Annotated in this window: 97 protein-coding genes, 19 tRNA genes and 3 other RNA genes (2 of these 119 cut by a window edge); 56 read left to right on the top strand and 63 right to left on the bottom strand. The window is 42.4% G+C overall.

Annotation, left to right across the window (positions count from 1 at the left end):
- From AAA970_RS10400 to AAA970_RS10410, 3 genes are all read left to right on the top strand, one after another.
- Positions 1–142 carry the 3' end of a CvfB family protein gene (locus tag AAA970_RS10400; RefSeq protein WP_338237077.1) on the top strand. Its footprint begins 689 nt before the window's first position, so only the last 142 of its 831 coding nucleotides appear in the window; its start codon lies off the left edge, out of view; it ends in the stop codon at positions 140–142.
- Positions 143–235: 93 nt separating this feature from the next.
- Positions 236–790, top strand: a complete 555-nt coding sequence (gene def / locus AAA970_RS10405) for a peptide deformylase (protein WP_338237078.1) — start codon at positions 236–238, stop codon at positions 788–790.
- A gap of 149 nt (positions 791–939) precedes the next feature.
- A complete protein-coding gene (locus AAA970_RS10410; RefSeq protein ID WP_338237080.1) occupies positions 940–1,752 on the top strand; it encodes an amidohydrolase in 813 nt (270 codons plus the stop codon).
- Positions 1,753–1,762: 10 nt separating this feature from the next.
- Here the strand turns inward: AAA970_RS10410 and AAA970_RS10415 are convergent, their stop codons facing one another.
- From AAA970_RS10415 to AAA970_RS10425, 3 genes are all read right to left on the bottom strand, one after another.
- A complete protein-coding gene (locus tag AAA970_RS10415; protein ID WP_338237081.1) occupies positions 1,763–2,500 on the bottom strand; it encodes a peptidase associated/transthyretin-like domain-containing protein in 738 nt (245 codons plus the stop codon).
- 80 nt (positions 2,501–2,580) lie between these two features.
- Positions 2,581–2,877: a hypothetical protein gene (locus AAA970_RS10420; protein ID WP_338237082.1), complete on the bottom strand. Its 297-nt coding sequence runs from the start codon at positions 2,875–2,877 to the stop codon at positions 2,581–2,583.
- Positions 2,878–2,942: 65 nt separating this feature from the next.
- On the bottom strand, positions 2,943–4,760 hold the full coding sequence (locus tag AAA970_RS10425) for a toxin-antitoxin system YwqK family antitoxin (RefSeq protein WP_338237083.1): 1,818 nt from the start codon (positions 4,758–4,760) through the stop codon (positions 2,943–2,945).
- Positions 4,761–4,924: 164 nt separating this feature from the next.
- Between AAA970_RS10425 and AAA970_RS10430 the strand changes: the two genes are divergently transcribed.
- Positions 4,925–5,290: a CoA-binding protein gene (locus AAA970_RS10430; protein ID WP_060686845.1), complete on the top strand. Its 366-nt coding sequence runs from the start codon at positions 4,925–4,927 to the stop codon at positions 5,288–5,290.
- 182 nt (positions 5,291–5,472) lie between these two features.
- Here AAA970_RS10430 and AAA970_RS10435 read toward each other — a convergent pair whose 3' ends face one another.
- Positions 5,473–6,606 (bottom strand): site-2 protease family protein, encoded by a 1,134-nt coding sequence (locus AAA970_RS10435; protein ID WP_338237084.1) that lies wholly within the window; start codon positions 6,604–6,606, stop codon positions 5,473–5,475.
- A gap of 9 nt (positions 6,607–6,615) precedes the next feature.
- Complete coding sequence (locus tag AAA970_RS10440) at positions 6,616–7,251, bottom strand: HAD family hydrolase (RefSeq protein ID WP_338237085.1); 636 nt, start codon at positions 7,249–7,251, stop codon at positions 6,616–6,618.
- 215 nt (positions 7,252–7,466) lie between these two features.
- Between AAA970_RS10440 and AAA970_RS10445 the strand changes: the two genes are divergently transcribed.
- A complete protein-coding gene (locus AAA970_RS10445; protein ID WP_338237086.1) occupies positions 7,467–8,678 on the top strand; it encodes a uracil-xanthine permease family protein in 1,212 nt (403 codons plus the stop codon).
- 346 nt (positions 8,679–9,024) lie between these two features.
- Entirely contained in the window at positions 9,025–9,825 is an 801-nt protein-coding gene (gene ppk2, locus AAA970_RS10450) for a polyphosphate kinase 2 (protein ID WP_053405569.1), read from the top strand.
- Between the two features lie 37 nt (positions 9,826–9,862).
- Here ppk2 and topA read toward each other — a convergent pair whose 3' ends face one another.
- A complete protein-coding gene (gene topA, locus AAA970_RS10455) occupies positions 9,863–12,310 on the bottom strand; it encodes a type I DNA topoisomerase (RefSeq protein ID WP_338237087.1) in 2,448 nt (815 codons plus the stop codon).
- Between the two features lie 795 nt (positions 12,311–13,105).
- Here topA and AAA970_RS10460 point away from each other — a divergent pair.
- Entirely contained in the window at positions 13,106–13,597 is a 492-nt protein-coding gene (locus AAA970_RS10460) for a SixA phosphatase family protein (protein WP_338237088.1), read from the top strand.
- 244 nt (positions 13,598–13,841) lie between these two features.
- Positions 13,842–14,441 carry a hypothetical protein gene (locus tag AAA970_RS10465; protein ID WP_338237090.1) on the top strand — a complete coding sequence of 200 codons (600 nt, stop codon included), beginning with the start codon at positions 13,842–13,844 and terminating at the stop codon, positions 14,439–14,441.
- 47 nt (positions 14,442–14,488) lie between these two features.
- Here the strand turns inward: AAA970_RS10465 and sucC are convergent, their stop codons facing one another.
- Positions 14,489–15,679 (bottom strand): ADP-forming succinate--CoA ligase subunit beta, encoded by a 1,191-nt coding sequence (gene sucC / locus AAA970_RS10470; RefSeq protein ID WP_053405573.1) that lies wholly within the window; start codon positions 15,677–15,679, stop codon positions 14,489–14,491.
- 241 nt (positions 15,680–15,920) lie between these two features.
- Here sucC and AAA970_RS10475 point away from each other — a divergent pair, with 241 nt between their 5' ends.
- The 12 genes from AAA970_RS10475 (at position 15,921) to AAA970_RS10530 (ending at position 29,239) form a co-directional block, all read left to right on the top strand.
- Entirely contained in the window at positions 15,921–16,592 is a 672-nt protein-coding gene (locus tag AAA970_RS10475; RefSeq protein WP_053405574.1) for an ABC transporter ATP-binding protein, read from the top strand.
- A gap of 36 nt (positions 16,593–16,628) precedes the next feature.
- On the top strand, positions 16,629–17,042 hold the full coding sequence (locus tag AAA970_RS10480) for a MaoC family dehydratase (RefSeq protein ID WP_053405575.1): 414 nt from the start codon (positions 16,629–16,631) through the stop codon (positions 17,040–17,042).
- A gap of 118 nt (positions 17,043–17,160) precedes the next feature.
- Entirely contained in the window at positions 17,161–17,916 is a 756-nt protein-coding gene (locus AAA970_RS10485) for a YebC/PmpR family DNA-binding transcriptional regulator (RefSeq protein WP_338237091.1), read from the top strand.
- 298 nt (positions 17,917–18,214) lie between these two features.
- On the top strand, positions 18,215–19,225 hold the full coding sequence (gene gap / locus AAA970_RS10490) for a type I glyceraldehyde-3-phosphate dehydrogenase (protein WP_053405577.1): 1,011 nt from the start codon (positions 18,215–18,217) through the stop codon (positions 19,223–19,225).
- Between the two features lie 63 nt (positions 19,226–19,288).
- Positions 19,289–20,116, top strand: coding sequence for an isocitrate lyase/PEP mutase family protein (locus AAA970_RS10495; protein ID WP_338237092.1), 828 nt, complete (start codon positions 19,289–19,291; stop codon positions 20,114–20,116).
- A gap of 168 nt (positions 20,117–20,284) precedes the next feature.
- Positions 20,285–21,097 (top strand): DUF2490 domain-containing protein, encoded by an 813-nt coding sequence (locus AAA970_RS10500; RefSeq protein ID WP_338237093.1) that lies wholly within the window; start codon positions 20,285–20,287, stop codon positions 21,095–21,097.
- Between the two features lie 2 nt (positions 21,098–21,099).
- The gene (locus AAA970_RS10505) at positions 21,100–21,969 is read left to right on the top strand and encodes an MORN repeat-containing protein (RefSeq protein ID WP_338237094.1); all 870 of its coding nucleotides are present in this window, start codon (positions 21,100–21,102) and stop codon (positions 21,967–21,969) included.
- 478 nt (positions 21,970–22,447) lie between these two features.
- On the top strand, positions 22,448–23,281 hold the full coding sequence (locus AAA970_RS10510) for a DUF2490 domain-containing protein (RefSeq protein ID WP_338237095.1): 834 nt from the start codon (positions 22,448–22,450) through the stop codon (positions 23,279–23,281).
- A 1-nt stretch (position 23,282) separates the two neighbouring features.
- A complete protein-coding gene (locus AAA970_RS10515; RefSeq protein WP_338237096.1) occupies positions 23,283–24,155 on the top strand; it encodes an MORN repeat-containing protein in 873 nt (290 codons plus the stop codon).
- 310 nt (positions 24,156–24,465) lie between these two features.
- Positions 24,466–25,512, top strand: a complete 1,047-nt coding sequence (gshB, locus tag AAA970_RS10520) for a glutathione synthase (RefSeq protein WP_338237097.1) — start codon at positions 24,466–24,468, stop codon at positions 25,510–25,512.
- Positions 25,493–27,478: a flavohemoglobin expression-modulating QEGLA motif protein gene (locus tag AAA970_RS10525; RefSeq protein WP_053405585.1), complete on the top strand. Its 1,986-nt coding sequence runs from the start codon at positions 25,493–25,495 to the stop codon at positions 27,476–27,478. The genes gshB and AAA970_RS10525 overlap by 20 nt, the downstream gene beginning before the upstream one ends.
- Positions 27,479–27,811: 333 nt before the next feature.
- Positions 27,812–29,239, top strand: coding sequence for an exonuclease domain-containing protein (locus AAA970_RS10530; RefSeq protein ID WP_338237098.1), 1,428 nt, complete (start codon positions 27,812–27,814; stop codon positions 29,237–29,239).
- 928 nt (positions 29,240–30,167) lie between these two features.
- Here the strand turns inward: AAA970_RS10530 and AAA970_RS10535 are convergent.
- From AAA970_RS10535 to AAA970_RS10650, 24 genes are all read right to left on the bottom strand, one after another.
- On the bottom strand, positions 30,168–30,947 hold the full coding sequence (locus tag AAA970_RS10535) for a hypothetical protein (protein ID WP_338237099.1): 780 nt from the start codon (positions 30,945–30,947) through the stop codon (positions 30,168–30,170).
- Positions 30,948–30,982: 35 nt separating this feature from the next.
- On the bottom strand, positions 30,983–32,428 hold the full coding sequence (locus AAA970_RS10540) for a sodium:solute symporter (protein ID WP_338237100.1): 1,446 nt from the start codon (positions 32,426–32,428) through the stop codon (positions 30,983–30,985).
- A 498-nt stretch (positions 32,429–32,926) separates the two neighbouring features.
- Complete coding sequence (locus AAA970_RS10545; RefSeq protein ID WP_338237101.1) at positions 32,927–33,094, bottom strand: hypothetical protein; 168 nt, start codon at positions 33,092–33,094, stop codon at positions 32,927–32,929.
- A gap of 25 nt (positions 33,095–33,119) precedes the next feature.
- On the bottom strand, positions 33,120–34,451 hold the full coding sequence (locus AAA970_RS10550; RefSeq protein ID WP_338237102.1) for a hypothetical protein: 1,332 nt from the start codon (positions 34,449–34,451) through the stop codon (positions 33,120–33,122).
- A complete protein-coding gene (locus AAA970_RS10555; protein ID WP_338237103.1) occupies positions 34,448–35,194 on the bottom strand; it encodes an ABC transporter ATP-binding protein in 747 nt (248 codons plus the stop codon). Before AAA970_RS10555 ends, AAA970_RS10550 begins: the two co-directional genes overlap by 4 nt.
- A 184-nt stretch (positions 35,195–35,378) precedes the next feature.
- Positions 35,379–35,453 (bottom strand) — tRNA-Pro (locus AAA970_RS10560).
- A gap of 27 nt (positions 35,454–35,480) precedes the next feature.
- Positions 35,481–35,555: transfer RNA gene (locus tag AAA970_RS10565), tRNA-Val, on the bottom strand.
- A gap of 36 nt (positions 35,556–35,591) precedes the next feature.
- Positions 35,592–35,678 (bottom strand) — tRNA-Ser (locus tag AAA970_RS10570).
- Positions 35,679–35,754 (bottom strand) — tRNA-Thr (locus tag AAA970_RS10575).
- A gap of 39 nt (positions 35,755–35,793) precedes the next feature.
- Positions 35,794–35,868, bottom strand: a tRNA-Val gene (locus AAA970_RS10580).
- Between the two features lie 67 nt (positions 35,869–35,935).
- A tRNA-Pro gene (locus AAA970_RS10585) sits at positions 35,936–36,010 on the bottom strand.
- Between the two features lie 81 nt (positions 36,011–36,091).
- Positions 36,092–36,166: transfer RNA gene (locus tag AAA970_RS10590), tRNA-Pro, on the bottom strand.
- A gap of 23 nt (positions 36,167–36,189) precedes the next feature.
- A tRNA-Thr gene (locus AAA970_RS10595) sits at positions 36,190–36,262 on the bottom strand.
- 38 nt (positions 36,263–36,300) lie between these two features.
- Positions 36,301–36,375 (bottom strand) — tRNA-Val (locus tag AAA970_RS10600).
- 100 nt (positions 36,376–36,475) lie between these two features.
- Positions 36,476–36,550: transfer RNA gene (locus AAA970_RS10605), tRNA-Pro, on the bottom strand.
- Positions 36,551–36,577: 27 nt separating this feature from the next.
- Positions 36,578–36,652, bottom strand: a tRNA-Val gene (locus AAA970_RS10610).
- Positions 36,653–36,752: 100 nt separating this feature from the next.
- A tRNA-Pro gene (locus tag AAA970_RS10615) sits at positions 36,753–36,827 on the bottom strand.
- 27 nt (positions 36,828–36,854) lie between these two features.
- A tRNA-Val gene (locus tag AAA970_RS10620) sits at positions 36,855–36,929 on the bottom strand.
- A gap of 100 nt (positions 36,930–37,029) precedes the next feature.
- Positions 37,030–37,104: transfer RNA gene (locus AAA970_RS10625), tRNA-Pro, on the bottom strand.
- 58 nt (positions 37,105–37,162) lie between these two features.
- Positions 37,163–37,235: transfer RNA gene (locus AAA970_RS10630), tRNA-Thr, on the bottom strand.
- 69 nt (positions 37,236–37,304) lie between these two features.
- Positions 37,305–37,379 (bottom strand) — tRNA-Val (locus tag AAA970_RS10635).
- Positions 37,380–37,447: 68 nt separating this feature from the next.
- A tRNA-Ser gene (locus AAA970_RS10640) sits at positions 37,448–37,534 on the bottom strand.
- Positions 37,535–37,610: transfer RNA gene (locus AAA970_RS10645), tRNA-Thr, on the bottom strand.
- A gap of 61 nt (positions 37,611–37,671) precedes the next feature.
- Positions 37,672–37,746, bottom strand: a tRNA-Val gene (locus AAA970_RS10650).
- Positions 37,747–38,252: 506 nt separating this feature from the next.
- Between AAA970_RS10650 and AAA970_RS10655 the strand changes: the two genes are divergently transcribed.
- From AAA970_RS10655 to AAA970_RS10690, 8 genes are all read left to right on the top strand, one after another.
- Positions 38,253–39,221 (top strand): VWA domain-containing protein, encoded by a 969-nt coding sequence (locus AAA970_RS10655; RefSeq protein ID WP_060686869.1) that lies wholly within the window; start codon positions 38,253–38,255, stop codon positions 39,219–39,221.
- Positions 39,218–39,865: a tetratricopeptide repeat protein gene (locus AAA970_RS10660; protein ID WP_338237104.1), complete on the top strand. Its 648-nt coding sequence runs from the start codon at positions 39,218–39,220 to the stop codon at positions 39,863–39,865. Before AAA970_RS10655 ends, AAA970_RS10660 begins: the two co-directional genes overlap by 4 nt.
- 4 nt (positions 39,866–39,869) lie before the next feature.
- On the top strand, positions 39,870–40,553 hold the full coding sequence (locus AAA970_RS10665; protein WP_338237105.1) for a hypothetical protein: 684 nt from the start codon (positions 39,870–39,872) through the stop codon (positions 40,551–40,553).
- A 166-nt stretch (positions 40,554–40,719) separates the two neighbouring features.
- Positions 40,720–41,283 (top strand): DUF4136 domain-containing protein, encoded by a 564-nt coding sequence (locus tag AAA970_RS10670; protein ID WP_053405594.1) that lies wholly within the window; start codon positions 40,720–40,722, stop codon positions 41,281–41,283.
- A gap of 48 nt (positions 41,284–41,331) precedes the next feature.
- Entirely contained in the window at positions 41,332–42,993 is a 1,662-nt protein-coding gene (locus AAA970_RS10675; RefSeq protein WP_338237106.1) for an ABC1 kinase family protein, read from the top strand.
- 289 nt (positions 42,994–43,282) lie between these two features.
- Complete coding sequence (locus AAA970_RS10680) at positions 43,283–43,774, top strand: hypothetical protein (RefSeq protein ID WP_053405596.1); 492 nt, start codon at positions 43,283–43,285, stop codon at positions 43,772–43,774.
- Between the two features lie 308 nt (positions 43,775–44,082).
- Positions 44,083–45,261: an acetyl-CoA C-acyltransferase gene (locus AAA970_RS10685; RefSeq protein ID WP_338237107.1), complete on the top strand. Its 1,179-nt coding sequence runs from the start codon at positions 44,083–44,085 to the stop codon at positions 45,259–45,261.
- Positions 45,262–45,432: 171 nt separating this feature from the next.
- Complete coding sequence (locus tag AAA970_RS10690) at positions 45,433–46,818, top strand: GAF domain-containing protein (protein ID WP_338237108.1); 1,386 nt, start codon at positions 45,433–45,435, stop codon at positions 46,816–46,818.
- A 625-nt stretch (positions 46,819–47,443) separates the two neighbouring features.
- Here the strand turns inward: AAA970_RS10690 and leuB are convergent.
- The 4 genes from leuB to AAA970_RS10710 all read right to left on the bottom strand — a co-directional run bounded on the left by leuB (position 47,444) and on the right by AAA970_RS10710 (position 51,774).
- The gene (gene leuB / locus AAA970_RS10695) at positions 47,444–48,520 is read right to left on the bottom strand and encodes a 3-isopropylmalate dehydrogenase (RefSeq protein WP_338237109.1); all 1,077 of its coding nucleotides are present in this window, start codon (positions 48,518–48,520) and stop codon (positions 47,444–47,446) included.
- Positions 48,521–48,522: 2 nt separating this feature from the next.
- Positions 48,523–49,107 (bottom strand): 3-isopropylmalate dehydratase small subunit, encoded by a 585-nt coding sequence (gene leuD, locus AAA970_RS10700; RefSeq protein WP_053405602.1) that lies wholly within the window; start codon positions 49,105–49,107, stop codon positions 48,523–48,525.
- 20 nt (positions 49,108–49,127) lie between these two features.
- Complete coding sequence (gene leuC, locus AAA970_RS10705) at positions 49,128–50,516, bottom strand: 3-isopropylmalate dehydratase large subunit (protein WP_338237110.1); 1,389 nt, start codon at positions 50,514–50,516, stop codon at positions 49,128–49,130.
- A gap of 115 nt (positions 50,517–50,631) precedes the next feature.
- Entirely contained in the window at positions 50,632–51,774 is a 1,143-nt protein-coding gene (locus tag AAA970_RS10710; RefSeq protein WP_072159058.1) for a 2-isopropylmalate synthase, read from the bottom strand.
- A gap of 251 nt (positions 51,775–52,025) precedes the next feature.
- Between AAA970_RS10710 and AAA970_RS10715 the strand changes: the two genes are divergently transcribed.
- Entirely contained in the window at positions 52,026–53,585 is a 1,560-nt protein-coding gene (locus tag AAA970_RS10715; protein WP_338237111.1) for a hypothetical protein, read from the top strand.
- A gap of 330 nt (positions 53,586–53,915) precedes the next feature.
- Here AAA970_RS10715 and AAA970_RS10720 read toward each other — a convergent pair whose 3' ends face one another.
- The 3 genes from AAA970_RS10720 to porX form a co-directional block, all read right to left on the bottom strand.
- The gene (locus AAA970_RS10720; protein ID WP_053405605.1) at positions 53,916–55,142 is read right to left on the bottom strand and encodes an alanine dehydrogenase; all 1,227 of its coding nucleotides are present in this window, start codon (positions 55,140–55,142) and stop codon (positions 53,916–53,918) included.
- A complete protein-coding gene (gene tsaE / locus AAA970_RS10725) occupies positions 55,135–55,569 on the bottom strand; it encodes a tRNA (adenosine(37)-N6)-threonylcarbamoyltransferase complex ATPase subunit type 1 TsaE (protein ID WP_253275671.1) in 435 nt (144 codons plus the stop codon). The genes AAA970_RS10720 and tsaE overlap by 8 nt, the downstream gene beginning before the upstream one ends.
- A 120-nt stretch (positions 55,570–55,689) precedes the next feature.
- Positions 55,690–57,243, bottom strand: coding sequence for a T9SS response regulator signal transducer PorX (gene porX, locus AAA970_RS10730; RefSeq protein WP_053405606.1), 1,554 nt, complete (start codon positions 57,241–57,243; stop codon positions 55,690–55,692).
- A 138-nt stretch (positions 57,244–57,381) separates the two neighbouring features.
- Between porX and AAA970_RS10735 the strand changes: the two genes are divergently transcribed.
- The 6 genes from AAA970_RS10735 to AAA970_RS10760 all read left to right on the top strand — a co-directional run bounded on the left by AAA970_RS10735 (position 57,382) and on the right by AAA970_RS10760 (position 62,990).
- Positions 57,382–58,608, top strand: coding sequence for an HD domain-containing protein (locus AAA970_RS10735; RefSeq protein WP_338237112.1), 1,227 nt, complete (start codon positions 57,382–57,384; stop codon positions 58,606–58,608).
- Positions 58,609–58,636: 28 nt separating this feature from the next.
- Positions 58,637–59,659, top strand: a complete 1,023-nt coding sequence (gene lpxD / locus AAA970_RS10740; RefSeq protein ID WP_053405608.1) for a UDP-3-O-(3-hydroxymyristoyl)glucosamine N-acyltransferase — start codon at positions 58,637–58,639, stop codon at positions 59,657–59,659.
- A 25-nt stretch (positions 59,660–59,684) separates the two neighbouring features.
- A complete protein-coding gene (locus AAA970_RS10745; protein ID WP_053405609.1) occupies positions 59,685–61,070 on the top strand; it encodes a bifunctional UDP-3-O-[3-hydroxymyristoyl] N-acetylglucosamine deacetylase/3-hydroxyacyl-ACP dehydratase in 1,386 nt (461 codons plus the stop codon).
- Complete coding sequence (gene lpxA / locus AAA970_RS10750) at positions 61,070–61,843, top strand: acyl-ACP--UDP-N-acetylglucosamine O-acyltransferase (protein ID WP_053405610.1); 774 nt, start codon at positions 61,070–61,072, stop codon at positions 61,841–61,843. Before AAA970_RS10745 ends, lpxA begins: the two co-directional genes overlap by 1 nt.
- A gap of 68 nt (positions 61,844–61,911) precedes the next feature.
- Complete coding sequence (locus AAA970_RS10755) at positions 61,912–62,541, top strand: ABC transporter ATP-binding protein (protein WP_053405611.1); 630 nt, start codon at positions 61,912–61,914, stop codon at positions 62,539–62,541.
- A gap of 35 nt (positions 62,542–62,576) precedes the next feature.
- Positions 62,577–62,990 (top strand): hypothetical protein, encoded by a 414-nt coding sequence (locus AAA970_RS10760; RefSeq protein WP_338237113.1) that lies wholly within the window; start codon positions 62,577–62,579, stop codon positions 62,988–62,990.
- 741 nt (positions 62,991–63,731) lie between these two features.
- On the opposite strand, the gene AAA970_RS10765 is transcribed toward AAA970_RS10760, so the two are convergent.
- Positions 63,732–64,202 carry a DUF4293 domain-containing protein gene (locus AAA970_RS10765; RefSeq protein WP_338237114.1) on the bottom strand — a complete coding sequence of 157 codons (471 nt, stop codon included), beginning with the start codon at positions 64,200–64,202 and terminating at the stop codon, positions 63,732–63,734.
- Between the two features lie 402 nt (positions 64,203–64,604).
- Here AAA970_RS10765 and truA point away from each other — a divergent pair, with 402 nt between their 5' ends.
- From truA to AAA970_RS10795, 6 genes are all read left to right on the top strand, one after another.
- Positions 64,605–65,393 carry a tRNA pseudouridine(38-40) synthase TruA gene (gene truA, locus AAA970_RS10770; RefSeq protein ID WP_338237115.1) on the top strand — a complete coding sequence of 263 codons (789 nt, stop codon included), beginning with the start codon at positions 64,605–64,607 and terminating at the stop codon, positions 65,391–65,393.
- 62 nt (positions 65,394–65,455) lie between these two features.
- Positions 65,456–67,231, top strand: a complete 1,776-nt coding sequence (locus tag AAA970_RS10775; RefSeq protein ID WP_338237116.1) for an ABC transporter ATP-binding protein — start codon at positions 65,456–65,458, stop codon at positions 67,229–67,231.
- Between the two features lie 143 nt (positions 67,232–67,374).
- Positions 67,375–68,166, top strand: a complete 792-nt coding sequence (locus tag AAA970_RS10780; protein ID WP_053405615.1) for a carboxypeptidase-like regulatory domain-containing protein — start codon at positions 67,375–67,377, stop codon at positions 68,164–68,166.
- Between the two features lie 777 nt (positions 68,167–68,943).
- Entirely contained in the window at positions 68,944–69,747 is an 804-nt protein-coding gene (gene proC, locus AAA970_RS10785) for a pyrroline-5-carboxylate reductase (protein WP_338237117.1), read from the top strand.
- A 73-nt stretch (positions 69,748–69,820) separates the two neighbouring features.
- Positions 69,821–70,024, top strand: a complete 204-nt coding sequence (locus AAA970_RS10790) for a hypothetical protein (RefSeq protein WP_053405618.1) — start codon at positions 69,821–69,823, stop codon at positions 70,022–70,024.
- 10 nt (positions 70,025–70,034) lie between these two features.
- Positions 70,035–70,748, top strand: coding sequence for a cell division ATP-binding protein FtsE (locus AAA970_RS10795; RefSeq protein WP_053405619.1), 714 nt, complete (start codon positions 70,035–70,037; stop codon positions 70,746–70,748).
- 426 nt (positions 70,749–71,174) lie between these two features.
- On the opposite strand, the gene AAA970_RS10800 is transcribed toward AAA970_RS10795, so the two are convergent.
- The 6 genes from AAA970_RS10800 to ffs (AAA970_RS10825) all read right to left on the bottom strand — a co-directional run bounded on the left by AAA970_RS10800 (position 71,175) and on the right by ffs (AAA970_RS10825) (position 75,222).
- Positions 71,175–72,062 carry a DUF2279 domain-containing protein gene (locus tag AAA970_RS10800; protein WP_338237118.1) on the bottom strand — a complete coding sequence of 296 codons (888 nt, stop codon included), beginning with the start codon at positions 72,060–72,062 and terminating at the stop codon, positions 71,175–71,177.
- Positions 72,063–72,464: 402 nt separating this feature from the next.
- Complete coding sequence (locus AAA970_RS10805; RefSeq protein ID WP_338237119.1) at positions 72,465–73,760, bottom strand: cryptochrome/photolyase family protein; 1,296 nt, start codon at positions 73,758–73,760, stop codon at positions 72,465–72,467.
- Between the two features lie 43 nt (positions 73,761–73,803).
- Positions 73,804–74,460: a fructose-6-phosphate aldolase gene (gene fsa, locus AAA970_RS10810; protein ID WP_053405622.1), complete on the bottom strand. Its 657-nt coding sequence runs from the start codon at positions 74,458–74,460 to the stop codon at positions 73,804–73,806.
- A 132-nt stretch (positions 74,461–74,592) separates the two neighbouring features.
- An RNA gene (gene ffs / locus AAA970_RS10815) (signal recognition particle sRNA small type) lies at positions 74,593–74,689 on the bottom strand.
- Between the two features lie 210 nt (positions 74,690–74,899).
- An RNA gene (ffs, locus tag AAA970_RS10820) (signal recognition particle sRNA small type) lies at positions 74,900–74,996 on the bottom strand.
- A gap of 129 nt (positions 74,997–75,125) precedes the next feature.
- An RNA gene (ffs, locus tag AAA970_RS10825) (signal recognition particle sRNA small type) lies at positions 75,126–75,222 on the bottom strand.
- 304 nt (positions 75,223–75,526) lie between these two features.
- Between ffs (AAA970_RS10825) and AAA970_RS10830 the strand changes: the two genes are divergently transcribed.
- The 6 genes from AAA970_RS10830 (at position 75,527) to AAA970_RS10855 (ending at position 81,281) form a co-directional block, all read left to right on the top strand.
- Positions 75,527–76,534, top strand: coding sequence for a PAS domain-containing protein (locus AAA970_RS10830; protein WP_338237120.1), 1,008 nt, complete (start codon positions 75,527–75,529; stop codon positions 76,532–76,534).
- Between the two features lie 136 nt (positions 76,535–76,670).
- Positions 76,671–77,144, top strand: coding sequence for a hypothetical protein (locus AAA970_RS10835; protein WP_338237121.1), 474 nt, complete (start codon positions 76,671–76,673; stop codon positions 77,142–77,144).
- Between the two features lie 144 nt (positions 77,145–77,288).
- Positions 77,289–78,176: a nucleoside phosphorylase gene (locus AAA970_RS10840; RefSeq protein WP_338237122.1), complete on the top strand. Its 888-nt coding sequence runs from the start codon at positions 77,289–77,291 to the stop codon at positions 78,174–78,176.
- 43 nt (positions 78,177–78,219) lie between these two features.
- Positions 78,220–78,909, top strand: coding sequence for an SDR family NAD(P)-dependent oxidoreductase (locus AAA970_RS10845; protein WP_338237123.1), 690 nt, complete (start codon positions 78,220–78,222; stop codon positions 78,907–78,909).
- Positions 78,910–79,180: 271 nt separating this feature from the next.
- Complete coding sequence (locus AAA970_RS10850) at positions 79,181–80,356, top strand: pyridoxal phosphate-dependent aminotransferase (protein WP_338237124.1); 1,176 nt, start codon at positions 79,181–79,183, stop codon at positions 80,354–80,356.
- A gap of 64 nt (positions 80,357–80,420) precedes the next feature.
- Complete coding sequence (locus AAA970_RS10855; RefSeq protein ID WP_053405627.1) at positions 80,421–81,281, top strand: prephenate dehydrogenase; 861 nt, start codon at positions 80,421–80,423, stop codon at positions 81,279–81,281.
- Positions 81,282–81,679: 398 nt separating this feature from the next.
- Here the strand turns inward: AAA970_RS10855 and AAA970_RS10860 are convergent, their stop codons facing one another.
- Positions 81,680–82,111 carry a hypothetical protein gene (locus AAA970_RS10860; protein ID WP_338237125.1) on the bottom strand — a complete coding sequence of 144 codons (432 nt, stop codon included), beginning with the start codon at positions 82,109–82,111 and terminating at the stop codon, positions 81,680–81,682.
- Between the two features lie 216 nt (positions 82,112–82,327).
- Between AAA970_RS10860 and AAA970_RS10865 the strand changes: the two genes are divergently transcribed.
- A complete protein-coding gene (locus tag AAA970_RS10865; protein WP_338237126.1) occupies positions 82,328–83,107 on the top strand; it encodes an acyl-[acyl-carrier-protein] thioesterase in 780 nt (259 codons plus the stop codon).
- A gap of 455 nt (positions 83,108–83,562) precedes the next feature.
- Here the strand turns inward: AAA970_RS10865 and AAA970_RS10870 are convergent, their stop codons facing one another.
- Both AAA970_RS10870 and AAA970_RS10875 read right to left on the bottom strand, forming a co-directional pair.
- Positions 83,563–85,527: a hypothetical protein gene (locus tag AAA970_RS10870; protein WP_338237127.1), complete on the bottom strand. Its 1,965-nt coding sequence runs from the start codon at positions 85,525–85,527 to the stop codon at positions 83,563–83,565.
- A gap of 15 nt (positions 85,528–85,542) precedes the next feature.
- Positions 85,543–86,142 (bottom strand): ribonuclease HII, encoded by a 600-nt coding sequence (locus AAA970_RS10875; RefSeq protein ID WP_053405632.1) that lies wholly within the window; start codon positions 86,140–86,142, stop codon positions 85,543–85,545.
- 588 nt (positions 86,143–86,730) lie between these two features.
- Between AAA970_RS10875 and AAA970_RS10880 the strand changes: the two genes are divergently transcribed.
- Positions 86,731–87,273, top strand: a complete 543-nt coding sequence (locus AAA970_RS10880; RefSeq protein WP_060686898.1) for an NUDIX domain-containing protein — start codon at positions 86,731–86,733, stop codon at positions 87,271–87,273.
- Here the strand turns inward: AAA970_RS10880 and AAA970_RS10885 are convergent.
- The gene (locus AAA970_RS10885) at positions 87,262–89,061 is read right to left on the bottom strand and encodes an SLC13 family permease (RefSeq protein WP_338237128.1); all 1,800 of its coding nucleotides are present in this window, start codon (positions 89,059–89,061) and stop codon (positions 87,262–87,264) included. The two genes, AAA970_RS10880 and AAA970_RS10885, sit on opposite strands and share 12 nt — an antisense overlap.
- A 434-nt stretch (positions 89,062–89,495) precedes the next feature.
- Here AAA970_RS10885 and AAA970_RS10890 point away from each other — a divergent pair, with 434 nt between their 5' ends.
- From AAA970_RS10890 to AAA970_RS10905, 4 genes are all read left to right on the top strand, one after another.
- Complete coding sequence (locus tag AAA970_RS10890; protein WP_338237129.1) at positions 89,496–89,834, top strand: hypothetical protein; 339 nt, start codon at positions 89,496–89,498, stop codon at positions 89,832–89,834.
- 46 nt (positions 89,835–89,880) lie between these two features.
- Positions 89,881–90,321: a type I restriction enzyme HsdR N-terminal domain-containing protein gene (locus AAA970_RS10895; protein WP_338237130.1), complete on the top strand. Its 441-nt coding sequence runs from the start codon at positions 89,881–89,883 to the stop codon at positions 90,319–90,321.
- A gap of 153 nt (positions 90,322–90,474) precedes the next feature.
- Complete coding sequence (gene dnaN / locus AAA970_RS10900) at positions 90,475–91,605, top strand: DNA polymerase III subunit beta (RefSeq protein WP_053405636.1); 1,131 nt, start codon at positions 90,475–90,477, stop codon at positions 91,603–91,605.
- Positions 91,606–91,927: 322 nt separating this feature from the next.
- A complete protein-coding gene (locus tag AAA970_RS10905) occupies positions 91,928–92,296 on the top strand; it encodes a helix-turn-helix transcriptional regulator (protein WP_053405637.1) in 369 nt (122 codons plus the stop codon).
- A gap of 230 nt (positions 92,297–92,526) precedes the next feature.
- On the opposite strand, the gene AAA970_RS10910 is transcribed toward AAA970_RS10905, so the two are convergent.
- The 7 genes from AAA970_RS10910 to tamL form a co-directional block, all read right to left on the bottom strand.
- On the bottom strand, positions 92,527–93,303 hold the full coding sequence (locus tag AAA970_RS10910; protein ID WP_338237131.1) for an NYN domain-containing protein: 777 nt from the start codon (positions 93,301–93,303) through the stop codon (positions 92,527–92,529).
- A 340-nt stretch (positions 93,304–93,643) separates the two neighbouring features.
- Positions 93,644–96,718, bottom strand: coding sequence for an MBOAT family O-acyltransferase (locus AAA970_RS10915; protein ID WP_338237132.1), 3,075 nt, complete (start codon positions 96,716–96,718; stop codon positions 93,644–93,646).
- A gap of 4 nt (positions 96,719–96,722) precedes the next feature.
- Complete coding sequence (locus AAA970_RS10920) at positions 96,723–98,243, bottom strand: SGNH/GDSL hydrolase family protein (protein ID WP_338237133.1); 1,521 nt, start codon at positions 98,241–98,243, stop codon at positions 96,723–96,725.
- A 347-nt stretch (positions 98,244–98,590) separates the two neighbouring features.
- Positions 98,591–99,052 (bottom strand): DoxX family protein, encoded by a 462-nt coding sequence (locus AAA970_RS10925; RefSeq protein ID WP_338237134.1) that lies wholly within the window; start codon positions 99,050–99,052, stop codon positions 98,591–98,593.
- Positions 99,053–99,306: 254 nt separating this feature from the next.
- Positions 99,307–100,833, bottom strand: a complete 1,527-nt coding sequence (gene purH / locus AAA970_RS10930; protein ID WP_338237135.1) for a bifunctional phosphoribosylaminoimidazolecarboxamide formyltransferase/IMP cyclohydrolase — start codon at positions 100,831–100,833, stop codon at positions 99,307–99,309.
- Between the two features lie 111 nt (positions 100,834–100,944).
- Positions 100,945–101,511, bottom strand: coding sequence for a phosphoribosylglycinamide formyltransferase (gene purN, locus AAA970_RS10935; protein ID WP_053405641.1), 567 nt, complete (start codon positions 101,509–101,511; stop codon positions 100,945–100,947).
- Between the two features lie 367 nt (positions 101,512–101,878).
- The gene (gene tamL, locus AAA970_RS10940; protein ID WP_338237136.1) at positions 101,879–104,359 is read right to left on the bottom strand and encodes a translocation and assembly module lipoprotein TamL; all 2,481 of its coding nucleotides are present in this window, start codon (positions 104,357–104,359) and stop codon (positions 101,879–101,881) included.
- Positions 104,360–104,375: 16 nt separating this feature from the next.
- Between tamL and AAA970_RS10945 the strand changes: the two genes are divergently transcribed.
- Positions 104,376–105,134 carry an RNA methyltransferase gene (locus AAA970_RS10945; protein ID WP_338237137.1) on the top strand — a complete coding sequence of 253 codons (759 nt, stop codon included), beginning with the start codon at positions 104,376–104,378 and terminating at the stop codon, positions 105,132–105,134.
- On the opposite strand, the gene AAA970_RS10950 is transcribed toward AAA970_RS10945, so the two are convergent.
- From AAA970_RS10950 to AAA970_RS10970, 5 genes are all read right to left on the bottom strand, one after another.
- Positions 105,078–105,938 (bottom strand): queuosine precursor transporter, encoded by an 861-nt coding sequence (locus AAA970_RS10950; RefSeq protein WP_338237138.1) that lies wholly within the window; start codon positions 105,936–105,938, stop codon positions 105,078–105,080. The two genes, AAA970_RS10945 and AAA970_RS10950, sit on opposite strands and share 57 nt — an antisense overlap.
- A gap of 156 nt (positions 105,939–106,094) precedes the next feature.
- Positions 106,095–107,006: a ribonuclease Z gene (locus AAA970_RS10955; RefSeq protein WP_338237139.1), complete on the bottom strand. Its 912-nt coding sequence runs from the start codon at positions 107,004–107,006 to the stop codon at positions 106,095–106,097.
- Between the two features lie 71 nt (positions 107,007–107,077).
- Entirely contained in the window at positions 107,078–107,455 is a 378-nt protein-coding gene (locus AAA970_RS10960) for an STAS domain-containing protein (protein WP_053405645.1), read from the bottom strand.
- 91 nt (positions 107,456–107,546) lie between these two features.
- On the bottom strand, positions 107,547–108,482 hold the full coding sequence (locus AAA970_RS10965; protein ID WP_053405646.1) for a phosphoribosylaminoimidazolesuccinocarboxamide synthase: 936 nt from the start codon (positions 108,480–108,482) through the stop codon (positions 107,547–107,549).
- A gap of 86 nt (positions 108,483–108,568) precedes the next feature.
- A complete protein-coding gene (locus AAA970_RS10970) occupies positions 108,569–109,909 on the bottom strand; it encodes a toxin-antitoxin system YwqK family antitoxin (protein WP_338237140.1) in 1,341 nt (446 codons plus the stop codon).
- Between the two features lie 903 nt (positions 109,910–110,812).
- Here AAA970_RS10970 and AAA970_RS10975 point away from each other — a divergent pair.
- Both AAA970_RS10975 and aspA read left to right on the top strand, forming a co-directional pair.
- On the top strand, positions 110,813–112,000 hold the full coding sequence (locus AAA970_RS10975) for a porin (RefSeq protein WP_338237141.1): 1,188 nt from the start codon (positions 110,813–110,815) through the stop codon (positions 111,998–112,000).
- A gap of 362 nt (positions 112,001–112,362) precedes the next feature.
- Positions 112,363–113,790: an aspartate ammonia-lyase gene (aspA, locus tag AAA970_RS10980; protein WP_338237142.1), complete on the top strand. Its 1,428-nt coding sequence runs from the start codon at positions 112,363–112,365 to the stop codon at positions 113,788–113,790.
- Between the two features lie 56 nt (positions 113,791–113,846).
- Here the strand turns inward: aspA and AAA970_RS10985 are convergent, their stop codons facing one another.
- Together AAA970_RS10985 and AAA970_RS10990 are read right to left on the bottom strand one after the other, a co-directional pair.
- Entirely contained in the window at positions 113,847–114,320 is a 474-nt protein-coding gene (locus tag AAA970_RS10985) for a hypothetical protein (RefSeq protein ID WP_338237143.1), read from the bottom strand.
- Positions 114,321–114,455: 135 nt separating this feature from the next.
- Positions 114,456–115,343, bottom strand: the 3' portion of a protein-coding gene (locus AAA970_RS10990) for an aspartate kinase (RefSeq protein ID WP_338237144.1). It continues 372 nt past the right edge of the window; only the last 888 of its 1,260 coding nucleotides appear in the window; its start codon lies beyond the right edge, outside the window; its stop codon occupies positions 114,456–114,458.

Below are 115,343 nucleotides of genomic sequence, written 5' to 3' on the forward strand. Positions count from 1 at the left end.
ACCCTACCATGACAAATCCAATGCGGAGGAAATCAAGGAAATTTTCCAGATGTCAAAGCGGACCTTTAAGAAAGTAATTGGGGGATTGTATAAATCCGGCAAGATCGAAATTGACGAAGAAGGAATTCGACTCAAAGGTTAAATTTCACCCCAGAACGGTTTTCTTAACAAAAAGGGACCCTTGTATTGTTATGGTGAGTATCACCTGAAATGTAAAAAATTAGATTAAAAAGATATGATTTTACCAATTACGGCCTACGGGATGCCGGTATTGAAAAAGGTCGCTAAAGATATTGAAGAGGGAAGTATCGACCTTCAGGCTTTGGTAGACAATATGTTTGAGACCATGTATAAGGCTTCAGGCGTCGGGCTGGCGGGCCCTCAAGTAAACGAAAATCTCCGCATTTTTGTGATTGATGGCGACCCGATGTCAGAGGAAGATCCTAAATGTGCCGGTTTCAAAAAAGTATTCATCAATGCGGAAATCATTGAAGAGACCGGAGAAGAATGGGGCGTGGAAGAAGGCTGTTTAAGTATTCCCGGCATTCGCGAAACGGTTTATCGTCCGGAGAAAATTTTAATCCGCTACCGGGATGAAAACTGGGTAGAACATGAGGAGGAGTATGATGGATGGCGTGCACGCATCATTCAGCATGAATATGATCATATAGAGGGGATTCTTTTTACAGATCATTTATCTCCATTGAAAAAACGCCTATTAAAGAAAAAATTGACCAATATCTCCAAAGGAAACATAGGGATCGATTACAGAATGAAGTTCCTCAAATAATAAAATAATTCAATAACAATCCCGCTATTTTGAACAATAGCGGGATTTTTTTTAAGTAAGGGTTTAAACATGAGTCTTATCATCTTTTATCAAACAAAAAATTCCCTATTTCATAATTCATTCTAAAATTAATCGCCATTTTACATCAGATGAAGCAAGACTTAAGAGTAACCACCATCCAAACCGACCTATACTGGGAAGACTCTGCTGCTAATTTAGCCAAGCTGGAGGAGCTCTTATGGGAGGCAGAATTGGACACTGACCTCATCTTGCTACCTGAAATGTTCAACTCAGGCTTCACCATGAATCAAAAAATGGCGGAGGTGATGAATGGCAATACTTTTCGCTGGATGAAACAAATGGCCGCCCAGCTTAAAACCGTGCTGGCCGGAAGCTTAATGATCAAAGAAGGCGGCAGTTATTACAACCGCCTGATCTGGATGAAACCAGATGGCACTTACTCCTACTATGACAAGCGCCATTTATTCCGAATGGGTAGGGAGCATCTTGCTTTTCATGCCGGCGACGAACGCCTGGTGGTAAACCTAAAAGGTTGGGACATTTGCCCATTGGTCTGCTACGACTTGAGGTTCCCGGTTTGGTCCAGAAATGTGGTCAAAGAAAATGGTGACCTTACTTACGATTTGGCACTTTACATTGCTTCTTGGCCCAAAAGCAGAATGCACGTTTGGAATACCCTTTTAGCTGCTCGGGCAATGGAAAATCAGGCCTATATTATCGGTGTGAATAGAATTGGCGAAGACGGCAATGACATCACCTACGAAGGAGGATCCAAATCTTTCAACCCTAAAGGCTTTTGTATTGATGATTTGGGTACAGCGGAAAAAATAAGCACGACTACGCTTAAATACGAAGACATCGTTAATCTTCGCACCAAATTCCCGGCTTATCTTGATCAGGACAAGTTTGAAATCCATTACGATTTGGAGGCGCTCACTTAAGCAGTAAATGCTATTCTCCCCATTCTTCCTTTTCCCGGGCGTAGAACATTTCATACTGATAGGGAATACTAGGACTTACCCATTGGTCTTCAAAATGCGGATAAGGTCTTCCTGAAAAATACAAATCATCCATCTCAAGGTAGGTATACTTGTCCTCCTGATCGTCATTGATGAATTTAACCCACACCCATGGGTTGATCCACTGGTTTTTAGGAATATGATAATTGTGATGCAACCATAAAATCTGAAACTTCCCATAAACCGGTTGAAACAGCGAGATTTTTTCTATTTGATAATTAACGACCTGCTCAACATTGGGCACAAAGGAGGTGTCTGTCATCACCCGGCTTACAATCTGATCGATTTCGTCTTCCAGCATCAATTTATCAGAGACCAAAATACTGGGGAGAATGATGGTGTCATGCTCCATGATTTCAATCAGCGTATATTGGTCATTGGGAACCTCCAAAGGAATCACCACTGCTCTTGGCTTAAAACCAACATTACTGAATCGAATGGTATCTAAGGGAAAAGCAAAAAAAGAAAATCTACCTACTTCCCCGGTATAATAACCCAAGGTGGCTCGGCCATGGGCCGAATGCACCGTAATATTGGTAGCACTTAATGGCTCCAGGCTTTCTGCATCTAAAATCACCCCCTTCACTAAGACCGGATCCTGAATGGGAATTTGCCCCTGGCATACCACAGTCCAACAAATTAGGCTAAAAATAAAAAAAGCTCGTTTCATACTCTGTTTCCTCCAAGTATGTAACAAGCTGATGAACGTTTTGATATATCAATCTTTCCTATTGGTCTTAATTGATTTCTTTATTCTTTAATTACTGAATTACGATGAATAGTACCCATCTTATATTCTCCCAGGTCAGTAATGTATACAAAAGCCAAATACTCCTGATCCATCCACTTTTTTTCAACCGGACCTTCATAAGTCTCTCGATACCCTACAATTAAGTAAGTCTTTTCTGGAACACATCCCCGAAAGTGAATGGCTTGTCCTAATACTAAATGCGGATCCACCGGGGCTTGATCATTCTCAATGATAAAAGAAGGTGTTACCAATACAATAACCAGTAATATGACCCCGGCGATTAAAAACTTCTTCATATGGAAAGTTTCTTTGATTTACAATGCTTTAACTCAAGCATAACTCAAAACTAGGCACATGTATTCTAAAACACAAAACCCAGATCCACCCCGAAGCGAAAGGTTATGGGGAAATATTGATCAGTTATATCACTAAAATACTGCTCAAAGTCCGCTGATTCGTCATAATTGCGAGAAATGAATCGTGGCCCTACCCCAACACCCATGTACCAATCCAGTGAAAAACGCACGCCTGAACGATACTTATTTGCCGGACCGTTTGGTTCAAAGATAATCCGGTCTCCTACCAACAAGCTATATTGAAGCCGTTGCTCCAGCACCTGAAGCTCTAAAGTCTGCCCGGAAGGAATTCGCCCATTAGTGGTATGTGTGATTTCATGGTATTTAATCTCATGAGCGAAATATAGCATCCCGTACTTTTTCCTGGGCTGATAAAACTTTTGGCGAATACCAATGGCATAACCCAGTCCATTCACTTCCCCTTCTTTTTCCTCATGCTGCCCGTAAAATGGATCTCGCTCCAGGCTTACGGTGACCTGAATCCCCATTCGTTCCTGAATATAATACTCTAAACTAATCGGTAACTCTCCAACCAGCGTGTTTATAGGACTTGCCGAAAGAATAAATCCCCTAAACTCGTTCAATCGGGGTAGAAAATACCGGGAACCTTTTTTCTTATACCGATAATCCGGCTTTAGGCCCACGCGGGGCATAGGCGGCTCCTCCATGGAATCCTCCACCTTATCGAGGGTAACGGCAATCAATTCTCCTTCCTCTCCTTTGGGATGATAATAGCCCGCCACCGCTGCATCCTGATCATAAAGTACCCAAACGCCGGTTTTTAAACCATTTACCAGCATCCCACTCAATCTCAGGGCGCCATTTTGATAATATTCGTTATACCGGCCTTCCCCGTTTTTATAATGACAGGAGGCTTTCACCTTGCCTTCTTCATCATAATATTCCCATATCCCTTCAAACTGACCTCCGACCAACTGCCCTTTGGCTGTGATGTTTCCCTTCTTGTTTTTTCCCACAAACTGACCATGACCTCCACTATAAATGGCGGTTCCATAAAAAGCACCATCGGGTTGTCGAAAGGACCAGCTCCCCTCCCTTTCCCCATGGATAAAGGCACCATTACTTCTGACAATGCCATTATCGAAATATTCTTTCCATCCCCCACTCTTTTCCCCATTTTCATAATCTCCCTCTGCCGCCAAAAAGCCATTTGAATCATACTGCTGCCAGAGTCCTTCCTTTAAATCCCCATCATATTTTCCCTGCTCGGCCACCTTCCCATTTTGATGATATAATGTCCAAAAGCCAGTTCTTTTCCCCTGAAAATGCTGCCCTTCTCCTTTCAGACTCCCATTTTCATAAAAGTCCCTGAAACTACCATAAGCACGGCTAAAGTCTATTTCGGATTTCTTTTTGCCATTCTCATAAAAAAATTTCCACTGTCCCTGTCGTTTATTTTTCAAAAAAATGCCGCTTGCCTTTAATTCACCACTCTCATGAAAAAAAAGCCACTCGCCCTCTCGTTCGTCTCCTTTTAGTTCGCCCTGCATTTTGGGTTTGCCGGAAGGGTAAAAATACTGCCACAAACCGGCATTAACCCGGTTAATTATCTCCCCTTGCATTTTAATTTGCCCATTCTCATAATAGTACTTCCAAAAACCTACTGGTTCATTATTGAAATACTTCCCCTCGGCCGCTGGCATGCCATTTTTATAAAAAAACTGGTAGTTTCCCTCAATAATATTTTCATTCCCTTTTTTGAGTTCGTACCGCTCCATCACCTTTGATTCGGCCTCATCATAATAAGTAGTAATGACTTTTTGGGCACAGAGCGTAGCGGGCATGATTAGCATTATGGCCATGCCCCAGAGAAAGTAAAAGATATGTCGGAATTCAGACATCAAAGCAGCAAAAATTATAGCACCGTCTTAAAATAAAAAAAATAAAAGTAATTTCAGGAAATACTGTAATATTCGAAAGGTAATCTATAACAAATACATTTTTTACATAAAAATAGTATAAAGTTATGAAAAAAACTGTGGTAATAGGCGCATCACCAAACCCAGGCAGATATAGCTATCTGGCCACCAGTATGTTGCGAGAAAGAGGAATAGAGACCTTTCCTCTTGGGATTAGAAAAGGAGAAATTAGTGGGATTGCCATTTTACCCTTACAACAACCTCCCCTACTGGAAAACATTCACACCATTACCCTTTATCTCAATCCGAAGAATCAGGAAGGTTATATTGATTTTATGCTTTCCCTGAAACCGGAGCGTGTCATTTTTAACCCGGGCACCGAAAATTATGCCTTTATGCAAAAGCTGGAAGAAAATGGAATAATGGCGCTGGAAGCTTGTACGCTCGTATTATTACAAACCAATCAATACTAAGGGCATGGAGCATGTTTAAAAAGCGAGAATTTAAAGTATTGCATAAGCGATATAGGATTATTTTGAGGGAGTAGCATCGCTATTATGGAGAAATTAGCCAAAATCACTTCCAATAATTCGAATTTGCAGCCGGATGGTGTGCTTTTAAACATGATCTTAATCCCGAATTCCCGCTCTTGACCTTAGCCAAACACCAACACCTGCGGCACAAAGCTGATAATAAAAATAACCATCGCTAACCAACCCAAAATTATCCGTTTTTTTCCCAGCGGCGCCGTATCGGTGGTAGGCGGATGATAGACGCCCAGAAATCGTCCTAAAACAAACATGAATACCAGCCAAACTGTGAAACCCTCAAAAGAGGGAAATAGCCATTTGGCAAAATACTGCATTGCGAAAATAATTACCGCATAAAACAGTCGCTCCTGCCGGTCATTCGTCATTTTATAAAAACACAAGTACAGAAAATAAAGGTATAGCGGACTGTAAATAATAATTTCCTGGGTGGAATCTCCCGGATTAATCAGCCCGATTCCTCCCAGAAACAATAAGCCCATAAACAAATATTTGGAAACAATACAATGCGCCTTATCCCCTATTAAACCATATAAAATATGCCCTCCATCCAGTTGCCCAATCGGTAAAAGATTGAGCGCCGTAAAAAAAAGCGCCAGGTAACCCGCAAACAATAAGGGATAATGAATCATTTCATGTGGATCCGGAATTTTAGTGGGATCAGCGACCAATACCTTTTCCATCAACATCATCAGTAAATTGCCCCCTACCCGAATAGGGGGATTGGCATTTTCATCGGCAGGGTCATAGGCATAAACATGTTGAGGATAATCTAATCCATATTGCTCGTATTCCGGATGAATCTGGTAAATAAATGTGGGGTCCGGAAGATGCGTATACCCATAAGTCAATACAAAAAGGCAAACGATAAAACCAGCCAGAGGCCCTGCAAGCCCGATATCAAAATACTTTTTCCGGGAGTTGATTTTATCTTTAATCTGTATCAATGCACCAAAGGTGCCTAAACTCATCGTGAAAGAAAAAAACCATTGTGGAATGTAATAAGGCAAACTGGTATTCACCTTCAATTTACGCGCAACAAAATAATGCCCAAATTCATGAGCAGTTAAAATTCCCAGAAAAGGAATGGAATACCAAAAGCCCTGAAAAAATTCCTTTTTACTCAAAACCTCCTCCCCAAAAAACCAACTTTTGCCAAACATCCATTCTGCTCCGGCTAAAGTGGTGGTAATTAATGTAAGAATAAACAGGCCGAGATGAATTAGAATTTTTTTCTGCATGACAGACGATCAATAAGTAATGTTGTATTCTTTAAAAAACGAAAAATCCCCACTGTTGGGATTCATCTGCTCGACCTGAAAGCCCAATGACCTGGCGGTTGTACAGTTGGCTGGATTATCATCAATAAATAAAGTTTCCTCTGGCTTAAGCCCCTCGGCTTGTATGACTGATTTAAATATGGCCGGATCTGGTTTTCTAAAGCCCATACGAGAGGAATAATAAACCCCATCCAGCAATTCAGGCAAACCACCAGGCACTCCATTCTCCCGGGCCAACTGCTGATTAAAACTAAGCACATGAAGTTCATTGGTATTACTAAGCAGTAGCAACCGGTGGTTTGGCTTTAATTTTTTCAGCATTTCAATGCGTTCCTGCGGAAAATCCAGCAAAACCTTATCCCAGGCCGCTGCTAAGGCCTGTGACTGACCGACTACCCCTAACTCCTCTCCAAGTTTTGCCAAAAAGGTATCATTATCAATAGCGCCAATCTCATGCTGATTGAATAAAGTAGTTTCATAAATACGGGAGGACAACTCCTCCTCACTTTTTCCGGATAATTCACTAAAGGCGGCCACTGCTTTTTTTAAATCAATATTTAGCAACACTGCCCCCAGATCAAAAATAATTGTTCGAATGGTATTCATTGGGTCAAAATAATTTTCCGCAATAAAAAAAGCCTATTAAGAAAACACAAGAAAGGCCAAAAAAAATAAAATTCGCAAATGTTAGGGGAGATAAGATTATAAATAACTAACCATCAATTGTCAATATTTACAGAAAAACGCAAAGGCTAACTTTTCTCATCCATTAGCTCAGCTACTAATACTATCTTTGTGAAATTTTAATCAATCCTTTACCAATGAATCAAATAAACGGTCAACAAATTGTACTTGGGGTGCAATTTCTTTTTGTTGCTTTTGGAGCAACCGTTTTGGTACCCCTGTTAGTGGGAATTGATCCCGCTGTGGCGTTATTTACTGCCGGTACCGGAACCCTGCTTTTCCACCTGATTACTCAGAAGAAAGTCCCGGTATTTTTGGGCAGCAGCTTTGCATTTATTGCTCCCATTACCGCAAGTACCAAGCTGTACGGACTACCTGCTACTCTTTCAGGCTTAATTGCCGTAGGTATTCTTTATACCATTGTCTCTACCATTATCCGTTTCCGAGGCCTGAAACTCATTGAAAAACTTTTCCCTTCTGTGGTGGTAGGCCCTGTGATTATGGTCATTGGTTTATCCCTCGCTTCGGTCGGGGTAGATATGGCTAAACAAAATTGGCTGGTCGCTTCTGTAGTGTTAATGGTCACTTTGCTTACTACTGTCTACGGAAAAGGGTTTTTCAAACTTATTCCCATCTTTACCGGCTTAGTCACCGGTTATTTGCTATCCCTGGCTTTGGGAATTGTTGACTTCACTCCTATTTCAGAAGCAAAATGGTTTGCACTACCAAAATTCACAAGTCCTGAATTTAATTGGAATGCCGTATTGTTCATGCTACCGGTTGCTTTTGCGCCCATGATTGAACATATCGGAGATATGTATGCCGTGGGAGCGGTAGCAAAAAAGAACTTTGTAAAAGACCCCGGCTTGCATAAAACCCTCTTAGGTGATGGGGTAGCCACCGCATTAGCCGGATTCCTTGGTGGCCCGCCTAACACCACTTATTCAGAAGTTACCGGAGCGATCTCCTTAACAAAGGTTACCAATCCTGTCATTTTGAGAATTTCAGCCATCACTGCCATTGTTTTTTCATTAATCGGAAAAATCAGTGGATTCCTGAAGTCCATCCCCGCCCCTGTCTTGGGTGGAATTATGTTGTTACTGTTTGGAACCATTGCCTCAGTGGGGATCAATACGCTTACGGAATCTCATACTGATTTCAAAAAAACCAGAAATCAGGTCATTGTTTCCGTCATACTCACCATTGGGATTGGTGGAGCGGTGCTAGAGTTCGGGGATTTTTCCCTATCCGGTATTGGGCTGGCCTCTTTAGTGGGGGTTTTCCTTAATCTGGTATTACCGGATCACTCTCAACCACTTCCTCACAGTGAGGAAATGAATGATAAATAGCAGATTTAGAAATCTTTGATAAAGGGCAAGTCTTTAGGGGCTTGCCCTTTTTTATTGGAAACTTGTTAGTTAAGCGGAAGCCTTTTATCTTAAATAAGATTATTCATGCTAAAATCCTCGTTTAGCTGCTCGGCGGGAAAAATGACGGAATTGTTTCCTATTTCGCATTTTTTCCAACGATATGGAAGAATGTGGAGAAAGCAGGCCTAGCCAAATTTGGGCTAATTGAAAATCGGAACAACCAATTTCAACATACTAAATCAGAGTCACTTACCACACTTACCTAAATCTGGTGGTGAATAATCCGGTTTAATTATCATTCCATCAAACAAAACCATGAACGCTTATGTCTCAAAAAGTAGAAACCATCAAGCTTGACAAAAAAACATATGAGAAAGAACTGGAGCGCTTACAAATCGAATTAGTCAAACTCCAGAAATGGGTAAAAGAAAAAGGATTAAGAGTGGTGGTGATCTTTGAAGGGAGAGATGCTGCGGGGAAAGGAGGTGCGATCAAACGTATTCGAGAAAACCTGAGTCCACGCATTTGCAAAGTGGTGGCATTGGGAATTCCGACAGAAAGGGAAAAATCGCAATGGTATTTTCAACGATATGTCGCTCATTTACCTGCCGCTGGCGAAATCGTCCTATTTGACCGCAGCTGGTATAACCGTGCGGGCGTGGAATATGTGATGGGCTACTGCACGCAGACACAATACGAGGAATTCCTTAGAAGTTGTCCTTTGTTTGAAAGAATGCTCATTCGTTCAGGTACTATTCTTATCAAATACTGGTTTTCGGTAAGTGATGAAGAACAGGAAAAGCGTTTCGCTGAACGGATCAATACGCCAATGAAGCGATGGAAATTTAGTCCGATGGATATTAAATCACGGGAAAAATGGATGGAGTATTCCCAGGCTAAAGATCAGATGTTTGCCTATACCGATACCAAACAATCCCCCTGGTATGTAGTAGAAGCAGATCGCAAAAAAGCCGCCAGATTAAACTGCATTGCGCATTTGCTCTCAAAAATAGATTATGAGGAAATCCCTGATGAGAACATTGAACTGCCGGAAATAGACAGATCCAAAGGTTATATCCGCCCTCCCAGGGAAGAACAAACCTACGTACCGGAATTATATGAATAAAAAAAAATCCCCGCTGTGATCCGCGGGGATTTTTAATTTATACTTTCTTTGTCGTCGTCTTTTTGGCGGTAGTGGTTTTCTTTGTGGTTGTCTTTTTTGCAGCAGTCTTCTTGGCCGGTGCTTTTTTGGCCGTAGTCTTCTTGGCGGTAGTGGTTTTAGCCGCAGCTTTTTTACCTTTTTCAGGGGTAGCTGCTTCCCACTCTAAGGCCTGTTCCCAGGTAATTTCAAGTGGTTTCTCTTTAAATTCCTTCGGAATCTTAACATTCTTTTTACCAAACTTGATGTAAGGACCCCAACGACCATTCAGCACCTGTACTTCAGTATCCTCATCAAAAGCTTTGATAAATTTCTCCCGGTCCGCCTTTCGCTTGGCTTCAATCAGCTCAATGGCAGTATCCAATTCTACCGAAAGGGGATCGTATTCTTTCCCTAAGGACACAAATTTACCATCGTGACGAATATATGGACCAAAACGACCAATGGCCGCTACTACTTTTTTATCCTCATACATCCCCACATCGCGAGGAAGTTTGAATAATTCCAATGCTTCTTCCAGGGTGATTTTTTCTAAATACTGCCCCTTTCTAAGACTGGCAAATTGAGGCTTCTCCGCTCCTTCTTCCTCTGAAGTTTCCCCTAACTGGACTAATGGTCCGAATCTACCCAATCGAGCTATCACCATTTTACCGGTTTTAGGGTCAATTCCTAATTCACGGGCGGAACTGATCTCCCGACGGTCAATTTGCTCGGCTTGTTCCACCTTTTGATGAAATCCGCCATAAAAGCCGCCAATCATCTCATCCCAATTTTGCTGGCCCTGAGCGATTTCATCAAATTCTTTCTCCACTTTTGCCGTGAAGGAGAAATCAACTACTGATGGAAAATACTCCACTAAGAAGTCATTCACCACCATCCCGATATCAGTGGGGTATAATTTATTCTTTTCAGCACCTGTAATTTCAACCTTATCAAAAGCCTTAAATTCAAATGCTGCATCCAATGTCAATTCGCGATAAGGACGCTCCACCCCGTCTCTTGGTTCTTTCACCACATAATTTCGACGCTGCACCGTGGAAATAGTAGGCGCATAAGTGGAAGGACGACCAATGCCTTTTTCTTCCAGTTCCTTTACCAAAGAGGCTTCCGTAAATCTTGCAGGAGGACGTGTGAAGCCCTGACGCGCCACCATCTCATTCAGGCGCAACACCTGGCCAATCGTCAATGGAGGCAACATATCCTTGGACTCTTCATTGTTCTCCTCGTCATCGGTAGACTCAATATAGACCTTAAGGAAACCTTCAAAAGTCACCACCTGACCGGTCGCATTCAACTCTTCCGGACGGCTGGAAATCCCGATTTTAGCGGTAGTTTTCTCAATTTCCGCCTGAGACATCTGAGAGGCAATAGCACGCTTCCAGATCAATTCATATAGCCGCTGCTCATCGCGCTCACCTGCTGATAATTTATGCAGCGCAAAATTCGTTGGGCGAATTGCTTCGTGAGCCTCCTGGGCAGAAGAATTCTTCGTAGTATATTTTCTGGTATTGGAATATTCCTCTCCATAAGCCGACACCACTTCTTTCGCTGCTGCCGCTAAAGCATCATCCGAAAGGTTTAGGGAGTCGGTACGCATATAGGTAATCTTACCGGCTTCATACAAGCGCTGTGCTACAGACATCGTTTTGGCAACCGAAAAGCCCAATTTACGCGAGGCTTCCTGCTGTAAAGTGGAAGTAGTGAATGGAGGGGCCGGAGATTTTTTACTAGGCTTTTTCTCCAGATTATTAATCTTAAATTCAGCACCCTTACAATCATTTAGAAAAGCGTGCGCTTCGTCCTCGGTATTAAACCTACCCGGTAATTCCGCCTTTACTTCTTTTCCTCCTGGTAAATCGAAAACGGCTTTCACCTTAAAGAAAGAACTGACCTGATGGGCGTCAATCTCGCGCTCACGCTCCACGACCAGGCGAACCGCCACTGACTGTACTCGTCCGGCAGAAAGACCCGTCTTGATTTTTTTCCAAAGTACCGGTGACAGCTCAAAACCCACCAATCGATCCAATACCCTTCTGGCCTGCTGCGCATTGACCAAATTCTCATCAATGGTTCTTGGATTGTTAATGGCTTTTACAATGGCATTCTTGGTGATCTCATGAAAAACGATCCGCTTCGTTCGAGCATCTTCCAGCTTTAAAGTCTCCTTTAAATGCCAGGAAATCGCCTCTCCCTCGCGGTCATCATCGGATGCGAGGTAAATAAGCTCCGCATCCTTAGCCAGTTTTTTCAAGTCCCGGATAACTTCCTTTTTATCTGGGCTTACTTCGTAGGTAGGTTTGAATCCATTATCAATATCAATGGCACCATTTCCTTTAGGCAAGTCTCTGACATGGCCAAAACTGGAAACCACCTTAAAATCCTCGCCCAAATAGCCTTCTATGGTTTTGGCCTTTGCCGGGGACTCCACTATCACCAAGTTCTTTTGCATCGTTGCTGCACGGGTTATATTAAAATGCCTGAATCAAGCGGCATCATAAACAAAAATAGAATATGCACTATTTATCGATTTAATTCAACTCAAAACGCCCTAATCTGGTTGTGCATATTTACAAACATAGCCTTAATTGATGGGGAAATTCAAATTTTTGAAAAAGAAAATTAATTTCGGACTTTTATCAGAAATCCTAATTCATCACCAAAATCCCTAAATTTGAAGTTTTGCTCCATAGTAAAATGATCGAAAAAAAGTGGTTTTCATCCTTTTAAAAACCTTTTTACAAAATAGGTCTATCTTCTAAAAAACAAAAAATTACATTTTTTGGCTTCCTCATTTAGACGGACTGTTTATTTAGCCCACATTTAACTTACTTTTGCTGGACAAAAGCCTTTATTGAGGCCTGAACGCTATATCGAAATTTGATAATTCCGGAAAATTAACGGTGCTATCCTATAGAATTATCCCCTATCGCTGTAGCTATCCTGCAAATTTTCGTATCCAATTTCGGGTATTATTCGCGCGTCACCCGGATTATTCTTGCTTAAATGCTCGTTTAGCTGCAAGGCGAAAAAAATGAAGGAATAGTTCCCTTTTCATTTTCCCCACGAAGCTGATGAATGTGGAGAAAGCAAGCATGTCCAAATTCGGGCTATTAATAAATCAATAAACACAATTATTAAACTGAAAGTGAATCACTTAAATCAATTCGCTAAATTTAGCGGTGAGTAATTCAGGTTAACCACTCAATCCCTATTATTAAAATCTAAAAAAATTGATCTCAAAAAAATGAAGACTTTATTCCTTATCAGGCACGCAGAAGCAGTGGAAGGTGGATACCATGAACCCGACTTCGAGAGATTATTAACCCAGCACGGCGTATTTTCCGCCGTTAAAACCGCCGAACAGTTTAAACTTCAAAACTGGAATATTGATTTAATGCTCATTTCTCCCGCCCGAAGAACTGAAATGACGGCCAAGCTCATCAGTGAACAGCTTTCCTTACCTACCGAAAAACTTTCCTACATTGAGGACCTGTACAATGGCACAGTAAGAACGTTAATGCGCGCTATTAACCAGGTCGATGCAACGGTCAATCACTTAGCCATTGTGGCTCACCATCCCGGAATCCCTTACCTGGCGGAAATGCTCACCGACCAAACCATTGGCTATCTGCAACCAGCCGGGCTTATTAAAATAGATTTTGAGATTGAAAGCTGGGAAGAGGTCAGTCAGGGCCTGGGGACATTAAAAGCGGTCATTCAGGAAGAAATTTTTTAAAAATTTACAAAAATTATAAAATTGACTTTTATTAATATTTTTTTCAATCATTCGAATGCTTATTTACGCAAAATCGCCCTCTTGACCCTTATTCCTCTCCAAAATTACGGAGATTCAATTTGCGTAAAATATAACTATTATTATTTAAAACATGAACAATATGCTTTTTAGGTAATTTTAATCCCTTTTATAATTAAAAAATTCATATTATCCTTGAAGTGCAATACTTTTTACAAACAATTTTATGAGCACTTTAAGCAATTTTTTGGGACTTGATAAATTAAAGTCCGATCCGAAGGCATATGCCGCTGCCCTTTATTTATATGCAGTTGTTGGACTCACAGTAGTTTTCTTTTTAATTCATGCCTACTTTGGGCTATACCGGGTATTTCTTTACCTCAGCATCTTTCAGATATTGAATGTTTGGAGTCTGATCATGGTCTTAAAAGGCAAATCAACTGAGACAGCGATCAAACTTCAAAGCTTTGGATTTATCATCAACCCCATATTCGTCACCCTGACACAAGGGGACCTTCTGAACTCAGGACTGGTGATTCTGTGGGGAATTTTATCCGTTTGTCAAATTGCCTTTTTTGTGGGTTGGGAAGCTTTTACCAAATGGGTAAGTGCTTATTTCATCGCATTCCTCACTTTACTGGCTTTTCAGGCAGCAGAAATCCCGACCATGCAGTGGTTTAATCCCATTTTTGGAAGTGAAGACATTCAGCAATTTATATTGGGAACAAAAGACCAAATCTTACTTTGCTCCTGTACCATATTCGGTATGGCCTTATTGTTTACCATTATGATTGGTAGCACAAGAAGGCAATTGATCTGGGAATAAAAAAAGGCGTCTCAAGGGACGCCTTTTTTTTCTTATTTATTTTCGGCTTAGGCCAAAGCTTCCTTTACACGCTCTGCCGCATCTTTCAAAATAATGGCTGAAGTTACCGATAGACCGGACTCTTCAATTATTTTAGCACCTTCCTCGGCATTGGTTCCCTGTAATCTCACGATAATTGGCACATTGATTTCTCCAATATTCTTGTACGCTTCCACCACACCGGAAGCCACACGGTCACAACGAACAATACCTCCAAAAATATTAATCAAAATCGCCTTTACATTAGGGTCCTGAAGAATAATTCTGAAGCCGGCCTCTACCGTTTGCGCATTTGCTCCACCTCCTACGTCCAGGAAGTTGGCGGGCTCACCACCGGATAATTTAATCATATCCATAGTCGCCATTGCCAAACCAGCACCATTCACCATACAACCCACGTTTCCATCAAGCTTCACATAGTTCAAGCCGGATTTTGAAGCCTCCACTTCCAATGGATCTTCTTCGGTCTCATCTCTTAAGGCAGGAAAATCCTTGTGACGGTAAAGCGCATTATCATCCAGGTTAATCTTAGCATCCACAGCGATAATCTCATCATCTGAGGCTTTCAAAACGGGATTGATCTCTACCTGAGAGGCATCAATACCACGGTAAGCTGCATAAATCTGATTGATGAATTTCACCATATTTTTAAAAGCCTTTCCGGATAATCCCAACTCAAAGGCAATTTTTCTGGATTGGAAAGGCTGAAGACCAACCTTCGGGTCTACCCATTCCTTGATAATTTTCTCCGGTGTAGCCTCTGCCACTTCCTCGATATCCATTCCCCCTTCGGTGGAAGCCATGATCACATCACAACCTTTGGCACGATCTAGTAAAACCGAAAGATAAATCTCACTCAGCTCTCCCTCGCCCGGATAGTAAGAATCCTCACAAACGATCACCTTATTGACTTTTTTCCCTTCAGGCCCCGTTTGTGGTGTCACCAGCTGCATACCGATTATATTATCGGACAACTGATACACTTCTTCCATATTTTTGGCAATTTTCACGCCGCCACCTTTTCCGCGGCCTCCGGCATGAATTTGCGCTTTAATCACATATACTCCGGTATTGGTAAGTTCGGCTAACTGTTGAGCGGCTTCAACAGCTTTCTCAGGTGTTTCGGCCACAATTTGAGCCGGAATTTTAACACCATAGGATTTTAGCAATTCTTTTGCTTGATATTCGTGAATGTTCATCTTAATGTTCAGGTTATTGATTGTCTCTTTTACCGAAAGTAATTTTTTTGGAGAAAATTACCAAGGAATTGCACCCTAACAAAACAGGCTGCTTGATTAAAATTTTACTATGTTTGTGAATTGTTGCGGTAAATGTAGAGAGGACAATCTGGACTATGCTATGTTTAACAGACCGCAAAAATCTAATTTTTGATTTCCCTTTCCAAAATTCAGTGAAGGGAAAAAACAACTTTAGCGATTTATGTTAAAAGCTGAGAACATTCACCGTTATTTTGGTCACCTGGAGGTTCTGAAAGGGGTAAACCTGGAGGTTAATAAAGGAGAGATTGTTTCCATTGTAGGCGCTTCAGGTGCAGGGAAAAGCACACTGCTCCATATTTTGGGTACTTTGGACAAGGCAGAGAAAGGCCACATTTTCATTGATGGGGAATCCGTTTCCAAGCTTTCCAAAAATGATTTGGCCCGCTTCCGTAATCAGAAAATCGGATTCATTTTTCAGTTTCACAACCTTTTACCGGAATTCACTGCCATTGAAAATGTTTGCCTGCCAGCTTATTTAGCCGGAGTAGATAAAGAAACCGCAGAGCTAGAGGCGCAGCATTTGCTGGACAGATTAGGACTGGGACACCGCATGAATCACAAGCCGGCGGAGCTTTCAGGTGGAGAACAGCAAAGAGTTGCCGTGGCCAGAGCACTCATCAACAAACCGGCGATCATTTTTGCAGATGAACCCTCCGGAAATCTGGACTCCAAAGGGGCGCAAAATCTGCATACTTTATTCTTCGAATTGCGGGATGAGATGGGATTAACCTTCGTTATTGTCACGCACAATCCGGAATTAGCCGAAATGACCGACAGAAAATTAGAAATGCGGGATGGACAAATTATCGAAAGTTCTGTCACACCAGAATAATTTGTTACATTTACGCCTCGAATTAATAATAACACCATGATTTTAAAAGTAGGAGATCGATACGAATACGACTTCTCTATCAGCCAGGAAGAAGTAAATGAATTTGCCAAAATCACAGGAGATACTAACCCGGTACACGTGGATCCGGAGTTTGCGAAAACTTCTGAGTTTGGCCGTACGGTGATTCACGGAGTTTTTGGACTTTCCATTATTTCCCGTGTAATGGGTACGCAGTGGCCTGGTGAAGGCTCTCTATATTTGGGACAAAACATTGAGTTCAAAGGCCCTATGTACCCCGGAGATATGTACCGCATTGAATTGGAGGTAAAAAGAGTCATTGGCCGATTGCATATTGCGGTAGTAGAGACCAACATCCGTCATATTGAAACGGACCAGTTGGTTGTTAAAGGAGAAGCTAAAGCAATGAACAAAAAGACTTTCGTTTCTTAATTCATTGCTCAAAAAATAATTAAAAAGCCTGTGGGATTTCGCCTGCAGGCTTTTTTACTTTTTGACCTTTTTCCAAAATGCTTATTTTTGTCCATTATCAAAAAATCATAGCATTCATATGGCGGGACATAGTAAATGGGCCAATATCAAACACCGTAAAGGCGCTCAGGATAAAAAAAGAGGGAAATTATTCACCAAGCTGATCAAAGAAATTCATGTTGCCGTGAAAGAATCCGGTCCTGATCCCGACGGGAATCCCAGACTACGCCTGGCCGTGCAAAACGCCAAAGGGCAAAACGTCCCCAAGGACACCATCGAAAGGGCCGTTAAAAAAGCGGCCGGCGAAGGAGGCGAAACCTATATCACCCAATCCTTTGAAGGGACCGGCCCAAAGGGTGTTGCCATTTTTGTGGAATGCATGACCGATAACACCAACCGCACCGTGAAAGATGTGCGACATGCTATTTCCAAATACCAGGGAAAGCTGGGTACCAACGGCTCTACCGATTTTATTTTCGAACGTAAGGGCATTTTTGAAATTGAGATCCCGGAAGATTTTGAATTTGAAGCGGACGAACTAGAACTGGAACTTATTGACGGAGGAGCCGATGAAGTAGCGCTGGAAGGAAGGGAGCTGCAAATTACTACCGCCATGGAAGACTTCGGCAATATGCAGAAAAAGCTGGAAGAAATCGGCCTGGAAGCCAAAGCCGCTAACCTTATTCGTATCCCAAACAATTATGTGGAATTAGCGGACGAAGAGTTTATACAGATGAGCAAAATGATCGATATGCTCGAGGACTTTGACGATGTACAGCAAGTCTTTCATAATATGGACATCAAAGATGATCAAATTTCCCTTTTGGAAGATTAACAAATTAATCCAATTTTCAGGCGGACATAAGCTCCGCCTTATTTTTTGTCAGGATCCTAACATTTGAGGAATTTTACGGAAACTACCACCAAAATTTCTCCTTGTCAAAAATTTAAAATCACCCCCTATAGCACTCCAAAAACAGCAATTTACATAAATTTATCACCCTTTTTATGCCAAACACTAAAACCTGATACAGATCATAAAAATAAAAGGCTTGCTCCTGTTTAAAAACTGAATCGTCTTCCTACATTTGCACTGTAACATTGTTAACCATTCACGAAAAATATAATTAGTGATGTCTAAAATCAAGATTGGTATTAACGGTTTCGGCCGTATCGGTCGTTTGGCTTTCCGCGTAGCGATGGCTGACGAGAATGTAGAAGTAGTAGGTATCAACGACTTGTTGGATGTAGATTACATCAAATACATGTTGCAGTACGACTCTACTCACGGTCGTTATGCTGGTACTGTAGAGGTAGCTAACGGTAACTTGGTTGTTGACGGTCAGGAAATCCGTGTAACTGCTGAGCGCAACCCAGCTGATTTGAAGTGGGACGCAGTTGCTGCTGAGTACGTAATCGAGTCTACTGGTATCTTCTTGACTAAAGAAACTGCACAAGCTCACGTTGACGCTGGTGCTAAATACGTTGTAATGTCTGCTCCTTCTAAGGACGATACTCCAATGTTCGTTATGGGTGTTAACCACACTTCTTACGAAAAAGGTACTGTATTCGCTTCTAACGCTTCTTGTACTACTAACTGTTTGGCACCAATCGCTAAGGTATTGAACGACAACTGGGGTATCAAGGACGGTTTGATGACTACTGTTCACGCGACTACTGCAACTCAAAAAACTGTTGACGGTCCTTCTATGAAAGACTGGAGAGGTGGACGTGGTGCTGGTCAGAACATCATCCCTTCATCCACTGGTGCAGCTAAAGCGGTAGGTAAAGTAATTCCAGAATTGAACGGTAAATTGACTGGTATGGCTTTCCGCGTACCAACTCCTACTGTTTCTGTAGTTGACTTGACTGTAAACTTGGAGAAGCCTGCTTCTTACGAGGAAATCAAAGCGGCTATGAAGTCTGCTTCTGAAGGCGCTATGGCAGGTGTATTGGGTTACACTGAGGATGCAGTTGTTTCTACTGACTTCCAAACTGATGCTCGTACTTCTATCTTCGACGCTGAAGCTGGTATCGCATTGACTGACAACTTCGTAAAAGTTGTTTCTTGGTACGATAACGAGTGGGGTTACTCTAACAAAGTAATCGAGTTGATCAAGCACATGAAATCTGTTAACGGATAATCCGTATTCAGATAGATCATTAAGCCAGCCTTTTCGGGCTGGCTTTTTTTTTACCCCATTCCTATGAATCAAAAAGAAAAAGCACTTTACTTTCAGTCGCTGCATCAGCAGCAGGCCCCCTTAATTTTACCAAATGCCTGGCATGCGGGTAGCGCAGTTATTTTTCAAAAAGCCGGATTCCAAGCCATTGGCACCACTTCGGCCGGAATGGCCTATACGCTGGGGTATCCGGATGGAGAAAAAATTCAGCTGGAAGACATTCTCAGCCTGACGGAACAAATTCAAAAACGAATCAGCCTTCCCCTATCAGTTGATATGGAAATGGGATACGGAAAGTGCCCGGAAAGCATTGCACAAAACATCAAAAAGGTGATTGAGGCCGGAGCCGTGGGCATTAATATTGAGGATGGATTACCCAGCGGACAATTGGCTGACCTGGAGTTCCAAACTGCGGTCATTGAAAGATTGTCTGCCCTGAAAAAAGAAATGGGCATCCCATTTGTCATTAATGCCAGAAGCTGTGTGCTTTGGCTAAAAATTGGGGAAACTGAAGAGAACATCAATATCGCTACTCAACGAGCCAAAGCATTTCAAAAAGCAGGTGCAGATTGCATTTTCCTTCCAGGCGCAACGGACTATGATACCGTCAAAAAGCTGAAAGATCAGATTGATGCTCCCCTGAACATCATCCTGAATCGACTGAGTCCTGATTTGAGGAAACTACAAAATTTAGGCGTAAACCGGGTCAGCATTGGTTCAGCTGGCGTAAGGTCAGTGCTTCAAAATATTTTATCCTTTTCTGAAGAAATCCTGAATAATAAAACCGAAGACATATTGGCCAACCCATTGGATTACCATGCTACCAACAAGCTCTTCTCCATTGAAGAATAAAGGTTTTAAGTACTGAAAGCCTCTCAAAGCCCTTTTTTTAGCTTTTCTAATTGATTCGTTCCAAATCAGCTAAAGCTCTCAATTTTTAGCTGCTTTCAAAAAATATCTTTTCTGTTGATTAAGCTACTGATTTTATAAACTTTTCTCCGCGGAATCGGATAAGTTTATATGACAAAAAGTACATTAATCCTACTTAGCTTACTCTTTGTATTTTTTCAGGCATTGGGGCAAAAGGCAGATCAGCCTTCCGTAACCACTATGGAAGAAACCGGCCTATGGTTTGGGGCCTATTTAAAAATCCAATTTTCCCCAAAATTAGGATATTACGGAGAACACCATTGGCGGGTAAGAAACAGCCTGGACGATGTCTGGTCCTTTTATGGCCGAAAAAGACAGATGTACAATCGCTTTGGACTGAATATATTCTTCAACGAATATTTTGAAGGAGTGATTGGCCCTACGCTGGTATTGAATTTCACTCCCGAGCCCGGAAATCCGGAATATGAAAAAGTAACTTACGAGCCCCGGATCTGGCACCAGTGGCTACTGAAAATGCCGCAAATTGGCCGGTTCAAAATATATCATCAATTTCGTTTTGAACACCGGTGGAAACGTAAAAATGATGTCAATGCAGAATATAAATACACCAATCGGTACCGGTATAAACTGTTTGCTTATATTCCACTGAACACGAAAAAAATCAAACCCAAAACCTTTTTTTTCTCTCCAAGTGCCGAGCTTTTCATGCACAGCGGCAAATCGATTGGAGCAAATCCCATGGAAGATTTCCGTACCTACAATGGCTTTGGCTACGTATTGAACCAAAACATCACATTTTTTGTAGGACATATGTATACCCTGGGCCAAAAAACCTCCGGCTATGAATATCGATCCAGCAATATTTTGAGATTTAACGTATTCATTGGTCTGGACACCCAAAAAGCCGAGAATACTATTCCAAAAATTAACCTGGGATATTAATCATGGGAAAAAGCAGTATTTCATCCATCATCATCGGGATGCTATTGGTGGCCTCCCTTTTAGGCAACCTCGTCCTGTGGGACGCCATCCGACATCAAAAACAAACCAAGGAATTTCCAGAGATGGATTATTTTCAAACAAAACGGATGGCCGACAGCCTGCTACATAGCGGACAATATGCGGAGGCATTGGTGCTTTACCAACAATTGGACAGCCTCAGACCAGCCCACCTCTCTGAACAGTTGGACAGTGTAATGATCTTCACCCTTCAGGAAAATGAACAATTAAAAAAAATAGAAAAAGACTTTCTAGCGCTCAACCGTGACAATGCCAACCTGAAAGCAGACAGTCTTAATCTGCAATACCAAAACTCCCAACAAGTTCGTCATTTAGTAGGTCAGATCGACAGTCTCAAAATCATGCACTCCATCCAACTGAATAATCTGGAAGAAGCCGAAAGAGAAATCAATCAACTCAAATTTCAGCAGCTTAATCGCGAAAAAGCCGTGAGCATCAAAAGTTTTACTAACCCAGACGGGATTGAGGTTAAATATATCGGACATACCTTTAATGATAAAGCGGAGGGATTTGGCTACGCTGTATTTGACAAAAAGGGATTTTATGAGGGACATTGGCACAATAACCTAAGAGACGGGGAAGGAAAATACTACTGGACCAACGGGGACATCTATGAAGGGCAGTACAGAAAGGGGCAGAGAAATGGCGAAGGCACCTACTTTTTCCACTCGGGCGAAAAATATGTGGGACAGTGGCAAAATGATTTGCGACATGGCGAAGGAAAAATCTTCAATAAAGACGGGAAAGAAACTGTTTCCGGAGTTTGGGAAAAAGATGAACTGATCAAAAATTAAACCGGCACCCAAGCCCTGCCCTGATTAAGCAATTCCCGATACCTCATTCAAGTATAATGATATCTGAATTAATGCATCAAATTTTCCCATTAGCGGAAAAACCTACTCTAAAAGCGACATAAATACGCTTGTGGCATATTTTTTTATCGCCCAATCCATGGATTGACAGTATAGAATTTACGGCATTACCCCCCCTGTTTCTGCATGCCAAATTAAAGCCTCCCTATAAAAAACTCACACCAACTCTACAAATTCCCCTGCATAAGTCTGTTTTTAAAATTAAAAATTGTATTCCGGATTAAACCGAGTAGCCGCCAATTGCCAATCAGGGCCACAAAACGGTTTTTTGACCTTAATAATGAGGGAAAATCCTATCACCAACTTATAAGATCTTTCTCCAGCCTTTATAATCACCAATAGGCACCAATTGCATTATTATTGGAAGTCCGTTTAGGTACAATCCAAAACGAAATTGCATTTGAAGAATCAATACAACATTTTTGTGAGAAATATTTTCCTTTTACTCGTTATCCTATTACTCCCGCTTTCGGTCTCCGCACAAGAACAACCCGGCGGATCAGTCACCAATATGGAGGAAACCGGTATGTGGTTTGGTGCCTATTTAAAGGTCAGATTTTCGGAGCGATTTGGGTATTATGGAGAGCATCACTGGCGGGTTCGGAATGACATCGATGACGTCTGGTCTTTTTACGGGCGTCCGCGACAATTATATAACCGTGCAGGTTTAAATATTTTCTTTAACGATTACTTCGAGGCCGTTATCGGGCCAACATTGGTACTGAATTTCACCCCAGAGCCCGGCAACGAAGAATTTGATAAAATCAGTTATGAGCCCAGAATCTGGCATCAATGGCTGTTAAAAATGCCCACGATGTACAATATGAAAATCTACCATCAGTTTCGTTTCGAACACCGATGGAAAAGAGACAATTCAGTTGGCTCAGAACATGATTATACCGACCGGTTCCGTTATAAAATTTTTGCCTACATCCCCCTGAACTCCAAAGAAATTAAAGAAAAGACCCTATTCTTCTCCCCTAGTGCGGAGATATTTATGCATAGCGGGGAATCCATCGTTGCCAACCCCATGGAAGATTTTCGTACCTACAACGGATTTGGCTATGTATTAAATAACAACATCACTTTCTTCGTTGGGCACATGTATACCCTGGGGCAAAAAAGTAGTGGCTATGAATATAAGGCCAGTCATATTCTACGATTCAACGTCTTCATTGGCTTGGATACCCGAAAAATCAAAGATCTCTTACCAAGAATCAACCTAGGATATTAATATGAAAAAGCATCTCTTCACCTCCACCGTTTTATTGTTACTGGTTATTTCAGCCAGCATCAATTTCACCATCATCACCATGGAAAAGGAAGAAGTTATTCCACAAAACCCCTGGAAAAAAGAAAATGCTTATTTAAAAATGGTCAGCAAGATTGACTCTCTGCTGCTTTGCCATGAAATAGCGGAAGCGCGCCAACTATTGGAGCAGGCGGAAGCCATTCGTCCGCTAGACTACCCCTCTGCATTGGATGTCAGCTGGTTTTCTGAAGAACTTTGGAAAAATGAGGAACTGGAAGGGCTTTCAAAAAATAATCAGGCACTTGGTGGAAAAATAAACAAGCTGAGTCGAGAACATCTAAAAGAAAAGCAAAAGGCCAACCACCTGGTACAACAACTGGATAGCCTTCAGCTGCAGGCTATCGCCAGACATAACGTCCTGGAGGAGCTGGAGCAGGAAAATCAGCAGCTAAAACTGAAACTAAAGGAAGCACAGACCTCTCAAAAGATGCTTACCTTCCAGACGGATGATGGCGCAGAGGTGAAGTATATTGGTCATGCAGTAGACCATCAGGCCGAAGGACATGGATATGCAGTCTTTAACAAACAGGGCTTTTATGAGGGCCAGTGGCTAAATAACCTGAGAAACGGAGAAGGGGAATATTACTGGATCAATGGTGATCACTATGCAGGCACCTACAAAAACGGCAAGCGAAACGGGCAGGGCACCTACCATTTTAAGTCCGGTGAGCAATACATCGGAGAATGGAAAGATGACCTCCGACATGGTAAAGGAAAACTGATTAACGCCAAGGGAAAAATTCTGCTGGAAGGAGACTGGGAGGACGATGACTTCCTCCAAAAAATCACAAAATAAAAATATTAAACCGCTTCGGCGGTTTTTTTTTTGATCAAGGACTGAGAAATATCCCTATTCATTATTTTTTTTGCACTATACTCACAACCCTTTAAATCCCCCAACAGAAGAACCTGATCAGCAGTTACTTAATAAAAAAACAAAAAATTAGATTTTTTTTCAAAATTTTGTTGACATTAAATATTATTTGCTTACAATTGCGAGCTTTTTAAACCATCTAAAACTGAGGGGCCTGAAGCACCCTGTACTAATTTCATGGCCGCGAAAGCAGATATACAATTTTTGAAAAAAAAGAGCCACTTATCTGACAATGAATATCTGTTTTATCATGTATCCTTGGGACCGAATCAGTAACAACGATACAACTCTACGAATTATACACGAAGCTTTTTCCCGAGGGCATAATGTGGGCGTAATGGTTCCCAGTAATTTGACCGTTCGGGCGAATGAGGTTTTTGGTTTTGTGCGACTTATTCAAGCCATGGATAAAGTACCTACAGATCCGGTGAGATTCCGTGATAAGGTTACTTTTAAAGAAAAAATGCTCCCCATCTCCGGATTTGATGCCATCTTTCTACGTGCCAACCCTCCCGTAGATACGACCATGCTTAATTTCCTGGATGCGGTGAAAGATGATGTATTTTTCATCAACGACATTGACGGTATTCGTAAGGCGAATAATAAGTTGTATACCGCTACTATGTTTGACGGACGTGCGGATATAATTCCCCGAACATACGTTTCCAAAAACAAAGATTACCTGCTTCGTATGATTCAGGAGTCGGATAATGAAAAAATGATTTTGAAACCGCTGGATGGTTTTGGCGGAAGCGGCGTAATTGTGCTGGAGAAAAAGGCGAGTCAATCCATGAACTCACTTTTAGATTTTTATATCTCGGGCCAAAAGGGACAACGTGACCAAAAATATGTCATTATTCAGGAGTACATCGAGGAAGCAGACAAGGGAGATGTTCGAATTCTGATGTTGAATGGAAAGCCGATAGGTGCCATGAAAAGAGTACCTGCTGAAAATGATGTTCGGTCAAACATCCACGCCGGAGGAAGAGAAGAAAAACATAGCCTGACTAAAGCAGAAAAAAGAATTTGTGATCTGGTAGGGCCTAAGTTGGTAGCCGATGGTCTCTATTTCGTAGGACTTGACATCATCAATGGAAAACTCATTGAAGTGAATGTATTAAGCCCCGGAGGGATTACCCGTATAAATCGTTTAAACAGAACTAAACTACAAACAAAAGTCATTGATTTTGTCGAGGATGTAATCAAAATCAAAGAATCTGCCCTTAACAGAAGAATGACACATCGCATGACCGTTCAAAATGCAAAAAATCAGTCTTGATGAAATTCTGGCCAATATTGAGCAGGGGATCTGCTTTGAGGCCAGCCATGATGATGACTTTTTCATCAAAATTCATGAGTATGTTCCGGTGGTTTGCGCGGCCATTCACAATGGCCATCGCCTAAGACCAGCTTTGGAAGAAAACTGCCTACTGACTGATAAGGAAAGGTTGTATGAGGAAGATCCGCATACGGCCACCTTTATTCAATCCATGCCCATTACCTTAATTGGAAATGACTCCCGCTACGAATATGACCTTAATCGTGGAGTGGAGAATTGTGTCTATGAATCTGCCTGGGGCAAAGAGGTTTGGAAAACCCCTTTAACGGAAGCAGAAAAAGCTTTATCGCTGGAAAAACATCAACGGTTTTATCAAGTGGTGAAAGCATTAATTTCGAAACTGGAAAAAATGTTTCAGGCCGTAATTGTCTATGACCTTCATTCCTATAATTACAAGCGCCATGACCAATCCTTTCTTTTCAATATTGGAATTGAAAATTTAGACATTCCGCGGTATAACAGACAGATTACCCACTGGAAAAACGCCCTGATGAGAATGAAATCTTCTCGGCTAATTCCGGATGTCTCTGTAAACCACATTTTCTATGGAAGGGGGGAATTGTTAAGGTTTGTCCGTGAACATTTTAATAACACTTTGGTGATGGCCACCGAGGTGAAAAAAATCTTCATGAATGAGGATACTGGTCAGCCCTACCCCAAGGTTATTCAGGCTTTGGCAAAAGGGTTTAAGGAGGCCATTACCTTGAACTCACAGCAATTTATTAATGATAGAAGTAACTTAAATTTTAGTCACAAAGAGGATGTGCTCTCGAGTACCCTTCCAAAAAATGTGATTCAGTTTGATCAAAAGTTATTTAAGCTTTTAAGCAAATTTGAATTATTGACTCCTATCAACCCCATTAACCTCGAGCAGGAAAAACGGAAATTTTTTAAAATGAATTTTTCCGAAAATCCCTCTTTTAGGTACAAGCCCTTAACTACCGATGCCCATGAGTTTAAGGCCAATATGTATAAACTTCCTATAGCGGAGATTGAGGACGTGCATATTCGCCAGCTTTATTTGGATGTTATTCAGGCTTATTCAGATAAGATTGACATGCTCAATACCATTGGTACGGATCAGTTTTTCTTTAACTCACTCCGACACTTTGGTGCACCCAATGAAAAGGACATCGCGAATGCCCAGTTCTTATTATTTGGCAAAACACCAAACTTCGGTGAGGAAGAAATCTTTGATGCGGCCCAGGCTAAAGATTATTTTTATGAAGAGGGAGCTCAATATGGCTTTAACTTTAATATTGAACTAAAGGAAAATCAGGCGGCAGATGCTTACGTCCTAAGCCGAAGACGAAAATTACTCCTGAAAAAGTCTGCTCTTTTTAATAAAAACAGGCTCAACGCATTATTACACCACGAAATAGGCGTTCATGTGCTTACTGGAGTAAATGCGGAGGAACAACCTTTAAAACTATTTCAACTCGGCATGCCTGAATACACTGAAACGCAGGAAGGGCTGGCCATCCTGAGTGAATTGCAAAGTGGTTTTCTGGAAGTAAAACGACTTCGACAATTGGCCCTAAGAGTCATGGCGGTTAATTCCTTAATCCAGGGGAATGACTTCAAAACCACTTATGTGCAATTGTTGGAAAATTACAATCCGGACCCGAATCAATTGTATTATATCGTGGCTCGGGTATATCGCGGAGGAGGTTTTACCAAAGATTACCTTTATTTGAGTGGTTTCAAGCGGATTCTACAGTTACAATCAAAAGGTCGAGATTTGAATAATTTATTTATCGGGAAAACCGCCATTAAATACTTACCCATCCTCAATGAATTGGTAGACAGGGGAATGCTCAACAAAGTACAGCATTTACCAAAACCATACTTAAAACCTTCAGAAATTGATCCGGTATTGCAGTACCTCAGCCAATCTCTGATTTAACCCGAATTATTCACCGCTAGTTTTAGGACCTACCCGAAGAGACTGATTATCATTTAGTTGTCATTTGTCCTACCAAATTTCCGATAGCCCAAAATTGGGTAAGCTTGCTTTCTCCTCATTCATCTGCTTCGTTGGAAAAAACTCGAAATAGGAAACTATTCCTTCATTTTTTCCGCCTGGCAGCTAAACGAGGATTTAAGCAGGAATAATCCGGGTTAAAAAAGTCAAAACCGATGATTTGATTCATCGGTTTTTTTATGTCCGGTCTTCTACTTCCTTTTTTCGATGGAAATAGTGAACTTGGCGCAAGTTTCAACATTTAATTTTTCATTCATGCGCACTTATCTGTTCTATGATCTGGAAACTTCCGGACTCCATCATGCTTTTGACCAAATCCTGCAATTTGCCGCCATCAGAACAGATGAAAACTTCCATGAGCTGGAGCGCCATGAATTCCGTGTACACATTCGCCCGGATGTCATCCCCTCCCCGGAGGCCCTGACGACCACCAAGATTGATCCCATGGAATTTCGTGGAGAGATGAATGAATTTGAAGCAGTTCGACGCATTCACCAATTGGTGAACGTTCCCAATACCACCAGCATCGGATACAATTCCATCGGCTTTGATGATCTGATGATCCGACATGCTTTCTTCCGCAATTTGCTCGACCCTTACACCCACGGTTATGCCAATGGTTGCAAGCGGGCAGATTTACTACCGATTGCCATCATCTTCCGTCAGTTTAATCCGGAGGGCATTAACTGGCCGCATAAGGAAGACGGAACGCCGAGCATGAAGCTGGAATTAATCTCTAAAGCGAATGGACTGGCTGATGGCATGGCGCATGATGCCATGGTGGATGTAGAGGCGACACTTGCCCTGGCCAAAAAACTGGCCGCCAACAAAACCATCTGGTCCTGGGCGATGGAGTATTTTGACAAAAACACCTTCAATAGCCGATTAGAGAAATATGTGGAACACAAACCGCTGGGAGCGGTAGGCCAACTGACCTGGGGATTGTTGATGCATAACCGCATTGGTGGGAATGCCGGCTATCAGGCACCCGTAATTTATATGGGCCACTCCAATATGAAGCAGCATCTCTTCCTGCAATTGGATCGGGCGGATTTGGCTGAGCTCAATGAAACAGAACGTAAAGAAGAATTAAGTGGCGTTTGGAGATGCAAATATGGAGAGCCTCCATTCATTCTTCCCTTCGAGCGATTACAGAAAGATTTTATCACCGATGAACGTCGTGCACTGATGAAATCCAATGTGCAGTGGATCAAAGAAAATTGGGTGGAGTGGCAAGCAATGTGTCAGTTCCAAATGGACTATCGTTATCCGCAGGTGGATGGCGTTGATACCGATGACTTGATCTATAATGGCTTTTGGAATGATAGCGTCAAAAAACAGAATGCGGCCTTCCATCAGGCGCGTGACTGGCAGGAACGTTATGATATCTGCTCCACCATGAAGGATGAAACCACCCGCACTTTAGGCCGAAGAATCCTTTTTAGAAATGAGCAACAGCTTTCTCCGGAATTATCCATGGCACAAATGGAATTCTTTACCGAGCGCTGGACAGATCAGAAGATTCTTGACAAAACAGGTAAAGATCGATTTACCCCTCATATGGCTTTACAACGCATTCAGGAACTATATGATGATCAGGAGCACCCACTTTCCGAAGAGGATCATAACATCCTGATGAGCTATGAGGAATGGCTGCATGAGCGTATGGCGAACTTTGAGTAGGGTTTGTTCATCTTAGAGGACCAGGTAATAATCCATTTTTTATTTATCATTTGCCTGGTCTCTGTCTGGTCTTAGGCTATGTCTAAGACCCAAAACTATTGGAGCGTCCGCTCCTTTTTGATCCAGGCATAAGTCATCTGCCTATACATTACCAATGCTAAAAACATCATCCGTCGAAATTAAATAATACATTTCCTACCAATATTGAGGTAGTCAAGCGATTGATATTACCATCTTAAAATTCGTTTGGTTTTAGCAGGAGCGGACGCTCCAATAATATAGGGTCGTAGCAAAATGCAACGACCAGTGTGTGGGCTCGCCCGAAATACGCACTCTCCCCTCCTCCCTACTGGTTTTAGGCGAAATCTGAAACAAAAAAAACAGGAATGTCCGCATAAGATCACAAGATCCTAACAAAACTTGGACTAGAGCGCCAACCACTTGCTGGTCTTAGGCTATGTCTAAGACCCAAAACTATTGGAGCGTCCGCTCCTTTTTTATTCAGCCATAATTCACCTGTCTGGGCATTCCCAATATCAAAAGGGACAATGCATAGGAATTCAACACAACATTTCCCCACCAATATGGAGGTAGTCAAGCGGATTGATATCACCTGTCTGGTCTTAGGCTGTGTCTAGGACCCAAAACCTTAGGAGTGTCCGCTCCTTTTTTATCCAGCTATAATTCACCTGCTTATGCATTCCCAATATCAAAAGGGACAATGCATAAGAATTCAATATACATTTCCCAGCCAATATTGAGGTAGTCTAGCAGATGGAATTAACACCCAAAAAGCCAATGATTTGCTGGAGCGGACGCTCCCATAATATAGGGTCGTAGCAAAATGCAACGACCAGTGTGGTTTCAAGCGATATCCAAGCGCGAAAACCTCCATAAAAACAAAAAACCGCATCACTGCGGCTTTCCATTATAATTCTTTCATCAATTCAGCTATCCTTTTCAGGGCATCCACCTTCGGACTCGGGTTCACTACCCCACTGTTAAATTTAAACCAGGCGCCTTCCCCGGGATCCAGATACTTGGCCCCTTTTTTCGGCTTGCCCTGCACTACCGCTTCCCAATTGTAGTCCGGCAGATAAATATCCTTCAGCGTATGCTTCAGGTCATGCCAGGGGTACTCTTTGACCACCGGCGCCAAACCATTCTGCTCTTTTGTCACGGTAAAGGATCGTACGGAAAACTTCGCCTCTATATCCACTTTAAATGCGGGCTCTTCTCCGAGGTCCATATATTTAATCAATAGTGGCTTGGAGCGTCCGGCCAATTCATAAACCGCCTGAATGGCTTCCTCCATGAAGTACAACCACAAGTCCATCTCTCCGGGATAACCCACTATCACATTGCCTTCCAAATCCATCATGGTTACTTCAATGATCGGATCTTCGGCATTGCGATTGGTTTTCTTTTTAATCCAGGAAGTTTTAGCCAGCACCTCCTCGAATTCCTCCTCCCACAACACGGGCAAATTACCCTTCCAGCTGAAATTATCATCCGGTGCAAAGCCTTCATCAATGATTTCCGCCTCGGTCAGTTCCTCCCGAAAAAGATATTCGATTTTGTAACGACTGAACAACTGATTCTGAAAATCAATCGCCAGTTCATACTGACAACAATACGGCGGAGGTACGTCGCCAGAGTAATATTTTATGGTTATTCCCCCAAGGGATCCTAAATCAATGTTTTCCATAGCGTAAAATTAATCAATTGCTGCGAAAGGTGAAATCAGGCTTGCACCAATCCGTTCTTTTTTCTCAATCCCCACAACAAAAGGAAGCTGATCAGTCCATTGAGAATTAATAACTCAAAACCAAAGCGGTAACCGCCCAGCCACTGCTCACTGTTCGCAGAGATGATATAACACAACAGAGGCGCAACAATCCCCACGATGGGAATTCCTTTTTTATAAATACCGGCCGTCGGCAGAAAAAAGGCATAGCAAAATAAGCCCAGCAAAGGCCCGTAGGTATAACCCGCCACCTTAAATACCGCCTGCACCACCGACTCATCCGAGATGGCCGCAAATCCCGTGATCACCAACCACATGGTAAAAGCCAAAGCGATATGTACCTTCGTTCGGAAAGTTTTGGATGCTTTGGGTTGATGAAACCAATCCACACAGACGGAAGTCGTCAGGGCAGTTAGGGAAGAATCTGCTGAAGAATAGGCCGCTGCGATAATGCCCAGCAAGAAAGTGATGCCCACAAAGAGCGGCATATGCTCCATGGCCAGTAAAGGAAAAAGCTGATCCGTACGATCAGGAAGCGCAATGCCTTTGGCTTCTGCGAACAGAAACAAGCAGGAACCCATAAAGAGGAAAAATGCACAAGCCAGCAGAAAGCTCACCGAAAACCAACGCATATTCGTTTGCGCCTCTTTCAAATTCCGGCACGTCAGATTCTTCTGCATCATATTCTGATCCAGCCCCGTCATCACAATCGTCATGAAAATACCAGCAATAAACTGCTTGGGAAAAAAGTTCGCGGCCTGCCAATCCCAGAAAAATATTTGGGTAAAACCTTCCCCGCTACCTGCTGTCCAAAGTTCCGGTAGACTCATATTTAGATCCGAAGCAATAAACCAAACCGCCACCAGCACAGAGATCAACATGCAGGCCGTTTGCAAAGTATCTGTCCATACGATCGTCTTAATGCCCGAACGGAAAGTATAAGCATAAATCATCAAAATCATAATCCCCACCGTTAGCGGAAAAGGAATGCCGATCGGTTGGAAGAAGGCCATTTGCAGCACCATCACCGCCAGAAACATCCGGAAGGAAGCACCTATCATCTGCGAAACCACAAAAGCCACCGAAGCCGTTTTGTGCCCATACACCCCGAGGCGATCCCGCAGCAATTCATAAATGCTCACCACATCATGCTTATAATACAGGGGCAACAGCACTTGCGAGATGATCCAGTAGCCCACAAAATTCCCCAGCACAAACTGCAGATAGGCAAAGCCCCCGCCCCCCACCTGTCCGGGAACGGAAATAAAGGTGACCCCACTCAGGGAAGCACCCACCATACCGAACGCCACCAAATACCAGGGCGATGACCGGTCAGCGGAGAAAAATGCCTGGCTATCCGAAGACTTACCCGTAACCCAGGACAATAACATCAAAAAAAGAAAATAGGCCGCAATGACCCAAAAAACGATTGTAGTGCTCATACCGAAAAATTTCCCATCAAAATACACATCCTGCGCACAAAGCCCAAGGAAAATTCCACTGCCAATAGCACTAATGCTAAGCAGGAATAATCCTGATGTTTTTTTGGGGCAGCCCTCCTGACGTCGGTCGGGCTTTCGGCAGTCGCTCTTTTTGACGAGCCCGCTGCGCTTTAGGCGGTCAAAAAGGAGCTCCAACAATGCCTCTATCCCTCTGCCGGCGCGCCTCGATTACTACAGGAGCGAAGCTCCGCAGGGACAGGGATGAAGCGGGCCTGTTTAAACCACAGCGGCCCAAAAGGCCGATGGGGTGAGCCGCGCCAGCCCGGTGCCAGCGCTTGCGATGGCAGTCCCCCCCTAAAAAAACTTAACACTCCGGCTTCGCAATCTGCTGCATCAATTGGTATTTTTTCGTGGGGTATTGCTTCATCACCCGGTAAAAATACCAGAGTCCCAAACCAACTATCAAAAGCGCGGTCAACAGCCCGGAGAACAGGCTGTTTAGGTTTCAAAATCTCCCTCACTCCGGGAATGGTTCAGGAACCAGCCAAAACCTGGGCCAAACAGTAAGGCAAAGACTAAATACAGAAAGAAGAAGCCCAGCTCTTTGGCGTCAGAAAGTCTGCGCCCACCGGCTTTAAAATAGTTGCGGAGGTATAGTTGGAACATATTTTTCGTTGTGAATATTTATGGGTTATACTTCAGGATTACTCGTCACCCGAATCACCTCATAGCGGTACTTCCGGAAATTGGCGGCAACGTCTCGCAAGTAGAATACCAATCCTACCAAGACCAGCAAGGGCAAAAAAGCCAGCCACCAATACCATTGAATGGCATAGACACAGGCACAAATCAAAAGGCAGGCCATGCTCAGCCACATGGAAACGGTCTTCTTCCCAGCCGTATTCTTTTCCGTATAGGGCATGGGCAAATGGAGGCTACCCGCTAATGAAAGCAATACGAACATCAATACCACCAGGCCATAGTACAGCAGGAAATCCACGATCTTCTCCGGAAAACAAAATACCATAAAAACGGCCACTAGCACAAAATCAATCAACAATGGCCATCTCATGATATTTAACTGCACCCGCCAAAATTCCCTGATGCTACCACTCCGAAGCTCCACGGCATGAAACAGACCACGCCAGTTCCCCCAAAAATTCAAGTAGAAATAAGTAAACAGCGGCATCGGAACCACAAACATCCACATCAGTACGCTATAAACTCCCGCACCCGAAGAATCGGGATTCCTCAATTGTACAACGGCCATGCCCAAAAAATAAATTCTTAAAAGGTAAGCCAATAGCAAAAGCCGTCGCATTTTTTTATTGGTATGCAACTTTAACAATGGCCCAAAACTCATCGTCCAGCGGCTCAGTATATTTTTGCGGTAAGTGGGTTCCACATAGCGCAACATCAGCAAGCCCAAACCTCCAATCGCAAAAACAGGCGTCATCACCATCTGATCCGGAGCGGAGAATAAAATCCACTCAAAGGCCGCCACCAGCAACAATAGCAACACCATGGACGCATAAACCCAGGGACGATAAGTCACCGCCAGTGTCTGGGCCACCTGTAACCGCAGCAAATTCCCCAAAACGATTGCCGTGCCGGACATCAGCCACCACTCCCGCTGGTATAAATCCAGATGAAAACCAAACAGGATCACGAACAAAAGGCAAAAGATATTGCGCTGGCAAATCAGCAATTCTATGACATCGACCATAAAACGTTGCCCCCGTTTTACGGGTAAATAGGCCGGCCACTTGGTCACATAGGGCGTATAAGCGGGGAATATTAGTGCCAATAAGGGCAATAACATCAACCCATTGATCATAAGCTGAAATAATACGTCAAAGGCTGTAAACCGTTCGGCTGCCCAGGCTTCATTCATCAATGCACTAAACAGAAAACCATAACCCACAGCCACTAGCAATTGCCCTAAAAAGCTCAGCAGATTCTTACCGGATTTAAGCCCACGGAGCCAGGTGATGAGGCTTTTCTGAAAATATAAGCTGATCATATCCAGCTCAGGTTTGTACTGGCCATTTCGGTTTCCAGCTTGGACAATAATGCTTCATCCAGCTGGCCTTTAAAGTTGGCCGTAAATTCATCAAAGGTACCGGAAAAAGTCATCTGCCCATTATCTAATAATCCGATATGACTCACCAGTTTTTCCAGATAGGAAAGATCATGGGAGGAGACCAGCACCGCACGTTGGGCCGTCCCATATTTTTTGATGAAGCGAATCATCTTCTCTGCAGCCAGGATATCCAAACCGGAAAAAGGCTCATCCAAAATCAAAAGATCCGGCGTATTTAAAACGGCTGCACAAAAGGCGACTTTCTTTCGCATACCGGTGGAATAGGAAGAAATGGATTTCTTGAGTGGATTTTCATCTTCAAAAAAATAGGCGATCAGATCATTGATCCGCTCCTTTTGGGTCGGACCATCCATACTGTAAATTTTGGCGACAAACTCCAGAAACTCCCGGGCAGTAAATTCCTCAATTAGGCCCAAATCCTGCCCAACCACACCCCAGCGTCTTTTGTCTGCCGCAACGAAAGCTCGGACATCCTTCCCAAAAACATTTACCTCGCCTTCCTGTCGCTGAATTAAATCTAAAATCAAATTGATCAGGGTGCTTTTTCCTGCACCATTCTTCCCCAACAACCCAAAGATCTGTCCCGCCTCCACTTCCAAATCTAATTGATCAAGCACCACCTGCTGACCAAATTGTTGACTTAAGCCCTTAACTGAAATCATAAATAGTATTTTTCGAATTTAAATTTTCACTTAAACACTAAAGTAAGGAAGTAGAGGCAGTTTTACAGTAAGGCTTTTACCAATGGCGAAATGAAAACATAAATGGAAAATCGGGACTGTGAAAGATGAAAATCGAAATTATTGGGCATAAAAAAACCTGACCAATAATTGATCAGGTTTTGTGTCGGGGTGGCAGGATTCGAACCTGCGACCTCCTGCTCCCAAAGCAGGCGCGATGACCGGGCTACGCTACACCCCGTGGTGTTTTTCCACTGTCCAAAGACTGTGGGCCCTACTGGATTCGAACCAGTGACCCCCTGCTTGTAAGGCAGGTGCTCTGAACCAACTGAGCTAAGAGCCCTTGGGAGACAAGGAATGCCTTGTCGTCACCTAAGTGCGGAGAGTGGGGGATTCGAACCCCCGGTACCGTTTCCAGTACGTCAGTTTAGCAAACTGGTGGTTTCAGCCACTCACCCAACTCTCCTGGAGCCTCCAGTCGGACTCGAACCAACGACCTACTGATTACAAGTCAGTTGCTCTACCAACTGAGCTATGGAGGCAATATGAAAATTTAATTTTCACAATCGACGTTTCGATTGTGGGCCCTGCTGGATTCGAACCAGCGACCCCCTGCTTGTAAGGCAGGTGCTCTGAACCAACTGAGCTAAGAGCCCGAGTCTGTATAGACAGGGCATGCCCTGTCTCAACGAACCGACAACAAACATATTGCTGCGGAACTTGTCGGGGTGGCAGGATTCGAACCTGCGACCTCCTGCTCCCAAAGCAGGCGCGATGACCGGGCTACGCTACACCCCGAAGGCCCTCATTTTTGAAGGGAGTACAAAGGTAAAGCAAAAATTGAGATCTGCAATACTGTACTCTAAATTTATTTTTGTGTCGGGGTGGCAGGATTCGAACCTGCGACCTCCTGCTCCCAAAGCAGGCGCGATGACCGGGCTACGCTACACCCCGAACGAAAGGGAAACTACTCCCTGAGCCTCCAGTCGGACTCGAACCAACGACCTACTGATTACAAGTCAGTTGCTCTACCAACTGAGCTATGGAGGCAATATGAAATTTTACTTTCACAACCGACGTTTCGGTTGTGGGCCCTGCTGGATTCGAACCAGCGACCCCCTGCTTGTAAGGCAGGTGCTCTGAACCAACTGAGCTAAGAGCCCGAGTGCTCACTTCAAAATTTCTCTTGTGGTGAGTCGGTTGAGACTGGGCATGCCCTGTCTATACTTTTTGCACTGAACAAGGCTTTCCTTGTCCAAGCTGTCGGGGTGGCAGGATTCGAACCTGCGACCTCCTGCTCCCAAAGCAGGCGCGATGACCGGGCTACGCTACACCCCGTGGTGTTTTTCCACCGTCGGAAGACTGTGGGCCCTGCTGGATTCGAACCAGCGACCCCCTGCTTGTAAGGCAGGTGCTCTGAACCAACTGAGCTAAGAGCCCGAATGCTCACTTCAAAATTTCTCTTGTGGTGAGTCGGCTGAGACAGGATATGACCTGTCTATACTTTTTGCACTGGACAAGACTTTCCTTGTCCAAGCTGTCGGGGTGGCAGGATTCGAACCTGCGACCTCCTGCTCCCAAAGCAGGCGCGATGACCGGGCTACGCTACACCCCGTGGTGTTTTTCCACCGTCCGAAGACTGTGGGCCCTACTGGATTCGAACCAGTGACCCCCTGCTTGTAAGGCAGGTGCTCTGAACCAACTGAGCTAAGAGCCCGAGTGCTCACTTCAAAATTTCTCTTGCGGTGAGTTGGTTGAGACAGGGCACGCCCTGTCTATACTTTTTGCACTGGACAAGACATTCCTTGTCCAAGCTGTCGGGGTGGCAGGATTCGAACCTGCGACCTCCTGCTCCCAAAGCAGGCGCGATGACCGGGCTACGCTACACCCCGTGCAGTTGAAAGAATTGATGGTATTTTAAATACTACGCGTCTCTCCCCTACTAAATAGAGCCTCCAGTCGGACTCGAACCAACGACCTACTGATTACAAGTCAGTTGCTCTACCAACTGAGCTATGGAGGCTAAAGATGGATATCTTAAAATCAATTATCAGACCAAATCGAATGATCCGATGAACATATCCATTAATTGTGGGCCCTGCTGGATTCGAACCAGCGACCCCCTGCTTGTAAGGCAGGTGCTCTGAACCAACTGAGCTAAGAGCCCGAGTACTCACTTCAAAATTTCTTTTGTGGTGAGTTACTGAGACAGGACATGTCCTGTCTATACCAGTGCGGAGAGTGGGGGATTCGAACCCCCGGTACCGTTTCCAGTACGTCAGTTTAGCAAACTGGTGGTTTCAGCCACTCACCCAACTCTCCTGGAGCCTCCAGTCGGACTCGAACCAACGACCTACTGATTACAAGTCAGTTGCTCTACCAACTGAGCTATGGAGGCTAAAGATTTTTGTGATGTAAATAAGGTTTGAGTAAATCTCTTCCCCAACAACATTAAGTTGTGGGCCCTACTGGATTCGAACCAGTGACCCCCTGCTTGTAAGGCAGGTGCTCTGAACCAACTGAGCTAAGAGCCCTTATTTTTATTATTGATCAAGCCTTATCCGGCTAAATCAACACAACATTCTGTTTAGTACAATATCAAGATTTCAAATCTTTCTCACATTCAAATGGCGATTATTTTCTTTTGAGCGACAAAACTAATTTCTGATTTCGAAGCGGATAAGAATGTCCATTTCTGCGTCTCTGAGGGCGTTTCCCTCAAAAGCGATGCAAACATACGGGCTTTATTTTTATCCACCAAACCTTCCCTCAAAAAAATAAATGATGATAAATTTCCCGACAGCGTCACCAAACAGATAAATTCATGTTTTCCAACCTTCTAGTGAGTGGAAAGGATTTGTAAAAAATGTTAAAAATTTTCCTTCAAGCGGAATTAGCTTGATTCCATTTTCAAACATTGCTAATATTAGGCCTTAAAAATCGGAGGCAAGGGCCAACGGGGAGCAAGACGGAATTCCTATAGATATTGCTATCGGCGCTCCTTTTTTCTATTTTTCGCAGAAGAATTTTTCAAAATTATATGACCTGGTATAAATCACTCGGGCTTACGGAATCAATTTTCATCATTATTTTCGTATTGCTCTACTTATTATTTGTCTGGAGAAACATCCGAATCGCTAATAGGCTACGAGCCGGATTCAAATGGGTGTTTATTAAACTGGTGCTACGCTCCCTGTATTTTGGCTGTTTTATTTTAGCATTACTCGGCCCTTCCTTCGGACAAATCTCCCAGGAAATAAAATCTGTAGGAAAAGACATCATGATCTGTGTAGATCTTTCCCAATCCATGAATGCGACGGACATTCCCCCTTCGCGCCTGGAAAAAGTAAAGTTTGAACTAAAAAACCTGGTCAGCGCTTTCAATTCAGACCGGGTAGGTATTGTCATCTTTTCTTCTGAAGCTTTTATGCAATGTCCGCTCACTTATGATCAGGGTGCATTAAATCTTTTTATCGAGACCATGAATACCGGCTTGGTGCCACATTCCGGAACTGATTTTGGCCCTCCTTTGGAAATGGCACTTAGTAAAATATCCAGCGAAGAAGAATCTGCCAATACGCCTAAGTCAAAAGTAATCATTTTGATTAGTGATGGAGAGGACTTTGGAGAGAAAACTAATGAGGCACTAAGCCAAATTGTAGAAAACAACATTAAATTATTTACGGTTGGAGTAGGAACTGCTGATGGTGGAAAAATCCCCATGGGACGTAGCTATAAAAGGGATAAGCAAGGCCGTCCGGTGGTCACCAAATTAGAAGCCACTGCACTTAAAAAGCTGGCATCTAAAACCGGGGGACGCTATTTTGAAGTAAATGATCAGCGTAATGATATTCCAAAACTTATCAATAATATCAGTCAAATAGAAGGCGAGCTGCGTGACAGCCGCCGGGTGGATGTTTCCGCCAATAAATTTTATTATTTTCTGGCATTAGGTTTACTCCTTATGGCCATTGATCTTTTGACCAGCATCCGAACCATCAAAATATGAGAACGCTTCTTATCTTATTGTTTGCGGCCCTTAGTTTTGACGGCTTCAATCATATTGCCAAGACTAATGCCCTTAAAAAGAAAGCAGAGGAAGCCATGCTTTCCGGAGATTTCCAAACCGCCACTACGCTTTATCATGAGCTTATTGACAGCTTAAAGGTGGCCGAGGATGAATCCGTTTTAAATTTATCCAATGCCTATTTTCATTTGCAGGACACCACCAATGCAGAAAAGTACTATAGTGCTGTAGTGGAAAGCCAAAACACCGACATTCGCGCCGAAGCCAATCAGCAGATGGGGGTGATCCAGTATCAAAAGCAGGACTTTAACAAAGCCCTGGCCCATTTTAAAGAATCCTTAAAAGCGGACCCCAATAATGCAGAAGCACGCTATAACTATGAGCTGGTCAAAAAAGTAATTGAAAATAATAAGCAACAACAGGATCAAAACCAGGAACCAGATATTCCGCCACTAACTCCATTTGCAAAACAGCTTAAAGCAAAATCAGACCAGCTGATTGCGCAAAAAAATTACGCACAAGCCCTGCAATTAATGGAAGATGGCTTGCAGCAGGATCCTTCCGTTGCGAACTATAATGATTATATTCATCGAACCCGTGTGGTGGCAGAAATTAATGCGAAATAACATCATGAAGCAAAAGATCTTATATACACTTTTTAGTCTGTTATGCTTTGGCTTAATGAATACAGCACAGGCACAGATCAGTAATCCCCCGGAGTTTCACGAAGGAGCCCAGTTCTACATCAATAAGCAGATCCCCCAGGCGGTCGCCGCCTTGGAACAAGGACTTCGAAAGGAGCCGGACAATCTGGCCATGCAGGAATTGCTGAAAAAAATCCGGGAACAACAAGACCAGCAGGATCAACAAAATCAGCAGCAGAACCAGCAAAACGAAGAGAATCAGGACGAAAATCAGGAAGAAAACCAAGACCAGCAGAATCAGGAAGAAAATCAGAAGGAAGAGGAGAATTCTGAAAATCAGGAGCAAGAGCAGGAAGGCCAGGAAGAGCAAGAGGATCAACAGAATCAGGAGCAACAGGGGGAAGATGCTGAGCAGCAAGAGGGAGACCCACAAGAGCAGGAACCTCAGGAGGGTGAGCAGCAGCAGGACCAGGCCAATGAAGAGCAAGAAAACGAGGAAGACAGTCCTCCTCCAAGCCCTTCGGCAGCAGAGCGTTTACAGGAAATGAATATGTCTGAAGATAAGGCGAGGATGATACTGGATGCCATGCGAAATGCCGAAGTGCAGTATTTGCAACAGAATAAAAGAAAGGCCACTCAAAAGCCTGACAATAGTAAACCGGATTGGTAAAATTCAAAAAAGATCATCTTATGGGTGATCTTTTTTCGTTTTATTACCATCTCTTTATCGGATATTTAATATTTTTTTCCCTTATTCAAATACCATACTTAACTTCTGAAAAATAGCGATCCCTATTTGCCACTGTACAATGAGTTCAAACTTAATTTTATAGACGATGAAAAATTGGCAGAATCTATTTTTCGTACTAATCGCCGCTCTCACTTTCTCTGCCTGTAGCAGTGTTAATGTCTCCTATGACTATGATCGCGGAGCGGATTTCTCTTCTTACCAAACTTACAGTTTCATGATCAAAGACCCTGATCAGAAAATCAATGTAGGCCTGAATGAATTGATGATCAGACGTGTGATGTCCAATATTGGGGGAGAAATGTCCGCCAGAAGTTATGAAGAAGTAGAAAACAATCCCGATTTATTGATCAATTTCTACCTCAAAACAAAAGACAAGAAAAACGTTTACTACGATCCCTATTGGGGTGGTTGGTACGGTCCCTGGGGCCCCTATCGTGGTCCACAGGTGACGGAATATACCGAAGGCAACCTGGTCATTGACATTGTGGATGCTAAGAAAAAGCAGTTAATCTGGCAAGGGGTAGCCACCGGATCTATTGACGGAAAAATGAAAAATCCGGATAAGACGATGCAAAAAATTGTGAATGAAGTATTTCTTCGTTACCCGCATAAAGCAAATGAGGCCTTCGGATATCAGGTGAAAAAATAAAACGTACAAGCAGGGGCCCGTCTCCTGCTTTTTTTATATCAAAAAATTATGGCAGGAACGAGCAAGAATCAACGCATAGCGCAAATCATTTCCATTCTAATCAAATATGGTTTTGAAGATTTTATCGCAAATTCCCGCCTTAAAGAATTGGTAGTCTCCACTCCCCTGCTGAACAAAACAGTTTCGGAGGAAACCTTAAAATACACCAGAGCGCAACGCATTCGTCTGGCGGCGGAAGAACTAGGGCCCACTTTTGTAAAATTAGCCCAGATCATGGCCAACCGGCCGGACATGCTACCGGCAGAATGGCTGGAGGAATTAGCCAAAACCCAAAAAGAATCCAGTCCGGTACCGAATTGGGATGTGGAAAAATTTATTTCCGAAGAGTTGGGCAGACCCTTCCAGGAAATTTTCCGATACGTAAACCATCAACCCATGGCCTGCGGCTCAATAGCTCAGGCCCACAGGGCTATTCATGTCGATGGAACAGAAATGGTGCTGAAACTGCAGCGCCCTGACATTGCCACCATCATTGAAGCGGACCTAGAAATCCTGCATCTGATTGCCTCTCAGGCGGAATCCAATATAGAAAAATTCGCCACCTTTCAGCCCGTAAAACTGGTGGAGAGCTTTCAAAAGCACATGCTGGAGGAATTAAACTTTCGGAATGAGGTTCAAAACATCAAGGAATTTTATCATCAATATAAAGGATGGGATGGACTCACCAGCCCCAGAACCTACGAGTATTGTAGTTCCGGAAAAATCATTGCTATGGAGATGATGAAGGGCCATAAAATCGATGAATGGCAGCCTGAAGATCCCTCCCTGAAGCAGCAAATGATTGACACCCTCATTGATGCTTTCTTTAGCCAAATCCTGGAATATGGATTTTTCCATGCCGATCCACACCCCGGAAACATCTTGGTACAGGACAATGGAGAAATCTGCTTCATTGATTTTGGAAATATGGGTAGGCTCACCAGTTCCCAACGAGAACTACTCTCCCGTTTTTTCTTTCAATTTCTACAAAAAGACTACCGTCAAATAGCTCGAACGGTCAAGGAAATTGCCATTTCCCATGAAATCACGGACATGAAAATCTTTGAATCAGAATGTGAAATGGTAATTCAGCGTTTTGATCGGTCCCTGGCCGATATTGAATTAAAGGAAATGGCCCAAACCTTCACCAGCCTGATTTATAAATACCGGATAGAATTACCACAATACCTTCACTCCGTATTCCGCGCTGTGCTGATCATGGAAGGACTGGGAAGCAACCTGGATCCTGACTTTGAAATCTTTGATAAGCTTCGCCGATTTGGGAAAAAAATTGTACTCAATCACCTTGACCCGAAAAAAATTGCCAAAGACAGCCTCAGCTCCCTATTCACTTTAGGCACTTTATTGAAAAATGTCCCACATGATTTACAAGACCTTATTGATACTGCTAAAGAGGGAAAGTTCAAAATAGACATTAAACATCATGGCTTAGAGGATTTCCGCCAAACCATTGACTCCGCCACCAATCGCATCTCTCTGGCCATCATCACTGCTGCAATTATCATTGGCTCTTCAGTAATCATCTTTGCACAAATCCCTCCACTCATCTATGATATCCCCATTCTGGGATTTATTGGCTTTTTCCTTAGCTCCATTTTGGGCTTTTATATGATATTGACTATCCTCCGTAACCAAAGACCAAAAAAATAAAGGCATTAGAGCACATTAAAAGCTAAAATTCGTAGCGAAAATTTGAAATACTATAGAAGCGGTACCCGATTATTAAGAGAGAATAGCAGTGCTATTGTTGAGAAATTATCCAATATCGCCTCCAATAATTCGAATTTGCAGTCGGGAAGTGCGGTTTTAAACATGCGCTTATAATAGAAAACCAATCGCCCAATTTTTAAAAACACCCTTCTGCCGGTATTTGGCAAGAATCCACGCAGATTCAACAAACAATTCGGACGGGAATCGGTAATCTTTCTAAAGCATACCTATGATTTTTGATAGATACCGAAAACTGGAATCCCTCTTTAACGAATCCCACTTTCCGCAATGGGCCCGAACGCCCGTTTCTGCCCAATATTTCCTGGCCGAAAAAGAAAAAAACATAGGCAATCTTTACCTCAGCACTCAGGTGGCCATGGCCTTTGAAGATAACCGGCAATTTCAGGTCCTGCTTCGAATGGCTTTCGGCTCCGAGGCCCACGATCAATTACTGGAAATGGAAGGTAGGTATTTCCCGTGGCTGGAAGATTTTATGAATGAACACCGCGAAATCAACCTTTTGCAGGAGGAAATGCATTATACCGACTTTCTTTGCAGAGAAACCCCTACCGGTTTCCCTGCCAATATGCTGAAAATCATTCATCAAAAGGCCCGTCTGCTTATCACCGTAAATGGCATGAAACGCTATTGTGAATGGCTTCAAAAAGGACATTTAGGATCTCATTGCTATTTCTTTCTGGGAGAGGCTTTTGAATGTTAACCCGAATTATCCACCCCTAGGTTCAGGGAGTTACTATAACATTTGCATTATTTGCGCATTTTGAATAGATCCATTTTTTTTAATAGGTCAAATTTTGAGGTAGTCACTATGTCTTCCTTCATCCGATTAGTTGAAAAAAACGATATAGGAGCTTAATCCTACCTTTTCTCCAACTGCAGCGAAACGAGGAGGTAAAAAGGTGTAATCCGGCTTAACGCCGTCACCATCACACTATTATTCAGGTTTTTCCATTTGAAAAATACAGTTAAAAATTGTATTTTAAATAAACAACAAACCCAAAACCTGAAATGAGAGATGTATTTATCGTGTCGGTAGCCCGCAGCCCGATGGGAAGTTTTATGGGCAAACTTTCCGGCTTCTCCGCCACTGAACTTGGTGCTCATGCCGTAAAATCTGCTTTAGACAAACTGCCCCAAAATGCTTTCCAACCAGATGAAATATTCATGGGAAACGTGGTTGCTGCCAATCTGGGACAAGCCCCTGCCAAACAAGTCGCCGTAAAAGCAGGACTCGGATATGAAATCCCCTCCACCCTGATTAATAAAGTGTGCTCCTCCGGCCTTAAAGCGGTCACACTTGCGGCTCAAAGCATTATGAGCGGACAAAATGAGGTAGTCGTAGCAGGAGGCATGGAAAGCATGTCTAACATTCCATTTTACCAGCCAAAAGCCAGAACCGGGAATAAATTCGGACACGTCCAATTAGTGGATGGGCTGGTGCAGGATGGGCTCTTTGAGCCCTATTATAAATTCCCCATGGGCAATTGTGCTGAAAATACGGCCAGAGAAATGAAAATTACGCGCCAAATGCAGGATGATTATGCGGTGGAATCCTATACGCGAGCAAAAAGTGCGACGGAGGCTGGTAAATTCAAATCTGAAATAGCGCCCATCGCAATCCCACAAAGAAAAGGGGAGCCCATCATTATGGAAGAGGATGAGGAATTCCGAAACGTTAATTTGGATAAAATTCCGCACTTAAAGCCCGTCTTTGATAAGGAGGGCTCCGTCACTGCTGCCAATGCCTCCACTATTAATGACGGCGCTGCCGCAGTGGTGCTCATGAGTGGAGATAAAGTAGCGGAATTAGGACTGAAACCTTTAGCTAAAATCATTTCATTTGCCGATGCCTCTCAGGACCCACTTTGGTTCACCACAGCCCCCACAGTAGCTATCCAAAAGGCATTGTCAAAAGCCGAAAAGCAAATTGAAGACATTGATTTTTTCGAAATCAATGAAGCTTTCGCGGCTGTCGCCATTGCCAACATCCAGAAACTCAAATTGGATCCTACCAAGATTAACGTGTACGGAGGCGCTGTTGCATTAGGACACCCACTAGGCTGCTCCGGTGCCCGGATATTAATCACACTATTAAGTGCATTAAGACAAGAAACTGGTAACCTTGGTGTTGCAGGAATTTGCAACGGAGGAGGCGGTGCTACAGCTATAATAATTGAAAGACAATAGACTCCGAGGAGTTTTATTTCTGCAAACTGAGGGCGTGGGAAACCACGCCTTCTTTTTTTTTAGTATTTTATAACTTTTTTGAGATTCTCATTTTCAATCCCTAAATTAACAGGCATATTAATATTAAAACAAAATTAGAAGTTTTACTCACCAACCTGTATTGATTGTAAAATGTCACTAAAATCTATCCTTCTCTCCACCCTTCCGAAAGGCCTTTCGGAAGAGGAAGAGTTTAATTATCAGTTAACGAATATTATTTCGTTTTTTCTTACTATAGTAGGTCTTGCTTTCACCTTAATTTCAGCTTTCGTTTTCCCTACCGGTATTATATACCCTATTATCGGAACCACTTTTTTTGCTTCTCCGCTATTGCTGAACAAATTTAAGCAGATTGACATCAGTCGTCTAGCTTTAATTATTGGCTCGGTCATCGCTTTGTCTTTATACCACACTGCATTAAGAAAACCTGGAGATGAATTAATTGTAGGCCTTGCCCTATTGCAATTATCATTCGCTTTAGTAGGCTTTTTGTTGTTCACCAAAAAAGAAAAAAGTCTTTTTGCTGCTGCCAACCTTATTGCCCTGGGAGGTTTCTTTTACCTGGTAACGGCCAGTGGTAAAAACATTAATGATATGGATATTTCGGTTTTCACTACCGGATTCATGCATTACATTGCAGTGTTTGCCGCCCTGATTATTGCGTTTTTTATCATGTTGACCTTCCGTTATATCAATACCCAAAATCAGAATAAAACTTTGGTATTGATGAAGGATGTTCAAAAGCAACAAGAAGAGATGTCGGTGAAGAACGACGAGCTGAATAAATACATCGGTGAAATCGAGATCAAACAGGAAGAGGACAAGCAACGACAATGGATCGCTGAGGGACAGTCCAAAGTAGATCACTTACTTCGAACAGAAGAGGATAAGGATGCCGTATTTGATAAGTTACTTAGCTTTTTGGTAAAATATATGGGTGTTAACCAGGGAGCTGTTTTTTTGGTAGAAAACCAGGAAAACAATGACGAATACCTTAAAATGGCAGGCTGCTATGCCTATGATCGAAAAAAGTACCTGGACAAGCGAATCAACATTGGAGAGGGACTTATCGGGCAATGCTTTTTAGAAAAGGAACGCATCTTCCTCACCGAAATTCCGGAGAATTATGTAAATATTACTTCCGGCCTTGGAAGTGCGAACCCGACCAACCTGATTATTATCCCCTTCCTTTACAATGAAGAGGTGGTAGCCGTAATTGAATTGGCCTCCTTCGATATTATTCCGGAACACCAGATTACCTTCCTTGAAAATATGGGCCAAAGTGTGGCGGCTTTCGTGATGAATCATCGTGTGAATATTCGTACGCAAAAGCTTTTGGAAGAATCGCAGATGAATGCCGAAATGCTAAGAGCGCAAGAAGAAGAAATGAGACAAAATATGGAAGAGCTTACTGCTACTCAGGAAGAGGCAGAAAGAAGAACCCTCGCTTTCCAGAAAGAGTTAGCAGCTAAAAATGAAGAAATAGAAAACCTAAAATTAAGACTTCAGCAAGTCTAAAAAGTAGGCTTTCAAAAAATGATAAAAGCCCGGAAATATTCCGGGCTTTTTTATTTACTATAGATTTATTACAAAATTCATTAGTAATGATGTGAGGCGCTACCAAAAAAACAAAAAAGTTATTTTTCAAACAAAGCCTCGAGTCTCAACCGAAGCAATAATACATCCTTAAGCCGGATTGTTCATGCTTAAACCCTCAATCAGATACAGGCGGGGAAAATAAACCAACAGCTCCCTATTTCATTTTTTTCCCCAACAGGCAATTGAATAGGCAAAAAGCAAGCTTACCGAAATAGGGTGTGGTAAAATTTTTGAAACTACCCTCAACGCAAGGTATTGAATTAATAGGTTAGTTATTTTGAATCTGGTAGTGCATAATTGAGCAAATACCACTATACTCAGTTCGTCCTGGCAAATAGAGAGGGCCAGCAAAATTATTGAAGCTCCTTTTTTTACTGATCTAAGTGAAGCCAGTTGGCTAAAAAAGCGCCCCTACCGATGTCTCAAACAACCTCAGGAAGATCACCCCGAAAAAGACACAAAAAAACCCACTCTACTCTTTCAAGTAAAAGCGGGTAACAAACAACAGAATATTCTTAATAAAAAGGTGTTAAAGGACTTTTAATTAAGCTGAGACTGTATCTTTTATCTGCGCAGCGATAAAATCACCTACTGCGGTAGTACTTTGCGGTGCGGCTTTGTTCACATCCTCTGTGGCAAATCCTTCATCCAAAGCGAAGTCAACGGCTTTGCGCACATCCTCTGCGGCATCAAACAACTCCAAGTGGTCCAGCATCATCGCTACAGACAAAATGGTGGCCATTGGGTTAGCAATGTTTTTACCGGCAGCCTGAGGATAAGAACCGTGAATCGGCTCAAAAAGGGAAGAGCCTGTTCCGACAGAAGCCGAAGGCAACATCCCCAAAGAACCGGAAATGATAGAGGCTTCATCCGAGATGATATCCCCGAACATATTCTCGGTTAATACCACATCAAATTGTTTCGGATTCAAAATCACCTGCATGGCGGCATTGTCCACAAACAGATAATCTACTTCTACAGAAGGATAATCCGCGGACATTTCCTGTACTACTTTTCTCCACAGGCGGGAGGTTTCCAATACATTGGCTTTGTCCACCAAGGTTAGTTTATTGCGGCGCTGAGTGGCAGCTTTGAATGCCAGGTGTGCAATTCGCTCAATTTCAGAACGCTCGTAAACACAGTGGTCATAAGCTTTGTCTTCACCTTCTTTACCTTTGGCGCCAAAATAAATCCCTCCGGTCAGCTCGCGGTAAATCACGAAATCGGCTCCTTCCAAACGCTCCGGTTTAATCGGTGCTTGATCCAATAGTGCATTGAAAGTACGGATGGGACGAATGTTGGTAAACAAGCCCAAGGCTTTACGAATGGCCAACAATCCCTGCTCCGGACGCACCTTGGCATTCGGGTCGTTATCGAATTTTGGATCGCCTACCGCACCCAGCAAAACAGCATCCGCTTGCTGACAGGCGGTTACTGTATCCGCTGGTAGCGCGTCACCGGTGGCATCAATGGCAGCGGCGCCGATCAATCCTTCGGTGAATTCAAAATTTACTCCATACTTTTCCGACACGGCTTGAAGCACTTTTTGTGCCTGAGCAACAATCTCCGGACCGATTCCATCGCCCGGTAAAACAGTTATATTCTTAGTGACTTTAGACATCTTTATTTTGCTTGTTCGTATGCTTCAATTTCAGGGGTAATGCTCAACAGGAAGTCGATATCATTCAAACCTTCCATCAGGCAGTGTTTTTTGTAACCGTTGATCTCAAAAGATTCTGAAAGTGAAGTGCCCTCAATTTTAATGGTCTGCGCCCCCAAATCCACCGTTACCTCGGTTTTAGGATCTGCTTCAGCGCGGCTGAAAAGTTCCTCCAAAAATTCAGGAGACACCTCTACCGGCAACAAGCCATTGTTGGTACAGTTATTCTTAAAAATATCGGCAAAGGCTGAAGAAACTACCACGCGGAAACCGTAATCATAAACTGCCCAGGCAGCATGTTCACGAGAGGAACCGGAACCGAAATTTCTCCCGGCCACCAATACTTTACCGCTGTATTTGCCGGTATTGAAAATAAAATCTTCATTCACCGATCCGTCTTTTTGATATCTCCAGTCGCGAAATAAATTATCTCCAAAGCCCTCACGGGAAGTAGCCTTCAGGAAACGTGCAGGGATAATCTGATCAGTGTCCACATTCTCATTGCGAAGTGGAATATAAGTTGAATTAACTATTTTTAGCTTTTCCATGATGTTCGTTCAATAAAAAATTATGCTTCCACTACCACTCCTGAAATCGCTGCTTTCGCTGCAGTAATCGGCGAAGCCAAAAGCGTACGGGAACCAGGACCTTGACGGCCTTCGAAATTTCGGTTAGAGGTAGAAACGCAATAGCTTCCTGCCGGAATTTTATCATCATTCATGGCCAGACACGCAGAACAACCCGGCTGACGAAGCTCAAATCCCGCCTCATTCAATACCTGCTTAATCCCCTCTTCAATAGCTTGCTCTTCCACTAATTTGGAGCCTGGAACAATCCATGCGGTCACGTGATCCGCCTTCTTATGGCCTTTTACCACCTCCGCAACGGCACGTAAATCTTCGATACGGCCATTAGTACAGGATCCGATGAACACATAATCGATCTTCTTACCTGCAATGGCATCTCCTTCTCGGAAATCCATATAATCCAAAGCCTTGGCAAGGGTGCGTTTCTCCGTATCATCCACCTCGTCTGCTGTTGGAATATGATCACTCAAGCCAATCCCCATTCCCGGATTAGTTCCGAAAGTAATCATGGCCGGAATCTGCTGGGCATCATAATGGTATTCCTTATCAAAAACAGCTTCTTCTTCTGTAAATAGCTGAGACCATTCGGCTACTGCTTTTTCGAAGTCAGCGCCCTTAGGCACTTCCTGACGACCTTCCAAATAATCGAAAGTGGTTTGGTCCGGGGCAATTAAACCTCCACGTGCCCCCATCTCGATACTCATATTACAAACCGTCATTCGCTCTTCCATGGTCATATTCCGGAAAGTAGAACCTGCGAACTCTACAAAATACCCCGTCCCACCGGAAGTCGTTAGTTTAGAAATCACATAAAGCACCACATCCTTAGCGGTAACGCCTGCTTTTAGCGCTCCATCCACATTGATTCGCATTTGCTTGGGCTTACGCTGCATCAAACACTGGGTGGTCAACACCATCTCTACTTCAGAAGTACCAATACCAAAGGCAATCGCGCCAAAAGCACCGTGGGTGGAAGTATGCGAATCACCACAAACGATGGTCATACCCGGCTGGGTAAATCCCATTTCCGGACCAATCACATGGACAATCCCCTGGTGTTTATGATTCAAACCAAAAGCTTCAATTCCATGATTGGCACAGTTCTCTTCCAGGGTTTTCACCTGCTTAGCTGAAAGCTCATCTTTGATCGGCAGATGCTGATCGATGGTCGGAACATTGTGATCAGCCGTTGCGGTCACTAAATCCGGACGACGCACTTTCATTCCGCGCGCATCCAAACCGGCAAAGGCTTGTGGGGAAGTCACTTCATGAACGTAGTGACGATCGATATAAAAAACGCATGGGCCATTTTCAATTTCTTTAACCACATGCTTTTCCCAGATTTTATCAAATAAGGTCTTTTTCATCATTGCTGCATTGTTGAGTAGGATGGCTAGGCATCCGATAGTAGGGCAAAAAAGGAAAGGCGAATTGCAGCAATTGCTGCAATGCCTTTCGAACAACATAAACCCAAATGAATATTATTTAAGCGATAAGCAGGTGAAGGTCATTATCCTCAATCACCTTTTTCTCATCTGCCATTTTTAAGAATTTCTCATAGATAGAGTCCAACGCTCCGCCTTCTACTTTGTGGCCAATGCCCTCCAAACGGTAGCGTAATGCTGCACGACCTGAGCGAGCAGTCAAAATAATTTCGGAAGAATCCACCCCTACATCTTTAGGATCAATCACTTCATAGTTTTCACGGTGTTTCAACACCCCATCCTGATGGATGCCGGAGGAATGCGCAAAAGCATTTCTTCCCACAATCGCTTTATTAGGCTGTACCGGCATACGCATCATCGTCGAGACAAGCTTGCTGGTTTTGGCTAATTGGATGGATTGAATTTTGGTATAGAGATCCAAATATGGATGACTTTTCAAAATCATGGCGACTTCCTCCAGGGAGGTATTCCCTGCACGTTCGCCAATCCCATTCATGGTAACTTCCACCTGACGCGCACCATTCATTACCCCCGCAACTGAATTGGCTGTCGCCATTCCCAAATCATTATGACAATGCGTTGAAATAATCGCCTTATCGATATTGGGAACGTTATTTTTCAGGTAGGCGATCTTAGCCCCATACTCGTTTGGTAAACAATAACCGGTAGTATCCGGAATATTTACCACATCTGCACCGGCCTTAATCATGGCCTCCACCACACGTGCCAGGAACTCATTATCGGTACGTCCGGCATCTTCTGCATAAAATTCCACCTGCTCAGCAAAGTTCTTCGCATATTTTACTGCTTCCACTCCGCGTCGGATGATTTCTTCCGGATTCGAGTTGAATTTATATTTTATATGATAGTCTGAAGTCCCTATTCCGGTATGAATACGACCTCTGTGGGCATATCTTAATGATTGGGCAGCTACTTCAATGTCTTTTTTCACTGCTCGGGTTAGCGCACAAATTACGGGCTCCCTCACGGCTTTACACACTGCCTCCACCGCTTCGAAATCACCAGGAGAGGAAATGGGAAAGCCTGCCTCGATAATATCCACGCCGAGGCTTTCCAGGGCCTGCGCTACAATTACCTTTTCATCAGTATTTAGCTGGCATCCCGGCACCTGCTCACCATCTCTTAGGGTGGTATCGAAGATATATACTTTCTCTTTATCCATATTTGTGAATCGTTATTAGGATATATTCATTAGGGTTTTTAACAAAAAAATATTTTTTTAGACTTTTATCTGAAGCCATTCCGTGGGATATTCCCGTTCTATTATCTTATTATGGTTTCAAATGTATTGGAATAGGGCTTTGTAGGAAAAACATAAATTACAATCTTATACGAAGCCCAAAACGGACTTTAACAACACAAAAACCTTGACTAACAGCTTTCTACCCCTGTTTTTCAGGAATTACAGATACTATGGCTAAGCAGCAAACCGACCATCTTTTTCAACTGGTAAAATCCCTTTCAAAATCCGAAAAACGGAACTTCAAGCTCTATGTAAAAAGAAACAGTAGTTCCGAGGGAGCAAAATTTCTACAATTATTTGACCTGATAGATAAGCAGGAAGAATATGATGAGGTGCTTTTAATGAAAAAAGCCAAGGACATCAAAAAAGTGCAGTTATCTAATCTTAAAGCACACTTGTACAAACAGCTCCTTACCAGTCTCCGCCTGAATTATAAGAACAGTGATATTGCCATCAGCATTCGGGAACAAATTGACTACGCTAAGATTCTGTACAATCGGGGGCTTTATATGCAAAGTCTGAAAATTCTGGATAAGGTTAAATCTTTGGCCTATAAATACCATCAGATTCGCCAGATCAAAACCATTATTGAGTTTGAAAAGCGAATTGAAAGCCAGTTCATTACACGTAGTATTTCAACGCGCGCGGAAGACCTGACGCGGGAATCAGATAAGATCAATACCATTTCCCAAAGAATGTCTCTTTTTTCAAATTTGGCCATTCGATTATATGGGCTTTTCCTCAAAAAGGGACATACCTATGATGGCGCCTACCGGGAAGAGGCAGACCGGATGTACCAGGAAGGACTGCCAGAATATGTGGAAGAAGAGTTAACTTTTCACGAAAAACTTAACCTTTATCATGCCAAACAATGGTATTACTACCTGACTCAGGATTTCCGAAATGCTTATAAATATTGTTCTAAATGGGTGGGACTATTTGCGGATCAACCGGAAATGAAGTCCATTATTCCAGACATGTACATTAAGGGGCTTGACAACTTACTGAATGCCTGTTTTCTTTCGGCTTATTACAGCAAGTTCAATGAAATCTTTCAGGAATTAGAGGCAGTTCATGAAGAAGAGCCATTGATGAACATAGAGAATATTCGGATCCTGCAATTCACGACCCGCTCGACCCATTTGATTAATAAGCATTTTATGGATGGGCAGTATAAGGAAGGCATAAAAGAAGTTCCCGTGATAGAGGAAGGCCTTGCTCTTTATAAACGAAACCTGGATAACCACATTGTCCTATCTCTTTATTATAAAATTGCCTGCCTTTATTTTGGGGATGGAGATTACCACACCACCATTAAATACCTCAACAGGATTGTTGATTTCAAAGACACAGAGCTCAGGGGAGATCTTCATGCTTTTGCGCGCCTGTTATTAGTAATCTGCTATTTTGAACTGGAGGAATACGATTATCTGGAATATTTACTTAAGTCCACTTACCGATTCCTGATGAAAGAAAGTGAATTATATGAAGTGCAGCGGGTGATCCTGAGGTTTATCCGAAGACTCCCTTATTTGGCACATGATCAGCTAATGGAGGAATTTAAAAAATACCGAACGATTTTACATCAACTTAGAGAAGATCCAAGGGAGCAGCGTCCTTTCCTTTATCTGGATCTTTTGGTCTGGCTGGATTCTAAAATTGAAAAACGCAGTATTTCTGAAATCGTCCAGGAAAGATGTGAAGTCACCCTCAAGGGGATGAAAATATAAAGGTGCTTTAAGCCGAATTATTCAGCCATTTGTTTTGCTGGAGTAATAACAAACGAAGCTTAACCCGAATTATTCACCGCTAAATTTATTAAATAAGAGTAAATAGCTTATTTGCAACTTATTACAGCTTGTTTTCTTTGATTTTTAATAGCCTAAATTTGGAAAAGCTTACTTTTTCCTCATTCATCTGTTTGGTTGGAAAAAACTCGAAATAGGAAAAATTCCTTCATTTTTTCCGCCTTACAGCAAAACGAGGATTTAAGCATGAATTCATCTAGGTTAAACCACAAAAAAACCGCTGAGGAAAACTTTTCTTCAGCGGTTTTTTTATTACTCCATGGAAGGTGGAGCAAACAGATTTAAATCTTTAAACTCCATATCAAATTTATTGGCAATGGCCTCATTGGACAGGCAACCTTTATAGCTGTAAACCGCTTTCAGGAACCATTCCTCCATAAACATCATCTCCTCCACTCCTCCATGATCGCCCGCTTTCAATATGATAGGGGTAAAAATATTGCTTAATGCGGTCGTCGCTGTGCGTCCCACCCTGGAAGGAATGTTAGGCACACAATAATGTATCACCTCAAATTTCCGAAATGTGGGAGATTCATGAGTGGTGGGGCGGGAAGTTTCGAAACAACCGCCCTGATCGATCGTAATGTCAACAATCACCGAATTGGGCTTCATGCTCCCCACCATTTCCTCCGTCACAAAATATCGATTCCTACCTTTTTCCGGACGAATAGCGCCAATCACCACATCCGCAGAACGCAGGGCGGTTCTTAAGGTTTCCGTATCAATTGTACTGGTGGCAATATTATGCCCTAGTGCTGACTTCAGTCTACGAAGTTTATAAATCTGATTATCAAAAATCTGAACACGAGCACCTAATGCAAAGGCCACCCGCGCTGCATACTCTGCAACCGTTCCTGCTCCTAATATCACAATATTAGTCGGCGCTACCCCGGTAATTCCACCGAGAATCACCCCCCGCCCATTGCGAACATTACTTAAATATTCTGAAGCGATAAAGAGGGCATTCATCCCGGCAATCTCCGACATGGCCCGCACCACAGGCATTCCTCCGGATTTATCCTCTAATAATTCAAAACCCAGAGCAGTCAGTCGCTTTTGTTTTATCTTTTTTAAATAGGCCGAAGACATCGTCCCCAAATGGATGGCAGAAATCAGGGTGGACTGCGGCTTCATCATGTCCAACTCCTCTATGGTTGCAGGCTCCACCTTCAGCACCACCGGGCACTCAAACACCTCCTCGGAGGAATAAGCCACCTTAGCCCCGGCATTTGCATACTCGTCATCAGAAAAGTTAGAAGATAAACCCGCCCCGGTTTCCACCACTATCTCATGCCCATTGGCCACAATCAGCCCGACGGAGTCAGGGGTAAGCGCGACCCGATTTTCCTGCATGGAACGTTCCATCGGTAAACCGATTTGAAGTGATTGCTGCTTTTTAGAAATTTTCGCTGGTTTCTCCTGCGTCAGCAAGGATTCCTGCGCCAACTTTGAAAATCCAAAAGGAGTCTGTTTAGCCATTTTTGGTTAGTTTTATTAACCGATGTGATTCATCAACCGCTTCAATTTCCACAAGTAAATGACGATCAGGAATCAAATTAGGGATCATGGATGACCATTCTATAAAACAAAAATCTCCGGAATAAAAATATTCCTCCGCACCCATTTCCTCCGCTTCCTCCTCCTCATCGATTCGATAAAAATCAAAGTGATAAACCGCCTGATCCGCCTTGGTTCTGTACTCATTTACCAGGGAATAAGTCGGACTAGTCGGATCATCCACCACTTCCAATGCTTTACATAGCGCAATGGTCAAGGTCGTTTTGCCTGCTCCCATCTCCCCATTCATTAACCAAACAGGGTAATCTCTCCCAAAGGCCAACATCTTTGCTGCTGCCTGCGGCAAATCCTCCAAGCGGTGAGTCTCGATGATCAATTGTTCTTTCAAAATGCAAAAAAATTTTGATACTGTCTTAAAACAACAAAGGAAAGTATCCTTTCTTCTTTACAAATTTGATAGAAAAAAGCTTACTTCCCTTTAAATACGGCTAAATTTTAGCAGCTGACCTTATTTCGGCACCATGGATACAAAAGGACAAATCATTTCCTCCATTGAAATTCCTCCATGCTGGAAGGTGTCCTTATAATATTTTACATAGTAATTGTAATTATTCGGGTAAGCAAAGAAGCTATCCTCCACCGCAAACACGTAGGCCGTAGATACATTTTGCTTTGGCAAATGCAGATCTTCAGGATTACGGCTCACCAATACATCTCCTTCATTAAAGCTCAGGTTCTTTCCGGCTTTATAGCGTAGATTGGTATTCGTATTACGGTCCCCGATAATTTTATAAGGCCGCTTCACACGCATCGTTCCGTGATCTGTGGTCACCACCACATTTACATCCTTATTGGCTAATCGCTGAACAATGTCAAATAAAGGTGAATGCTCAAACCAGGATCTGGTCAAGGAACGATAAGCCGACTCATTAGGCGCCAATTCGCGGATCACCTCCATCTCTGTCCGGGCATGAGAAAGTAAATCCACAAAGTTATAGACTATGACGTTCAGGTCATTATTCATCAGATTATGAATACTTTCCGCCAATTGCTTACCCTGGTTCAGCTGCTTAATTTTATGATAAGACCATTTATAGTCCAAACGCATTCGCTTCAGCTGCTCTTCCAGGAATTCGTGCTCGTGATTATTCTTCCCTTCATCAGATTCATCGCCTACCCAGAGATGAGGATAGCGCTTAGACATCTCCAAAGGCATCAGACCGGAGAAAATGGCGTTTCTCGCATAGGCCGTAGTAGTCGGCAAAATGGAATAGAAAGTCTCTCTTTGATCAATTTTGAAATACTGACTGAATAATGGTTCCAAAATGGACCACTGATCCCATCGTAAATTATCAATCAACAGCATGAAAGTCGGCTTCCCGTTTTCCATCACCGGGAACACCTTTTGCTTCATCAGATTGTGCGCCAGCACCGGACGGTCAGATTCCGGATCGTTCAGCCAGTCCTCATAATTATCAATGACAAATCGTGCAAATTTATTATTGGCATCCGACTTCTGCATCTCCAATACCTCGGACATACTACTATCGTCAGAACTCTCAATCTCCAGCTCCCAATAAGTCAACTTCTTATAAATCTCCGCCCATTCTTCATGGTTCATATCATCCATAAAAGCCATGGAGATATTTCGGAATTCCTGCTGATAATTTTGATTCGTTTTCTCCGAAACCAAACGTTTATTGTCCGTGATTTTCTTCACGGCCATCAAAATTTGATTCGGGTTCACCGGTTTAATCAGGTAATCGGCAATCTTGGAACCGATCGCCTGCTCCATCACATCTTCCTCCTCACTTTTAGTGATCATCACTACCGGGAGGTTCGGACGGATATTCTTAATTTGATGCAAAGTCTCCAAGCCGGTCATCCCCGGCATCATCTCATCCAAAAACACCACATCGAAATGTTCATTCCCCGCTTCCTCCAGCGCGTCTGCCCCACTGTTTACTGCCGTTACATCATAGCCCTTCTTCTCTAAAAATAAAATATGAGGCTTTAAAAATTCAATTTCATCATCTGCCCACAATATCTTGTACCTTTGCATAAATCAAGGATTATTGGTTTCTTTAATTATAATTAATAGGGATTTCAAAAGTAAAAATCTTCCCAATATCACTGCTATTTACGTTGGCAAAAATTTATAGTTTTTAGTCAATCCGATAGCAAAATAGTAAAAGCGCCCTTGAATAAGAAGAAAATCATCAACGACCCGGTGTATGGTTTCATCAACATCAAAGATGAGCTCATTTTCGACCTAATCGAACACCCTTATATTCAGCGACTTCGCAGAATACGCCAGTTGGGCCTTACAGACATGGTCTATCCCGGAGCTATGCATACCCGCTTCCATCATGCCATTGGCGCCATGCACCTGATGACCAGAGCACTAGAACAATTACGAGACCGGGGTGTGGAGATTTCTGACAGTGAAATCCTTGCCGCTAAGGCCGCTATCCTGCTTCATGACCTGGGTCATGGCCCTTTTTCACATGCGCTGGAATTTACTTTGTTAAAAAATGTTAATCATGAAGATGTCTCGCTTTTTTTGATGGAAAAGATCAATAAATCCTGGAATGGCAGCCTGGATTTAGCCATCAAAATGTACAAAAAGGAATACGAGCGGCCATTCTTCGGGCAGTTGATCAGCAGCCAACTGGACATGGACCGCCTGGATTATTTACAACGGGACTCCTTCTTTACCGGGGTGCACGAAGGTACCATAGGCGCTCAGCGGATTATTAAAATGCTAGCAGTGGATCAGGATCAACTGGTGGTGGAAGAAAAGGGCATTTACTCCATTGAGAATTTCCTTAACGCCCGCCGACTCATGTACTGGCAGGTATATCTGCACAAGACCGCCCTGGCTGCAGAGCAAATGTTAATCAAGCTGATTCAGAGAGCGCAATTTTTGGCCAGAAACGGAGAAAATGTTCCGGCCTCTGAGGCCCTGACATTTTTTCTGAAACAGCCCGTGGACAAAAATTTCGATCAGCTCGACCTGGCCGCTCAATATTTTGTAAAATTAGATGATTATGACATCATCGCGGCCATGAAAACCTGGGGGAATCATCCCGACCGCGTACTTTCCCTATTAAGCCATCAATTACTCAATCGCGAAATATTTAAAATTCAACTCAAAAATCAACAAATTCCAACCCCCTCGATTAAGGCTGGATTAAAAAAAGTTTGTGATTATTTTAAGATAAGTGAACAAGAAGCTTCTTTCCTGATGGCCCATGGCGCCGTATCGAACTCCGCCTACTTAAACCATGGCGATCAGATACTTATATTACAAAAAGATGGGGAAATTGTGGATTTGGAATCTGCTTCAGACCTACCAAACATCACGGCAATGAGCAAAATTGTAAAAAAATACTATCTATGCTTATCCAAAAATGTATCTTTGTGATTGAATTTTGAAAAAGGACAGAGACTGAATGGAATTTACACTGAATCAGATTGCTGCAGTTTTGGGCGGCACCATTGAAGGTGACGGCGACAAAACTGTCAATACTATAGGAAAAATCGAAGAAGCCGGACCAGAAGCCATCTCGTTTTTATCCAATCCAAAGTACGAAAACTACTTATACACCTCCAATGCTGGTGGAGTAATAGTGAATGAAGACTTTGAACCTAAGCAGTCCTTTAGTACTACACTCATCCGGGTAAAAAATGCCTACTCTTCCTTTACTGCTCTTTTGGAGGAAGTCGATAAATTTCAAAGAAATGCTAAAACCGGCGTAGAGGAACCTTCCTTTATTGGTGAAGGCTCTACCATGGGAGAAAATGGCTATCGTGCGGCCTTTTCTTATGTTGGTCAAAATGTAAAAATGGGGACCAATGTAAAAATCTATCCGCATGCCGCCATTGGAGATAATGTAACAATTGGTGACAATACTGTTATTGATGCCGGCGCTAAAGTTTATAAAGACAGCGTAATCGGTAAAAATTGTTATATCCATGCCAATGCGGTAATCGGTTCTGATGGATTTGGCTTTGCCCCACAGGAGGATGGCACCTATAAAAGGATCCCGCAAATGGGAAATGTCATCCTGGAAGATAACGTGAGCGTCGGCGCTAATACGGTCGTAGATTGCGCTACCATGGGCTCCACCATCATCAAAGAAGGCGCAAAGCTTGACAACCTGATACAGGTAGCCCACAATGTTTCCATCGGTAAGAATTCTGTTATTGCAGCCCAAACGGGCATTTCCGGTTCTTCAAAAATTGGAGATGGCGCCACCATTGCTGGTCAGGTGGGCGTTGCCGGACACCTTCAATTGGCAGACAAAGTTTCCATCGGTGCGCAGGCCGGAATTTTAAAATCCGTAAAAGAAGAGGGTGCAGTACTCATGGGTTCTCCTGCATACAACCTTAAGGATTATCTTCGTTCTTACTCTGTATTCAAGAAATTACCTCAATTGGAAGCAGAGTTGAAAGAATTAAAAGAAAATACTTAACTTTGCCCTCCAATTATATTTATCAATGAACACTAAGCAACACACTATAAAAAAACCGGTCTCAGTTTCCGGTGTGGGATTGCATACGGGTCAAATGGCGACCATGACTTTTTTGCCGGCAGAAGCGGGCCACGGTTATAAATTTCAGCGCGTTGACTTAGAGGGCCAACCTATTGTCGAGGCAGATGTTGACTATGTCGTAGATACCTCTCGCGGAACAACCCTGCAAAAGGGAGAAGCCAGAGTAAATACTGTGGAGCACGTATTGGCGGCTTTAGTAGGTTTACAAATTGACAATGCCCTTATTCAGCTGGATGGTCCTGAACCACCAATTGCCGACGGTTCCTCTATTCTTTTTGTGGAAGCCTTAAAGGATTCCGGTCTTGAAGAACAGAATGCCCTTCGAAATTACTTCGAAATCCCTAAGAGCGTTTATTATAGCGACAAATCAAAAGATATTGATATTGCCGCCATGCCAGCAGACGATTACCGTCTGACCGTAATGGTGGATTATAATTCCCAAATTCTGGGATCGCAGCACGCTTCCATCACCCATATTAAGCAATTTGAAAAAGAGATTGCCCCATGCCGGACTTTCGTATTCCTGCATGAATTGGAAATGTTGTATGAGCAAGGCCTGATTCGCGGCGGAGATGTTGACAATGCCGTCGTGATTGTGGACCGCGAATTACAGCCAGAGCAGATGGATCGCCTGCAAAAAATATTTAACAAGGAAGACATCGTGGTCAATCAGGGATTCCTGAACAATGTGGAGCTGCGCTATAAAAATGAGCCAGCCCGACATAAACTGCTCGATGTTATCGGTGATTTAGCACTGGCAGGCCGTCCTTTGAAAGGACAAATTATGGCTGCACGACCAGGGCATGCCGCCAATGTGGCCTTTGCCCGAAAGCTAAAAAAGATGATGCAGGAGACCCACAGCAATATCCCGCATTACGATCCAAAAATGCCCGCAGTTTGCGATATTAACAAAATATCCGAAATGCTACCGCACCGCTTTCCCTTTTTAATGGTGGACAAAATTTTCCATCTGGACAGCAAATATGTAGCGGGAATTAAGAATGTTAGTATTAATGAGCCTATATTTACAGGCCATTTCCCGGACAACCCAGTATTCCCTGGCGTGTTAATGATTGAAGCATTGGCACAAACCGGAGGGATTTTGGTACTAGGGAATTACGAAAACCCTGAAAATCACTGGACTTACTTCCTTGGCGTGGACAAGGTGAAGTTCCGTAAAATGGTAAAACCGGGGGACACCCTTATATTACAATGTGAGCTTATCTCTCCGATAAAAAGGGGAATTGCTAAAATGAAAGGCGAGGCTTACGTTGGCAATGATTTGGTGTGTGAGGGCGAAATGACCGCTAGAATTGTACCTAAAGACTAATGAAAGGAGATATCAGTAAACTGGCAAATGTTCACCCGGAAGCCAAAATTGGTGAAGGCGTAACCATTGAAGCATTTGCTACCGTGCATAAAGACGTGGTAATCGGCGAAGGCACCTGGGTAGGTCCTAACGCCGTGATCATGGACGGTGCACGTATAGGAAAAAATTGTGAGATTCACTGTGGAGCGGCTATTTCAGGCACACCACAGGATCTTAAATTTGCAGGAGAATATTCCACCACAGAGATTGGTGATCATACGGTCATTCGGGAATATGTAACGGTTCACCGTGGGACTGTAGACCGCCATAAAACCGTGGTAGGATCTCACTGTTTGCTAATGGCCTATGTACACATTGCCCATGATTGTATTGTGGGGGATCGCTGTATTTTGGGTAATGCAACACAGGTGGCAGGGCACGTCATCATTGAAGACTGGGCGATTCTTGGTGGAACTACTGCGGTGCATCAGTTCTGTAAGATTGGAGCCCACACTATGGTAGCCGGTGGTACCCGACTAGGGAAAGATGTTCCTCCATTCGCCATGACTACCCGTGAGGGTGGATATAGTGGTATTAATTCTGTTGGTTTGAGAAGAAGAAATTTTTCCTCCGAACAAATTAACATTATTCAGGAGACCTACCGCACGATTTTCAATCGCGGATACAATATTTCCAAAGCCACTTCCGTAGCGGAAAGTGAAATTCCAACTACAGAAGAGAGAAATCAAATTCTGGACTTCATCAGAAATTCAGAGCGTGGAATTATCAAATAATTGATCTGCGCTTCATTAATTTCAGCCACATTGAAATAAGCTTTCAGTGTGGCTGTCATTTTTTATGCATGGAAGAGTTTAAAATCATAGCGAAACAAACTGCCAAACGCTACATCAACGAATGGGTTTTCCGCGGTTTAGACTATACTTTTGAAAGTGGAAACACCTACGCCATCACCGGCCCAAACGGCAGTGGAAAATCCACCCTAATGAAAGTGTTGGCGGGAACTACCCCCTCCACCAAAGGATCAGTAGAATACCTGGTGGGAGAAAAAACAATCCACGGAGATGATTTCTTCCAACACCTGACCTATGTCGCCCCCTATTTAGAACTACCGGAAGAATTAACACTGCGTGAATTTTTAGAATTCCACTTTCGCTTTAAGGAATTAAAAGATTATTTCTCCATTGATATTTTAATAAAATTCCTATCTTTACAAGCACATACCGATAAGCCCATCAAATTTTTTTCATCGGGAATGAAACAAAGGGTGCGTCTTGGCCTGGCTTTTGCGACCAAATGTCCTTTAGTATTTTTAGACGAGCCAACATCCAATCTGGATGAGTGGGGAATTAATTGGTACACTGAAAACTGTCAAAAATGGTTGAGGGATCAATGCGTCATCATTGGTTCTAATCAACCTTTTGAGTATACACATGCAAATTTTATTTTAAACATTAACTTGTTCAAAAAATGACAAAGCTGTTCAACCAAGTTGCAAAATTGTTTTTTATGTTCGCAGCTGTAGCTGTGATGACTTCTTGTGGTAGTGATGATCCGGAGCCAACTCCTCCATCACAACAAGAAACACAATCGAAATTATTAGAAGGCAAGTGGACTGCTGCCGAGACAATCTTAGGCGATGATACCGCTTTTGATGCACTAACATTAGAATTCGGAACTAACGAAGAATTCACTGGTGGTTCATTAAAAGAAGGTGGTATTGATGCGGAGATCGCAGGTGCTTTCGGTTCTGACTGGGCTTTTGAAGGTTCTTCTACTACTGCACTTTCTGTAGGAGGTACTGTTAATGCCATCACAATCAACAGCATTTCTGCGGAAGAAATGACCATCAATTTCACTAACTCTGCTTCTTCAGCAAAAGTGAAAGGTGTGGGTACTTACACCCTTCGAATGACAAAATAAAAAAACAATATAAAGCCTCAATTTCCACTGGAGGCTTTTTTTAAGCGACCTGTTTTGATAAAGCAGGTCGCTTTTTTTATATGGACATTTATCCTAACCCTCTTTAAAAATAAAATACCGCGCAATCCTCCCTGAGTTTTACTCCATCTCAAAAAAACATCGCCCGGCTTTAAGCCGGAATATTCTTGCTTAAGCCGGATTATAAATACTTAAATCCTCGTTTAGCTGTAAGGCGAAAAAAATGAAGGAATAGTTTCCAATTTCGAATTTTTTCCAACGAAGCAGATGAATGAGGAGAAAGCAAGCCTACCCAAATTTGGACTATCGGAAATTTGGCGGGACAAACAACAACTAAGTGATAGTCGGCCTCTTACAGTAGCCTCTAAAATTAGCGGTGAATAATTCGGTTTAAATCCTCATTAGCTGCAAGGCGGTAAAATGAAAGAAGTTTTCCTATTTTGGGTTTTCTAACCAAGCAAATGAATAAGAAGCAAGCGAGCTCACCCAATTTTGAGCGATAAAAAAATCAGCTTTACCAACCGTAATAAAATGATCATCACCCCTTCATAATAACCTACTAAATCTACTGGTAAATAATTCCGGTTAAAAATGAAAATTAGCGGCAATAGGGCTTCCTTCCGGAAAAACGAGTAACGTAAGATGAATACCTTATTCAGGCAGACACAAAAAAACCGGCCATTCACAAGAAAAGCCGGCTCCTTATCGAAATTATTTTTTGTACTAGCGCATACGATCCATGGAGCGCACCAACTCTTCGTCCTTACGAATGAACTTGGAGGCCGCCATATTACAAACCACCGCAGCGATCACCAACCAAAAACCAATGCCGTAAGCACCTTTAGCGCCAACGCTTTCCATCAATTCCATATTAATGAAGTAAAGTCCTCCACCCATGATGGCCAACATCATAAAGGCGTTGATATACCCTAGCTTCAATTGCTTCATCCGATCCTTAAATTGAAAAACAGAGATGGCTGAAATCGTGGCTGCGGCAATGGCCAGCATTCCCAATAATCCGTACGGAAGATTTTCTTTTACCATTTCAGCATCTACTATATGCTGATAACCGGTCAAAAATAATTCATGGGCATCTCCTCCCTCAGGCTGGTAAGACCACAATGGAAAAAAACAGGCGGCAATCAATAAAACCGATACCAGGAATAAAAAAACGGTCTGAATACGTTGTATCATAATGATTATTATTTTCTCAGCGACAAAATTACAAAAATCCCCTCAGGTGAAAAACAATCCGGCAAGAAGCTGAAACAAAAGCCACACAAAATACTATATTTTTTCAGGAGCAAACGCTTAAGGAAGAAACTACCGGAGACTGGTCAAAATATGCCTGACAAAAAAATCAGGCAGGGTCACCCTTATTCCTCTATTTATAGCCGCCTGGAGCGTGCTTCAAAGCACACCCTCCGGCTTCAAGTCCGAATTATTGGAAGCGATTTCAGATAATTGCTCAACAATAGCGATGCTATTCGATCAAAATAATGCTGATTCGCTTCTGCCATACTTCAAATTTTCGCTGCGAATTTTGGCTTTTAAACATGCTCATAGATTTGAGAATTATCAGAGGGATGCTTTATTTTGTTACAAAAAGAAGGAAAGCAATTGCGCTATTTTATTGAAATCGCCTATAAAGGCACGGCATACCATGGCTGGCAAAGCCAAAAGAATCAAAAAGTAAAAACGGTTCAGGGAGAAATTGAAACTGCACTCAGCAAAATTTTGGGTCAAGCCACAGCGATAGTCGGCAGTGGAAGAACCGATACCGGGGTGCACGCTATGCAGCAATTTGCGCATTTTGACCATGAGAGAGCGCTGGATACTGCATTATATCAGTATAAATTTAATGCAGTATTGCCCTTCGATATCGTAATCAAAAATTTATTCAAGGTCGGAGATGAGACACATGCCCGCTTTGACGCCACCAAAAGAAGTTATCAATACCATATTCACCTGGAAAGAAGCCCATTTTTACAGGAATTAAGCTATTTTCACAAAGAAAAACTGGATATAGCTACCATGAATCAGGCAGCGGACTTTCTTTTGGGACGACAGGATTTTCAGTGTTTCTCCAAGGTAAAGACTGATGTGAACAATTATTTCTGTGACATTTATAAGGCGGAATGGGAATATGAATCAAAAACCGGCAGATTGATATTTCATATTTCGGCCAACCGTTTTTTAAGAAATATGGTACGCGCAGTGGTGGGAACTTTACTGGAAGTGGGCAGAGGAAAAATGCCGGCTGAAGGCGTCAAGGAAGTCATCCAAAGTAAAAATCGGTCTGTTGCGGGACGATCGGTTCCGGCAGACGGACTTTACCTCAGCGAAGTGCTTTATCCATTTATGGAGGGAGCGTCCAATAAATAAGAACAAGACATTAACCTTTTTTTGACCAAACGTTTTAGTATAAGACGGCAAGCGAAAAACCATTGAAAGACGAAAATATTAGCGGAAAGGTATTTGACTCCATAGTCCTAAAGCGCCTTTTCAAATTTGTAAAACCTTACTGGAAACAGTTTCTTTTTTTAGTGCTCCTCACTATAGGAGTCGCTACACTTGGCCCATTGCGCCCCTACCTTATCCATATCGCCATAGATGAGCATGTGGCCAATGGCAATTTCCCGGGCTTACTGAACATGACCATCCTCCTGATTGGCCTTTTGGTATTACAGGGAATCGTCACCTACCTGCACACTTATATCTCGGGTTGGCTGGGGCAGTACACCATTAAAGATATTCGGGATCAGCTTTACGATCATTTGCTGAGTTTACAGTTGCGCTTTTTCGACAATACCCCCATCGGTCGACTGGTAACCCGTACCGTTTCCGATATTGAAACCCTCGCGGAGGTTTTCAGTCAGGGAGTCGCAGCCATCATCGGGGATGTTTTGCAGCTTTTTGTCATCACCGCCATCATGTTTTATACCGACTGGCGACTCACTTTGATCAGCCTTTCCACACTTCCCATTCTGCTTTTTTCCACTTATATATTCAAAGAAAAAATCAAAGTGGCTTTTACCGATGTCCGAAATGCAGTAGCTCAATTGAACTCCTTCGTACAGGAACACATAACGGGGATGTCTATTGTGCAAATCTTCAACAGTGAAGAGAGAGAGTATGAGAAATTTGTGGAGATCAATAAGAAACACCGACACGCCAATCTAAAATCAGTACTTTATTATTCTATTTATTTTCCGGTGGCGGAGATTATCTCTGCGGCCTCTATCGGATTGCTGGTTTGGTATGGAGCACAGGAAATTTTGGAAGACAGCCGGGTAACGCCCGGTATTCTCATTGCTTTTATCATGTACATTCAAATGTTCTTTCGCCCCATTCGCATGATCGCCGATCGGTTCAATACCCTGCAGATGGGTGTTGTATCGGCTTCCCGAATTTTCCATTTGTTGGATAGCAAAGACCAAATTGCTGATAATGGTGAACTTATTACAGATGGCATCAAAGGCGATGTTTCTTTTGACCATGTCAGCTTTGCCTACGATGAAAAGAATTTTGTCCTAAAAGATATTACTTTTGAAGTAAAAGAGGGACATACCCTTGCTTTGGTTGGGGCCACCGGAGCGGGAAAATCATCCATCATCAATTTACTTAATCGCTTTTATGACATTCAGAAAGGAAGCATAAAAATTGATGGGATTCCGGTAAAAGACTATCAGCTTTCCTTTTTAAGAAGAAATATTGGAGTGGTATTGCAGGATGTCTTCCTTTTTTCAGATACCATTCGGGAGAATATTCGATTAGGGGATGAATCCATTACTGATGAGCAAATTCAGGATGCAGCCCGTTTGGTAGGTGCATTGGATTTTATTGAAAAACTTCCAGGTGGCTTTGATTACAATGTCATGGAACGCGGAGCGACCCTTTCCGTTGGTCAGCGCCAGTTAATTTCTTTTGTAAGAGCCATCGTTTACCAACCCAGCATCATTGTTTTGGATGAAGCCACTTCGTCTGTGGATTCTGAAACAGAGGAAATGATTCAGACCGCCATTGAACGCTTAATGAAAGGCCGTACTGCCATTGTGATTGCTCACCGTCTGTCCACCATTCAAAATGCAGAAAAGATTTTAGTCTTAGACAAAGGCCATATCGTGGAAGAAGGCGACCATCAAAGTCTGTTGGACAAAAATGGTTATTATGCGCGTTTGCACCAAATGCAGTTTAAAAGCCTGAAAGGGCAGCAAGTATAAACAAGCGCGCAAAATTACCGCGCTCTTGCACCTCTGCCCTGCTTTTCCGTTAAAAAACGTGAAATAAGCGTACCACTTTTGGAAAGCGATTCAATTAGCCTTTACTTTATTATAAATCATTAGGCGGATAACCGGACGAGATATTGAAGCGAGCAGACTTATATTTTTTTTTCCTATTCACACTCTTACCACTGTTCTCTTTTGCCCAAAGCGACAGCCTGGAAGTAAAGCAAAAAATAGTGGTCAGAGGAATCATTCTGAATGACTCCACCCGGGCGCCGATTCCTTTTACCCAAATTGTCAGAAAGGGAAGTATCCGCGGTATTACCGCCAATGAAGATGGTGCTTTTGCCGTAAAAATTTATCCGGAAGACACCCTTATCTTTAGTGCCCTGGGCTTCGCCTATGGAGAATATTGCTTCAAAGACACCACCGACCTGACCTTGCCCAATGTTATCCTGCTAAAGGAAACCGCCATACAATTAAAAAATGTGGACGTTTTTGCCATCGGAGAGGATCACCCCCTGCGTAAGAAAGAACTAAAACCTTATTACATCCCGGGCCTGGGACAAAATCCCGACGGCACCTATCCGGAACCTCGTGACCTCACGGGCTTTGAAAAAGCCATGGGCGCCATCGGTAGTCCGATTACTTCAATTTATAATGCCGTTTCACGCAGAGGAAAAGAAATTCGGAAGATGGAAAAAATACTGGCGGAAGAAGCGCAAATAAATTATTACGCTGCCATTTACCAAAAAAAGCTCAACAATCAGGTCGTGAGTAGTTTGCTCAATATTTCAGAAAGGGAAGCCGCTGCTTTTCTGGAATTTTATGAACCCGATTTTATGTTCGTGGTTTTTGCTGATCGCAATCAACTCACCCTGGATATTATGGAGTTTTGGGAGCGATATCAGTTAGTGAAAGATCTGGACTGAGGAGTTAGCTTAAAACGGTGGTTGAAGCCTTATTAACCACTAATTTCACGAATTAACACTAATTTTTTTGAAAGGGTAAGGTGATAATTGTTGTCACAAATTTCGAAAATTTATGGAAATAAGTTAGGTGTGGGAAGACTAAACTGGGCGTAGTGTCATTGCGAGCCATTTGAATACTAAAGCGGTCGCAATATTACCAAGAGCCATGCGAGGATCGCTACACCGCTCCCTAAGCCGCGAATTTTATTGAAGGGAAGTTGGATGCAAGAAAGGAACCACTAATTTCACGAATTAACACTAATTTTTAGTAATGGATGTAATTCGTAAAAGATAATGGCTGATAGGGTATTTTCGTTTCGGAAATGGTCTGAGAGGTGTTTATTCCTTACAAAACCGGAAATATTATTCGTGAAAATTAGGGAAATTCGTGCTTGCTAAAAGACAAATCCTTGGTAATTGACAAGTGCTTGGATTAACAATTTCCCCGAAGCGTGTTTTTTAATCACTAATTTCACGATTTACACTAATTTGTAGTATTGGATGTAATTTGGAAGAGATATTGCCTGATAGTGTATTTTCTTTTCGGAAATGGCCTGAGAGGTGTTTACTTCTTACAAAACCGGAGATATAATTCGTGATAATTAGGGAAATTCGTGGTTTCAAAATATCAATTCAGCGAACCTTCTCCCCTGCTAAAAAAAACTGGTCCAACAAAAATCGGATGATTTTGCGAAAATATATATTATATTCAAAATCACCTTTTATGAAGCCTTTACTATGAGCAGGAAAATAGCCATCATCGGCGGAGGAAATCTAGGATCCGCAATAGCCTTTGGTTTGATCGACCAATCCTTTATTCAGGCCGAAAGCCTTTTTGTTACCCGAAGGCAAATCGCCAAATTAGGAACACTGGGAGAACGCGGCGTAAACGTATTGTCTGATAATCTTTTTGCAGCTCAGCAGGCAGAATGGATTATCATTGCGGTAAAACCTCATTTAGCCACCAAAGTATTAGAGGAGATAAAATCCGCAATTACACCGGACAAAACCGTTATTTCCGTAGTGACAGGAGTATCCCTAGAGCAAATGAGAAAAGCTATTGGGGAAGGACCTGCCCTTTTCAGGGCCATGCCCAATACTGCCATTGCCATTCGGGAATCCATGACTTGTATTGCCGCAGCAGATGCTCCTGAGAGCACCCAAAAAGAGGTGGTGGAACTTTTCAATCAGGTGGGGCAGGCCATCATCATTAATGAAGAGCTGATGAATTCTGCCACAGTATTAGGCGCCTGCGGTATTGCCTATGCTTTGCGTTTTATCCGGGCCGCCTCCCAGGGGGGAATTGAAATCGGCTTTCCGGCTGAGGTAGCCCAGCTGATTGCCTCGCAAACGGTTAAAGGCGCCGCTTCCCTGTTAATAGAAAATAAAAAACATCCGGAATTTGAAATTGATAAGGTGACCACCCCGCAAGGCTGCACCATCGCAGGACTTAATGAGATGGAACACCAGGGATTTTCTTCCGCTCTGATAAAAGGAATCATGACCTCCTATTTGAAAATTGATAAAATTCCAACGGAATAATTCCACAAAGCAATAGATAAGAAAAGCGGCGATCGCCGTTTTTTTTATATATTCGCATGGAAATCGGATTATTATGTACATTATTAAGGTAAAAGGAAAAGCGAAGATCCCGGATTATATTCAGCTCCGCGATGATAATTTTGTATTGGTGGCTTACTTCCGTGCTGATCGACCGCTAAAAAAACTCGAGAAATACGGATTGGAAGGAAAAGAAGAAGCCCTAAAAGCCATCATTGAAGCCCTTCCTTTTGGCAAATTACAACCATTGAACCTTTAATTTTTTCCCTATGTCAGCCTTCTCCGACTTACCCGTTGTAGCATTAGAAAATGCACGAATCAGTGTGGAAACCCGAACGGTCTTAACATCAGCCTCCTTTAATATTGGCAAGGGAGAATTCGTTTATTTGGTAGGACGTACCGGAAGTGGGAAATCTTCTCTGCTGCGTACCATCTATGCTGATTTGGAATTGGAAGAGGGCAAGGCTACGGTAGCAGGTTTTACCATTAATGGGATAAAGAGGAAGGACGTACCGATGTTAAGAAGAAAACTTGGCATCATCTTCCAGGACTTTCAGCTATTCAAAGACCGTACGGTTTCAGAAAATTTAGAGTTCGTTTTGAAAGCTACCGGCTGGACAGATAGCGGAAAAATAAAAAGTCGTATCACTGATGTTTTGATGAAAGTAGGGCTGACCGGTCATCTCAGCAAAATGCCTCACCAGCTTTCCGGCGGAGAGCAGCAGCGTGTAGTAATTGCCAGAGCTTTATTAAATGAACCGCAAATCTTAATTGCGGATGAGCCAACCGGAAATCTGGATCCGGAGGTTACGGAAGGGATTTACGAATTACTAGATAAGATCAACAGTCAGGGAACTGCAATCCTGATGGCTACCCACGATTATAGCCTGATTGACAAACACCCGCATCGTATTCTGAAAATTGAAAATGGGGCCATTCTGGATTCCGAAAAAGAAAAAATTCAGCTGATCGCGATTTATTAGTAAAATCAACGTCGGCTCATGGGTATGCTAAAATTAAGTGGAATTATTCACCGCTGAATATATCAAACTAACCCTAGTTACTCGGGAAAATTTATTTATGCGCATTTTCGTTGATTTTAAATAACCCAGTTTGGGTTAGCTTGCTTTTCCCTCATTCACCTGCTTGCTTGGAAAAAACGCTAAACAGGGAACTAATCCTTCATTTTCCCCGCCTTTCTACTAATGGAAGATGGAGGTATGGATCAATCGGGTTTAAATGCTTTTTTTGATTTAAAACCTGAATAACGATCGCCTACGAGCTTATGCAAAGAGAAAATGAAAGGAATTAACTACAAGTGATAGCTGTTACTCAATACCTTTAACCGAATATCTTTTTTTGAAGAAATAAAAGGAAAGAATCTCCCTTTTGAATAAAGACCTTAGTCCCTAAATATAAAATAAGGAAAATCCCACTTCTCCCTGGCTATTCACCTCCACAGTGGGCATAGGTAGCTTGATCATCTCCAAAATCATTTGAATCTTTTTAAAAGGCCCTAGAGGTAGCTGCTCATAATCAAAATCAACACTAATGAGTAAGGATGGTGTCGGCTGGTAGCCCTGCGCCAAATTCTCCTCCATTCTGCCATACACCATTCCCTGAGCACGGTATCCTATGGCCAGCATCAAAAAAGACGGCACCCATGGTTTTCGTAACAATGCCCGTAAAGAATAACAAGACCAATACACCTGACCATTATAATCTTTCAACAACTGTTCTCCCAGATTATTCCCCAATAATTGCGGCCTATGCTGCGCCCAGTCCGATGGCCAAAAACTAAAACGCGGAAACCATCTGACCTTCCCCCATGTCTGAAGCTGTATAAAAGCCGCAAAGGCGCCCAACGCATTTGCCAACATATCATATACCGAAAAGCCATAGCCCGCTCCAAAGCCATCCATGAGCTCTATAGGAAATAATACCAAAGCCCCCGACCAAAAAGCAAATCGGTGACGTTTTTGATCCTCTGCAATATCGGCTTTCAAATAAGCATTCATCCAGCGCACCATTTGAAAACAAGTGAAAAAATGTCCCAGCTTGTCCATGCCCATCCATTCATCCAGATCATTAAAAAAATGAAATCCTTGCAAAGGCATGTGCTGATACCAGGCGATGGCCAGACCGACCACTAGCAAAACATACCAAAACAGAAAATAAAATAAACGCTTCGGAAGTTTAGCCTTTTCGCCCCCAGTTTTGAAAGGAAGGGAATCCATTAACATCCAAAGGATTAAACACAAAAGGGGCAACCACCAAAAAGCCGCGGATAGACTCATAAAAAATTTAAATTCAATAGGCCGCAAAATACAAAAAGCCTCCGAATAGGAAGCTTTTTGGACAACTCTTTATCATCAGTATGGAGCTTCCGCACCGAATGAACTCAATTTAGGAATTGCTTTTTTTGTTAAATCAAATAGGACGCAAATAGATAGGATAGGCAGTAAAAAAGCATGATCAAGAGTTCGGCCGGATTATTCACCGCTAGATTCATCTCGTTACTTTAAGTGATTTTATTTCAGTTTGTAAATATTGGTTTTACTGATTTCCATTAGCCGAAATGTGAATAGGCTTGCTTTCTCCCCATTCATCTGCTTACAGGGAAAATACTCGGAATAGGAATATTCCGTCATTTTTTCCGCCTTGCCGCTGAATGAGCATTTATGGAGAAATAACCCGACTTAAGTTAAAGCAGCCTTGTAGGTATCAATAGCGCGCTGCCGGGCAAATTTATGATCCACCATAGGTGCCACATAGCCCATGGTTCCATATTCGGGCACCCATTTTTTCACATACTCTAATTGAGGATCAAACTTCTTCAATTGACTTTCAGGATTGAAGACCCGAAAATAGGGCTGGGCATCCGTGCCGGTACCGGCAGCCCACTGCCAGCCTCCATTGTTAGAAGCCAATTCATAATCCAGGAGCTTTTCCGCAAAGTAAGCCTCTCCCCAACGCCAATCAATCAGTAAATGCTTGGTTAAAAAACTGGCGACCACCATCCGAACCCGATTATGCATATAACCGGTTGCATTCAGCTCTCGCATACCCGCATCTACCATGGGAAAACCCGTCTCCCCCTTACACCACAACTCAAAAGCCTTAGGGTCATTTCTCCAGGGCACCTGATCATATTGAGGCTTAAAGGCTTTATCCACCACATGAGGGAAGTTAAAAAGGATCATCATATAAAACTCCCGCCAAATCAGCTCTGATAAATAAACTTCTGAAAAGGGTTTCGCCCTCAAAGCTAACTGCCGGATACTGATCGTACCGAAACGCAAATGCACCCCTAACCTTGTCGTTCCCTTTATGGCCGGAAAGTCTCTTTTATCTCCATATTCGATCAGCCGGTCGTCTGGCACCTTCTTGTCAGGAATGGATAATCCCTCCCCTGAAAACCCCATTTCCTCCAATTTCGGCATTGGAAATTGGGCAGTTCCTTGAAAAAGCTGATCCAGCAGAGTCTCAGACGGATAATTTTTCGGAGGGTGTTGGCGAAACTGCTCAAGCCAAACTTTCTTATATGGCGTGAAAACTTTATATGGGGTACCATCCGGTTTCACCACTTCCAATTTTTCGAATATCACATGATCCTTGAAAACATGAAAGGCAATCCCTTGGCTCGCAAAAAATTCCGCGAGCTCCCCATCTCTTTTGGTGGCATAAGGTTCGTAATCGTCATTGGTATATACCGCTTTCACCTCATAATGGTCCAGCAGTTTTTCAAAAGCAGCCCTGGGAGCATCATAAAAAAACTCCATCAGAGCGCCTTGGGGCAACTGCTTCTGCAAATGTTCAAGCTGTTCGTATATAAAAGTGATTCGAGGATCGTCTTCCGGCAATTCATCCAGAATTTGTCGATCAAAAATAAAGACAGGAACCACCGATTCCCCGGCCTTCAATGCCTGATAAAAACCATGATTATCGTGCAACCGAAGATCTCGTCTGAACCAAAAGATATTTACTTTCTCCAAAATACTTTTTTATTAGGCTTTACTTTTTGTTCCCGAATCAGTTTCAGGATTGAGATTTTTTATAATCTGCCAAAAATTTCTCTAAGCCAATATCGGTCAGGGGATGTAAAAATAATGCCTCCAATGCTTTCAGCGGAGCGGTGATCACATCCACTCCCATTTCAGCCGCCTCAATAATGTGCATAGGGTGACGAATTGAAGCCCCTAAAACTTCTGTAGCAAAACCATAATTGTCGTAAATCTCCACAATCTGCCCCAGTAATGCCATCCCATCAGCACTGATATCGTCCAAGCGCCCCGCAAATGGGGAAACATAGGTCGCGCCCGCCTTCGCTGCCACCAGCGCCTGACCAGCGGAAAACACCAAGGTGCAATTGGTCCTCACGCCCTGACTACTTAAATATTTTATCGCCTTAACTCCCTCCCTGATCATCGGGACCTTAACCACGATCTTGGCATCAATGGCCGCCAGTAGCTCGGCCTCTCTTAAAATACCTGCATAATCGGTAGAGATCACCTCCGCGCTCACATTATTATCAACCAGATTACATATCTCTTTATAGTGTTGATAAATCGCCTGATTCCCTTTAATACCTTCTTTGGCCATAAGAGAAGGGTTGGTCGTCACCCCGTCAAGTATACCCAGGGCGGCAGCTTCTTCAATTTCCTGCAAATTGGCGGTATCGATAAAAAATTTCATTTCGCTATTGTTTGATTGGTAATGATTTCCAAACAATTAAACAGAAGCCGAAAGAATTTACAATGAAAGTGGGAAAATTATCTAAAACCCGGAGGAATTTATGCCCGGGGAAAAATTGTATTTTTTGGACATAAAAAAACGATCCGACATAGCAACGCTCAACCATTTACCCTTGCTTCCTTCCGGACCTGGGGGAGTTCAACAGGAGCAGTTCTTGTCGAATCGCATGACAAAAGTAGGGCTTTTATCTGGCAATACAAGCGAAATTAGGCGTTTTTTGAAAAATCATTCCCAAACAACCACTCTTCTTTTGATTCCCAATAAGTTAGGCGGATAAATATTATTAACACAAGAGTCCGGCTCAGAAAAGATGGACAATAGAAAGATTTGGGCACAAAAAAAGCCCTTCTGATTGGAAGCGCCTGCGAGAGAAAGAAAATAAAAGACAAGTCAGAATCGCACCGCTCAACCACTTACCCTTGCTGCCTTCCGGCCCTGGGGGAGTTCAGCAGGAGCTGGTCGTCCTGACTTGCGGATGCAAAGGTAGGGGAATTTCTTAGTGGCGCAAGGAAAAAGGGAATAAATTTTTCAAAAGGCAGTCTTTGCCAAAAAAACGGGTATAAAAAAAGCCCTTCTGATCGGAAGCGCCTGGGGAAGAAAGATAATAAAAGACAAGCCAGAATCGCACCGCTCAACCACTTACCCTTGCTGCCTTCCGGCCCTGGGGGAGTTCAGCAGGAGCTGGTCGTCCTGACTTGCGGATGCAAATGTGTACGAAAAATTGGGATTTCACAAGTAATGCAGAAAAAAAAGCGATTAATTTTCAATTAACTTTGTTTTACTACATTTCTTAAACAAGGCTATTTGAACATTATTTTTGACTAATTCTCATTTTTACTTTCCTGAAACCTAGTCGAATAAACCTTTTTTAAAATAAAATCGTAAATTAATCCACAAACCCATTATAACTTACCTTTGTTATTTTTTCACCAAAAACCTTTGATTCCGATTACTCCCTAAGCTTTTAGAGAAAATAAAATCTCTGGTTAATTCTTCACCATCCCCCATGAAAGAAATAATTGCAAAACTAAGTGGAGACGAGCAAGACATAGTTATGATCATCTCCCCGGAAGAAAAAAAGTTCAACTACATCTCTCCGGTCTTTCAAAAAATTACAGGCATAAAGGCCGCAACCATTATTAAAAACCCTTTCGCTTTTTTAAATCATATCCATCCCGATGATATGGAAATGCTTACCATATCTGATTTTTTCAAAAAAGATTTTGCAGGAAAACCCAAAGACTATCGCTTCATAAGTAAAAATGGTACCGTCCTGCACTTTCACTCTTATGGATATTGGGTAGATAAAACCAAGGAAAAAAAGCCCTATATCATTCGAATCATTAAAGAAGTTACTTCTACACGAAAAAATATGTGGAAGCAACAAACACATCAAAGGTATTTAGAAGGACTTTTGGACACCGCCCCCATTTGCCTGAATATTTATGACCTTCGGCAGAATAAATTACACCTACGACTGGGTAATTTGCTAAAAGAATTGGGCTATAGTAATTCTTTTCTGGAGGAACACTCTGCCTACCTGTGGACTAGTTTAATTCACCAGGAAGATCATCTTAAGATCAGGAAACACCTCACCCGAATATTACTCGCCAAAGATGACCAAACCTTCGGCATTGAATTCCGAATTAAATCCGCTGATGGAAAATATATTTGGATGAGCCGTCATGATAAAGTATTTGAAAGAGATCAAAATAATCGCCCCACCAAAAGCATTGGTACCATTCAAAACATTGAATTAATTAAACACTCTGAACTCAAGCTGAAAGAGAAAATCCGACAGCTGGAATTAATCGCTCACTTGAATTCTCATCAGCTCAGAGCTCCGGTAGCTTCCATTCTGGGGCTTTCCAATATCTTACCCTACTACCAAAATAATTCAGAGGAAATTCAGGACATTATCCATAAAATGAAAATATGCGCAGAAGATTTGGATCAAATACTTTACAAGCTTAACAACATGACTAGCAGATCATTAGATAACAACTACGCATAAATCTTAAACCCCCACTTTATCAGGCCATTCCAAGATAATTTTATCATATACCTAATTTTGATATTTATATAAACTATTATCGTTGATAAATTGATTATTTAGTATAGATTGCGCAAAGAATAAGACAGCGTGTATTATGAAAAAAATTATCGTATTCGTTTTAAGCCTGATGATTAGCGCTTTCGCACAGGCGGAAACCCAGGCCACTTCACAATCCACTAAGGCTCAGGGAAATCTTGAACTTGGTATGCGACTGAGTGTAGCTCCGGGAATCTCTGGCGTCTATCAATTGGGAGGACCTCAGTCAGTGGAAGGCTTACTGCAATTTAAAGGAGGCGCCACCATTGTCACCGGACTATATCGATACAATTTTGGTTTAATTTCTCCGGAGGTCCCGGGCTTAAGTTGGTATGCAGGAGCCGGTGCACATACCAAGATCATCAATGGGGCAACAGTCGGCATCGATGGCATCATTGGCCTTCAATATGATTTTGATGAAATCCCTTTGAATATCAGTATGGACTGGAAGCCGGCCTTTGATATTTTCGGCCCTGGAGGAGGAGATTTTCATGCCGATGACATTGCAATTTCTGTAAGATTCAAATTTTAAAAATTAAACTTCCCCCAAAAAGCGCAATCCACTCCGGATTGCGCTTTTTTTGTACCCCATTCTTCATTAGGGTTTTGTACTTTTTATGTAACTTCGAGAGCCAACAGACCACCTAATTGGTTAAAATAATGCAAAACGACATAAATGAATATGAATAAAGCTATTGAACCATCGGAATTGATCATCAATGAAAATGGTAGTATTTTCCATTTGAATCTCCTACCGGAAGACATTGCGGATACCATTTTATTGGTGGGAGATCCTGGCAGGGTGGATTTAATCGCCTCCTTTTTTGATAAAGTAGAGGTAGAGAAGAGAAATCGTGAATTTATCACCAAAACGGGTACTTATCAGGGAAAAAGAATCTCCGTTCTGGCTACGGGCATCGGTACCGACAATATTGATATTGTGATCAATGAGTTGGATGCTTTGGTGAATATTGACCTGAATACCCGAATGGTCAAAGAAGAAAAAAGAAGTCTGAATTTCATCAGAATTGGTACCTCGGGTGCACTACAGGCGGACCTTCCGGTTCACTCTTACCTTTTATCCGAAAAGGGCATGGGCTTTGATGGTCTGTTAAATTTTTACGCCAACCGGGAAGAAGTTTCCGATAATGCGCTAGAGGCCGCATTCATGCAGCATACGCAATGGTCGCCAAAGCTTACGGCTCCCTATGTGGTCCCTGGTTCTGCCGATTTAATTGAAAAGCTGAAATCTGAGCACACCACCGCCGGCGTAACCATTTCCGCCCCCGGATTTTATGGACCTCAGGGTAGAATGCTCCGCTTAAAGACTCAGGACACCGGGCTAAACGAGAAAATCACCTCCTTTGCATTTGAAGGACAAAAAATCACCAATTACGAAATGGAATGTTCGGCTCTTTATGGGCTTTCCGCCATGCTGGGACATCATGCCGCCACCATTTGCCTGATCATTGCCAATAGGCTAAGAGGTGAATTTGGAGGAGATTATAAACCACACATGAAGCAGCTGGTCCAGTATGTATTGGACAAAGTCACAAACAATTAAGTTTCACATAGGGGTATCTTGAAAATCAATGAAGATACCCCATATGAAAAATATACTCATTGTCGGAGCAAGTAGCGGCATAGGACTTGCATCGGCCTCCCACCTCCTTGCAACAGGCCACCAAGTGATTGGCCTGAGCCGAAACACTCCGGAAATAAATCATCCGGACTTTTCCTTTTACCCATTGAATATCCTTGAGGAAGCCCCAAACTTCCCTGCTTTAGAAAAGTTGGACGGTATTGTTTATTGCCCCGGATCTATTCAGCTGAAGCCTTTTCAAAGCATCAAACCAGACTTGTTTATAGAAGACTGGCAACTCAACTTCCTGGGTGCCGTCAAAACATTACAACATTATTTTCCCCTTTTACGAAAATCAGCCGAGGCCGCTGTGGTATTATTCAGTACGGTGGCAGTACAAACGGGCATGAAGTATCACTCCTCCATTAGCGCCAGCAAAGGAAGCGTCGAAGCGCTAGTTCGGTCTTTAGCCGCGGAATGGGCGCCTAAAATAAGGATCAACGCGATTGCTCCCAGCCTTGTCCAGACTCCGCTTGCGGGCCAATTACTTTCCAGTCCAGAAAAAATACAACAGGCGCAAAACCGCCACCCTCTTCAAAAAATTGGGAATAGTGAAGATATCGCACATATGGTAAGTTTCCTTTTGGGACAACATGCCCAATGGGTTACCGGGCAAATCATTCAGATGGACGGAGGAATATCTGCCATTGGATAATCGGAAATTTCATAATTAATTATCGTCATCTTTTAAATTCACCTAATAAATCACCGAATTTTATGAAATAGACATATTTTTTTCAGGATAACCATTGGAATTTTAATTAGGGTACCTTATGTTTGTCCCATTCGAAAAAGAAAATGAATAACGTAAGCGTACATATCATCCCCGTACGATATTATTATTATCGTTATTATCAGGCTTAAATCTTACAAGCCAGACCACTCCTCTATTATCTTTTTTTTCGAACTCCCTAATATAATTTCACATGATCATTTCCAGAGCCGAACGGCTAAATAGTGTCAAGGAATACTATTTTTCCGTCAAACTACAAGAGGTTCGCGAGCTTATGGCTCAAGGCAAACCTGTTATTAATATTGGCATTGGCAATCCTGACCAAAAGCCCTCTGAAGCAACCATAGAGGCCTTGCAGACTGCCGCCCAAAAACCTGATGCTCACGGCTATCAACCTTACCGAGGGATTGAGCCTTTAAGAAAAGCGATGGCGGACTGGTATTATCGTGTATATGGGGTTCAATTGGATCAAGATCAGGAAATCTTACCGCTTTTAGGCTCCAAAGAAGGCATTACTCATATATCTTTGGCTTTCTTAAATCCCGGAGATCAGGTTTTGGTACCGGAGTTGGGCTACCCCGCTTACCGTTCCGTTTCAGAAATGATTGGTGCCAAGGCGGTAAATTTCCCCATGAACGAAAGAAGCTGGGAACCGGATTTTGACGCCTTAGAAAAAATGGATCTTTCGGGCGTGAAAATGATGTGGGTAAACTACCCCAATATGCCTACCGGCAAGCAAGCCAGCGAGGAATTGTTTGAAAAATTGGTGAATTTCGGTTTGAAGCATAAAATCTTAATATGCCATGATAATCCCTATTCCATGATTTTGCCACATTCCAGGCCGATCAGCATTTTGGCAGTGGAAGGTGCCAAAGAGGTCGCCATAGAACTAAACTCCATGAGCAAATCGCATAATATGGCAGGTTGGAGAATTGGCTGGATCAATGGTGGAGCTGATTATTTGAATGAAATCATTAAAATCAAAAGTAATGTAGATTCCGGCATGTTCAAACCGCTGCAGGAAGCGGCCGTAGCAGCTCTTGGAAATACAGATGAATGGCATCAAAAACAAAATGAAATTTATGCCAATCGTAAATTACTGATGGAAGAAGTGCTCAAGCAGCTGGATTGTCATTGGGATCAAAACCAGACCGGCATGTTCATCTGGGCAAAAATTCCGGATCAGGTCAAAGAAGTGGAACAGTTAGTCGACCACTTATTGCATGAGCATTCCGTTTTCCTTTCTCCCGGCTTTATTTTTGGTGATAAAGGCAAGCGCTATATCCGTGTTTCACTGTGTACTCATGAAAATCAAATCAAAGAGGTTATCGAACGACTTAAGACCTTTGATATCAATAAATTAAATTAATTTTTAATCAATACATTTAGCGACTTCTAATCTATACTGAAGTCCCTTAAGACTATTTTTTGCTATGAAAATATGTGTTATAGGTTTAGGGCTATTGGGAGGATCCTTTGCCCTGAGCGTAAAAGATGCCCTGGATGAAGTGGAAATTCTGGGAGTTGACATCAATCCCGGGCATTCACAAAAAGCACTGGAGTTAGGAATTATTGATAAAGTGATGACGCTGGAGGAAGCCGTTCCGCAATCTTCAATTGCAGTATTGGCCACTCCCGTAAACATCATTGAAAAACAAATCCTTACCGTTTTAGATTTAATCTCCCCAACAGGAGTAGTGATTGATCTGGGATCTACCAAGGAAAACATCTGCCTGGCGGCCGATGATCATCCTCAAAGATTAAGATATGTTGCAACGCACCCGATTGCGGGTACGGAAAATTCCGGCCCGGAATCGGCCTTTAAGGGTTTATTCCGCAATAAATCGATGATCATTTGCGACCGGCAAAAGAGTGATCCTTTGGCTTATCACATGATCAAAAGCATCTTTAAAGACATGGGCATGCGGGTTTCCTATATGAACTCCATTGAGCATGATAAGCACATTGCCTATGTTTCACACCTGTCTCACATCAGCAGCTTTGCCCTTGGAGCAACAGTGCTGGATATGGAGAAAAATGAAAAGAACATCTTTGCCATGGCGGGTTCGGGTTTCTCGTCCACGGTGAGGTTGGCTAAAAGTTCTCCGGAAATGTGGGCCCCTATTTTCGAGCAGAATGCAGACAATATTTCCCTCGCACTAGGGTCATATATCGAGCATCTGCAAGATTTTAAACAAATCATTGACAACAAAGACATGATCGGCAGCACCAAGATCATGAAACGGGTCAATGACATCAGAAGGGTGTTAAAGGGGATCGATATTAAATCCTAAAATGAATTCATAGCAAAATAGGAAGGCAGTTCTCAAAAGGGACTGTCTTTTTTTGTGCTATATTTTTACGAAATAACCCGAATTATTCACCGCTAATTTTATTTACTTAGTGCAAGCGACTTATTTTCAATTTATAATAATTCATTTTCATTAATTTATTTTAGCCCAAATTTAGGCAAGCTTGATCATCCCTCCGACCTCTTCTTCTTTGAAAAAACTCAAAACAGGAAAAACTCCTTCATTATTCCCGCCATGTGGCTAAACGATAATTTAGCCTGCCTCATCCGGAATAACATTCCTCCTTTTTCACCAACCTACCAGCGCAAGAATTCGATAATCGAAGACAAAAAAAAGGCATCGGAATCCGGTGCCTTTTCTGATCTATATTTTATTTGGTTCTATAGCACATCGCCACCCATCCAAACTTCTTTCTTCATCGCCTTTCCGGACTGAATGATAAAACGCGTTGGATTCGGCACCACCACCAATCGGCAAAGGCGATCCTCCATTTCTTCTACATCAACAATCACCCCTTCTTTTGCTCCTACATCAAATGCAGGCTTACCATTATCATCCTCGCCCAAATTCAAATAACTATGTGCCAAATACGCAATTGGGGAAAGCACATCACTTTCCGGACAATATTGGTCATGAATATCCGTGATCACATCTTCTAGAAAATCACCATATTCTTCCAAAAAATCATCCTCTAAATCATGTAATTCCTCCTCAACGTCATCGTATTTTGCGTCTGAATAATCCATGGCACTCAATTGATTTCTTTTCAGGGCCAGTGCTATCAGTGCGTCATTTAATTTTTCCTTGTCCATTATATCGTGAGTTAGCTAGTTTGCAATTTTATTAAGAGCAAGTATACAAAATCGTCTTGGCAAAAACAGCAATTCCATCAATTTTGCAGCGAGATCAGAAATTTTTTTGATCGCTAAAAACCTGCTGAAGGCATAAGAAAACCCTTTTCTATTAGAAATTTCCCACTTTGGGAAGAGTTCACTACATTGGATCAAAAATTCAAACCCCTTAACCCAATGAAAGAAATAGAAGGTATCTGGCAACAGGATTTTCATATTCGCGCCTATCAGTGCGATCCTTACGGTTTCGCACGCCCGATTGTTCTTGCTGACATGCTACAAGATGCAGCGGGAAACCATGCCATTCACCGAGGTTTTGGTTTTCATGATATGCTAGCCAAAGGACAATTGTGGGTACTTAGCAGAATGGAGATCGAATTCCTTAAATTCCCTAAATGGAGAGAACATGTCCGGGTAAAGTCCTGGGTAAAAAATTACCAGCGATCGTTTTCACACCGAGACTTTGAAATATTCAATGACAATGGCGAATGTATCGTCAAGGCGACTACCCTTTGGGTGATCATTGACCATCAGACCAGACGCCCCGGCTTAATAGGAGATACCGCCGACCGAATGCCTGCTTTTCCTGAAAAACATGGCATTGAGCAATCCCCTCAGCGAGTCCCCAAAGTGGAAGTGGAGCAGCCTTTCCAATTTCACGTTCGGTATGGAGATATTGACCTGAACAATCATGTAAATAATACCCGATACTTGCAATGGGCCATTGATAATCTGGACAAAAGCATCTGGCAAAATCATCAAATTAGTAAACTAACGGTAAATTATCTGGCCGAAACGAAATTGGAAAATCAGGTAAGTGTTCATTCAGTAGGTCAAAAGTCCGAGGACAACTTTATTGCACACTCCACAATTATTAACAATAGTCTTGGAAAAAGTTGCTGTCAGGTAGAAACCTGCTGGAAACCCTTTAAAAAAGAATTGGTATCCACTCTTTAAAGAATAAGAGTGGATGGAAAAGCCAAAATTCGTAGGGAAAATTTGAAATATGGGAAAAGCGATACGCCATTATTTTCAGAAAATAGCAGCGCTAATGTTGCGAAATGGTCCAAAATCACTTCCAATAATTCGAATTTGCAGTCGGATGCTGCGGTTTTAAACTCGCGCTAAAACAGATGCTTTAAGAAATCTATTTTTGGAGCACCTGTTTTGGCGCATTTAGCCGCCTATCATGTTGCCCTGCATTATTCATCACCAGATTCATCGAATACCCTCAAAAAGCTTAATACGACTTTACTACGAATAGATTTATTGATTTTTTATTCGCCCCAATTTGGCAAGGCTTGCTTTCTACTCACCCCTCTGCTTCCTCGGAAAAAACTTTCAATAAGGAACTATTCCTTTCTTTTTCCCAACTTGCAGCTAATCGGGGTTTTTAGCTTGGATAATCCGGCTTAGTTTTCCAAAAAGCGTACATTGGGCTTTCGGATTTTGAAATCATCCCAATTAATCAGTGTTTTGGTTGAAACATCAAAAGCAAATGCTGATATACCCTGGGGAGCATTAGGATAATAACCAAAACGAAACTGAAAAGTATTGAATACCAGCTCCTCATTTCTTATTCTTAATCCGGCCCCTGCGCCATTATAATAACCCTGGGAAGGCACTACCACTTCCGGCGTTCGGATATGCGCAATATCAGCAAAGGCAAACATGGCCACTTTAAAACCAATAAACTGCCAGGGGGTAAAAACCACACTCTCGTATCTGCCTAAAATTTTACGATCACCATATACCCACGGTACACTCAAACCGCGCACATCCCTTTCCCGATCAAGCTCCAGGTCAATCACTCCCTGATACCCAAACAACTGACTAAACTCCAGTTCAAAAAAATTACGCAATCTCATGGAGCCCAATTTCAATAAGGGGCTAATGTATTTCATTTGAGTACTCACTGCGTAATTATGTACTTTCTCATAATCCGTACACAGAGAGCCATATAAAAAAGCGTAAAAATACCCTTTCCGGGGACGATACCAGGCCTTTGACAATTCTGCACTATAAATAATACCCTGCTGAAATTCAAACCACTGATAACCTACATTGCCACTGATCTTCCACCCTACCGGCACATCTTCTGTCTGCCCAAAGGCCCGAATCAAATTGGATTTGTAGAAAGCTTGTTGGTTTAAACTCAGACCTGCCAACAATAATCTCCGATTCTCAAACAATCTGTTGGAGTCCGGCGACACAAAAGGCCGTTCAGGAAACTTACTATCAAAATACCTCCCTGTCGTATAAAGCCGAGGCGCCTGCAAATCATTTTTATCGCCTAAAGGAAATGCCACAGAAGCCCAATAATCCTGCTCAATATTTCTAATAGGCCCTGGTATGGTATCTTGTCTGGAGATAAATTGATTTTTGATGGTATTTTGCTTCAAATCAACGCCCCCCGCCCATCGCAATTTAGCCGAAACAAACTCCCGGTCAACATAGGCTCTGTGACGAGTTTCCCTCGGATCATCTTTAAATTCTATTCCCGCATCTACGAAGGAAGCCCTGATATTGCGTAACTCATAGCCCACCTCTATCCCCAATTGGGTAGAATCCCGAAAATCATAAGCACCCTGTAATTTAAAAGTATGCGCCAGGCCCAAAAAGTTACGATCTTCCAATCCCAGCTTGCCTGATTGTGGGCTACTAATTTCCGCCAGGGGCCGAATAGAGAAGACATCCTTGGTGACGATCAGTACATTCACGGCAGTACTATCCAAAAGATCCGGCACCACCAGAACGCGGGCATCCTGAATATTGGAGGACGCACGAAGCAAACGTTCCGATTCCGCCAACAATTCGGCATCCAGCGGCTCTCCTTCCTTTTGCAGAATAAACCTTTTCAGGATGAAAGGACGAGTCTGAGTGGTCAGATTATTTCCCCAAAAGTTTTCATTACTTTCCGAGTCCCAGGTGGAAGGTTCATAAATGTTGGTCCCAAAAATATCAATTTGCTTAAGAGTGATACTATTTACTCTATCTCCGGAATATTTCCGGTATTCATCCTGAATCTGCCCTTGGGTGTAGCGCTCATTATTTCCACCGGCATTATTGACGAACAGCAAGCTATATAACCGCGCGCCCACCTTTGTTCGATCTGAAAAGGACTTCAATGAATCCAGCATCTTTCGTGTTCGGAGCGAGTCCTCTATATTGGTGGGACTAATCAATTGCTCCAGACGCTGATTAATCACTTCCGTAGAAGTATCCTCTTCCACTTCAATGACATGGGGAAATTCTAAACTATCCAGCGATAAGTGAAACCACCTGCTTTGTTTTGTCTGGCCACAAACCTGCAAACCTCCCCAAAAATTAAGGAAGATAGTCATGATCGTCACTATCCAGCAGGTATTTCGAGCCATTAAAAAAAAAGGTTTTTATTCTTCGGGCAGCAATTTAAAAGACATCCGGTGAAAAGGACTAGGCCCATGTGCTTTTATTCCGGCACGATGCACTTTTGTCGGGTAGCCCGCATTTTTTTCCCAGGCATAATGCGGATAATCCTTAGCCAAATCCTCCATTAATTGATCACGATAGGTTTTGGCTAAAATAGAAGCGGCAGCAATGGACAGAAATTTACCATCTCCCTTCACAATACACTCATGCATAATGCCCATATAGGGAGAGAATTTATTCCCGTCGATTAAAAGCAACTCTGGGCGCAGCTCCAACTGATCGATGGCCTTGTGCATCGCCAACATGGAGGCATTTAAAATATTTATTCGATCAATTTCCTGATGATCCACTTCGGCAATTGCCCAGGCCAAAGCATCCTCCTTGATCACTTTTTCAAGTGCTTCCCTTTTTTTAGCGGTTAACTGTTTCGAGTCATTCAGCAAGGGGTGACTGTAATTTTTAGGCAAAATAACGGCGGCAGCCACTACCGGCCCTGCCAAACACCCTCTTCCTACCTCATCGCATCCGGCTTCCACTAAGTCGGGCGTTCGCTGCGCTGCTAACACTTTTATCTCTTTCATTCCGCAAAAATAGAATTAATTTTTGCGATCCCTCAATTTTTCCTAAAGGAGCCACCGCTTTTTCATGAAAGCTGAGGAAAGAAAAATGGGAGGAAAAAGGAAGGAGAAATTAGAAATATTTGCCAAAGTTATTTACCTCCGGATTTAGCCATTCATGCTAAATGAATCCTTTTCAGTTCAATAAGGTAGTACTCACAGAGTTATTAATAACCCAGCTTGGCTAAACTTACTTTTTTCTCATTCTTCTGCTCCCATGGAAAAAACTCGAAACAGAAAAAATCCTTCCATTTTATCAGCCTAGCAGCTAAAGGAGGATTTATGCAGGAACAATTCAGGTTAGGCCTGATTTACCAATTGATATAATAATTTGGATCAACAGTTTCAAGCTTAAACCGCTTAATCAAAAAGATATGAAAAATAACCTCAGGACCTCTAAGGGTAACCCAAAGGTTCGATTTCATAAAAATTTAGCTAAGCGCTAAGGGTCACATAAAAAAAATCGGTGAATTGTAGTTATTTATATTTCGATCTATCGTTATTAGTTCGAATAGTGAAAATATCATCCGCACCCAAAAATTTAATCCCCTCATGGAAAACCCCTGGATAAAATTAAACACCAAAACCGTTTATGAAACCCCATGGATCAAAATTGAACAGGACAAGGTCATTAACCCCTCCGGCAGAGAGGATTTTTATGGAAAAGTTCACTTTCAACAAACTGCAGTCGGAGCATTACCCATCGATGAGGATGGCAAAATATGGCTGGTAGGGCAATTCCGCTATACGGTAGACCGCTACTCCTGGGAAATTCCTTTGGGCGGTGCTGAAGAAAATGAGGACTTACTGGAGGCGACCAAAAGAGAACTCCAGGAAGAGACCGGCTTCTCCGCTAATGACTGGAAGGGCTTTTTGCATTTGCACCCTTCCATTTCGTCCACGGATCAACAAGCCTATGTATTTATTGCGCGGGGCTTACGGGCCGGAGCTACCAACCCCGATGAAACCGAAGTACTTCGCCAGAAAAAAGTCACCCTCAAAGAAGCTTTACAAATGATCGACCGGCAGGAAATCACGGAGGGCATTTCTGTGGCGGCACTGTTGAAATATGCGGTTCAGGAACTAGCCGGCTAAAACGGGAACTAACTGATCATGATACAAAAAGTAAATCATTGCTAAACTCACCAGCATATATAGCAGGGTGATTGGCACGCCTACTTTAATAAAATCAGAGAAGGTATAACCTCCCGGGCCAAATACCATCAGGTTGGTTTGATAACCTATGGGTGTTAAAAAAGCACCTGATGCGGCATAGGCCACCGTAAGAAACAGGGGCGTACCGTCCATTCCCATTTTCTGTGCCACTGCTAAAGCCAATGGGAATGCGATGGACACCGCCCCGACATTGGTTACGAAGCTTGTCAATAAGGTGGTGATAATAAACAGCCCCACCATAATGGAGAGCGGACCGAAAGGAGCTAATACCTCCAGCAGTCCACTTGCCAGCATTTGACCAGCCCCCGTTTTGACCATGGCATTTCCAAGCACCAGCGAGAAAGCCAAAATGGAAAACATGTCAATATCCACTGACTTTTTAATATCCGAGATCGTAACCAGAGAAGTGGCTGCCATCACTGCAAAAATAAGCATCAACGACAAAAACAACGGATATACCCCGGTGACGGCCAAACCAATCGCCATTAAGGCCGTCAGCACCAAAGACCAGGAGCGCTGCTTACTGGGCTTGGCAAACTCCTCCACCTGATTGACCACATGAAGATCACTGAAAAAATTCACCCGATTTGAAAATCCTCTTCCGGCATACAACAATAGTAAATCTCCGGAAAGCAGGGTGATATCACCAATTTTCCCGCTTACTCTTTCTCCTTGTCGGTGAATGGCCACCACGGCAGCATCATACCGATTTCGAAAGCCGGAAGTCTTAACCGTTCTTCCTATGAGAGGAGAGGTCTTGGCCACCACGGCCTCAATGACTTGTACCGCCTCATTTTCCCTTTGGTATTTGTCTTTAGGCAACCTTAATCCTTCCATCGAAAGCACCAAATCATGAATAGAACTGGTGTCTCCCGCAAAGAATAAATGGTCTCCTCCCTGTACTATTTCATCAGGCTGCACCGGAGAAATCACCTTATCCTCCCGAATAATCTCCACCAGATAAACGCCCTTCAAATTTCTTAATCCTGCTTCTACTATCGTTTTTCCGACCAATTTTGATTTGGAGGAAAGCTCTGTTTCGACTACAAATTCCCGAATATTCTCCTGAAACTTGGCAATTGCTCCCTGGCGATCCGGCAATAATTTATGCCCATACACTAAAAAAAACACTATCCCGACCACCACCACAGCCAAGCCAATCCTTAATAAATCAAATGTAGCCAAACCCGGCAATGCCGCCTCATTCAAAAAACCTTGTAACACTAAAGTGGTAGAGGTACCAATCTGGGTCAGCATCCCGCCCAGTATAGTCGCAAATGAGAGCGGAATCAATAATTTGGAAGGGCTTACGCCATTTTTCCTCCCCCAATTGAATACATAGGGAGTCATTATCGCCACTACTGGGGTATTATTAATAAAGGAAGAAACCACTGCTACCTGCGCCATCATGCGTGCCAGAAATCCTTTATAGGTGGCATTTGCCGGGAACATTTTATCCAGCCACATCACCAGATTAAAGTTCTTCCGTATACCTGCCGTAATGAGAATCAATAACATCACCGAAATGATCGAACTATTGGAAAAGCCCGCCAAAAGATCATCTCCATTCAAAATACCGGTGAGAGCAAATACCAAACCGCCTAACAAAAAGCCGACGGAAGCCCTAAGTTTATCCAGGTAAATTAAAGTAAAGAGCAGGAAGGTAACGCCCAATACGAAATAAGGTTGAAGCGCTTCTGAAAGCATATATATTTGAATATGGAAAAATTTCAAAGACTAGAAAAAGTCAACTGGCGGGAAGTTAGAAATAAAGATTCTTCCAAACAATGAGCAATGCTAGCATATTTCATCCGCTCAAAATATTAAAAAAAAATTACACTCACCACCACTCCACTTCTTAAGCCAAACAACCAAGTAAATCCCTGTTTTTCTTGCTATTTAGCCCCCTAACCTCTACATTTGGAACGGTACTTGTTAAATAAGTACTGAAAAGATTTTAATATGAAAACTACAAAACGATATATGTTTAACATTCAGCAGGTCTACTGCTCACCCCTATTACGGTGAGAGAATGATTGTATATATATTAAATGTTTTGCGTTAATAAATATAGAAAAGTCCTTCTCTCCCATGGAAAGAAGGACTTTTTTTTATCCCCCAACCCTAAAAATATCATCGTTATGGAAAAACAATTTTGGATTACGCTTTTTACAGACGAAGGAGATAACACTTTAAAGTCTATTACCGACACCTTTTTATCTCAGGAAATCAACATTCAGCAAATGTCGGCCAAGGAAAGTTTGATCCCTTCCCTAATGCAATATGATATCTTAGTCAACCTGAATCCCTCCGCTATTAAAGCCTTACAAAAAGGGCTCAGCAAATTAAATACAGTCCATAAAGCCCTAAGTTATGAGCCGAAAGAAAAAAGCTCCAGCAATACCCGTGAGAAAATCAAGGTAGCCCTGAAAGCAGTGGTTCGAAAAAAACAGATGATCCCCATGCTTTCTGCCAGCTAGGAATTTGTGTGTTCAATCACATCATTGCATCTTGCGCTCCTGATTTATGGAGAAATTAAATTTACCCAGCTTCCCTTTCAGAATTCGGGAAGATCAGGGGCGCAAGTATATTTTTGACCCCCTGCGCAAAAAAGAAATTGTGCTAACCCCGGAAGAGTGGGTGCGCCAGCATTTTATTCAGTATTTAATCAACAGCATGGGTTATCCCGCCAGCCTTATCGCGCTGGAAACAGGCCTTAAATATAATCGCATTCAAAAAAGATCCGACGGCTTAGTCTTTGACCGCAATGGTCAGCCTTTTATGCTCATTGAATGCAAAGCACCCTCAGTCAAATTGGATCAAAAGGTAGTACAGCAGGCTGCCACCTATAACCAAACCCTTCGGGCGCCTTATATTGTCGTCACCAATGGCTTATCCCATGGCTGCCTTCAATGTAATGCGGAAGGCATTAAATGGCTTGCCCAACTCCCCGACTTCCCACAATAAAAAACCTGATTCTCCCATTATTCCACCCGATTGAGGAAAAGGAGATTCATAAAATGAGATTAATTTTATATATTTAACATTGCGAAATCGCAATTTCAATAACTCACTTAGAATGAGTGAGGTAGATAAGAAAATTACAAACCCTGCATTTATATGAAGTTTATTGTTTCTTCCTCTTCATTGTTGAAGCAATTGTCCAAAATTCACGGTGTGGTTACCACAAATCCGGTAGTCCCGATTTTGGAGAATTTTTTATTTGAAGTAGATGGCGCGGCAGGCAAATTGACCGTGACCGCCTCTGATCTACAATCTTCCATGATTACTGAAATTGAAGTAAATGCGGAAGAAAGTGGTAGCATTGCTATTCCGGCAAAAATCCTATTGGATACGCTGAAAAACCTGCCTGAGCAGCCTGTAACCATTGCGGTAGACGAAGAAACCTACAGTATTGAGATTATTTCTGAAAATGGTCACTACAAACTGTCCGGGGAAAATGCTACAGACTTCCCTAAAATTCCGGTAGTTGAAAACGGGCACAGCATAGAACTGAGTGGTGATGCTATGAGCCGTGCGATCAACAATACCATTTTCGCTGCAGGTACTGATGATTTACGTCCTGCCATGACGGGGGTGTTCGTCAATTTGGAGGAAGATGAAGCAACTTTTGTTGCCACGGATGGGCACCGTTTGGTGCGATACCGCAAAAAAGAAGTGGAAGGGGCTTCGGGTGCTTCCATCATCATTCCACGCAAGGCCTTAAACTTATTGAAGTCTAACCTTCCGGCAGATGAGAGCCCGGTAGCCATTGAATTCAATGATACCAATGCCCACTTTGCTTTTGAAAACCTTCGATTAATTAGCCGTTTAATCGACGAGCGCTTTCCGGATTATGAAAATGTCATTCCATTGGACAACACTAATGAGATGACCATCAATAGAATGCAAATTCTAAGCACTTTAAAGCGCTTGGCAATTTACGCCAACAAGACCACCAATCAGGTGAGATTATCTTTAAAGGGCACAGAGTTAAGTGTACACGCAGAAGATTTAGATTTTTCTAATGAAGCGAATGAAACACTTTCTTGCGAGCATGAAGGAGAGGACATTGACATTGGATTCAACGCCAAGTTCCTAATTGAAATGCTGAATAATCTAAATTCCACTGAGGTAACATTCCAGTTTTCTCAGCCAAACAGAGCCGGTTTGATTATCCCTTCTGATCAGGATGAAGATGAAGACTTGCTCATGTTAGTAATGCCTGTAATGCTAAATCAATACTATTAAAACGAGCTTTTTAAAAAAAACTATAAAGGTTGCTTCGGCAACCTTTTTTTTTGTCTCATGCAATAGCCTCTTTAACAAGACAATCACCTAAAACCTTACATCCCTTTATGGATATAATTCACCATTTGCGTAATTAGGCTATACATTACCATTTCTCCACCTTAGCTTTGTTTTTATTATTTAAAAAATCATACCCCATATTTACGATTTAGTGAATGAGGCCAATAAATGCTTGTAATCAGGTCTGTCTGTTTCCCCCAAAAGAAAAGGCGAACCTATACAGACTTTCATTACCATTTCAAACCAAATTCATCGATTGACTATGTTTCCACCTGCAGATAAATCTAATCTTGTAATTGCAAAAGCGGTTACTTTCTTTGAGGAGCAAATTAAAAAAGGAGATTCCATTTCCTTAGGCATGGTGGCAGACATTTGCCAAGTACCTGCGAGAACTATCCAGCACCACTTCAATAAAGTCTATGGGATGGGACCTATTCAGTATTTTAATAAAATGCGAATGGATCACGTTAAAGATTTACTTGAAAAGGCGGATCCAAAGGAGACCAATATCACGGCATTAATTTATGATAATGGATTTTACCACATTAGCAGGTTTTCCAAAAAATTCAAAGAGCAATACGGAAAATCCCCCTCTGACATTTTAAAGGAAGATCATTTCGTAAAAGAATAAAAAAGTCTTCCCCGAAAATGGCTGTTTAAGAGCGTGTTTAAATGTCCAAATTTGCAGCGAGCATTTGATTATTGCAGAAGCGATAAAGGACTATTTTGAGAGAATAGCACCGCTATTATTGAGAAATTAACCTTTATCGCTTCCAATAATTCGAATTTGTAGCCGGATAGCGTGCTTTTAAACATGCGCTTAATTTTGGCAACGACTATTTTAAACAGCCCTATTTATTATTATTTCCGTCCTCGTTTCGCTTCTTTTTTGCGAAGCGATCTGAGGTAAACATGTTTTACGGCAGAGTCCTGATCGGAAACTCTTTCATCCAGCTCAAAATAATCAGATAAGAACTTAATCATATTCATCAGCTTGCTAAAGCCATAATTCCGGGCATCAAAATCAGGACGCTTTTTACTCAACAAACTACCGAATTCACCTAAATTGGCCCAGCCGCTGTCATCAGAAACATCATCAACGGAAGATTGCAATAACGAAATCAGGCGTTGATTAATCCGGTTTAAACTCTCCTCCTTACTACCGCTGACTTTATTTTCTTCTTTGGAGGAATCTTTCTTCAACACCTCCAAATACACAAATTTATTACAGGCCACAATAAAAGGCTTCGGTGTTTTCTGCTCTCCAACCCCCATTACCCACATGCCCGACTCCCTTAATCGAGTGGCTAATCGGGTAAAATCACTATCACTGGAAACAATGCAGAAACCATCCACCTTACCCGAATACAATATATCCATGGCATCAATGATCATAGCGGAATCCGTCGCATTTTTCCCTTGGGTATAACTGTATTGCTGCACCGGATTAATCGCATTCTCTAACAATACCGATTTCCATCCCGATAAATTTGGTCGTGTCCAGTCTCCGTAAATCCTGCGGGTGGTAGGAAGGCCAAAGCGCGCAATTTCCTCCATCATTTCACTTACAAAAGCGGAACTTACATTATCTGCATCTATTAAAACCGCTAATGAACGGTCCGTATTTATTTTTTTCATTTTAAAAATATAAATGACTCTCCGAAATGTGACTAATAATTTAGGAAAGTCCTGTTAAAAAAAATGGGGAATAAAAGATATTTCCCGCAGGGGCATGATTAAAAAACCATTTTCACCAAGAAAACATAAGCCGAAGTATTCACCGCAAAAAAGAAACCCACCTTAAAGCACTCACCTCCAACTCAATAAGGACATGCTAACTGATTTAATAATCGCCCCAATTGGGGCCAGCTTGCTTTCTCCTCCTTCATCTGCTTTCTTGGAAAAAAATAAAATAGTAAAAATCCCTTCATTTTTTCCGCCTTTCAGCTAAACGAGGATTTAAGCATGAATATCCGGCTTAAAACTGGAAATAGATAAAGGGGTGAACCTCAGAGGAAGAAACCTGCCAAATGCACCAAATTACCACCGCCATCGTCAAGGCTCTGCCCCATAATGGAAAGCGATAAAAAATGCGATTTACGGTGGTTCCCACATTTTTGGGAGCCCAATGCGTCGCATAGCCCAGGAACATCAAAGCAAACACTTCCTTATAGCCCATTAACACCTGAGGAATTTGCCCGAAAGCAGTATCAGTCACGATCCTATTGATCAAAAGGCTGGCATCCTCAAAATTCGCCGCCCGAAAGAATATCCAGGCCAAGCATACAAAATGGAAAGTATAAACTTGTCCCAGGAATCGCCATGCATCACTTTTAGGAAATTGGAAACGACCTTTTAGCAAACGCTCTATTCCCAAAATACCTCCATGAAGCGCCCCCCAAAGCACAAAATTCCATGAAGCACCATGCCATAATCCCCCAAGCAACATGGTAAGCATCAGGTTAACATAGGTTCTGACTTTCCCTTTTTGATTCCCTCCCAATGGAATATACAAATAATCCCTCAACCAGGAAGACAAGGATATATGCCAACGGCGCCAAAACTCAGTAATGCTCGCTGAATTATAAGGGGTTTGAAAATTCACGGGGAGTCGGAAACCCATCAATAATGCAATACCAATGGCCATATCCGAATAACCTGAAAAGTCACAATAAATCTGAATGGCATAGCCATAAACAGCCATTAAGTTTTCAAAACCGGAATAAAGCGCCGGAGCGTTAAATACCCGATCTACGAAATTAATGCTAATATAATCGGAAATAATCGCCTTTTTGATCAAGCCGCCAATAATCAGACTAAAAGCCAAAGACATGTCCTTTTTGGAAAGACTCAGCTTTTGGTGAATCTGAGGAATGAAGTCCGCTGCCCGAACAATTGGCCCCGCCACCAGCTGCGGAAAAAAGGTTACGAAAAAGGTAAAATCCCAAAAGGATTCCGCCGGCTCCATGCTTCTTCTATACAGATCAATAGAATAACTCATGGTCTGAAAAGTATAGAAGGAAATCCCAATTGGAAGAAATATATCCAGAGACCCAATTTCAGCTCCTGTTAAACCATTGATAGAATTTATGAAAAAATTGGTGTATTTAAAATAACCCAAAATCCCCAAATTACAGACCACACTGGCTAATAAATAGAGCTTTCGTTTCTTATCATCTTCCTCCTCATAAATTTTATTTCCCAAATAGTAATCCACTATGGAAGAAAAAATAAGAATAATGAAATAGAACCCACTGGATTTATAATAGAAGAACAAGGAAAACAAGGTCACATAAACCACCCGAAAGGTCTGTACTTTTTCCCACTTCAGATAAATGGCATAAAAAATTAAAAACAAGACAAAGAAAACCCCTGAATTGAAAAGCAAAGGTGCCTTTTTCTGGTATTGAAAAATATCAGAAAAAAACTTAGGGTTTAGGGCCGCAAGACTTCCTGAGGAAAAACAGCCTGCAGTCATTACCTGAGCCTCCTGATCTATCCAATATCCGCTTAAAGCATTCTGATCCACCTGCTCCATTTTCCCTTCAAAGGGTATTTTGGCGGGCATCGTTTGTGGCGAATGTAAACCCTTAATCGGCAATTCTTTTCCAATACGCGATTTTTGATAGGCTCTCATTAGGGCTTCATAAAGCATTTCCCCCTGAAGGCGGTAGCCATCGGCTGAAAAATGCACATAGTCCCGACTAAAGCCCTGCTTCTTCCAATTTGAAATTCCATTGGCTCCTCCCATCACTCGCCACCAATCCCAATAGGCAACTTGTTCCTTTTGCGCCACCTCAATAATGACATCTCGGACTTGCTCTACCCTTGGATTGAATTTCCGATTTCTGCCTCTCCCCGTATAGCTATCCGCCGGGGTGGTCAACAGAATAGGAGCGTTAGGGTGCTTTTTTCTCACACGGTGAATAAAATCCAGCACATCACGCTCTACTTCCTTCAAGCTATAGGTAGGCGCAAAGCATTCATTGGTCCCCATGGAAAATATATAGAGGTCTGCCGGTAATTCACCCAATTGCTCAAAGAACAAATTGTATTTATTATAATCCAGATATTTAGCACCATTCGAACCGATGGCACTATATACGATACCGGACGCCTGGCTATCTTCTACATAAAAGCCGGTTAAATTGGCATATTTTTGAGCATCTCCTTTTTTAAAGCCTTGCACAATGGCGGCCTGCTGCGGCTGATCCCATTCAAAGACCTGCATACCCAATGGGAAAATTTGGCGATCAACAGCAGCCCACTGCATATCGTCCACCTTGATCCGGTCTACTGCCGAAGGAAGCTCGCCATTCTTCACCACCAACTTTTGTTTGGGGCGAATTAATGATTTGCTTCCCAGATTATTCCAGGATTGTATTTTGGATACCGAAATGCCGTACTTCCGCCCGATACTATACAGACTTTCCCCTGAGCGAACGGTATGGTAAACTTTTTCCGGTGTGGGAATAAATTTCCTTTCGGTACTGGCACCGGGCTTAGGTTGCCCTACTTTTAAATCGTAAGTATGATTTCCCGGCTCATAAAACACCCACAGACGGTCAAAACCTGCAGCAGAATCTGCCAGATTCAGGTTAATCTGGTAATAATCTGAAGGCGTTTTGATCCCATGACCCGAAACCCCTGTCTCCTGCACAGGCTTGGATCTGGAATTTCGTTTAGAAGTCCAGGAAATATTAGATTTGAACCGAACCTGCTTTGGCCCATTGGTTTTAGCCAAATTATAAGGGAAGGCCAGCCCAATACCGCCATCCCCAAAGTCTTCCTGGAAAAGCTTCCGCATTTCCCCGGTAAAGAAATCAGCCTGAATATGGGAATCGCCAATATGGACAATATTTACCTTTTGTTGCTTTTTGCTTTCTAAAGCCTCCAATTGTTTAAAGAAAGCACGCAAATGACCGGCATTGCCAATGGTATCCGCCACTTCATTAACCAATGGTCGCTCTTCTCTTGCTCCCAATTCCTCCCCGGCCCAGACACTTAAACTCCCCACCAGCATCCAAAGCGTAAAAAATAAACCTCTGATCATGTATTTAACGAATCTTTTTTGCTTTTAAAATTTCTACCGGAGTTGATTTCCGCTGTGTCAATTGCTTTGGCGCGATCTGATTGCTCGCCCGATGACTCCCCCAGCCATCAATCAAAAAGTCAAAAAGCAAATGCCCCACTTTATTAGCGCCTCTAAAATTAAAGTGCGTATAATCTTTATTTGCCAATGGCTTCTCAGACTCTACCCAATCAATGATAGACCCTTCTCCTCCCATGGCCTGAAATAAATTAAAAAAGGTCGCATTGGCTCTGCTTGCAGCGCCCATTTGGGCCGTTATTACACCAGCAACTGCCGGGTCAGTCTTTAATTCGCCGTCAATCTTACGGGCTTTATCTGCCATGGAAATCACTAGGCAGGGCGCATCCATCTCCTCCTGTATATACCGAATCGTCTTATAAAGGTTGGCGCCATACCAGGCATAATTCAGACTACTGGTATCTGCCACATTCGTCCCGAATTGCATAATCACCAGATCATACTCCAAATAATCATTAAAAGAATTCAAAACCTCCGGATTCAAGTGACGCAGATGGGTTCCGCTACTTCCTCTTAAGGGGAGGTCATCCACAAAAACGCCTTTAGAGGACTCTACGCTCACCCCATATATCGGTAAGTTAGCATCTGTTTCAAATTTCATTTCAAGAGTTTTTACCGGAATAGAAGAAACCTGTAACTCATTGACCACCTTGTTTCCATTTAAGGACAAATTCACGGAATCCTTTTTATCGAGGATGGCCGTTAATTTATACTCATCACTTTCAGACTTAGGCGTCCCGTAAAACAGGCGGACGCGTTGAAGGGAATCCAGTCGTTTTCTATGTACACCTTCATATTTCACCCATTGTTCCTTGCCCGGAGCCTGGGCATAGGTCACATCACAGCTTATTCCAAAATCAAAGGGACTTTCGTGACGGTTGAAAATATAATTATCCAATTTCCAGCCATCAGAAAACTGATGACGAATGGTGCCCCGGAATCCGGCCACCTGAGAGGTGAGCGGAACATAACCTACTCCCTGTCCGCCAAATTTACTTTGAAATAGGGATCGAAGTGTGCTGACAATCAAGTCTCCCTCAATCATTGAATCACCAAAAAAGGCAATCCGCACCCTGTCCTTTCTGCCTTTCCGCAATTCATCCAGCGCTTTATAAAAAGAGTTTAAAGACTTGGACCGAAACTCTTCCTTTGGGAAAGGAAGTGACCGTTTGGGCGGTCGCGCTTTCAAGCCAGCTTCGCCTGAAGCTTGCGTATCATCTTTGGAACTAGGGGATGGATTATTTTCTGAGGCCAAAACAGCGGCATTTGGTGAATGCGCTGAGACTGGTTCTTCCTCTTTTACAGAAGAAGATCCTTCTTCATCACTAGCGGCAGCCTCAATGGCCTGAAGGATCTGGTCGGTAGAAACGTTTTCATTCGCCAATAAGGGGGGCTCCTCGCTAATCACCAAATCCGAAAAAAGCTTAAAATTCCGGTACCCCTCTAAAAAACCCAGTTGAGGCGCCATAATCTGATATCCTAACAAAATGAAGAACACCAGCAATAGCGTTATATATGTCTGTTTAAAATAATTCTGGTCTTTCACTACACAATAAACTAATGCATTATTCTTGTCCCTGGTTCACCACAAAAATCAATCCTAAGCAACAAGGCCGTCAAGGTTGAATACCATCTTCTAAACAATTAGTTTTAGAATTTGCTTGATTATCATCCCCACGCCTCTAAACCTGGAAATCAATGATAAAACAATCTATTAAGTGATTTGATTTTTTTTCTTCTTTGTGGAAAATCCCCGGACATAAAAAAAGCCTAACATTAAAATGAAGGCTAACAAAAGTAATATATTATCGTGTATTAAACTCTTTCTAAAACTCTATTTTTAGGGGAATAAGCGGAAGTTTGTTTTTTAAATCCCCAAAAGCTCCTGGACTTATAATCCGGTATCATTGCATATTTACCGTCCCCCAAAAGGAAAATCCCTAAAAAGCCCAAAAAATAAAGGATAGCCTTTTCTTTTTGAGCAAAAGGGTCTTCGGCATGCACCAAAAATGCTGCCACCAACATGGTGATCATCGGCGGGATACTAAAAATGCGACTTTTAACGCCAATAATAATCAATAGAGGACAGACCATTTCCGCGAAAATGGCGAGCAAAAGGGAAAGCACACTTCCTAAGCCTAAAAAGTTGAAAAATTCCACCTGATTACCTTTCGCCATCCATAAATCCAATTTAGAAACTCCATGTACCATCATCATACAACCAAAGGCTATACGGAAAAAAAGTCGGGCTGAGAAAGAGTAAAATCTAGCGTTCATATTGAATTTGTTTTCATCTTATTCAAAGATAGAATAAAAATCAAATTACAAAAAGAACATCGAAAGTCAGCATAGTACCATTTATCAATACTATTATCGACAAATGAAGTCTAAAATGTACCTCATAAAAAAACCAGACCCTTTAACTCCCTATTGACCGAATTACCCCTTAATGCGCCATGTAAGTTTTACTTCAAAAAACAAAAAAGCCGCTCTCCTTCGAAAGCGGCCCTCCTTTTTAATATTTGGAGCGATTAGTGTTTGAAATGACGTACACCAGTCATCAACATCGCCATGTCATGCTCGTCGCAGAACTCTACAGAATCCTTATCGCGAACAGAACCACCTGGTTGAATTACCGCTTTAATTCCTTCTTTATGTGCAATCTCTACACAGTCATTGAATGGGAAGAATGCATCTGAAGCCAAAACAGCCTTGGATAGATCAAAATTGAAAGATTTTGCCTTCTCAATCGCCTGACGTAATGCATCCACTCTGGAAGTCTGCCCAACACCTGTTGCGAACAATTGCCCTTCCGCGGCTAAAACAATCGCATTTGACTTGGTATGCTTACATACCTTAGAAGCAAACAATAAAGCGCTCTTTTCTTCCGCCGTTACATCACGCTTGGTAGAAAGGGTCAAATCGGCCTCGGCATCAGTTTTCAAATCACGATCCTGAACAATCGCACCGTTCAGACAGCTTTTGAACATTTTTGTAGTGGACAAGCCCTGCTTTTGAACCAAAAGGATACGATTTTTCTTTGACTTCAGCAATTCCAAAGCCTCTGCATCATATTCAGGCGCAATCAAAACCTCACAGAATAGCTTGTTGATTTCTTCTGCAGCAGCCAAATCTACCTTACCATTAGTACAAAGCACACCACCAAAAGCAGAAATAGTATCTGCCTCAAAAGCTTTCAAATAAGCCTCTTTTACGGAAGCGGCAGTAGCGCATCCACAGGCATTGGTATGCTTCAAAATCGCGAAAGCAGTTTCCCCTTTGAATTCCTCTACCAAAGAAACGGCTGCATCAATGTCTACCAGATTATTGTAAGAAATTTCCTTACCATGCAACTGCTCAAACATCTCATCAAATTTCCCGAAGAACTCTCCTTTTTGATGTGGATTTTCCCCATAACGCAAGGTGCGGCCACCATTTTCACTCACGCGGAAAGCCGGAAGCGCTTCTTCCTGATTGAAATAGCTGAAGATAGCCGAATCATAATGAGAGGAAACCCCAAAAGCATGTGCTGCAAAACGACGACGGTCCTCCAAAGTAGTACCCCCTTCTTTTGCTGCCAACACTTGCTCCAACTCCCCGTACTGCTCACGAGAAGCGACAATAGTTACATCTTTAAAATTCTTTGCCGCTGCACGGATCAAAGAAATTCCACCGATATCGATTTTCTCAATAATTGCTTGAGCCTCTGCTCCGGAAGCGACCGTTTCCTCGAATGGGTAAAGGTCTACAATCACCAAATCAATCTCCGGAATATCGAACTCTGAAATTTGAGCCTGATCCGTTTCGTTATCACGACGATTCAGGATACCACCGAAAATTTTTGGGTGAAGCGTCTTCACACGGCCTCCTAAAATTGAAGGATAGCTTGTTAAATCCTCCACCGGAATCACTTCAGCGCCCTGCTCTTCAATAAATTTTTGAGTCCCACCAGTTGAGTAAATGGTTACTCCATTATCTTTCAATAATTTAATGATTGGCTCAAGGTTATCCTTGTAAAATACTGAAATCAGTGCTGATTTGATCTTTTTTACAGACATCGGAATTGGTATTTAGATATTTATAAAATATGGGAATTAATTTGATCATGTTCTCCAATGAAAACAATGGCAAGAGAACAAAAAAAGCCCCTGAAAATCAAGGGCTTTAGTTTATATTTTTTCCACCACCTGCTGAATCACAGCCGGGAAGTGCTTATACTCAAGTGCGTGAATTTTTTGCGCGACATCTTCTGCAGAATCTTCCGGGCTCACCTTTGTGGTAGCCTGAAAAATTACCTGCCCTTCATCATATTGCGCATTCACATAGTGAATGGTGATGCCGGACTCGCACTCTCCCGCCTCTACTACGGCCTGGTGCACATTCATTCCATACATCCCTTTCCCCCCAAACTTCGGCAGCAAGGCAGGATGAATATTAATGATTCTATCCGGGAATGCTTCCACCAAATTTTCAGGAACCAGCCATAAAAAGCCCGCTAACACTATAAAGTCTATTTCATTATCCTGCAACACTTTTAATACCTCTCCGGATTTGAACTCCGGACGCGTAAAAACATGAGAAGGAATATTCAGATTTTTCGCCCGCGTCAAGCAATAGGCCTCGGGCTTATTACACAGCAAGAGACTCACCTCAATTTCTGAATGAGATTGAAAATGCTCAACTATTTTTTGCGCATTACTTCCACTACCGGAAGCAAAAATGGCAATCTTTTTCATAGGGAAAAGGGAATGGCCAGATGAAAGTTAAGGTAAAAAATGCCCAAACATGCATTTAAAGCGAAATTAGGGCGATTTTGAATCCTAAAAAGGAAGATTTGAGACGTCTCCCGATTTTGGAAGCACAAATTTGACCCTTTTTTCTAAAAAAGCCAAGAAAAATGAATCCGAATCTAAGCGCGAGTTAAAAGCACACCAGCCAGCTGCAAGTTCCAATTATTGGAAGCGATTTTGAATGATTGCTCAACAATAGCGATGCTATTCTCTCAAAATAATCCTTTATCGTTTCTGCAATAATCAAATTTTCGCTGCGAATTTTGGGTTTTAAACACGCTCAAAACCCGAATTAATATCTGGAAAATCCGGATTAAAAGGGATAACCAATACCAATGTTCAATAGAACCTGACTTGCCGGATTCACTGCTAATCGGAAATCACTCCACCTCAAATCTGGTAGCACAAAATATTTCCCATCCGGTCGGGCCGGATCAAAAGCCCTTACCCCCACATCAAAACGAATCAACATGAAATCAAAGTCCAGGCGCAGACCAGCCCCTACGGTCACTCCAAGCTGCCCCAGAAAGCTTTCGAATTCAAATTTACCCGCAATATTCCGATCATTTTCAGGTGGTAACTCCGTTCCATCAACAGGCGGCCCATCTTCTATACCGCTTTCTCCTCCCTGATTAAAACCCAGCGTCCAGACGTTCCCCACATCCACAAACAAGGCGCCTTCAAAAAACCCAAATAGTTTCTGGCGGTATTCAAAATTTGTTTCGATGATCATTTCTCCGGGCTGGTCATAATTGGTTCCTGCCGGAGCCACGAAATATCCGGGTCCTAAACGCCTCGGCACCCAACCCCGGTTAGAACTAGAGCCCCCGGCAAAGAAATACCGCTCTGAAGGCAACTGTTTATTTTTCCCGTAGGCGATGGCCATCCCGTAATTTAATCGATAGGCAAAGCGAGCCGTTTTGCTATCATTCAGGGTAACATATTTCCTAAAATCAAAAGAATATTTAAAATATCGATAGGACTGTAAATTATTACGTTCGTAAACTGACTGCAACAAATCGCCGATAATAGCGCCTCCGCTTTCAGCGAAAACCTGCAAATAGGCTCCCCGATCCGGATTTTGTAAATCCCGATTAAAATTAAAAATTCCCCGAAAACTCATGGCTGTCACCACAGAGGGCAAATAGGAGTTAATCAGGTTATTTCCCTGCCGAGCCAATTCCTCCAAGTCCTTCCTGAACTGCTCAGAGAGTCGAGAATTGATATAAGCCCCTTCAAAAGGGGTGAAAATATACTGATGACCTTTTTTGGAACGCCAGATATAATCAAAAGTGGTATTTACATTAGACTTAAAATAATCCGGACGATCAATCGTACCATAACCCAAAGTCAGCTTTGTTTTAGGGTTCAATTGCCCGAGCTCCAGCCGCTTTTTCTCACTTAAAGGGAAAAGGAACTGAGGAAAGGTCAGGGATAAATTAGCCCGCCACTGCTGACTGACATCTATTCGGGATATCCCCTCCGAATTCAAAGTTTGCACCCCTTCCATGGCATATCCGCCGGAAAGTTCTAAAATTTCTAAACCTCTGAAGGTATTTCTATTTTTGACCCCCAAATTAAAAATAGGCCCCGGAATACCCTGGGTCACGTTAAGCCCCGCCTCGTAGCTGGTTTGATATTTTTCCAGTGGAGAAGTAAAAATATGCGCGACCATTTTCCCTCCCGTGGTATCGTAATTTACGTTCACAAAGCGGAACATGTCCAGGTTAGCCAATTGTCGTTGCGTTTGCAAGGTCTTGGTTTTAGAGTAAGGCTCCCCTGGTCGGATAAAAACCCGACGAGACAACACCTTCTCGGACATCTTATGATCCTCTGAACTGAAGACTATTCCACTCACTTCTTGTTCTGTTCGGGCTTTTTCTAAACCGGAAACAGAAGCATCAGTAGTAAAGGTGACGGAATCAAGGGTGAATAACTGATGAACATTCTCATCGGTGGGGTTACTAATGATCGTTTCCACCGAAAAAAATCCCGGATGATTCAAAGTATCTACTTTGAAACTCACATATTCTTTACTGAATTCATAATACCCCTCATCTTTCATGAGCGCATCAATGCGGTCTCTTTCCTTACTCAGTGTATTTTGAGAATACACCATCCCCTTCTTCAGCAAGCTGTTGGGCAAGTCCGCTAATAGAATATGATAGATATCTTCATCCGTGGTGGTCAGGGAAGCGGTATCCATTAAATGCGGATTGGATTCTTTCACGCGATAGGTCACCCGCGCCAATTTCTCGAAATACCCTACTTCATAGTTAACCGTAGATGAAAAATACCCCCGGGCACGATAAAGTGCCTCCATTGAGGCCGCTGAGGCCTCCACCTTGGCGCTATCGAAAATGGCCAATGGTTCTCCATTTCGCATCCAGAAGTTCCCTTCTTTTATTTTGGTCTCCTTCTTTTCTACCTTGGAGCGCTTCTTTTCCAACAGTTTGTTGTATTTTCGCGAATCAACCGGATACTGTTTTAACTTACGATCATACTTTGCTTCGACCGCCAAAAGTTCTTGCTGATATTTAGCAGAATCATATCGGCCTAAGCCATGTTGATACATGGAAACGTAATAGTTTACAGGCAAAAATAAGGTCCTGCTGTTGGGTTTCGCCTTGGTCCACTTTAACAGTTCCTCCTCTTTAATGGCACTATTGCCCTTCACCTGATGACGGTTTAAGACATATTGCCCATCCTTCAAAAAACGGGTAGTGGTGCAACCGGAAATCAACAAAGGAAGCAGGCTAATAGCGATGAGGTATATATAAAAATGCTTTCGCAAATGAATAACGAATTATATGATGTATAAGGAACTATCCAAAAGAGTTTCAAAATTGATCAAATCCCTTCAAATAAAAAAGTACAGGAAACAAGAACAGCTATTTTTTGTTGAGGGAGCGAAAAATACTTCAGAAATTCTTACTAATGGATACGAGGTGCAGCTGGTAGTCGGCACAGCATCCTTTTTAAAAGGTATAAAGGATTTGCTTGAAAACCACCCGCGCTGTGAAATATTTGTCGCTGACGAACAACAACTATCCGCATTGGGCACTTTTGCCACTAACAATGCAGGTATTGCAGTTGCCCGGCAAAACATCAGTGCAAATATTACTTTAGCGCAAGATGAATTTGCACTGGTGCTGGATGACGTTCGCGATCCTGGCAACCTGGGTACGATTATCCGCATAGCAGACTGGTATGGCATCAAAAAAATCATTGCTTCCCCAAATACAGCGGACTTCTACAACCCCAAGGTTTTAAATGCGTCTATGGGTTCTTTTGCTCGGGTGGAATTCCAATACACTGACCTGGTACCCTATCTTCAACATCAAAGTCTGCCCGTATACGGTGCCCTTCTTGAAGGAGATAACATCTACCACGAAAACTTTGATCAGGGTGGCTTTATCATTATGGGAAATGAATCTGTCGGTATTTCTGAGGCCGTAAAACCGTTGATCAGCCATAAAATCCACATTCCAAGAGTGGGAGGAGCTGAATCCCTAAACGTTGCTATCGCCACTGCCGTCATTTGCGACAACATCCGACGTCCCCGATGAGGAGGGCTTTTCCATAAAAAATAAGGAGCTCTTACTCGCTTCATCGGCCATTTGGTCAGCGGCATCCTTGCCCAGATATTGGTCGATGAAGTGATGGGCAACATACAGCACAGGCGTCAATACCACGGCCACAACAAATTTGTAAATGTAATTGATGATCCCCACCGCAATTACCAACTCCCAGGTCCAGTTCCCAAAAACAAAAAAGGCGATCCACAAAACCACAAAAGAGTCTACAAACTGAGACACCAGGGTGGAGCCGGTTGCCCGCAACCAAATTTTATCCGGGCCGGTAAATCGTCTCAACTTTTGAAATACATACACATCCAATAGCTGACCAATCAGAAAGGCCACCAGCGAACCGATAATAATCCCGAGGCCCTGTCGGAAAATGGTTTGAAAAGCATAATTAATATTGAAGGGATTCCCTTCCGCATCCTGCCCGTTGACTTCCAGCCAAAAACCCGCAGGAGGCAGATGGGTCACTCCGAAAATCACTAAAAATGCATAGGCGATCAGGCCTGCTGTTAAAAAACTAATTTTCCGCACCCCGGCTTTGCCATAGTATTCATTAATGACGTCTGTGGTAAGAAAGACGATTGGCCACAAAACAGCTCCGGCTGTCAAATTAAAATCCAATGCCAGGTCTCCAAAAAGTGGAATCTGAGCAGGCTGCAACCCCATCATGGCTTCGGCTGAGAATATTTTCACCCCGATTAACTCCGCCAAAATAGCATTGGTAATAAAAATTCCGCCAAGGAGAATAAACAGATTGGTTTTCTTTTTTGTAAGGGTGGTGGTCATATAGCAGTAGGTTGTAGATTGGAAAGGACTCCTTTATTGCGTTTTTTCAGAATCCAAAATAAACCTACAAAAGAGCATTGATAAAAACCAATCCGGGAATTTCTTTCACAAAATAGCTCGGAGCATTAATTTCCCTTCGGTGTGTTTTTAAAACCCTTATTTCCTCAGGTAAATTTTGGTCCCCTCTACCCCTAATAGGGTGTTTTTGAAAATAGTTTCCGCCTCTTTCAATAAGGGTTCTAATTCTTTATAGCGCACTGAAAAATGACCAATCACTAATTGCTTCACCCCTGCCTGAGCAGCCAACAAAGCCGCCTCCTTAGTAGTGGAGTGAAAGGTATCCTTGGCCCTGTTTTTCAGATCATCCATAAAAGTGGCCTCATGGTATAATAAATTGACTCCTTTGATTTGTTCCAAAAAAGACTGGGTATAACGGGTATCGGAACAATAAGCATAACTATAGGAAGGTAAAGGATCATGGGTATAGTCCAAATTACTGAGTATTCGATTTTTATATATCGTATCTTTCCCTTTCTTTAAATCAGCAATATTCTCCAGACTCAGATCATAGGGCATCTTGGATTTATTAATCCGGCGCTCCCTTCGTTTCTCCCTTATCAGAAAGCCGGTACAATGAATCCCATGTTCCAATGGAATACTCTCCACCTGCAGTTTATTATTTTCGAAAAGTATTTTCGGAGTATGGGGATCGGTAATATGAAAAACGATGCGAAAATTCAGAAAAGTCTGAGAAGCTTTTAACTGCACGGTAATCACTTCTGCTAATTCAGGAGGTCCATAGAGGTGCAATTCCCCTTTTTTCTTAAACAAATGCATGGTAGAGAGCAGACCAATTAATCCAAAATAATGGTCGCCGTGCATATGAGAAATAAAGATATGGGAGATTTTGGCCAGCTTAGCCCGGTATTTTAATAATTGTAATTGTGCTCCCTCCCCACAGTCTATCAAAAAATTATGATTATCTACTGTCACTAACTGACTCGAGTGAAATCGATTATGGGCGGGGGCTGCGGCATTTGAGCCCAAAACTAAAACGCGAAAAGCCAAAAGCAGAAGCAGTTAAAAGAAAAGGAAGCAATCTATTGCTTCCTTCTCTACGAATTATGAGAAATGATTACTTATTCGGAAGTGGAATTCAGATCGCGCTCTATTTCATTGAAAAAAACGGCATCAATTGCTTCCTGAACGGTAGGAAAAATTTCCAAAACACTATCAAGTTGAGAAATCTTAACCAATTTTTTCACATGATCATTAAGACAAGCCAATGCAAATACCCCACCTTCATCTTTAAAGAGTCGATTCCCCACTAACAGAGAGCTCAATCCTGAAGAATCCACATATTTAACATCACTGAGATCGAGAATAATATTCTGAACCCCTTCGGCATGTAATGTTATGACCTCTGTTTTTAAAACCGGAGAAAGACGCGAATCCAACTTCTCTTCATCCAAATGAATCAAAGAATATTTTTCCTCCTTACTTATAGAATATTTCATAATAACCGATTGCGTTAAAAAAAGGAAACTGAGTAATAAATATATAAAAAATCAGCCACCTTTATGTAAAAATTAATGCTTTATTCGGTCCTTAAAGCACTGAATTGATGTTGGTTTCCATTTGTTTTTCAACATTTTCCAGGTTAGTTTTTTCAAATTTCTCCCCGGTCACCTGTTCAAATAACTCAATATATCGATTCGAAATATTGGAAATCACCTCCTCAGTCATCTCAGGAACCTGCTGGCCTTCTTTTCCCTGAAAACCGTTTTCAATTAACCATTGACGTACAAACTCCTTAGAAAGTTGCTTTTGCTTCTCTCCTTTTTGCTGACGGTCCTCGTACCCTTCCGCATAAAAATAACGTGAAGAGTCCGGTGTATGAACTTCATCAATCAGATAGATTTTTCCATTATGGCTTCCAAACTCATATTTAGTATCCACCAAAATCAAACCGCGTTCTTTGGCCATCTCAGTTCCTTTCGCAAATAATGCTAAGGAATATTTTTCCAGTTGCAGGTATTCGGCTTCGGAAACAATGCCCTGAGCTAAAATTTCTTCCCGAGAGATATCCTCATCATGTCCCTCATAAGCCTTAGTGGTTGGCGTAATGATCGGGTGTGGAAGTTTATCATTTTCCTTTAAGCCTTCGGGCAAAGCCACGCCACACAATTCACGCTTGCCTTCCCGGTACTCTCTCCAGGCATGTCCGGCTAAATAACCACGAACGACCATTTCCACCGGATAAGTTTTACAATGCAAGCCAAAGGAAACGCGCGGATCCGGGGTGGACTCCAACCAGTTGGGGACAATCTCCTGAGTAGCAGCCAAAAATTTTGCTGCAATTTGATTCAACACCTGCCCTTTGAACGGAATCGCCTCCGGTAGGATAACATCAAATGCGGAGATTCTATCAGAAGCCACTACGGCAATTTTTTCTCCGAAATAATAAACGTCACGAACTTTTCCTCTGTAAAAATCCGTTTGACCATCAAATTTGAAATTGGTTTCTTTTATTGCTGCTGCCATGACACAAAAATAATTAACCCTTCGGGAATGCGTTGAAAAATCAGGCTTTTTTTACAAATGAAAACACAATGTTGCCAATACCAGGATTAATCCAACCCTTTCTCGCTCACCAATTGGCCTTTTTCATAAGTTTCCACCTTCTTTAGGCTACCTCTGCGATTGTAGTACTTCCACTCTCCATACCGTACATCACCCCCGTACTGCCCTTCCCATTCTACTATTCCATTACGATGATAGGTAAAATACTTGCCATGTTTTTTCCCTCTGGAATAATTCGCCACGACGGTTAACTTTCCCGATGGAGAATATTCTTTGACAATGCCGGTCAAATTACCATGCGCATACTGTGCTTCTCGCTCCAGGTTGCCATTCGGATAATACAGGCGAACCATGCCATGAATACTTCCCTTATCATGCGGACGACTTTCTCTTAGCTGACCGTTTTGGGTATAGTAAAATTTCCAAACATCCACCGGTTGCTCATTATACCAGTGCTTTTCGGCCATTAAGGCTCCATTAATATCATATTCGCTCGATAATCGATCCTGCCCCTTATCTGACACAACAATCTTTTCCTGCAATTCTCCTGTTGGAAAATAGACCAGGTTTTCTCCGGAAAGTACGTTTTTATTATAATTAAATTTCTGCCAGAGCGCTCCATCCTCATAATAACTCAGGACTTCGCCCTCCAGCCTTCCGTTTTTATATGCACCCGTTCGGCGCAACTGACCGGACTGGTAATAATCCTTAAAAACACCTGATTTTTTACCCTTCAAATGCTGATACTCCGTTTCCACCCCTCCTTCTTCATAAAAAGTACGATAGGAACCCGAAACATAACCGTTTACAAAAGTGGCCTCCGTTTCCGGCTTACCATTAGGGTAAAAGGTAATGGTCAGTCCATTGGGCTTACCATCTTTATAAGTCACCTCTTTTTTAGGCTTCCCATTATCGTAATAATCTGTCACTTTCCCTTCAGGCTTACCGCCACTCAATCCCGTCTGATTTCGAATACGCCCATCCGCATAATAAGAAGTTACCTGATCCGATAAAGTATCTCCGGCAAATTTAGCTTCCTGAATAAGGGTGCCCTGCTCATTATATACTTTTACAAAACCCTCTTTTAAACCATTCTCAAAAGGAATTTCGCGCATAATATTGCCATCCGGATAGAAATCCACGAACAGGCCTTCTCTTTTACCATCATTGAACTCCCCCTTAGAGGCCAGCTGCCCATTCGGATGAAAAGATTTAAAAGTGCCCTGAATTCTACTGCTATCCTGATGAATAATTTGATAACGTGCTTTAACCTGGGTAAAGGCAGAATCATGATAAAAAACCACCTCAGAGAGGCTATCCAAGGATTGTCCGTTTGCTCCAAATGCACCGCACAGAAAAATTGAATAAAAAAGTAACTTAAACTTCATGCTGTAAATTTAAGATAAGAGTTTATGGATACATCATCTTCCATAGCCAATTTTAGGGTTGGAAAAGAGAATAATAAAAAAACCAGCCTGGAATTATTGAAATTTCCGCAAAAAAAGTCCTGCCTTCCATCGCCAAATAAGCCGGCATCCAACATGACATTTACCCAAATATCAAAAAATCAGCACACAAACACCCTAATAATCCAATGTCATATAGACATAATTGATATTTAAATCAAATTACCTGATAACAATCATAAAACAACATAAAACGCATCAACCTTCAATCCATTCCCCTTCCCTACATTTGTATTGTTGTCAGTGGTCAACATCTTAGATGTTCGCATCATGTGACATTAAGTGGTTATTGTTTGTTTTATGGTTTTGTAATAAAGGAGTTGGGTTCTCCTTTATTGAGAATTTGTTTGATTGTTGATTGGATTCCCGGCTTTAATTAAGGCCGGGAGTTTTTCTTCTCAAACTACCACTTTAAAATGCATTAAATTCTGACTAGTTCAGGTTTATATATTCAAATTGGTTTTTGACCAGTTTGTGGTTATTGTTTGTTTTAGGGTTTTGGAAAGGTGTAGAGGTACATCTTTCGGGTTTTAGTTTGATTGTTGATAAGCCTTTTGATGGAGACATCGAAAGGCTTTTTCTTTTTTCAGGAAATCATCAGCCTAAGATGTTTAAACACCGAATCAAAATAATCCTAAAAACCACAAACCCCACTTATAGTATTAGCCTTATTTTTACACAAAAAAACATCCGTTAAAATGGTAATCAACAATATTTTAAGTCGACACAGCTAAGAATCCACCTATTTTTATTCTTTTTTTAACATCCCTATTTTATTGAAATGGCACAAATATTGGATAGTTCAGTCGAACGAATATTTATCCAATGAAAAAACCATTATTTATCGCGCTTTTACTCCCTTTATTTTATTGTGGGATGGCATCAGCACAAGAAGCTGAGGTGCAGGAGGAAGAAATCATTTATTTCGAAGAAGAAGAAAAAGAAAGTAAAAATGCTTTGGCGAATGTATTTAAGCGCAGACATAATGGTTATATCTTAATGCAAAGTAGCTTCAATGTGAACAATGGCCCTGGCTTTGCCCAAGGCAGTAATTTTTCCATTAACCAGTTAAGGGTTCAATTAACAGGAGAAATTTTACCAGGATTGGAGTATGACGTCAGACAAAGACTCAACAGCAACAGTGTAGCGGAGGAAATCGATAACACCTCCCTGGCTACTGACTGGGCATATTTAACTTATACTTTCAAAAATAATGTATTCATCACCTTTGGTAAACAATGGGCTGCCTATGGTGGATATGAATTTGACGCCACCCCTACTGATATTTATGAATACTCTCAAATTCTGAACTGGAAAGAAGCATTCTTAACGGGTGTGAATGTAGGATACAGATGGCAGGCACAGGAGGTGAATTTCCAGGTTACCAACGCACACACTGAAAGCATTGAGAGTTTTTATGGAGAGTTACCGGAGGATTTCATCGCGGCCGAAAACCCAATGAATTATGCCTTCAACTGGAATGGTGATTTATTAAAAGGCTTATTCAGCACCAGGTGGTCATATGCTGTGACAAACGAAGGAAAAGAAGAGTACACCAAATATTTGGCTTTGGGTACGAAGTTCAATCAACCCAAATGGCAGATTACGGTTGATTACCATAACTCCAAAGAAGATATCGACAGAACGGGCTTTGCGACTTCCATCGTCAGAGACATGAATGATGGCGAACATGCCGCTTTGAGAGACACCCATTACAAGTCCACCCTGGCCAAAATTGACGTGCAGCCTCATAAAGGATGGAACCTTTTCTATCAATATTCACATGAAGATGTGTTTGCGCACGATACTTCATTGGGAGAAAATGCGGGTTGGTTAGAAACGGCAAACAGACACTATTTCGGCGTAGAATACCAACCATTTGAGGAACAGCCATTGAAACTATTCTGCACTTACTGGTCCAATACGGAAAAATACAATGACTACTTTGAAACCAGCCAAATCAACAACAACCGGATGATGATTGGTTTCCAATACAAATGGCAGTTTTATTAAGCCGGATATTGAATAGCAGAGCCGAAATTTTCATGCTTAAACCCTCGTTTAGCTGCAGGGCGGGAAAAATGAAGAAATAGTCCCTGTTTCGTGTTTTTTCCCAAAAAAGCAGCTGAACGAGGATTTAGCAGGAATAATCCGGGCTAATTTATCTCCCTAAAAAAATTCATAATTTTTTTAAGCTTCCGCTCTTATCTAATCCAATTTTCCCCGCTTTTATTACATCTATTCAAAGGATCAGGATTTTTATTGCAAATATCCATTTCCTGCCAAATTAACGCCATTTGGCACATAGGAAATCGATATAAATCCCTTTACATTTGACCGGAAAAAAAACACAAATTCCTGAAATACGCACTGAAATGGAATACAGAGTAGAACATGATCTGTTGGGTGACAAGAACGTACCTGCAGATGCTTATTATGGCATTCAAACCTTACGCGCGATTGAGAACTTTAACATCTCCGGCGTAAAAGCCAATATGTTCCCTTTATATATCAAGGCATTAGCAGCCGTTAAAATGGCGGCAGCCAAAGCCAATTATAATTTAGGTTTACTACCCAAAAACATCAAGGAAGGGATTGTGGCAGCCTGTGAGGAAATCATGGATGGTCAGCACAATGATGAATTCCCGATTGACCTGATTCAGGGGGGAGCCGGAACCTCCACCAATATGAACATCAATGAGGTGGTGGCCAACCGTGCGCTGGAAATCATGGGACACCAAAAGGGGGAGTACGAGTATTGCCATCCGAACAACCATGTGAATATGGCGCAATCCACCAATGATGCCTTCCCTACTTCCATCAACATTGCCCTTTCCTGGATGAATGAGGAGTTGGTGAAGGAACTGAAATGCATGGTGGCTTCTTTCCGTCAGAAAGGAGAGGAATTCAAGCACATCATCAAAATGGGCCGCACCCAGCTTCAGGATGCCGTTCCGATGACGCTTGGTCAGGAATTTGAGGCTTTTGCTGCCACATTAGAGGAAGAGATTGACCGCCTGAATACCAATGCGAATCTATTCCATGAAATCAACATGGGCGCTACTGCTATTGGTACCGGTATAAATGCCGATCCGGAATATCCGGCAAAGGTCACCAAGCATTTGAGAGATATCACCGGACTTGCTTTGGTAAAAGCCTCCAACTTTATTGAAGCCACACCAGATACCGGAGCTTTTGTAATTTACTCCGGAACCATTAAGCGTTTGGGTGTAAAGCTATCGAAAATCTGTAATGATTTGAGATTACTTTCTTCCGGACCAAGAACCGGCCTAAATGAAATCAACCTTCCGCCGATGCAGCCTGGCTCTTCGATTATGCCGGGAAAAGTGAACCCGGTAATTCCGGAGGTAGTCAACCAAATCTGTTTCATTGTCTTTGGAAATGACCTGACCATCACCTTTGCCGCTGAGGCCGGCCAATTACAGTTGAATGTGATGGAGCCTGTGATTGTCAGAAGCCTTTTCGAAAACATCCAGATGTTGCGCAGGGGAATGAAGTCGTTGCGCGTTAATTGTGTAGATGACATCACCGCCAATGAAGACCACTGTAGAGATATGGTACTGAATTCCATTGGTATTGTAACCGCACTGAACCCGATTTTGGGTTATGAAATTTCTTCGGCTTTAGCCAAAGAAGCTTTAGCTACCAATGGCAGCATTTACCAAATGGTATTGGACAAAGAACTCATCCCGAAAGACGAGTTAGATCGTATTCTTTCGCCAGAGAATATGGTGACGCCACATAAGCTTGACCGTATCGGTAAAGAAAATAACGACAAATAAAAAAATCCTCGCTGCAGCAATGTAGCGGGGATTTTTTATAAATGCCAAAATATATCTTACTCAGGTAACTGTACCGGAACCGGCATGCTTTTCTTAAAGATATAACGGGTAATAAAAAGCCCTTTCCCATCTCCTTTTCCGGCATCAGATTCCACACCCGAAGTCACAAAAGCCAATTCCCAGCCCTCTTCCACCAAGGCATTGATCTTGGAAGAAATCACCATATCATTCGAGGCAATATTACTAAAATTGATCCCTGCAGCGGAATAAAAGTTCAACAGCTTTGTCTCCTCCAGTTCGGTAGTTTTCAAATCCTTGCGGGAAGTTTCATTCTTCTGTCCCTTTGATCGATCCGTAGTATAATTAGCATAATCTTTCTCTCCCTGCGCATCAATGATTCTGGAACGCCCAATCCCCATAGGCACGACAGACTCTACGGAGGTCACTACTTTGTATTGCGTTTGAGCAGATGACTCCAAAGAAAATACGGACATCAATCCCACCATCAAAATAAAAACGAAATACTTCATCTTTTTACAGTTTTTAGTTCGATGTATTTATTGAAATAATAATGCCAAAATGATTTCCACACCTACTCCCCGGTACTGCAAAACAACCAACAAATACTGCGATATGCTGATGTAGGATATTTTCTACAAAAAACTTCAATCCAGCTGCCTCACCAACAGCTGAAAGACGGAACGGGATTTTTGCTCTGCAATAATTTCATGCGCAGCAGAATACTCCTCCACCAGTGGAATGGTATAGTTTCGTAGGGTAATCAGCTGCAAATCCTCCTGAAAAGTGATGATAAACTGATCCTCCAGGGCTTCCTTCACTTCCTGGATTTTCTCCAGACGGTTATCAAAACATACCGTAAGGCTCAAAGCCGTATTTTGCAGCATATTAAGCTTAATATTGAACCGATTCAACAGGTGGAATATAAGCGACAGGTTTTCCTCATTCAAAAAGGCCAAATCTCTCACCTTAAAGGTCATCATCACCTGATTATCCTTGAAAATAATATTGGGCAGTGGTGCTGTTTTCAGGCCACGATGAATCCGGGTTCCCTCATCTTCGGGATGCTCAAAGGATTTCACTAATAAGGGAATTTCTTTATCCGCCAATGGTTTTATCGTCTTGGGGTGAATCACCGAAGCCCCATAAAAGGTCATTTCCGCAGCTTCGTAATAGGAAATCTCCTCAAATTTCACCGTATTCGCCACCCGCTTGGGGTCTGCATTAAGGATTCCCGGCACATCTTTCCAAATCGTCGCCGATTCCGCATCCAGGGCATTGGCAAATATGGCGGCACTAAAATCCGATCCCTCTCTTGCCAAGGTGGTCGTTTCTCCGCTAATGGTGGATCCTATAAAGCCCTGCGTCAGGACCATCCCTTCTTCCAAAAGCATAGGAACATCCATTTTAATTCTTTGAGTGGTCATATCCCAGGAAATCCATGCCTCGCGAAAACGCTCATCCGTCTTAATTACCGAGCGTGCATCCAACCATTTACACGCAATTCCCCGGGTATTGATATAGTGAGCAATAAT

Origin of the sequence: Persicobacter diffluens (assembly GCF_036244895.1) — a bacterium.
Taxonomy (GTDB): Bacteria; Bacteroidota; Bacteroidia; order Cytophagales; family Cyclobacteriaceae; genus Persicobacter; species Persicobacter diffluens.

Bases quoted from the DNA above. Each gene is read 5' to 3' on its own strand.
- AAA970_RS10550 (WP_338237102.1), bottom strand. From the start codon at position 34,451: ATGATCAGCTTATATTTTCAGAAAAGCCTCATCACCTGGCTCCGTGGG.
- AAA970_RS10665 (WP_338237105.1), top strand. From the start codon at position 39,870: ATGAAGCAAAAGATCTTATATACACTTTTTAGTCTGTTATGCTTTGGC.
- AAA970_RS10975 (WP_338237141.1), top strand. From the start codon at position 110,813: ATGAAAAAACCATTATTTATCGCGCTTTTACTCCCTTTATTTTATTGT.
- AAA970_RS10555 (WP_338237103.1), bottom strand. From the start codon at position 35,194: ATGATTTCAGTTAAGGGCTTAAGTCAACAATTTGGTCAGCAGGTGGTG.
- AAA970_RS10495 (WP_338237092.1), top strand. From the start codon at position 19,289: ATGAATCAAAAAGAAAAAGCACTTTACTTTCAGTCGCTGCATCAGCAG.
- AAA970_RS10435 (WP_338237084.1), bottom strand. From the start codon at position 6,606: ATGCAGAAAAAAATTCTAATTCATCTCGGCCTGTTTATTCTTACATTA.
- AAA970_RS10415 (WP_338237081.1), bottom strand. From the start codon at position 2,500: ATGAAACGAGCTTTTTTTATTTTTAGCCTAATTTGTTGGACTGTGGTA.
- leuD (WP_053405602.1), bottom strand. From the start codon at position 49,107: ATGGAAAAGCTAAAAATAGTTAATTCAACTTATATTCCACTTCGCAAT.
- AAA970_RS10850 (WP_338237124.1), top strand. From the start codon at position 79,181: ATGATCATTTCCAGAGCCGAACGGCTAAATAGTGTCAAGGAATACTAT.
- AAA970_RS10835 (WP_338237121.1), top strand. From the start codon at position 76,671: ATGAAAAAAATTATCGTATTCGTTTTAAGCCTGATGATTAGCGCTTTC.
- AAA970_RS10765 (WP_338237114.1), bottom strand. From the start codon at position 64,202: ATGATACAACGTATTCAGACCGTTTTTTTATTCCTGGTATCGGTTTTA.
- dnaN (WP_053405636.1), top strand. From the start codon at position 90,475: ATGAAGTTTATTGTTTCTTCCTCTTCATTGTTGAAGCAATTGTCCAAA.
- AAA970_RS10760 (WP_338237113.1), top strand. From the start codon at position 62,577: ATGTTCGCAGCTGTAGCTGTGATGACTTCTTGTGGTAGTGATGATCCG.
- AAA970_RS10660 (WP_338237104.1), top strand. From the start codon at position 39,218: ATGAGAACGCTTCTTATCTTATTGTTTGCGGCCCTTAGTTTTGACGGC.
- AAA970_RS10880 (WP_060686898.1), top strand. From the start codon at position 86,731: ATGGAAAACCCCTGGATAAAATTAAACACCAAAACCGTTTATGAAACC.
- AAA970_RS10685 (WP_338237107.1), top strand. From the start codon at position 44,083: ATGAGAGATGTATTTATCGTGTCGGTAGCCCGCAGCCCGATGGGAAGT.
- AAA970_RS10840 (WP_338237122.1), top strand. From the start codon at position 77,289: ATGAATATGAATAAAGCTATTGAACCATCGGAATTGATCATCAATGAA.
- AAA970_RS10690 (WP_338237108.1), top strand. From the start codon at position 45,433: ATGTCACTAAAATCTATCCTTCTCTCCACCCTTCCGAAAGGCCTTTCG.
- AAA970_RS10465 (WP_338237090.1), top strand. From the start codon at position 13,842: ATGAGCACTTTAAGCAATTTTTTGGGACTTGATAAATTAAAGTCCGAT.
- fsa (WP_053405622.1), bottom strand. From the start codon at position 74,460: ATGAAATTTTTTATCGATACCGCCAATTTGCAGGAAATTGAAGAAGCT.
- AAA970_RS10410 (WP_338237080.1), top strand. From the start codon at position 940: ATGAAGCAAGACTTAAGAGTAACCACCATCCAAACCGACCTATACTGG.
- AAA970_RS10720 (WP_053405605.1), bottom strand. From the start codon at position 55,142: ATGGCTAAACAGACTCCTTTTGGATTTTCAAAGTTGGCGCAGGAATCC.
- proC (WP_338237117.1), top strand. From the start codon at position 68,944: ATGAGCAGGAAAATAGCCATCATCGGCGGAGGAAATCTAGGATCCGCA.
- AAA970_RS10535 (WP_338237099.1), bottom strand. From the start codon at position 30,947: ATGGAAAACATTGATTTAGGATCCCTTGGGGGAATAACCATAAAATAT.
- AAA970_RS10545 (WP_338237101.1), bottom strand. From the start codon at position 33,094: ATGTTCCAACTATACCTCCGCAACTATTTTAAAGCCGGTGGGCGCAGA.
- AAA970_RS10875 (WP_053405632.1), bottom strand. From the start codon at position 86,142: ATGAAAGAGATAAAAGTGTTAGCAGCGCAGCGAACGCCCGACTTAGTG.
- AAA970_RS10485 (WP_338237091.1), top strand. From the start codon at position 17,161: ATGGCGGGACATAGTAAATGGGCCAATATCAAACACCGTAAAGGCGCT.
- purH (WP_338237135.1), bottom strand. From the start codon at position 100,833: ATGTCTGTAAAAAAGATCAAATCAGCACTGATTTCAGTATTTTACAAG.
- AAA970_RS10960 (WP_053405645.1), bottom strand. From the start codon at position 107,455: ATGAAATATTCTATAAGTAAGGAGGAAAAATATTCTTTGATTCATTTG.
- AAA970_RS10425 (WP_338237083.1), bottom strand. From the start codon at position 4,760: ATGGCCATAATGCTAATCATGCCCGCTACGCTCTGTGCCCAAAAAGTC.
- gap (WP_053405577.1), top strand. From the start codon at position 18,215: ATGTCTAAAATCAAGATTGGTATTAACGGTTTCGGCCGTATCGGTCGT.
- AAA970_RS10790 (WP_053405618.1), top strand. From the start codon at position 69,821: ATGTACATTATTAAGGTAAAAGGAAAAGCGAAGATCCCGGATTATATT.
- AAA970_RS10525 (WP_053405585.1), top strand. From the start codon at position 25,493: ATGCAAAAAATCAGTCTTGATGAAATTCTGGCCAATATTGAGCAGGGG.
- AAA970_RS10715 (WP_338237111.1), top strand. From the start codon at position 52,026: ATGGCTAAGCAGCAAACCGACCATCTTTTTCAACTGGTAAAATCCCTT.
- AAA970_RS10795 (WP_053405619.1), top strand. From the start codon at position 70,035: ATGTCAGCCTTCTCCGACTTACCCGTTGTAGCATTAGAAAATGCACGA.
- AAA970_RS10945 (WP_338237137.1), top strand. From the start codon at position 104,376: ATGATGTATAAGGAACTATCCAAAAGAGTTTCAAAATTGATCAAATCC.
- lpxD (WP_053405608.1), top strand. From the start codon at position 58,637: ATGGAATTTACACTGAATCAGATTGCTGCAGTTTTGGGCGGCACCATT.
- AAA970_RS10950 (WP_338237138.1), bottom strand. From the start codon at position 105,938: ATGACCACCACCCTTACAAAAAAGAAAACCAATCTGTTTATTCTCCTT.
- AAA970_RS10505 (WP_338237094.1), top strand. From the start codon at position 21,100: ATGGGAAAAAGCAGTATTTCATCCATCATCATCGGGATGCTATTGGTG.
- AAA970_RS10845 (WP_338237123.1), top strand. From the start codon at position 78,220: ATGAAAAATATACTCATTGTCGGAGCAAGTAGCGGCATAGGACTTGCA.
- AAA970_RS10860 (WP_338237125.1), bottom strand. From the start codon at position 82,111: ATGGACAAGGAAAAATTAAATGACGCACTGATAGCACTGGCCCTGAAA.
- AAA970_RS10895 (WP_338237130.1), top strand. From the start codon at position 89,881: ATGGAGAAATTAAATTTACCCAGCTTCCCTTTCAGAATTCGGGAAGAT.
- AAA970_RS10855 (WP_053405627.1), top strand. From the start codon at position 80,421: ATGAAAATATGTGTTATAGGTTTAGGGCTATTGGGAGGATCCTTTGCC.
- leuC (WP_338237110.1), bottom strand. From the start codon at position 50,516: ATGATGAAAAAGACCTTATTTGATAAAATCTGGGAAAAGCATGTGGTT.
- AAA970_RS10910 (WP_338237131.1), bottom strand. From the start codon at position 93,303: ATGAAAAAAATAAATACGGACCGTTCATTAGCGGTTTTAATAGATGCA.
- AAA970_RS10890 (WP_338237129.1), top strand. From the start codon at position 89,496: ATGGAAAAACAATTTTGGATTACGCTTTTTACAGACGAAGGAGATAAC.
- AAA970_RS10905 (WP_053405637.1), top strand. From the start codon at position 91,928: ATGTTTCCACCTGCAGATAAATCTAATCTTGTAATTGCAAAAGCGGTT.
- AAA970_RS10530 (WP_338237098.1), top strand. From the start codon at position 27,812: ATGCGCACTTATCTGTTCTATGATCTGGAAACTTCCGGACTCCATCAT.
- AAA970_RS10480 (WP_053405575.1), top strand. From the start codon at position 16,629: ATGATTTTAAAAGTAGGAGATCGATACGAATACGACTTCTCTATCAGC.
- AAA970_RS10445 (WP_338237086.1), top strand. From the start codon at position 7,467: ATGAATCAAATAAACGGTCAACAAATTGTACTTGGGGTGCAATTTCTT.
- porX (WP_053405606.1), bottom strand. From the start codon at position 57,243: ATGCAAAGGTACAAGATATTGTGGGCAGATGATGAAATTGAATTTTTA.
- AAA970_RS10680 (WP_053405596.1), top strand. From the start codon at position 43,283: ATGATTTTTGATAGATACCGAAAACTGGAATCCCTCTTTAACGAATCC.
- AAA970_RS10925 (WP_338237134.1), bottom strand. From the start codon at position 99,052: ATGAACGCTAGATTTTACTCTTTCTCAGCCCGACTTTTTTTCCGTATA.
- AAA970_RS10985 (WP_338237143.1), bottom strand. From the start codon at position 114,320: ATGAAGTATTTCGTTTTTATTTTGATGGTGGGATTGATGTCCGTATTT.
- ppk2 (WP_053405569.1), top strand. From the start codon at position 9,025: ATGTCTCAAAAAGTAGAAACCATCAAGCTTGACAAAAAAACATATGAG.
- AAA970_RS10460 (WP_338237088.1), top strand. From the start codon at position 13,106: ATGAAGACTTTATTCCTTATCAGGCACGCAGAAGCAGTGGAAGGTGGA.
- AAA970_RS10965 (WP_053405646.1), bottom strand. From the start codon at position 108,482: ATGGCAGCAGCAATAAAAGAAACCAATTTCAAATTTGATGGTCAAACG.
- AAA970_RS10420 (WP_338237082.1), bottom strand. From the start codon at position 2,877: ATGAAGAAGTTTTTAATCGCCGGGGTCATATTACTGGTTATTGTATTG.
- gshB (WP_338237097.1), top strand. From the start codon at position 24,466: ATGAATATCTGTTTTATCATGTATCCTTGGGACCGAATCAGTAACAAC.
- sucC (WP_053405573.1), bottom strand. From the start codon at position 15,679: ATGAACATTCACGAATATCAAGCAAAAGAATTGCTAAAATCCTATGGT.
- topA (WP_338237087.1), bottom strand. From the start codon at position 12,310: ATGCAAAAGAACTTGGTGATAGTGGAGTCCCCGGCAAAGGCCAAAACC.
- purN (WP_053405641.1), bottom strand. From the start codon at position 101,511: ATGAAAAAGATTGCCATTTTTGCTTCCGGTAGTGGAAGTAATGCGCAA.
- AAA970_RS10475 (WP_053405574.1), top strand. From the start codon at position 15,921: ATGTTAAAAGCTGAGAACATTCACCGTTATTTTGGTCACCTGGAGGTT.
- AAA970_RS10430 (WP_060686845.1), top strand. From the start codon at position 4,925: ATGAAAAAAACTGTGGTAATAGGCGCATCACCAAACCCAGGCAGATAT.
- AAA970_RS10865 (WP_338237126.1), top strand. From the start codon at position 82,328: ATGAAAGAAATAGAAGGTATCTGGCAACAGGATTTTCATATTCGCGCC.
- AAA970_RS10440 (WP_338237085.1), bottom strand. From the start codon at position 7,251: ATGAATACCATTCGAACAATTATTTTTGATCTGGGGGCAGTGTTGCTA.
- aspA (WP_338237142.1), top strand. From the start codon at position 112,363: ATGGAATACAGAGTAGAACATGATCTGTTGGGTGACAAGAACGTACCT.
- AAA970_RS10500 (WP_338237093.1), top strand. From the start codon at position 20,285: ATGACAAAAAGTACATTAATCCTACTTAGCTTACTCTTTGTATTTTTT.
- AAA970_RS10655 (WP_060686869.1), top strand. From the start codon at position 38,253: ATGACCTGGTATAAATCACTCGGGCTTACGGAATCAATTTTCATCATT.
- AAA970_RS10670 (WP_053405594.1), top strand. From the start codon at position 40,720: ATGAAAAATTGGCAGAATCTATTTTTCGTACTAATCGCCGCTCTCACT.
- AAA970_RS10970 (WP_338237140.1), bottom strand. From the start codon at position 109,909: ATGAAGTTTAAGTTACTTTTTTATTCAATTTTTCTGTGCGGTGCATTT.
- AAA970_RS10710 (WP_072159058.1), bottom strand. From the start codon at position 51,774: ATGGATAAAGAGAAAGTATATATCTTCGATACCACCCTAAGAGATGGT.
- leuB (WP_338237109.1), bottom strand. From the start codon at position 48,520: ATGTCTAAAGTCACTAAGAATATAACTGTTTTACCGGGCGATGGAATC.
- AAA970_RS10540 (WP_338237100.1), bottom strand. From the start codon at position 32,428: ATGAGCACTACAATCGTTTTTTGGGTCATTGCGGCCTATTTTCTTTTT.
- AAA970_RS10800 (WP_338237118.1), bottom strand. From the start codon at position 72,062: ATGAGTCTATCCGCGGCTTTTTGGTGGTTGCCCCTTTTGTGTTTAATC.
- AAA970_RS10745 (WP_053405609.1), top strand. From the start codon at position 59,685: ATGAACACTAAGCAACACACTATAAAAAAACCGGTCTCAGTTTCCGGT.
- AAA970_RS10920 (WP_338237133.1), bottom strand. From the start codon at position 98,243: ATGGCGCCTCAACTGGGTTTTTTAGAGGGGTACCGGAATTTTAAGCTT.
- AAA970_RS10870 (WP_338237127.1), bottom strand. From the start codon at position 85,527: ATGGCTCGAAATACCTGCTGGATAGTGACGATCATGACTATCTTCCTT.
- lpxA (WP_053405610.1), top strand. From the start codon at position 61,070: ATGAAAGGAGATATCAGTAAACTGGCAAATGTTCACCCGGAAGCCAAA.
- def (WP_338237078.1), top strand. From the start codon at position 236: ATGATTTTACCAATTACGGCCTACGGGATGCCGGTATTGAAAAAGGTC.
- AAA970_RS10915 (WP_338237132.1), bottom strand. From the start codon at position 96,718: ATGATCAGAGGTTTATTTTTTACGCTTTGGATGCTGGTGGGGAGTTTA.
- AAA970_RS10515 (WP_338237096.1), top strand. From the start codon at position 23,283: ATGAAAAAGCATCTCTTCACCTCCACCGTTTTATTGTTACTGGTTATT.
- AAA970_RS10755 (WP_053405611.1), top strand. From the start codon at position 61,912: ATGGAAGAGTTTAAAATCATAGCGAAACAAACTGCCAAACGCTACATC.
- AAA970_RS10830 (WP_338237120.1), top strand. From the start codon at position 75,527: ATGAAAGAAATAATTGCAAAACTAAGTGGAGACGAGCAAGACATAGTT.
- AAA970_RS10675 (WP_338237106.1), top strand. From the start codon at position 41,332: ATGGCAGGAACGAGCAAGAATCAACGCATAGCGCAAATCATTTCCATT.
- AAA970_RS10885 (WP_338237128.1), bottom strand. From the start codon at position 89,061: ATGCTTTCAGAAGCGCTTCAACCTTATTTCGTATTGGGCGTTACCTTC.